This is a genomic window from Bradyrhizobium sp. CCBAU 11430 (assembly GCF_028128855.1).
GTDB classification, from domain to species: domain Bacteria; phylum Pseudomonadota; class Alphaproteobacteria; order Rhizobiales; family Xanthobacteraceae; genus Bradyrhizobium; species Bradyrhizobium ottawaense.
This window is the reverse complement of the sequence record NZ_LBJV01000073.1, coordinates 279,290-389,588: the sequence shown is the minus strand read 5'-3', so window position 1 is coordinate 389,588 and position 110,299 is coordinate 279,290. Positions and strand designations below refer to the sequence as shown.

The 110,299-nt window shown below is 65.1% G+C and carries 114 protein-coding genes, 2 tRNA genes and 3 pseudogenes (2 of these 119 cut by a window edge); 61 read left to right on the top strand and 58 right to left on the bottom strand.

What is annotated here, in order from left to right; all coding sequences use genetic code 11:
* Positions 1-581: the 5' portion of a DJ-1/PfpI family protein gene (locus XI04_RS36785; protein WP_038972883.1), read on the bottom strand. The gene continues 106 nt to the left of window position 1, outside the view; only the first 581 of its 687 coding nucleotides appear in the window; it begins with the start codon at positions 579-581; its stop codon lies beyond the left edge, outside the window.
* Positions 582-672: 91 nt separating this feature from the next.
* On the opposite strand from XI04_RS36785, the gene XI04_RS36780 reads away from it, so the two are divergent.
* The gene (locus XI04_RS36780; protein ID WP_028140546.1) at positions 673-1,611 is read left to right on the top strand and encodes a GlxA family transcriptional regulator; all 939 of its coding nucleotides are present in this window, start codon (positions 673-675) and stop codon (positions 1,609-1,611) included.
* 13 nt (positions 1,612-1,624) lie between these two features.
* Here XI04_RS36780 and XI04_RS36775 read toward each other — a convergent pair whose 3' ends face one another.
* From XI04_RS36775 to XI04_RS36760, 4 genes are all read right to left on the bottom strand, one after another.
* Positions 1,625-1,813, bottom strand: coding sequence for a hypothetical protein (locus XI04_RS36775; RefSeq protein ID WP_038972885.1), 189 nt, complete (start codon positions 1,811-1,813; stop codon positions 1,625-1,627).
* 82 nt (positions 1,814-1,895) lie between these two features.
* Positions 1,896-2,795, bottom strand: coding sequence for an NAD(P)/FAD-dependent oxidoreductase (locus XI04_RS36770; RefSeq protein ID WP_271608848.1), 900 nt, complete (start codon positions 2,793-2,795; stop codon positions 1,896-1,898).
* Positions 2,792-3,868 (bottom strand): flavodoxin family protein, encoded by a 1,077-nt coding sequence (locus XI04_RS36765; RefSeq protein WP_271608849.1) that lies wholly within the window; start codon positions 3,866-3,868, stop codon positions 2,792-2,794. The genes XI04_RS36770 and XI04_RS36765 overlap by 4 nt, the downstream gene beginning before the upstream one ends.
* 64 nt (positions 3,869-3,932) lie before the next feature.
* Positions 3,933-4,133 (bottom strand): hypothetical protein, encoded by a 201-nt coding sequence (locus tag XI04_RS36760; protein WP_038972887.1) that lies wholly within the window; start codon positions 4,131-4,133, stop codon positions 3,933-3,935.
* Positions 4,134-4,640: 507 nt separating this feature from the next.
* Between XI04_RS36760 and XI04_RS36750 the strand changes: the two genes are divergently transcribed.
* Complete coding sequence (locus XI04_RS36750) at positions 4,641-4,925, top strand: hypothetical protein (protein WP_028140551.1); 285 nt, start codon at positions 4,641-4,643, stop codon at positions 4,923-4,925.
* Between the two features lie 179 nt (positions 4,926-5,104).
* Here XI04_RS36750 and XI04_RS36745 read toward each other — a convergent pair whose 3' ends face one another.
* Positions 5,105-5,305: a hypothetical protein gene (locus XI04_RS36745; protein WP_038949958.1), complete on the bottom strand. Its 201-nt coding sequence runs from the start codon at positions 5,303-5,305 to the stop codon at positions 5,105-5,107.
* A 234-nt stretch (positions 5,306-5,539) separates the two neighbouring features.
* On the opposite strand from XI04_RS36745, the gene XI04_RS36740 reads away from it, so the two are divergent.
* Positions 5,540-5,743, top strand: a complete 204-nt coding sequence (locus tag XI04_RS36740; protein WP_038949960.1) for a hypothetical protein — start codon at positions 5,540-5,542, stop codon at positions 5,741-5,743.
* On the opposite strand, the gene XI04_RS36735 is transcribed toward XI04_RS36740, so the two are convergent.
* The gene (locus XI04_RS36735; protein WP_038949961.1) at positions 5,736-6,482 is read right to left on the bottom strand and encodes a Crp/Fnr family transcriptional regulator; all 747 of its coding nucleotides are present in this window, start codon (positions 6,480-6,482) and stop codon (positions 5,736-5,738) included. The two genes, XI04_RS36740 and XI04_RS36735, sit on opposite strands and share 8 nt — an antisense overlap.
* Positions 6,482-7,650 (bottom strand): annotated as a pseudogene (locus XI04_RS36730) (sensor histidine kinase); the annotation flags it as partial. The gene XI04_RS36735 and the pseudogene XI04_RS36730, both read right to left, overlap by 1 nt.
* 219 nt (positions 7,651-7,869) lie before the next feature.
* Between XI04_RS36730 and XI04_RS36725 the strand changes: the two are divergent.
* Positions 7,870-8,259: pseudogene (locus XI04_RS36725) on the top strand (response regulator); the annotation flags it as partial.
* A 417-nt stretch (positions 8,260-8,676) separates the two neighbouring features.
* Here the strand turns inward: XI04_RS36725 and XI04_RS36720 are convergent.
* Complete coding sequence (locus tag XI04_RS36720; RefSeq protein WP_028140555.1) at positions 8,677-9,459, bottom strand: SDR family NAD(P)-dependent oxidoreductase; 783 nt, start codon at positions 9,457-9,459, stop codon at positions 8,677-8,679.
* Between the two features lie 172 nt (positions 9,460-9,631).
* On the opposite strand from XI04_RS36720, the gene XI04_RS36715 reads away from it, so the two are divergent.
* From XI04_RS36715 to XI04_RS36700, 4 genes are all read left to right on the top strand, one after another.
* Positions 9,632-10,807 (top strand): zinc-dependent alcohol dehydrogenase, encoded by a 1,176-nt coding sequence (locus XI04_RS36715; RefSeq protein ID WP_028140556.1) that lies wholly within the window; start codon positions 9,632-9,634, stop codon positions 10,805-10,807.
* A gap of 11 nt (positions 10,808-10,818) precedes the next feature.
* Positions 10,819-11,352, top strand: a complete 534-nt coding sequence (locus XI04_RS36710) for a hypothetical protein (RefSeq protein ID WP_152102827.1) — start codon at positions 10,819-10,821, stop codon at positions 11,350-11,352.
* Positions 11,353-11,599: 247 nt separating this feature from the next.
* Positions 11,600-11,779: a CsbD family protein gene (locus tag XI04_RS36705; protein WP_271608851.1), complete on the top strand. Its 180-nt coding sequence runs from the start codon at positions 11,600-11,602 to the stop codon at positions 11,777-11,779.
* Positions 11,776-12,951, top strand: a complete 1,176-nt coding sequence (locus tag XI04_RS36700; protein WP_271608852.1) for a DUF305 domain-containing protein — start codon at positions 11,776-11,778, stop codon at positions 12,949-12,951. The genes XI04_RS36705 and XI04_RS36700 overlap by 4 nt, the downstream gene beginning before the upstream one ends.
* 12 nt (positions 12,952-12,963) lie before the next feature.
* Here XI04_RS36700 and XI04_RS36695 read toward each other — a convergent pair whose 3' ends face one another.
* The 4 genes from XI04_RS36695 to XI04_RS36680 all read right to left on the bottom strand — a co-directional run bounded on the left by XI04_RS36695 (position 12,964) and on the right by XI04_RS36680 (position 16,262).
* Positions 12,964-13,572: a cysteine hydrolase family protein gene (locus tag XI04_RS36695; protein ID WP_038949966.1), complete on the bottom strand. Its 609-nt coding sequence runs from the start codon at positions 13,570-13,572 to the stop codon at positions 12,964-12,966.
* Positions 13,573-13,681: 109 nt separating this feature from the next.
* Positions 13,682-14,488, bottom strand: a complete 807-nt coding sequence (locus tag XI04_RS36690) for an N-acyl homoserine lactonase family protein (RefSeq protein ID WP_271611520.1) — start codon at positions 14,486-14,488, stop codon at positions 13,682-13,684.
* 9 nt (positions 14,489-14,497) lie between these two features.
* Positions 14,498-14,887, bottom strand: coding sequence for a carboxymuconolactone decarboxylase family protein (locus tag XI04_RS36685; RefSeq protein WP_008557256.1), 390 nt, complete (start codon positions 14,885-14,887; stop codon positions 14,498-14,500).
* Between the two features lie 43 nt (positions 14,888-14,930).
* Positions 14,931-16,262 carry an MmgE/PrpD family protein gene (locus tag XI04_RS36680; protein WP_271608855.1) on the bottom strand — a complete coding sequence of 444 codons (1,332 nt, stop codon included), beginning with the start codon at positions 16,260-16,262 and terminating at the stop codon, positions 14,931-14,933.
* A gap of 194 nt (positions 16,263-16,456) precedes the next feature.
* On the opposite strand from XI04_RS36680, the gene XI04_RS36675 reads away from it, so the two are divergent.
* From XI04_RS36675 to XI04_RS36600, 16 genes are all read left to right on the top strand, one after another.
* Positions 16,457-17,410, top strand: coding sequence for an NAD(P)-dependent oxidoreductase (locus XI04_RS36675; RefSeq protein ID WP_271608942.1), 954 nt, complete (start codon positions 16,457-16,459; stop codon positions 17,408-17,410).
* Positions 17,411-17,442: 32 nt separating this feature from the next.
* The gene (locus XI04_RS36670; protein WP_271608856.1) at positions 17,443-18,834 is read left to right on the top strand and encodes an MmgE/PrpD family protein; all 1,392 of its coding nucleotides are present in this window, start codon (positions 17,443-17,445) and stop codon (positions 18,832-18,834) included.
* Between the two features lie 103 nt (positions 18,835-18,937).
* Positions 18,938-19,873, top strand: coding sequence for a branched-chain amino acid ABC transporter permease (locus XI04_RS36665; protein ID WP_028140565.1), 936 nt, complete (start codon positions 18,938-18,940; stop codon positions 19,871-19,873).
* Between the two features lie 2 nt (positions 19,874-19,875).
* Positions 19,876-21,648 (top strand): branched-chain amino acid ABC transporter ATP-binding protein/permease, encoded by a 1,773-nt coding sequence (locus tag XI04_RS36660; protein WP_271608943.1) that lies wholly within the window; start codon positions 19,876-19,878, stop codon positions 21,646-21,648.
* Positions 21,635-22,342 (top strand): ABC transporter ATP-binding protein, encoded by a 708-nt coding sequence (locus tag XI04_RS36655; protein ID WP_271608857.1) that lies wholly within the window; start codon positions 21,635-21,637, stop codon positions 22,340-22,342. Before XI04_RS36660 ends, XI04_RS36655 begins: the two co-directional genes overlap by 14 nt.
* A gap of 34 nt (positions 22,343-22,376) precedes the next feature.
* Complete coding sequence (locus XI04_RS36650; protein WP_271608858.1) at positions 22,377-23,612, top strand: ABC transporter substrate-binding protein; 1,236 nt, start codon at positions 22,377-22,379, stop codon at positions 23,610-23,612.
* Between the two features lie 33 nt (positions 23,613-23,645).
* Positions 23,646-24,881 (top strand): ABC transporter substrate-binding protein, encoded by a 1,236-nt coding sequence (locus XI04_RS36645; protein WP_271608859.1) that lies wholly within the window; start codon positions 23,646-23,648, stop codon positions 24,879-24,881.
* 33 nt (positions 24,882-24,914) lie between these two features.
* Positions 24,915-25,295: a carboxymuconolactone decarboxylase family protein gene (locus tag XI04_RS36640; RefSeq protein ID WP_028137140.1), complete on the top strand. Its 381-nt coding sequence runs from the start codon at positions 24,915-24,917 to the stop codon at positions 25,293-25,295.
* Positions 25,296-25,310: 15 nt separating this feature from the next.
* Positions 25,311-26,081: an SDR family oxidoreductase gene (locus XI04_RS36635; RefSeq protein WP_271608944.1), complete on the top strand. Its 771-nt coding sequence runs from the start codon at positions 25,311-25,313 to the stop codon at positions 26,079-26,081.
* A 22-nt stretch (positions 26,082-26,103) separates the two neighbouring features.
* Complete coding sequence (locus XI04_RS36630) at positions 26,104-26,844, top strand: SDR family oxidoreductase (protein ID WP_038949974.1); 741 nt, start codon at positions 26,104-26,106, stop codon at positions 26,842-26,844.
* Between the two features lie 23 nt (positions 26,845-26,867).
* The gene (locus tag XI04_RS36625; protein WP_038949975.1) at positions 26,868-27,584 is read left to right on the top strand and encodes a GntR family transcriptional regulator; all 717 of its coding nucleotides are present in this window, start codon (positions 26,868-26,870) and stop codon (positions 27,582-27,584) included.
* A gap of 24 nt (positions 27,585-27,608) precedes the next feature.
* Complete coding sequence (locus XI04_RS36620; RefSeq protein ID WP_271591588.1) at positions 27,609-28,583, top strand: tripartite tricarboxylate transporter substrate-binding protein; 975 nt, start codon at positions 27,609-27,611, stop codon at positions 28,581-28,583.
* 233 nt (positions 28,584-28,816) lie between these two features.
* Entirely contained in the window at positions 28,817-29,446 is a 630-nt protein-coding gene (locus XI04_RS36615) for a DUF1326 domain-containing protein (protein WP_271623906.1), read from the top strand.
* 50 nt (positions 29,447-29,496) lie between these two features.
* Positions 29,497-30,318 carry a DUF2182 domain-containing protein gene (locus XI04_RS36610; RefSeq protein WP_038949979.1) on the top strand — a complete coding sequence of 274 codons (822 nt, stop codon included), beginning with the start codon at positions 29,497-29,499 and terminating at the stop codon, positions 30,316-30,318.
* Positions 30,319-30,575: 257 nt separating this feature from the next.
* Entirely contained in the window at positions 30,576-31,790 is a 1,215-nt protein-coding gene (gene zigA / locus XI04_RS36605) for a zinc metallochaperone GTPase ZigA (RefSeq protein WP_028140577.1), read from the top strand.
* Positions 31,787-31,972, top strand: coding sequence for a hypothetical protein (locus XI04_RS36600; protein ID WP_038972899.1), 186 nt, complete (start codon positions 31,787-31,789; stop codon positions 31,970-31,972). The genes zigA and XI04_RS36600 overlap by 4 nt, the downstream gene beginning before the upstream one ends.
* A gap of 10 nt (positions 31,973-31,982) precedes the next feature.
* Here XI04_RS36600 and XI04_RS36595 read toward each other — a convergent pair.
* A tRNA-Leu gene (locus XI04_RS36595) sits at positions 31,983-32,067 on the bottom strand.
* A gap of 220 nt (positions 32,068-32,287) precedes the next feature.
* Complete coding sequence (locus XI04_RS36590; RefSeq protein WP_011088012.1) at positions 32,288-32,530, bottom strand: FliM/FliN family flagellar motor switch protein; 243 nt, start codon at positions 32,528-32,530, stop codon at positions 32,288-32,290.
* Between the two features lie 95 nt (positions 32,531-32,625).
* Between XI04_RS36590 and lipB the strand changes: the two genes are divergently transcribed.
* Positions 32,626-33,363, top strand: a complete 738-nt coding sequence (lipB, locus tag XI04_RS36585; protein WP_038949982.1) for a lipoyl(octanoyl) transferase LipB — start codon at positions 32,626-32,628, stop codon at positions 33,361-33,363.
* A gap of 196 nt (positions 33,364-33,559) precedes the next feature.
* Entirely contained in the window at positions 33,560-34,273 is a 714-nt protein-coding gene (locus XI04_RS36580; RefSeq protein WP_038949983.1) for a DNA helicase, read from the top strand.
* 44 nt (positions 34,274-34,317) lie between these two features.
* On the opposite strand, the gene XI04_RS36575 is transcribed toward XI04_RS36580, so the two are convergent.
* Entirely contained in the window at positions 34,318-34,740 is a 423-nt protein-coding gene (locus tag XI04_RS36575) for a tautomerase family protein (RefSeq protein ID WP_095426270.1), read from the bottom strand.
* Positions 34,741-34,853: 113 nt separating this feature from the next.
* On the opposite strand from XI04_RS36575, the gene XI04_RS36570 reads away from it, so the two are divergent.
* Entirely contained in the window at positions 34,854-35,708 is an 855-nt protein-coding gene (locus XI04_RS36570; protein ID WP_095426269.1) for a LysR family transcriptional regulator, read from the top strand.
* Between the two features lie 4 nt (positions 35,709-35,712).
* Here the strand turns inward: XI04_RS36570 and XI04_RS36565 are convergent, their stop codons facing one another.
* The 3 genes from XI04_RS36565 to XI04_RS36555 are packed head-to-tail and all read right to left on the bottom strand — an operon-like array spanning position 35,713 to position 38,385.
* Positions 35,713-37,149 carry a TIGR01777 family oxidoreductase gene (locus XI04_RS36565; RefSeq protein WP_028140582.1) on the bottom strand — a complete coding sequence of 479 codons (1,437 nt, stop codon included), beginning with the start codon at positions 37,147-37,149 and terminating at the stop codon, positions 35,713-35,715.
* Entirely contained in the window at positions 37,146-37,811 is a 666-nt protein-coding gene (locus XI04_RS36560; RefSeq protein WP_038972901.1) for a DUF4166 domain-containing protein, read from the bottom strand. The genes XI04_RS36565 and XI04_RS36560 overlap by 4 nt, the downstream gene beginning before the upstream one ends.
* A 16-nt stretch (positions 37,812-37,827) precedes the next feature.
* On the bottom strand, positions 37,828-38,385 hold the full coding sequence (locus tag XI04_RS36555) for a GbsR/MarR family transcriptional regulator (RefSeq protein WP_038949985.1): 558 nt from the start codon (positions 38,383-38,385) through the stop codon (positions 37,828-37,830).
* 144 nt (positions 38,386-38,529) lie between these two features.
* Here XI04_RS36555 and XI04_RS36550 point away from each other — a divergent pair, with 144 nt between their 5' ends.
* Positions 38,530-40,050 carry a PAS domain-containing sensor histidine kinase gene (locus XI04_RS36550; RefSeq protein ID WP_028140585.1) on the top strand — a complete coding sequence of 507 codons (1,521 nt, stop codon included), beginning with the start codon at positions 38,530-38,532 and terminating at the stop codon, positions 40,048-40,050.
* Positions 40,051-40,223: 173 nt separating this feature from the next.
* On the opposite strand, the gene XI04_RS36545 is transcribed toward XI04_RS36550, so the two are convergent.
* The 4 genes from XI04_RS36545 to XI04_RS36530 form a co-directional block, all read right to left on the bottom strand.
* The gene (locus XI04_RS36545) at positions 40,224-40,523 is read right to left on the bottom strand and encodes an acylphosphatase (protein WP_271608861.1); all 300 of its coding nucleotides are present in this window, start codon (positions 40,521-40,523) and stop codon (positions 40,224-40,226) included.
* Entirely contained in the window at positions 40,520-41,386 is an 867-nt protein-coding gene (locus XI04_RS36540) for an isocitrate lyase/PEP mutase family protein (RefSeq protein ID WP_271608862.1), read from the bottom strand. The genes XI04_RS36545 and XI04_RS36540 overlap by 4 nt, the downstream gene beginning before the upstream one ends.
* A gap of 147 nt (positions 41,387-41,533) precedes the next feature.
* Positions 41,534-43,549, bottom strand: coding sequence for an acetyl-CoA carboxylase biotin carboxylase subunit (locus XI04_RS36535; RefSeq protein WP_038972902.1), 2,016 nt, complete (start codon positions 43,547-43,549; stop codon positions 41,534-41,536).
* A 173-nt stretch (positions 43,550-43,722) separates the two neighbouring features.
* A complete protein-coding gene (locus XI04_RS36530; protein ID WP_028140908.1) occupies positions 43,723-44,805 on the bottom strand; it encodes a zinc-binding metallopeptidase family protein in 1,083 nt (360 codons plus the stop codon).
* A gap of 213 nt (positions 44,806-45,018) precedes the next feature.
* Here XI04_RS36530 and XI04_RS36525 point away from each other — a divergent pair, with 213 nt between their 5' ends.
* The 3 genes from XI04_RS36525 to XI04_RS36515 all read left to right on the top strand — a co-directional run bounded on the left by XI04_RS36525 (position 45,019) and on the right by XI04_RS36515 (position 49,192).
* Positions 45,019-47,496, top strand: coding sequence for a hybrid sensor histidine kinase/response regulator (locus XI04_RS36525; RefSeq protein WP_038972903.1), 2,478 nt, complete (start codon positions 45,019-45,021; stop codon positions 47,494-47,496).
* 81 nt (positions 47,497-47,577) lie between these two features.
* Positions 47,578-48,828 (top strand): arsenic transporter, encoded by a 1,251-nt coding sequence (locus tag XI04_RS36520; protein WP_028140910.1) that lies wholly within the window; start codon positions 47,578-47,580, stop codon positions 48,826-48,828.
* A gap of 127 nt (positions 48,829-48,955) precedes the next feature.
* Positions 48,956-49,192, top strand: coding sequence for a hypothetical protein (locus XI04_RS36515; protein ID WP_028140911.1), 237 nt, complete (start codon positions 48,956-48,958; stop codon positions 49,190-49,192).
* Positions 49,193-49,260: 68 nt separating this feature from the next.
* Here XI04_RS36515 and XI04_RS36510 read toward each other — a convergent pair whose 3' ends face one another.
* A complete protein-coding gene (locus XI04_RS36510) occupies positions 49,261-50,625 on the bottom strand; it encodes an MFS transporter (RefSeq protein ID WP_038972904.1) in 1,365 nt (454 codons plus the stop codon).
* A 24-nt stretch (positions 50,626-50,649) separates the two neighbouring features.
* On the bottom strand, positions 50,650-51,417 hold the full coding sequence (locus XI04_RS36505; RefSeq protein ID WP_212475338.1) for a GntR family transcriptional regulator: 768 nt from the start codon (positions 51,415-51,417) through the stop codon (positions 50,650-50,652).
* Between the two features lie 183 nt (positions 51,418-51,600).
* Between XI04_RS36505 and XI04_RS36500 the strand changes: the two genes are divergently transcribed.
* The 3 genes from XI04_RS36500 to XI04_RS36490 are packed head-to-tail and all read left to right on the top strand — an operon-like array spanning position 51,601 to position 54,633.
* The gene (locus XI04_RS36500; RefSeq protein WP_028140914.1) at positions 51,601-52,800 is read left to right on the top strand and encodes a mandelate racemase/muconate lactonizing enzyme family protein; all 1,200 of its coding nucleotides are present in this window, start codon (positions 51,601-51,603) and stop codon (positions 52,798-52,800) included.
* A gap of 12 nt (positions 52,801-52,812) precedes the next feature.
* On the top strand, positions 52,813-53,580 hold the full coding sequence (locus XI04_RS36495) for a glucose 1-dehydrogenase (protein ID WP_028140915.1): 768 nt from the start codon (positions 52,813-52,815) through the stop codon (positions 53,578-53,580).
* Positions 53,581-53,601: 21 nt separating this feature from the next.
* Complete coding sequence (locus XI04_RS36490) at positions 53,602-54,633, top strand: L-idonate 5-dehydrogenase (protein WP_038949991.1); 1,032 nt, start codon at positions 53,602-53,604, stop codon at positions 54,631-54,633.
* On the opposite strand, the gene XI04_RS36485 is transcribed toward XI04_RS36490, so the two are convergent.
* Positions 54,623-55,537, bottom strand: a complete 915-nt coding sequence (locus tag XI04_RS36485; RefSeq protein ID WP_038972907.1) for a DUF3280 domain-containing protein — start codon at positions 55,535-55,537, stop codon at positions 54,623-54,625. The genes XI04_RS36490 and XI04_RS36485 overlap by 11 nt on opposite strands.
* Positions 55,538-55,728: 191 nt before the next feature.
* On the opposite strand from XI04_RS36485, the gene XI04_RS36480 reads away from it, so the two are divergent.
* On the top strand, positions 55,729-57,111 hold the full coding sequence (locus tag XI04_RS36480) for a sensor histidine kinase (RefSeq protein WP_212475339.1): 1,383 nt from the start codon (positions 55,729-55,731) through the stop codon (positions 57,109-57,111).
* Positions 57,108-57,770: a response regulator gene (locus tag XI04_RS36475; RefSeq protein ID WP_028140919.1), complete on the top strand. Its 663-nt coding sequence runs from the start codon at positions 57,108-57,110 to the stop codon at positions 57,768-57,770. Before XI04_RS36480 ends, XI04_RS36475 begins: the two co-directional genes overlap by 4 nt.
* 21 nt (positions 57,771-57,791) lie before the next feature.
* Here the strand turns inward: XI04_RS36475 and XI04_RS36470 are convergent, their stop codons facing one another.
* A complete protein-coding gene (locus tag XI04_RS36470; RefSeq protein WP_212475340.1) occupies positions 57,792-58,775 on the bottom strand; it encodes a VOC family protein in 984 nt (327 codons plus the stop codon).
* Positions 58,776-58,919: 144 nt separating this feature from the next.
* Between XI04_RS36470 and XI04_RS36465 the strand changes: the two genes are divergently transcribed.
* The 4 genes from XI04_RS36465 to XI04_RS36450 all read left to right on the top strand — a co-directional run bounded on the left by XI04_RS36465 (position 58,920) and on the right by XI04_RS36450 (position 63,443).
* Positions 58,920-59,711 (top strand): DNA-binding transcriptional regulator, encoded by a 792-nt coding sequence (locus XI04_RS36465; RefSeq protein ID WP_028140921.1) that lies wholly within the window; start codon positions 58,920-58,922, stop codon positions 59,709-59,711.
* 77 nt (positions 59,712-59,788) lie between these two features.
* Complete coding sequence (mhpA, locus tag XI04_RS36460) at positions 59,789-61,312, top strand: bifunctional 3-(3-hydroxy-phenyl)propionate/3-hydroxycinnamic acid hydroxylase MhpA (RefSeq protein ID WP_271608864.1); 1,524 nt, start codon at positions 59,789-59,791, stop codon at positions 61,310-61,312.
* A 25-nt stretch (positions 61,313-61,337) separates the two neighbouring features.
* On the top strand, positions 61,338-62,189 hold the full coding sequence (locus XI04_RS36455; RefSeq protein WP_028140923.1) for a fumarylacetoacetate hydrolase family protein: 852 nt from the start codon (positions 61,338-61,340) through the stop codon (positions 62,187-62,189).
* A gap of 42 nt (positions 62,190-62,231) precedes the next feature.
* Positions 62,232-63,443, top strand: a complete 1,212-nt coding sequence (locus tag XI04_RS36450; protein WP_152102811.1) for an ABC transporter substrate-binding protein — start codon at positions 62,232-62,234, stop codon at positions 63,441-63,443.
* Between the two features lie 228 nt (positions 63,444-63,671).
* On the opposite strand, the gene XI04_RS36445 is transcribed toward XI04_RS36450, so the two are convergent.
* A complete protein-coding gene (locus XI04_RS36445) occupies positions 63,672-64,490 on the bottom strand; it encodes an alpha/beta fold hydrolase (RefSeq protein ID WP_028140925.1) in 819 nt (272 codons plus the stop codon).
* Positions 64,491-64,974: 484 nt separating this feature from the next.
* On the opposite strand from XI04_RS36445, the gene XI04_RS36440 reads away from it, so the two are divergent.
* On the top strand, positions 64,975-65,898 hold the full coding sequence (locus tag XI04_RS36440; RefSeq protein ID WP_028140926.1) for a LysR substrate-binding domain-containing protein: 924 nt from the start codon (positions 64,975-64,977) through the stop codon (positions 65,896-65,898).
* Between the two features lie 38 nt (positions 65,899-65,936).
* On the opposite strand, the gene XI04_RS36435 is transcribed toward XI04_RS36440, so the two are convergent.
* Positions 65,937-66,779: a hypothetical protein gene (locus XI04_RS36435; protein ID WP_095426257.1), complete on the bottom strand. Its 843-nt coding sequence runs from the start codon at positions 66,777-66,779 to the stop codon at positions 65,937-65,939.
* A gap of 213 nt (positions 66,780-66,992) precedes the next feature.
* Between XI04_RS36435 and XI04_RS36430 the strand changes: the two genes are divergently transcribed.
* Genes XI04_RS36430 through XI04_RS36415 form a run of 4 tightly spaced genes read left to right on the top strand, consistent with a single transcriptional unit; the run spans position 66,993 to position 71,344 of the window.
* Entirely contained in the window at positions 66,993-67,877 is an 885-nt protein-coding gene (locus tag XI04_RS36430; protein WP_095426256.1) for an IclR family transcriptional regulator, read from the top strand.
* 1 nt (position 67,878) lies between these two features.
* Positions 67,879-69,075, top strand: a complete 1,197-nt coding sequence (locus XI04_RS36425; RefSeq protein WP_271608866.1) for a CaiB/BaiF CoA transferase family protein — start codon at positions 67,879-67,881, stop codon at positions 69,073-69,075.
* A gap of 42 nt (positions 69,076-69,117) precedes the next feature.
* Positions 69,118-70,104 carry a Bug family tripartite tricarboxylate transporter substrate binding protein gene (locus XI04_RS36420; protein ID WP_271608867.1) on the top strand — a complete coding sequence of 329 codons (987 nt, stop codon included), beginning with the start codon at positions 69,118-69,120 and terminating at the stop codon, positions 70,102-70,104.
* 19 nt (positions 70,105-70,123) lie between these two features.
* Positions 70,124-71,344: an ABC transporter substrate-binding protein gene (locus XI04_RS36415; RefSeq protein ID WP_028140931.1), complete on the top strand. Its 1,221-nt coding sequence runs from the start codon at positions 70,124-70,126 to the stop codon at positions 71,342-71,344.
* A 31-nt stretch (positions 71,345-71,375) separates the two neighbouring features.
* On the opposite strand, the gene XI04_RS36410 is transcribed toward XI04_RS36415, so the two are convergent.
* The 4 genes from XI04_RS36410 to XI04_RS36395 form a co-directional block, all read right to left on the bottom strand.
* The gene (locus XI04_RS36410; RefSeq protein ID WP_028140932.1) at positions 71,376-71,642 is read right to left on the bottom strand and encodes a hypothetical protein; all 267 of its coding nucleotides are present in this window, start codon (positions 71,640-71,642) and stop codon (positions 71,376-71,378) included.
* 374 nt (positions 71,643-72,016) lie between these two features.
* Positions 72,017-72,199: a hypothetical protein gene (locus XI04_RS36405; RefSeq protein WP_271608868.1), complete on the bottom strand. Its 183-nt coding sequence runs from the start codon at positions 72,197-72,199 to the stop codon at positions 72,017-72,019.
* A 281-nt stretch (positions 72,200-72,480) separates the two neighbouring features.
* Positions 72,481-72,972 carry an SRPBCC family protein gene (locus tag XI04_RS36400; protein ID WP_028140934.1) on the bottom strand — a complete coding sequence of 164 codons (492 nt, stop codon included), beginning with the start codon at positions 72,970-72,972 and terminating at the stop codon, positions 72,481-72,483.
* Entirely contained in the window at positions 72,972-73,361 is a 390-nt protein-coding gene (locus XI04_RS36395; RefSeq protein ID WP_028140935.1) for an ArsR/SmtB family transcription factor, read from the bottom strand. Before XI04_RS36395 ends, XI04_RS36400 begins: the two co-directional genes overlap by 1 nt.
* A gap of 283 nt (positions 73,362-73,644) precedes the next feature.
* Between XI04_RS36395 and XI04_RS36390 the strand changes: the two genes are divergently transcribed.
* The gene (locus tag XI04_RS36390; RefSeq protein WP_271611516.1) at positions 73,645-74,706 is read left to right on the top strand and encodes a serine hydrolase; all 1,062 of its coding nucleotides are present in this window, start codon (positions 73,645-73,647) and stop codon (positions 74,704-74,706) included.
* A gap of 80 nt (positions 74,707-74,786) precedes the next feature.
* Here the strand turns inward: XI04_RS36390 and XI04_RS36385 are convergent, their stop codons facing one another.
* A complete protein-coding gene (locus XI04_RS36385) occupies positions 74,787-75,611 on the bottom strand; it encodes an outer membrane protein (protein WP_097668598.1) in 825 nt (274 codons plus the stop codon).
* 273 nt (positions 75,612-75,884) lie between these two features.
* Positions 75,885-76,589, bottom strand: a complete 705-nt coding sequence (locus XI04_RS36380) for an SDR family oxidoreductase (protein ID WP_018320668.1) — start codon at positions 76,587-76,589, stop codon at positions 75,885-75,887.
* Positions 76,590-76,704: 115 nt separating this feature from the next.
* Here XI04_RS36380 and XI04_RS36375 point away from each other — a divergent pair, with 115 nt between their 5' ends.
* Positions 76,705-77,547, top strand: coding sequence for a GNAT family N-acetyltransferase (locus XI04_RS36375; RefSeq protein WP_028140939.1), 843 nt, complete (start codon positions 76,705-76,707; stop codon positions 77,545-77,547).
* A gap of 3 nt (positions 77,548-77,550) precedes the next feature.
* Here XI04_RS36375 and XI04_RS36370 read toward each other — a convergent pair whose 3' ends face one another.
* Positions 77,551-77,997 (bottom strand): hypothetical protein, encoded by a 447-nt coding sequence (locus XI04_RS36370; protein ID WP_271608869.1) that lies wholly within the window; start codon positions 77,995-77,997, stop codon positions 77,551-77,553.
* Between the two features lie 287 nt (positions 77,998-78,284).
* Between XI04_RS36370 and XI04_RS36365 the strand changes: the two genes are divergently transcribed.
* On the top strand, positions 78,285-78,566 hold the full coding sequence (locus tag XI04_RS36365) for a hypothetical protein (protein WP_038950014.1): 282 nt from the start codon (positions 78,285-78,287) through the stop codon (positions 78,564-78,566).
* A gap of 53 nt (positions 78,567-78,619) precedes the next feature.
* On the opposite strand, the gene XI04_RS36360 is transcribed toward XI04_RS36365, so the two are convergent.
* From XI04_RS36360 to XI04_RS36335, 6 genes are all read right to left on the bottom strand, one after another.
* On the bottom strand, positions 78,620-78,913 hold the full coding sequence (locus XI04_RS36360) for a hypothetical protein (RefSeq protein ID WP_028140942.1): 294 nt from the start codon (positions 78,911-78,913) through the stop codon (positions 78,620-78,622).
* 12 nt (positions 78,914-78,925) lie between these two features.
* On the bottom strand, positions 78,926-79,357 hold the full coding sequence (locus XI04_RS36355) for a curlin (RefSeq protein WP_271596274.1): 432 nt from the start codon (positions 79,355-79,357) through the stop codon (positions 78,926-78,928).
* A gap of 72 nt (positions 79,358-79,429) precedes the next feature.
* Positions 79,430-79,840, bottom strand: coding sequence for a curlin (locus XI04_RS36350; RefSeq protein ID WP_049801994.1), 411 nt, complete (start codon positions 79,838-79,840; stop codon positions 79,430-79,432).
* Between the two features lie 26 nt (positions 79,841-79,866).
* A complete protein-coding gene (locus tag XI04_RS36345) occupies positions 79,867-80,259 on the bottom strand; it encodes a curlin (protein ID WP_028140945.1) in 393 nt (130 codons plus the stop codon).
* 122 nt (positions 80,260-80,381) lie between these two features.
* Positions 80,382-80,783, bottom strand: coding sequence for a hypothetical protein (locus tag XI04_RS36340; RefSeq protein ID WP_028140946.1), 402 nt, complete (start codon positions 80,781-80,783; stop codon positions 80,382-80,384).
* Between the two features lie 178 nt (positions 80,784-80,961).
* A complete protein-coding gene (locus XI04_RS36335; protein ID WP_028140947.1) occupies positions 80,962-81,609 on the bottom strand; it encodes a response regulator transcription factor in 648 nt (215 codons plus the stop codon).
* Positions 81,610-82,239: 630 nt separating this feature from the next.
* Here XI04_RS36335 and XI04_RS36330 point away from each other — a divergent pair.
* From XI04_RS36330 to XI04_RS36310, 5 genes are all read left to right on the top strand, one after another.
* On the top strand, positions 82,240-83,667 hold the full coding sequence (locus XI04_RS36330; protein ID WP_097668597.1) for an efflux RND transporter periplasmic adaptor subunit: 1,428 nt from the start codon (positions 82,240-82,242) through the stop codon (positions 83,665-83,667).
* Positions 83,664-84,389: an ABC transporter ATP-binding protein gene (locus XI04_RS36325; protein WP_028140949.1), complete on the top strand. Its 726-nt coding sequence runs from the start codon at positions 83,664-83,666 to the stop codon at positions 84,387-84,389. Before XI04_RS36330 ends, XI04_RS36325 begins: the two co-directional genes overlap by 4 nt.
* The gene (locus XI04_RS36320; protein ID WP_018320679.1) at positions 84,386-85,609 is read left to right on the top strand and encodes an ABC transporter permease; all 1,224 of its coding nucleotides are present in this window, start codon (positions 84,386-84,388) and stop codon (positions 85,607-85,609) included. Before XI04_RS36325 ends, XI04_RS36320 begins: the two co-directional genes overlap by 4 nt.
* Before the next feature lie 51 nt (positions 85,610-85,660).
* Complete coding sequence (locus XI04_RS36315; protein ID WP_097668596.1) at positions 85,661-85,972, top strand: response regulator transcription factor; 312 nt, start codon at positions 85,661-85,663, stop codon at positions 85,970-85,972.
* Between the two features lie 907 nt (positions 85,973-86,879).
* Positions 86,880-88,733, top strand: a complete 1,854-nt coding sequence (locus XI04_RS36310; RefSeq protein ID WP_271611515.1) for an alkaline phosphatase family protein — start codon at positions 86,880-86,882, stop codon at positions 88,731-88,733.
* Positions 88,734-88,835: 102 nt separating this feature from the next.
* Here XI04_RS36310 and XI04_RS36305 read toward each other — a convergent pair whose 3' ends face one another.
* Complete coding sequence (locus XI04_RS36305) at positions 88,836-89,408, bottom strand: hypothetical protein (protein ID WP_271608872.1); 573 nt, start codon at positions 89,406-89,408, stop codon at positions 88,836-88,838.
* A 394-nt stretch (positions 89,409-89,802) separates the two neighbouring features.
* Between XI04_RS36305 and XI04_RS36300 the strand changes: the two genes are divergently transcribed.
* Positions 89,803-90,462, top strand: coding sequence for a peroxiredoxin (locus XI04_RS36300; RefSeq protein ID WP_028140953.1), 660 nt, complete (start codon positions 89,803-89,805; stop codon positions 90,460-90,462).
* A gap of 132 nt (positions 90,463-90,594) precedes the next feature.
* Here the strand turns inward: XI04_RS36300 and XI04_RS36295 are convergent, their stop codons facing one another.
* Positions 90,595-92,325, bottom strand: coding sequence for a methyl-accepting chemotaxis protein (locus XI04_RS36295; protein WP_271623905.1), 1,731 nt, complete (start codon positions 92,323-92,325; stop codon positions 90,595-90,597).
* Positions 92,326-92,428: 103 nt separating this feature from the next.
* Between XI04_RS36295 and XI04_RS36290 the strand changes: the two genes are divergently transcribed.
* Both XI04_RS36290 and XI04_RS36285 read left to right on the top strand, forming a co-directional pair.
* The gene (locus tag XI04_RS36290) at positions 92,429-93,883 is read left to right on the top strand and encodes a cryptochrome/photolyase family protein (protein WP_271608874.1); all 1,455 of its coding nucleotides are present in this window, start codon (positions 92,429-92,431) and stop codon (positions 93,881-93,883) included.
* A gap of 66 nt (positions 93,884-93,949) precedes the next feature.
* Positions 93,950-94,279 (top strand): histone, encoded by a 330-nt coding sequence (locus XI04_RS36285; RefSeq protein WP_095426249.1) that lies wholly within the window; start codon positions 93,950-93,952, stop codon positions 94,277-94,279.
* A 56-nt stretch (positions 94,280-94,335) separates the two neighbouring features.
* On the opposite strand, the gene XI04_RS36280 is transcribed toward XI04_RS36285, so the two are convergent.
* The 3 genes from XI04_RS36280 to XI04_RS36270 form a co-directional block, all read right to left on the bottom strand.
* Entirely contained in the window at positions 94,336-95,082 is a 747-nt protein-coding gene (locus XI04_RS36280; protein ID WP_028140956.1) for a hypothetical protein, read from the bottom strand.
* 96 nt (positions 95,083-95,178) lie between these two features.
* The gene (locus XI04_RS36275; protein WP_095426247.1) at positions 95,179-96,051 is read right to left on the bottom strand and encodes a DMT family transporter; all 873 of its coding nucleotides are present in this window, start codon (positions 96,049-96,051) and stop codon (positions 95,179-95,181) included.
* 97 nt (positions 96,052-96,148) lie between these two features.
* Entirely contained in the window at positions 96,149-96,595 is a 447-nt protein-coding gene (locus XI04_RS36270) for a hypothetical protein (RefSeq protein WP_028140958.1), read from the bottom strand.
* Positions 96,596-96,897: 302 nt separating this feature from the next.
* Between XI04_RS36270 and XI04_RS36265 the strand changes: the two genes are divergently transcribed.
* The gene (locus XI04_RS36265; protein ID WP_028140959.1) at positions 96,898-97,161 is read left to right on the top strand and encodes a hypothetical protein; all 264 of its coding nucleotides are present in this window, start codon (positions 96,898-96,900) and stop codon (positions 97,159-97,161) included.
* A gap of 30 nt (positions 97,162-97,191) precedes the next feature.
* Here the strand turns inward: XI04_RS36265 and XI04_RS36260 are convergent, their stop codons facing one another.
* Complete coding sequence (locus tag XI04_RS36260; protein WP_028140960.1) at positions 97,192-97,653, bottom strand: host attachment protein; 462 nt, start codon at positions 97,651-97,653, stop codon at positions 97,192-97,194.
* 311 nt (positions 97,654-97,964) lie between these two features.
* Between XI04_RS36260 and XI04_RS36255 the strand changes: the two genes are divergently transcribed.
* Both XI04_RS36255 and XI04_RS36250 read left to right on the top strand, forming a co-directional pair.
* Entirely contained in the window at positions 97,965-98,255 is a 291-nt protein-coding gene (locus tag XI04_RS36255; protein WP_038950354.1) for a hypothetical protein, read from the top strand.
* 451 nt (positions 98,256-98,706) lie between these two features.
* Entirely contained in the window at positions 98,707-99,672 is a 966-nt protein-coding gene (locus XI04_RS36250) for an AraC family transcriptional regulator (protein WP_161966422.1), read from the top strand.
* Between the two features lie 75 nt (positions 99,673-99,747).
* On the opposite strand, the gene XI04_RS36245 is transcribed toward XI04_RS36250, so the two are convergent.
* The 3 genes from XI04_RS36245 to XI04_RS36235 all read right to left on the bottom strand — a co-directional run bounded on the left by XI04_RS36245 (position 99,748) and on the right by XI04_RS36235 (position 101,202).
* Positions 99,748-99,824 (bottom strand) — tRNA-Arg (locus XI04_RS36245).
* A 155-nt stretch (positions 99,825-99,979) separates the two neighbouring features.
* Positions 99,980-100,447 carry a hypothetical protein gene (locus tag XI04_RS36240; protein WP_095426244.1) on the bottom strand — a complete coding sequence of 156 codons (468 nt, stop codon included), beginning with the start codon at positions 100,445-100,447 and terminating at the stop codon, positions 99,980-99,982.
* Between the two features lie 170 nt (positions 100,448-100,617).
* Complete coding sequence (locus tag XI04_RS36235; protein WP_271608875.1) at positions 100,618-101,202, bottom strand: hypothetical protein; 585 nt, start codon at positions 101,200-101,202, stop codon at positions 100,618-100,620.
* A gap of 179 nt (positions 101,203-101,381) precedes the next feature.
* Here XI04_RS36235 and XI04_RS36230 point away from each other — a divergent pair, with 179 nt between their 5' ends.
* Both XI04_RS36230 and XI04_RS36225 read left to right on the top strand, forming a co-directional pair.
* On the top strand, positions 101,382-101,765 hold the full coding sequence (locus XI04_RS36230) for a VOC family protein (protein WP_028140965.1): 384 nt from the start codon (positions 101,382-101,384) through the stop codon (positions 101,763-101,765).
* A 263-nt stretch (positions 101,766-102,028) separates the two neighbouring features.
* A complete protein-coding gene (locus XI04_RS36225; protein ID WP_028140966.1) occupies positions 102,029-102,382 on the top strand; it encodes a GrlR family regulatory protein in 354 nt (117 codons plus the stop codon).
* 9 nt (positions 102,383-102,391) lie between these two features.
* Here the strand turns inward: XI04_RS36225 and XI04_RS36220 are convergent.
* The 7 genes and pseudogenes from XI04_RS36220 to XI04_RS36190 form a co-directional block, all read right to left on the bottom strand.
* Positions 102,392-105,078 (bottom strand): annotated as a pseudogene (locus XI04_RS36220) (PAS domain S-box protein).
* A 121-nt stretch (positions 105,079-105,199) separates the two neighbouring features.
* Entirely contained in the window at positions 105,200-106,114 is a 915-nt protein-coding gene (locus XI04_RS36215; RefSeq protein ID WP_095426242.1) for a DMT family transporter, read from the bottom strand.
* A gap of 80 nt (positions 106,115-106,194) precedes the next feature.
* Complete coding sequence (locus XI04_RS36210) at positions 106,195-107,010, bottom strand: NUDIX hydrolase (protein WP_271623904.1); 816 nt, start codon at positions 107,008-107,010, stop codon at positions 106,195-106,197.
* Between the two features lie 4 nt (positions 107,011-107,014).
* Positions 107,015-107,968 carry a dihydrodipicolinate synthase family protein gene (locus XI04_RS36205; protein WP_038973499.1) on the bottom strand — a complete coding sequence of 318 codons (954 nt, stop codon included), beginning with the start codon at positions 107,966-107,968 and terminating at the stop codon, positions 107,015-107,017.
* Positions 107,969-108,092: 124 nt separating this feature from the next.
* Positions 108,093-108,971 carry an SDR family oxidoreductase gene (locus XI04_RS36200; protein WP_212475352.1) on the bottom strand — a complete coding sequence of 293 codons (879 nt, stop codon included), beginning with the start codon at positions 108,969-108,971 and terminating at the stop codon, positions 108,093-108,095.
* A 160-nt stretch (positions 108,972-109,131) separates the two neighbouring features.
* The gene (locus XI04_RS36195) at positions 109,132-109,992 is read right to left on the bottom strand and encodes a MaoC family dehydratase (protein WP_038950420.1); all 861 of its coding nucleotides are present in this window, start codon (positions 109,990-109,992) and stop codon (positions 109,132-109,134) included.
* Between the two features lie 208 nt (positions 109,993-110,200).
* Positions 110,201-110,299 carry the 3' portion of a Zn-ribbon domain-containing OB-fold protein gene (locus tag XI04_RS36190; protein ID WP_014494555.1) on the bottom strand. It continues 291 nt past the right edge of the window, so the window shows 99 of its 390 coding nt (coding positions 292-390); its start codon lies beyond the right edge, outside the window; its stop codon occupies positions 110,201-110,203.

Below are 110,299 nucleotides of genomic sequence, written 5' to 3'. Positions count from 1 at the left end.
GGCGAGCCGGCCGCGAAGGGCGGCGCGGGATTGTACTCCATGCGCAGCTGGATCATCTCCGCAGCGGCGCGGCCGCGCAACATCGACACCAAAGTGAGCGCGAAGTCGATGCCGGCGGTGATGCCGCCGCCCGTCATGCGATTGCGGTCGATGCAGACCCTCTCCTGCGACAGCTCGGCTCCGAAGTACGGCAATGCATCCCTCGCGGTCCAGTGCGTGGCCGCGCGATATCCCTTCAACAAGCCGGCGGCGCCAAGCACCAGCGAGCCGGTGCAGACCGAGGTCACGTATGTCGCCCCCTTCTCCTGCTTTCGCAGAAAGGCGAGAACGTCCTCGTCCAGCATCAGCTCGTCGGTGCCGTAGCCGCCGGGGACGCAGATCACGTCGAGCTGCGGACAATCGGCGAAGGTGACAGTCGGCATCAGCGCGATCACGGAATCGCTCGGCACGGGCTCGATGCGTTTCCAGATCAGATGCACCGTCACGTCAGGCAGGCTGGAGAAGACCTGGGCGGGACCGGTGAGATCGAGCTGGGTGACGCGCGGAAAAACCAGAAGACCGATCTGCAACAGGCCCGACATGTCCAACCTCGACAACGCGCTTGACGGTTGCAGCCTGCCATGTTGGCCTTGTGGTCGAAATGGCTTAATTCCCTCAATTCTGGACACGCCCATGATCGGCTTCCTGATCTTTCCCGAATTCCAGTTGCTGGACGCGGCCGGTCCGATCTCGGTGTTCGAGATCGCCAGGCGGCACACGCCGAATGCGCCGCGCGTGATCACGGTCGCAACGAAGGCGGGCGCCGTGCGCAGCTCGTCGGGCATCGAGATGCTGGCGCGCAATCTGCGATCGGCAAGCTCGGTCACGACGCTGTTCGTGGCCGGTGGCGAGGGCGTGGAAGCCGCGGCGCGCTGCAAGACGACGATCGCTTTCATTCAGCGACTGGCGAGCCGCGGCGTGCGCATCGCCAGCGTTTGCAACGGCGCCTATCTTCTCGCGCAGGCGGGACTGCTGGACGGCCGCTGCGCCACCACGCACTGGTCCTGCACCCGCGATTTCATCGGACGCTATCCGAAGGTGAGGCTCGAACCGGACCAGATCTTCATCCGCGACGATCGGGTATGGACGTCGGCCGGCATCACGGCCGGGATTGATCTCGCGCTCGCCATGATCGCGCAGGACCATGGCGAGGAGGTCTCGCAAGCGACCGCGCGGCAGCTGGTGCTCTATCATCGGCGCAGCGGCGGACAATCGCAGTTCTCGAGCTTGCTCGAGCTCAAGACGCCGAACGGCCGCTTCGGCAGCCTTCTTTCATGGGTGCGCGAGAATCTGGATGCGCATCTCACGGTCGAGGCGCTCGCCGAACGCGCCGGATTGAGCGCACGGCATTTCGTCCGCTCCTTCACCGCCGAGACCGGATCCACGCCGACCAAGGCGGTCGAGCGCTTGCGGGTCGAGGTGGCGCGCGAGCGGGTGCAGTCCTCCGGAGAGGCCATCGAGCGCGTCGCCCAATCCACCGGCTTTCGCGACCCCGAGCGGATGCGCAGAGCCTTCATCCGCGCCTTCGGTCAGCCGCCGCAGTCGCTGCGACGCGCGGCGCGAAGCGCATGACGGCCGGTCGAACCTAAGGCCCGCCGGCGACTGATCCCGCGATCACCATGACGAGGGCACCAAGGTCGATCTTGCCGTTGACGATCAGCTCCTCCGAGCTTTTCATCTCTCCCGCGCCCTGGACCTTGAGCGATTGCGGCCGGTCGGCGGCCTGCCGCTGCAACTCGCCGACGATGGCGTCCTTCAGTTTCTCTTCCAGCATGATCGCTTCCTTCAGGCCGTCCTTGCGCGTCGAGGTCGCGCGTCCCGCTCAACCAAGGCGAAGCCGCGCCCTTCGTTCCCGGTCACGCCAGGCGCCGGGGCAGGCTGTGGTGGATCGTGCAGGCGGCAAGCGCGGCGTGGCCGAATGCGACCGAGATCTGGTGCAGGTCGGTGACGACGTCGCCGATGCCGTAAAGGCCGTCGACCGAAGTGCGCTGATGGTCGTCGACCTTCAGATAGCCCTCCCCATTATGCTCGGCGCCCAGCGAGACCGCGAGCTGCGAACGCACCTCGGCACCCATCGCCGGGTAGACCGTATCGAACTGCATCGTCCGGCCATCGGCCAAGACGGCCTCGAGGCCCCCCACCCTCCGCCGCAAGCGCAGGTCGGGCGCCAACACGATGTCGACGCCGGCCTCTTCCAGCTCCGCTATCGCGCTCTCCTCGTCATCCTGTCCGGTTGCGAGCAGCGTCACCTCGCGCGAATAGCCGCGCAGGAACAGCGCCTTGCCGGCGGCCCGGCCAAGCGGGCCGACGACGCCGATGCGGCGGCCAATCACCTCGAAGGCGTCGCAGACGGGACAATAGCGCAGCAGCCCGTCCGCGACCGCGGCGCGCCATTGCTCGAACGGCGGATGGCTGTCGACGATGCCGCTGGCGAGGATGACGGTGGTGGCCTCAAGCGCGCCGCCGTTCCAGATCGCCTGAAAGCCGTTGTCGCGCCGCTGCAAGGCGGTGATCTCGGCTTCCACGCGCTCGACGGCGAGCTCGCCCAACTGCGCCGACATGCGCGCGATCAAGTCAGAACCTGATAGCCCGTGGACGAAGCCGGGAACGTTGTGGCTGCGGGGGATCAGCGCGGCACGGCTGGCGCCAGTGTCCACGACGCAGACGCTGCGGCGGAAGCGTGCCAGATAGATCGCGGCCATCAGCCCGGCGGGGCCGCCGCCGACGACCAGGCAATCAAACCGCGCGCCGGTCATTTGGGATTCGGGTCCTGCAACCCGGTCCCGGGCTCCTGAAGGCACCCGCTCCTGGCCAGCCGGACTGCGTTGCCGAGCGCGCGCGCCGCGTTCTGCACCTCCTGCTGGAATTCCCCGTCGTCATCGAGCTCGCGATGCGAAACGGCATATGGCTCCATGTAGCCGACATAGCCGTCGAGCTCGGCGAAGCGGCCCGCCGAGATCAGCTGCATGTCGGTCAGCCAGTCCGACAAGGCGCGGCGCACGCCCTCGGCACCGACGGCATCGCCATGAACGACCACGCCGAAATGGCGGCCGGCGAGATGGCGCGGATAGGGCCAGCCCTTCAGCTCCATCGCCTTGGCCGCGTCGGCCTTCTTGCCATGCGTCGAGGTCGGATCGGGATTGCCGCCGTCGGCGCAGACCATGCGGTCCATCATCGCCTTGAGCCCGGAAGGCACGTGGTACCAATTCACCGGGGTCACGATCAGGATGCCGTGGGCCGCGACCCACAGCGGATAGATCTCGTTCATCCAGTCGCCGGTCTGCCCCAGCGAATAGTTCGGATAGCAGCTGCACGGCCAGTGGCAGAGCGGCATCGCGGTCGAGACGCAGGATTTGCAGGGATGAATGGTCTTGCCGAATTCCGAAGCCAGGCGAGAGAGATCGAGGATGTCCACGGCAAATCCCATCTCGACGAAGACCGATTCAGCCAGCTCGACCAGACGCCAGGTCTTGGACATCTCGCCCGGACAGGTGTGCTCGCTGCGGGCGGAGCCGTTGATGACGAGAATGCGCGGCGTCTCCTGCGCATCGTCGTGCCGGCGCTGCGCGGATAGGATGTTCGCGCGCGCATCGAGCCAGTCGACGGCAATGTCGTAGTCGGGATCGGAGAAACCCGCGCCCGCCTTCCGCGTCAACGGCGCCTTGCGCGAATGGCTATAGGCGTCCCAGGCGGCACCGACGACGGCATCGAGCTCGCGCTGCAGCGGGGCAAAGGCGGGATCGATGAACTGACGCTTGTAGCGCCGTTCGAACTCCTCGCGCGACAACTTGACGGGCGGCATCCCTTTGCGAATTTCAGCGTCCGTCATGCAGGCTCCCGGCGAAGTCGGTATCATCCGACCAACCCGGGGGGCAGCACCCGGTTCCTTGCCGCTACTGGCGCGCCACGTCCTGCGGCGCATCAAATTTCGCGATCCGCTGGTCCAGCCGCCACAGCTCGATGCGGTGGCCGAGCACGAGCGAAGCGGCCTCGCGCTTGGCCTCCTCGTCATTGACGCAGACGAGATTGATGCATCCGAACACATGCCCATCCGGGTCGATCTGGAACGCGCGGTAGTGCTTGAAGCTGCGCATCGTCATTCTCCTCGTCTCGTGCAGACCGGTGCGCTCAGCCAGTCGGTCAGGTTCGAGGTCACTTCGTTCTGCTTGGCGCGCCGCAGCAGCATCTCGCGCTCCCTGCCAGGCGGCTGCGCGCGCGCTCGCGGGCGTTTTCGGCAAATGCGGCCAATCGCTCCTGGAGCGATCGGGTCTGCTTGTTGCGGTTGCGTTTGGCGGTCATTGGACTCACGGCTATTCGGTTGGACGGAAATCGGCCCCGGCTGGGATCGGGCGCCGGGGCCCAGGTTCTCTTGTCACTCGAGTGGCTTGCCGGTTGGGGGCGGCCCGGCCGGGCAATGGTTTTCAGCTTCGGCCGCGACGGCGGGTTCCGGCATTTCAAAAAGTTAACGCTGCGCGATTTTGCGCGAGGACGGCCGCACGGCATCGTCCCTCGCTCTCGCGTGCCGTTCGTCACGACAATCGACTGCGCCGGAACCGAATTGCTGATTCGCTTGTTCAAGAAGGACTTGAAGGAGGATCGTCATGGCAAAAGCAGCATGGAAGCGGCCGGGCTCACCGATCGGCCGCAAGGGACCGCGCAAGGCAAATCCCGCGTATAAGCGCCGCGCGCGCCAGCCCTGGACACCCTCGGATGTGAGCAAGCTGAAGCAGCTCGCGAAGGGAAACACGCCGACCGGCGTGATGAGCATCAAGCTTCAGCGCCCGGTCGCGGCCATTCGCAGCAAGGCGCAGCGCGAGGGGATTTCGCTGCGACCCGTCAATCGCTCACCCTACAACCGGCGAACCAAAGCCGCGAAGCGGCGTTGACGAAGGCACCGCCGGGTGACAACCGGACACAACGGGGACGATGGACGTGGCGCTCATTTTTCCGGTTTCTGCCCACGACACCAGCGCATCGGTACGCGCCGACATCTAACCCGTTCCCGGCGGTGCAGCCTGACCTGCGGCACGCTTCGCTCCGTTCACACGGACAGGGCAAGCCGGCGTCAATCCGGCGGCTGCAACCCCGGCGACCGCAGCCACTCGCTCATCTGGGACCCGGTCTCCGCCTGGCGCGCCTTGCGCAACATCTCGTCGCGAGCCGCTCCGGGCGGAAGCGATCTGGCTTCCGCGCGCAGCCGCTCCGCTTCGACGGCCAGACGTATCTCCAGCGGATCCGTCAGCTTCACTCGACGCCGCGTCAACATGGGCGTTCTCCCTGATCACTGGGTCGGAGCGCTCCGTTGCGTTCTCACCGATTGAGGTCATCGCGCATAGGCGACGCTCCCACAACGTTCCAGAAGCGGAACGGTTGCTTGCCGGGGTCAGAAGGAGGAAGAGACTGCTGCAAGACAAGCTCGCTTGCGTAACATGGGTTAAATTAGTCGGTGGCCAAATCTGCTAATTTAGGAACGTGGTAGGACCGCCTGGGATTGGCGCAGATGGACAACTATCGCCGACTGCAGAAAACCTGCGAGAGCCAGGCCGCTCTCAGCTCCTCACCCGAAACGCGAACTGCGCTGCTGGAAATGGCGGAGGAGTATCGCAAGCGAGCCGAATCCAACGCGTTTCAGGGGCCCGAGCCGGTCAATCCCGGGCGCATCGAAAGCCTCGGCCAAACCAGCCGTCCCACTCTGATCAAGTGAGTCGATAGAGTTGCAGATAGTTCGGCGCGAACAACGCCGCTGCCTTGAGCGCGTCGAGATCGTTGATGGTCAGGGTCCGATCGCGCAGCACGATCAAGCCCGACGCACGCAGCTCCTGCACGGTCCGGTTAAGGTGCACCACCGACAGCCCGGTAGCGTCGGCAAGGTCCATCTGCGTGACCGGCATGACGCAGGAATTGCCGTCGACCATCCCGACGGGCCGAAGCCGCTCGAATATCTCGCAAAACAGATGCGCCACCCGCTCCAGGGCCGTGCGGCGACCGAGGTTGATGGCCCATTCGCGCTGGATGGCGTTGTTGACGAGGGTCTCGCACCAGAACGCTTCGGCGAGCGAGCGATCGCCCATCGTCAGACTCTCGAAACGCGCGCGCTTGATCTCGGCGTAGACCACTGGCGTCATTGTCGCGATGGAATGGTCCATCACGGGGAGCAAGAACGCGTGCGCGTCGCAGCTCTCGCCCGGAAAGATGAAATTGACGATCTGGCGCCGGCCGTCCTCGAGCGTCTTGTAGCGGCAGAGCCAGCCCGATAGCACCACCCGGACGCTATCGACGGGATCGCCCTCCGAGATCAGGTCTTCACTCGCCCCGACGCGCTCGAGACCTTCGAGCAACGCATATTCGAGCGACGCACGGGCCTCCGTCGACAACGGCCGCAGCACGGTCAGCCGGCGAATGACCAGCTCCACGAGGCTGCGATCGGAGGTCGACAAGGGCATCAATCAGCCACCGCCGGTGTGTGGAACGTGCGCTTGCTCGGCGGAATGGCGATCGTGCATTGCAGCCCCGCGGGGTCGAATGCCAGGGTGGTCTGCCCCTTGAACTCGAACGCGAGCGTACGCTCCAGAAGCTCCGTGCCAAAACCCTTTCGAAGCGGCGGCTTGACCTGTGGCCCTCCGCACTCGCGCCATTTGAACACCAGCTCCGCGGGCTGGGTGCCTTCATCGAGGCGCCAGGAGATTTCAACATGTCCGCTCGGCTGGCTCAAGGCGCCATATTTCAGCGCGTTCGTCGCTAGCTCGTGGATCGCGAGCGCGAACGTTTCGGCAGCCTTGGGCTGGAAACGCACCTTGGGACCTGAGACCTGCATCTGCTCGCCCTCGCGGGCATTATAGGCGAGAAGCTCCTCGACCACGAGATATTCCAGGTCGACACCGCCCTCGGGATCGCGTGTCACCAGCGCCTGGGTGCGGGCAAATGCGTTGAGCCGTCCGTCGAGATGAGAAGCATATTCCTCGACAGTGGTGGCGGATTCGGCCGAACGGCGGGCGATGGAGCGCACCACGCCAAGCGTATTACGGACGCGGTGCTGCAGCTCGGCCAGCAGCAGGCGCTGGCGCTCCTCGGCGCGGGTGATCGCCGGAACGTCGATGAAAGTGATGACGACGCCGGCGATGACATCGTCGGTGCTGCGATAAGGCAGGATGCGCACGATGTAGCGCGTGCCGCTGTCCGACGCGCTCAGCTCGCGCTCGGCGCTCGCAAGCGTACGCAGCACGCGGCGAATGTCGTCGTAGAGATCCTCGATCGGGATGCGCGCCTTGATGTGACCGATGGGGCGGCCCGTGTCGGTCTCGACGAGATGCAGGACCTGGGTAATCGCCGGTGTGAAGTTCATCACGCGAAGATCATTGTCGAGAAAGACGGTCGCGATGCGCGTGCTCTCCAGGAAATTCCTGAGATCGCGGGTGGCGCGCGTCAACTCCTCGACACGGTGCGTCAGCTCGCCGTTGACGGAGGTCAGCTCCTCGTTGACCGACTGCAACTCCTCAGGCGAGGTTCCGATCTCCTCGTGGGCCAAATGTAACTCCTCGTTGAGAGACTGGTCTTCCTCGTGGACGGTTTCAGCTGCTCGGGGCTGCTCTCGAACTCCTCGAAAGTAGCCTGGAAGTTCGTCTGGGGCGTGCAGTTCGCTCGGGACGCTCGACATGCCCGGCGTGCACCGGCTCCTACCAATAGCAGAAATCGATATTCTCCCAACGGATCAAAGGCAAATGACGAAGGAGTCGCGTTTGCCCTTGGAACCCGCCTTGGCCTCCCTCGTTGGTAGCACGCCGGCCCCGACCCTTGGTTTTCCCATCGGTCGGCAGGCTCGCCGGAGGGATCATGTCCGTATTACCCTCGTCGTCTCGTCAACGCGCGCCGCTGACGGGACGCCGCATCCTCGTCGTGGAGGACGAATATTTTCTTGCCGATGACATCGGCAAGGCGCTGCGCGCGCTCGGCGCGGAGATCGCCGGTCCCGTCGGCCATATCGAGGATGCAATCGAGATGCTGCACGATGGCGGCGTTCTGGACGCCGCGGTGCTCGACGTGAACATCCGTGCAAAGCCGATCTTTCCGATCGCCCGGGAGCTCAGGGCACGCCGGGTGCCCTTCGTGTTCACCACGGGCTACGACAGGATCAGCATCGAGCCGGAATTCCAGGACGTGCCGATCTGGGAGAAGCCGATCGACGTCGTGGCCATGGTGCAGAATTTGGCGAGCCTCGTCGATGGTCAACCGGCATGGCCACAGCAATTACCGCCTGTACCGGCTGCGCTGAGCGAGCCCGCAACCCCGCGCGGATCAGAGCAGGTGAGCGAAGGCGAGCCAGACGGTCACTGCCAGGCACAAGACGACGGCGGCGTAAGGTAGCGCGACGCGCACGACGGCAAGCCTTTCCGCGTCAGCTCATCATCATCCAGGCGACCGCCACCGTCATCACGAGAAACCCCGTGATCGCAGTCGCGACAAAGGCCCGTTCGATGCGGTCCATCGCCATCGCAGCCCCTCTCCAGCCCACACAATGTGACCGCTTCGGGGCCGCCGCGCATTAGGCTATGTGAATCAGGCTATGTGAATCGGCTTTCTTCCTTTTGCCGGTCCGCCCGTTCGGCCGCGCAGCGCCGCAGAAATTGCGACGACCTCGCTCTACGACTTCGCCGTGCCCGGCTCGGCCATCTTGCGATGCTGCCTGGCCAGCATCTCGTTCGGCGTCACGTTGGCAACCGTGGTCTGGATCTTGTTCTTCAGCCCCGTGACGACATCGGACTCGCCGCGCAGCATTGCATCGAAGCCGGCCTTGGCGACGTCGTACGCGCCGTCCTTCTTCTCGGTGCCGACCTTGGTGTCCATCATGTCGGCGCGGCGGAAGAACTCGGTCTCGGTGGCGCCCGGCATCAGGCAGGTGACGGTGACGCCGCTGTCGCGCAGCTCCTCGCGCAGCGCGAAGGAGAATGAGTCCAGGAACGCCTTGCTGGCGTTATAGGCGGCCTGGAAACTTCCGGGCGTGAAGCCGGCGATGGAGCCCGTGATCAGGATGCGCCCCGACTTGCGCCGCAGCATCTCGTTGCCGGCGCGATGGATCAGATAGAGCGTGCCGGTGATGTTGGTGTCGACGAGATGCTTGATCCTGGCAAAGTCCTGATCGAGGAACGCCTTGCCGAGGCCGACGCCGGCATTGGCCAGCAGCGCATCGATCGGCCGGTCGCCGACCGCGGCGCAGAGCCTGTCGACGCCATCGGTGGTGGCGAGATCGGCTTCAACGGCCTCCACGCTGACGCCGAGCCTGCGCAGATCGACCGCCACCCGCTCGATCATCGGCTCGTCAGCCGCGATGACGAGGTTGAAACCCGCCTGGGCACAGCACCTAGCGAGTTCCAGGCCGATACCGGTGGAAGCGCCGGTGACGATTGCGAGCTGATTGGCGGGCATGAGCGTGTCCTCGCTTGACGTTGATCACGCCCAATCACTGCCCTGCGCTCTCGTTCCAATCCGCGTCGCGATTTGCGCCAGCCGGTGCAGTGCGAGGAATTTGCGCGCGGCGTAGCAACCATCGTTCACCCCTCGACTTAGATGCCAACTGGTTCAGCCGGGAGGACGGACGATGAAGGCGCTGGTTTGGCACGGCAAGGAGGACATCCGCTGCGACACCGTCACCGATCCCGAGATCCAGGACCCGCGCGACGCCATCATCAAGGTCACCAGCTGCGCCATCTGCGGCTCCGACCTGCACCTCTTCCACAATTTCATTCCGGGCATGCTGCCCGGTGACATCATGGGCCACGAGACCATGGGCGAAGTGGTCGAGGTCGGCTCCGGCGTCGACGGCAAGCTGAAGAAGGGCGACCGCATCGTCGTGCCCTTCACGATCATCTGCGGCGAATGCGACCAGTGCAAGCGCGGCAATTTTTCCGTGTGCGAGACCACCAACCGCAAGCGCCATCTGGCCGACAAGGTGTTCGGACACACGACGGCCGGCCTGTTCGGCTACACGCATCTGACCGGCGGCTATCCCGGCGGCCAGGCCGAATATCTCCGCGTGCCCTATGCCGATGCCACCCACATCAAGGTGCCACCGGGCATTCCCGACGAGCAGCTGCTGTTCCTCAGCGACATCTTCCCGACCGGCTGGCAGGCCGCCGTGCAATGCGACATCGAGCCCACCGACACCGTCGCGATCTGGGGCTGCGGTCCCGTGGGGCAGATGGCGATCCGCAGCGCCATCCTGCTCGGCGCCAACCAGGTGATCGCGATCGACTGCTTGCCCGAGCGGCTCAGCATGGCGGAAGCCGGCGGCGCCACCACCATCAACTTCGAAACCGAGAGCGTGGTGGAGCGGCTGAACGATCTCACCGACGGCAGGGGACCGGAAAAGTGCATCGACTGCGTCGGCATGGAATCGCACGTGATGGCCTCCCTGCCCGACACACTGCTCGACCGCGCCAAGCAGATGGTGATGGCGGAAAGCGACCGGCCCCACGTGCTGCGCGAGATGATCTATGTCTGCCGGCCCGGCGGCATCATCTCGGTGCCGGGCGTGTACAGCGGCCTGTCCGACATGCTGCCGATGGGCGCTTTCATGAACAAGGGCCTGACGATGCGGACCGGCCAGACCCACGTCAACCGCTGGACCGACGATCTGCTCCGCCGCATCGAGGAGGGCGAGATCGATCCCTCCTTCGTCATCACCCACACCGTGCCGCTCGAACAAGGACCGGAGATGTACCAAGTGTTTCGCGACAAGCGCGACTCCTGCGTCAAGGTCGTGCTGAGGCCCTGAAGGAGCAAGCCATGTTTCATTTCTCCAACATCGTCCGCACCAAGGGCGACCCGAAGATTATCGAGGGCGGACCGAGCCTGAAGCGGCCGGAAGACCAGCTCGCCCGCGCGCTCGGCTGGTTCAGCATCGGACTCGGCGTCGTCGAATTCTTCGCGCCGAGACGCGTCACGGAAACGCTGGGCATGGAAGGCCATGAGACCATGGTCCGCGCCTTCGGCGTGCGCGAGATCCTGGCCGGGATCATGTCGCTGTCGGTCGACAAGAACGCCGGCCTGTGGGCCCGCGTCGGCGGCGACGGTCTCGATGCCGCTGCGCTGCTGTCGGGGCTGACAATCGACAATCCCAAGAAGGGCAACATCGCGCTGGCGCTCCTGATGGTCGGCGGCATCGCCATGCTCGACTACCGCGCCGCGCAGGACACCAAGCCGAGGCGGCCGCCGCGCGAGGCACGGCGCAAGCTTTATCCGAACCGCAGCGGCTTCCCCAAGGGCATCGAGAGCGTCAGAACAGCGGCCAGGCAGATTGCTGCGCCCGCCAAAGCATGACCAAGGGCATGGCCAAGGCCTGACGAGGTGAAGCACGGCTCCGGGGCAATGAAGGCGTGATCATCGTGCTCGATCCGCGCTGAGGGCCGCGAGGAACCATCCGCGAGCCAGAGAGTCTGATCAACGCCTCCGACGTCCCCCCTGCCGGAGGCAGACTGCACGAAACCGCGACCCCGGCGCTCACCGCCCCTTCAGGCGCCGGGGTTAGCGGCGTGGGTCTGGAGGCAGGTCACCTTGGAGACAAGCCATGGGCAAGACGAAGGCACTCCAGCAACGCATCGCCGGCAAGACCAGACAAGCCGTCGGCGAGATCATCGGCGACCAGGATCTGCACGACGACGGCAAGGCCGAGGCCGAGCGCGGCCGTGACGAACAGGACAGGCCGAGCAAGCTCAACCCGCTGAAGAAGCTCAAGCAGCTGACGTGAACGCAGAGCCGCGACCAGCACTTGCCAATGCAGCGCGGCGCACCGACGAAGGCCTGTCGCGGGTCAAGGGGCGACGACGACGTTCGCGCTGGATTGCCGCCGTCGCGCTCGGCCTGATCAGCAGCACCTTCTCGACCATCGTCAGCCAGCTCTTCGCCGCCCGGATCGGCCGCGATGCCGCGGTCGACTGGATGACGGTCGCTGCCATTCCCGCGCGCGACTGGGCGATCAGCGCAGAGCCGTCATGGAGCGCGATCCTGACCGGGATCGCCTTTCATCAATGGGCGGATTTTTCCTGGGCGCTGGTGTTCTTCGGTGTGCTCGGACGCTGGACCGCCGACTTGCGGCCGGCGACCATCCTGCTGCTCGCGCTGCCCTGGGCCGCGTTCTCGTCAGCCACGGAGTGGTTCGTGCTGGTGCCGCTGTTTCCGTTCTGGCAGCCGCTGTTCACGCTGCAGCAGCCCTATTGGATCGGTCTGCTCGTTCATGGCACCTCGGCCCTGATGTATCCTCTGTTCGCCCGGTTGCGCTGGAGGCGCGGCGCTGCAGCCGAGCGCGACATCCGTTTCACCAACGCCTGGATCACCGGCGCGCTGGTCGTGGTGGCGCTGCTCGGCGCGATCGCGTTGTTCGGCAGCCACGGCTACGAGCCGCCCTGGATGGGCCGCGACAGGGATGCGGACCAGACCTATATCCGTCACATGACGGCGCATCATGCCCAGGGTATCGAGCTGGCCCGGATCGCCGTGGAGCGCGCCCAGGGCCCGCATCTGCGCAAGCTCGCGATGCTGATGGTCGCGAGCCAGGCCGGCGAGATCAGGATTTTCGAGAACTGGTGGCTGAGCTGGTTCGACACGGAGATGCCCGATTGCAGCACCGAAGAGCGTGCCGCCATGCCGGGCTTCCTGGCTCAGGCCGAGATGCGACAGGTCAAGGCCGCGCCGGCGGACCGGTTCGACGCGGTGTTCGTCGAGAGCATGAGCAAGCATCACATGGGCGCGGCCAGGATGGCCGACCGGATGTGGCGCAGTGGCGGAGACCCACGGCTGCGCGTCATGGCGCATGCCATTCGCCACGCCCAGCAGGGCGAGATGGCGCTGATGCACGATGCGAGCGGCATTTCGGCCGTCGCCACGGCCGTCCGCAACATGCTCGCCGACAACGTCAATTGAGCGGATCGCCCCCTACTCCCGCCAGAACTCGGCCAGTTCTTCCGTTGTCACCAGGTCGACCTGGCCGTGAAAGCGGGTGCGGTACATCGTCATGAGCGCGTCGTGCCCGACGTCGGACGAGCTGCACAAGGCGTCCTCGACGATGACGACCCTGAAGCCGAGATCGACAGCGCTCAGGACCGTCGAGAGCACGCAGACGTCGGTCTCGGCGCCCGAGATCACGACCGTGCCGACGTTCTTGTCGATCAGCCGGCCTGCGAGGGCGGGATTGCTGAATGCGGAATAGGCCGGCTTGTCGATCATTGCAGCCGGCGGAACGAACTTGCTCAGCGCGGGCACGAGCTCGAGCGCGGATGGCGGCAGATGCTTGCGCGTGGCCTGGCTCCAGCGATGAAAATAGCTCTGCCACTGGCCCGGGCGATCTTCCGGATCCTGCGGCGTGATGAAGCGCGTGAAGATGGTTCTGGCCTGGTGGCGCGCAACGATCGAGGCGATCGTCGGCAGAACACGCTCCATCCACGGCGTCGCCCACAGACCGCCGGGGGCGAAAATGTTCTGCATGTCGATGCAGAGGTGAACGGCCTCCCTGATCTCGGCCACTTCCGACGTGCTGTCCCTCATCGTCCTCCACCATCAAGCGCATTCGGCGATCCATTGCGAATGCGAAGGCGAAGGCTTTGGTTCCGAACCGCCGCGGTGCAGAGGCAGACTTGGAACCCGCGACGCGCGGTTACGCCGGCGTTGCGGCCGGCGCCACGTCGAGGCGAACCGCGATCCCATTCAGCTCCGGGCTTGGCGCCGGGTAGAGCTTCATGACGAGCGGATCATGGCCGGGGACGATGTGGTCCGCGTCAGGCGCCGCGGCGCGCAGCTTGTCGAAGCCGACAAGCATGTCGCCGACATGAAACGCCGTCGTGAACGGACGCTCGCTGGTCATGTTCTCGTAGAAATGACTGACGTCGGAGGCGAGCACGACAGGGCCGCGGCGTGTGTTGACGCGGACGAATTGAAGACCGGCGGAATGGCCGCCGGCCACATGCACCGTCAGGCCGGGCGCAATCTCGGCATCGCCGTCGTAGAACAGCACCCGGCGCGCGTAATTCAGCCGCACGATCCCGCAGACGTCCTCGACCTCGAACGAATGCGACAGCCGCGGATATTGCATATAGCGCCCGGTGGCGTAGGCGAGCTCGCGTTCCTGCAGATGAAACCGCGCGTTCGGAAATCGATCGAAATTACCGACATGGTCGTAGTGCAGATGGGTGAGGATCACGTCCCCGACATCGGCGGGGTCGATATCGAACGCGGCAAGCGTCTCCACCGGGCAGCGCAGGAAACTCCGCCTGCGCTGCCTGGCCACTTCCGCGTTGAAGCCGGTGTCGATGACGAAGCTGCGCCCGCCTCCCCGCGCCAGCCACATGAAATAGTCCATCGGCATCGGTCCGTCATGCGGATCGCCGCCGATGAAGTGCTCGCTCCGCTGCGCATCCCGCGTCGCATAGCGGATCGCGAAGAGCTCGTAGTCCGGGTCAGCCATGGGATTTGCTCAGGACCCCGCCGCGTCAACCTCGTTGAAGGCCTCGCGCGCATTGCGGAAGGCGTCGATGCCGGCGGGAACGCCGCAATAGACCGCGACCTGAAGCAGGATCTCCTTGATCTCCTCCTTGGTCAGCCCGTTCTTCAGGGCGCCCTTGACGTGCAGCTTCAGCTCATGCGGCCGGTTCAGCGCGCCGAGCATCGCCAGATTGACGATCGAGCGCGTGCGCCGGTCGACGCCGGGCCGCGTCCACAAGGCACCCCAGCAGAATTCGGTCGACCATTCCGCCATGGTGCGCGTGAACTCGTCGGCCCCGGCAATCGACTTGTTGACGTAGTCCTCGCCGAGCACCTCTTTACGAACTTTGAGGCCCTTTTCGAACAGTTCGGTCTTGCTCATGATCGTCCCTTTCAGGTCTTGAGAGAGTTGAGTTGGAAGTTGATTAGCGCGATGCCGGTCGCAGCGATTGCAGGAAATTGCCGACGTCGTCGACCGAATCGAGCCGCCAGATCGCGTCGATGACGCGGTCCGCATCCCAATCGCTTCGACCTGTCCGCATGGCCTCGCGCAGCTTGGCCTCGAGGTCGCGGTCTGTGAGCGGCGCGGCGAGACTGCCACGCGGCGCGATCACGGTCTCGGTGAGGACCTCACCGGACGACAGGCGCAACGTCACGCGCGCGGCACCATCCGGCATCGCGCCATCGAGCACCGCCCTCACCTTCTGCCGCAGCTGCGCGATGTCGGACCGGACCACCGTCTCATGCGCGAATTCGGCGACCCCGGCCGTGCCGAGCAATAATCCGCAAGCCACGCAATGATGGATGCTGACGCGCGCATCGCGCTCGTTATTGACCGGGCGATCGCCGCGCGCCAGCAGCAGCGCCGAGCCCTGCACCGTCACCAACTCGATCTGGTCGACCCGCCCGCCGATGCGCTGGCGCAACGAGAGGCAGGCGTCGATCACCGCGTGAAAGACAATGCCGGCGGGATACGGCTTGTAGGTGTTCTTCGCAATCTCCCAGGTCTTGCCGAGACCGTCGAGCAGGCGAGCAATATCGGGCTCGTCCCCCATGGTACGCGCCCAGCCCAGCGGGCCTTCAATGGCGCGGGGCGCCGCCTCGTAGCCCTGCTGCGCCAGCAGCGCCGCGAACAATCCGTTCCGAGCCGCGTTGCCCACGCTGACATTCTTGGCGGCACTGGGCAGGTTCTCGACATTGCCCGCCGACTGGCTGGCCGCAAGCCCGATCGCGTTTGCGATTCCCGCAGCGGGCAGGCCCAATAGTTTCGCGCACGCCGCCGCCGCGCCAAAAATCCCGCAGGTCGAGGTGATGTGCCAGCCGCGCGCGTAGTGGTGCGGCGAGACTGCATTGCCGATGCGGCACTCCACATCCACGCCGAGAATGAACGCGGTCAATACATCCCGCCCCGACAGTTTGCGCATCTCCGAAAGCGCCAATATCGGCGCGGCAACCGGCGCGGCGGGATGAATGATTGTCTCGGGATGGGTGTCGTCGAAGTCGAGCAGATTGGCCGAGATGGCATTGAGAAATGATGCACACAACGCATCCATCGGCTGCGAGTGACCGATGACCGTCGATGTCGCGGCCCCGGTGAACGGCGACAGCGTGCGCATCGCCGCGATCACGACAGGATCGCGCGCGGAGCCGAGCGCCGTCGCGAAGAAATTGAGAATCGATCGCCGCGCCTCAAGGCTCTGCGCCTCCACGTCCGCCCATGACGCGGACACTACGAAATCGGCGAGCGTCTTGCTCACACTCGGAATTGGGACTGGCGGCACGCGGGGCGTCTTCCTCGTTTTGTTCGAACCTTATGCCGATCCGCGGCAAACTGTCGACCCCAAAATGTTATGCTTGACAGCTTGTCTGACAATCATAACAATCCGGCCCGTTGGCGCGGGGTCCCCGCTGCCACGACGACGGCGGCCGAGACGGCCGGCCGGCGACAACGATTGACCAGCGAGATCAAGAAGGCGCGCCCGTCACGGGATCGCGCGACAGGGAGCAGACGATGGCGGGAGAGATTCTCGGCGTAATCGGCACGGGCCGCATGGGCAGTCCGATGGCGGGACGATTGATGGCCGCGGGCTATTCGCTCGTCGTCTATGACACGCAGGCCGAGGCGACTCAGCCGCTGGTCAAGCGTGGCGCGCTCCTCGCCAGCTCGCCGGCCGACGTCGCCTCACGCTCCGACATCGTGCTCGCCAGCCTGCCGACGCCCGACATCGTCAAGGCCGTTGCGCTCGGCCAGGACGGCATCGGCAGCGGCAACCGTGCGAAGATCGTCATCGATCTCTCGACGTCGGGTCCAGGCGCTGCGAAGCTCGTTGCGGAAGGCTTGAAGGCCAAGGGGATGACCCTGGTCGATGCGCCCGTGAGCGGCGGCATCAAGGGCGCCGTCAACGGCACGCTGGCGGTGATGGTCTCGTGCCCGCAGGCGACTTACGACATCGTGCAGCCGATCCTGAAGAACTTTGGCAAGCTGTTCTACACCGGCGACAAGCCCGGCGTGGCGCAGACGGCCAAGCTCGCCAACAACCTGATGGCGGCCGCAGCCCTCGTGATCACCTCGGAAGCCGTCGCGATGGGCGTCAAGGGCGGCGTCAATGCCAAGGTGCTGATCGACATCATCAACGCCAGCAGCGGCCGCAACAGCGCCTCCGAAGACAAATTCCCCCGCGCGGTGCTGCCCGGTACCTTCGATTTCGGCTTCGCCACCGGCCTCTCCTACAAGGACGTTCGTCTCTGCGTGGACGAGGCCGAGGCCATGGGCGTGCCGATGGTCTGCGGCGCAGTGGTGCGGCAGATGCTCGCGATCACCAACGCCAAATACGGCGCCTCATCCGACTTCACCTCGATCGCCAAGGTGCTCGAGGAGTGGGCCGGGGTCGAGATGCGCGGCTGATCGCGCACGCTTTTCAGGGAGAGCGACCCGCGATGACGATCGGTCCGACCGTATCAGGCAAGGTCCCGCTTGCGCGCCAGATGGCGCGGAGCGTGCTTGCGCTGGATATTGGCTATTTCGGGCAGGACGTCATTGCCAAGGCAAAGCTCTGCCTGCTCGACTTCCTGTCCTGCGCCTTCGAGGCCGGCCATCATCCCTGGAGCCGCCAGGCGGTTGCGATTGCGCAGGCCGGCGGCAGCGCGACGATCATCGGGACGTCGCAGCTCTCCTCGCCGGCCGACGCAGCCTTCGCCAATGCCGTCATGGGGCACGGCCTCGTGCGGGAAGACATGCATGCGGCCAGCATCGCGCACCACGGCGTGGTGATCTGGCCGGCCCTGCTCGCCCTGTCGGAACAGACGCCGCTGCGCGGGGACAGGCTGCTCGCGGCCGCCATCATCGGCTATGAGACCGGCGCGCGGATCGGCCGCGCGCTGCTGACCTCGGACCTCGCACGCCTCTATCGCCCGACGGGCCTCGTGTCCCCTCTGGGCGCAGCGCTCGCGGGAAGTTTCGCGCTCGGCCTCTCCGAGGCCCAGGCGACCAGCGCCATCGCGATCGCGGCCAATACCTCCAGCGGTCTCAACGAGTGGCCGCATGCCGGCGGCTCCGACATGTATTTCCATCCCGGCTTTGCCGCCGGCAATGCGATCAGGGCAATTGGCCTTGCCGCGGCCGGCGCCTTCGGCTCGGAAACCATACTGGAGGGTGAAGCCGGCCTGTTCGCCGCCTATCGCCGCCAGCCCGCGCCGGAGAGCATCGCGCTCTTCCCCAATGGCGAGTGCGAGATCATGGCCGTCTACAACAAGCCGGTTCCCGCCTGCAATTTCGCGCAGACAGCGGCACAGGCCGCGCTGCGCGTCTCGCACGAGCTCGCCAGCGTCGACGAGATCGACCGCGTCGTCATCCGCGCGCCCGACGCAGCGGTGCGCTATCCCGGCTGCGATTCCATGGGGCCCTACCGCAACGCGCTCCAGGCCAAGATGAGCATTCCCTTCAGCGTCGCGGCGACGCTGGCGCGGGGCGAGATCGAGGAAGAGAACTACGCCGAGCTCGATGATGCCGACATCATCCGCCTCGTGGCGGTCACCGATCTCAAGGCAGATCCCGCCTTCACCGCCGCCTTTCCCGGCAAGCAGGGTGCAGAGGTGATCGTGCAGCTGCGCGGCCGGACCATCCGGCACGCTCTGCCCGACGTCATCGCCGCAACACCTGCCGATATTCGCGCACGCTTTCGCAGCTCGGCAGCCGGAGTCCTCGGCGACGATCGCGCGCGGCGGCTCGAGCAACTCATCGACGATTGCGAGCAGCTCGGCAATGCAGGCGACATCGCAGCGCAGTGCCGCCTGAACGCAACGGAACGGGCTTTACGACCGGCATCATGAGAAGTGCCGGAGAGTACGGGGGAAACATGGTCGATTTCGAGACCAGCTTAGTAGTGCCATCGGCGCATGGCTGCCGGCAAGCCGATACTCGGAGGCCAGGCTGATGGAAGGTTTTCTGCAAGCGCTCGCCGCGGGGCTTTTGATCGGCGCCGTCTACGGCCTGATGTGCGTTGGGCTCGGCCTGATCTTCGGCGTCATGCGCGTCATCAACTTCGCCCATGGCGATTTCATGATGCTCGGCATGTACACCGCCTTCTATCTCTTCACCGCCGCCGGCATCCAGACGCTGTTCGGCAATGCCGTGGGGCCCTTCGTCGCCATCCTGCTGGCCGGGCCGGTGCTCGCCGTGTTCGGCTATTTCGTGCATCTGGCTTTGATTTCGCACGTCTCCGGGACACGTACTGCCTCGCTCGAAGGCGAAGGCCACTACGCCCAGCTCATCCTCACGCTCGGCATCGCGCTGATCCTGCAGAACGGCGGCCTCATCGTGTTCGGCTCGGTGCTGGCCTCGATCCGTACGCCGCTGTCGAGCTCGGCGTGGGAGCTCGGGCCCTTCTTCGACATGAGCATCTTCCTCAACAAGGCCCGCAGCATCGATATGATCGTCTCGCTGGCGATCATGATCCTGCTCTCGTTGCTGATCACGCGCACGCGGATCGGCAAGTCGCTCCGCGCCGCCGCGGACAATCCGACGGCTGCGACCTATATGGGCATCGACGTCGACCGCGCGCATCGCACCGCCTTCGCACTCGGCTGCGGCATCACCGCGATTGCCGGCGGCCTGCTCGCCACCAACTACCCGTTCCACCCCTTCGTCGGTCTTGAATACGTCATCGTCATGTATGCCGGCGTCGTGCTCGGCGGCATGGGCAGCATCATCGGCGCCTTCTGGGGCGGCATGACGATCGGCCTCGTGCAGCAGATGTCGACGCTGATCCTGCCGACACAGTTGCAGAACGCGGCGATCTTCGCCGTCTTCCTCCTCATCATCTTCTTCCGCCCGCAAGGCTTCTTCGGGCGCATGGTGGAGAGGACGTGACCATGCTACGGATGCGCTCCTTTCTGCCTCCCCTGCTCTTCACGCTCGCCTATGCGGTCGTGTCGCTCGGCGTCACCAACTCCTACTACCAGCTGATCCTGACGCTGGTGCCGGTGTGGGCGGTGTTCGGGCTGTCGTGGAATCTGCTCAGCGGCTATACCGGCCTGATCTCGTTCGGCCACGCCGCTTTCTTCGGGATCGGCGCCTACGCGACCGCGCTCGGGCAGATCTATTTCGACATCTCGCCCTGGCTGCTGATTCCGGTCGCCGCCATGCTCGGCGGTATCGCCGGCCTCCTGATCGGCTTTCCGACCTTCCGGCTGCAAGGCCACTACTTCGCGCTGGCCATGCTCGCCTATCCGCTCGCCATTCTCTACGTGTTCGAGTGGCTCGGCTTCCAGGAGGTGACGCTTCCGATCAAGCGCGAGGCGCCGATCGCCTATATGCAATTCGCCGATCCGCACCTCTACACGCTGCTGGGGCTGGCGCTCATGCTCGCCACCATCGTGCTGACGCAGGTGATCGAGCGATCGCGCTTCGGCATGGCGCTGCTCGCGATCAAGCAGAACGAGGCTGCGGCCGAGGCGGCCGGTATCAATACGCTCGCCTGGAAGCTGCGCGCGATCACGCTGAGCGGGGCGATCGCCGCCGCCATCGGCGGATTTTACGCGCAGGTGCTGCTGGTCGTGACCCCGGCATCGGTGTTCGGCATGCTGGTGTCGGCGCAGGCGCTGACGGTCGCGATGTTCGGCGGCGTCGGCACGGTCTGGGGCCCGGTGATCGGCTCGGTGATCCTGATCCCGCTCGCCGAGATCCTGCACGCCGAGGCCGGCGCGCGCATCCCCGGCATTCAGGGCGTCATCTTCGGTATTGCCATCGTCTGCGTCATCCTGCTGGCGCCGGAAGGCCTGTTCTGGAAGCTGCGCGATCTCCTGCGCAAGCGGAGCGCGCCCAAGGCGGCGGTCAGTGGTACCGCGGAAGCAGCAGCTGCCAACGTGACGGCCCTGAAGCCCGCCTCCCGGCAGCGTGCCGCCACCGGCGAGGTCGTCCTCGAAGTGAAGAACCTCTCGCGCTCCTTCGGCGGCCTGAAGGCGGTGCAAGATGTCAGCTTCAAGCTGCACAAGAACGAGATCCTCGGCATCATCGGCCCCAACGGCGCCGGCAAGACCACGCTGTTCAATCTCCTCAACGGCTTCCTCAAGCCCAGCCAGGGCGAGGTGCTGATCGACGGCCGCAACATGTCGGGCCAGCGGCCGCACGTGATCTGCGAGGCCGGCATCGGCCGCACCTTCCAGGTGATGCGGCCGTTCCTGCGCATGTCGATCCTCGACAACGTCGTGGTCGGGGCCTATGTGCGCGCCCGCACCGACGATGAAGCCCGCAAGCTGGCCGCTGACGCGGTCGCCCGCGTCGGGCTGTCTGCCGTGGCTGACCGTGTCGCCGGCGAGCTCTCGACCAAGGAACTGCGGCTGATGGAGCTGGCCCGCGCGATCGCCGGCCAGCCGCGCATCCTGCTGCTCGACGAGACGCTCGCGGGCCTCGGCCACGGCGAGGCGGACGAGGTCGTGGCCGTGATCCAGCAGCTCGCGCGCGATGGCATCACCATCGCCATCATCGAGCACACCATGCAGGCGATGGTCCGGCTGGTCGACAGATTCCTCGTGCTCGACCACGGCGCCGTCATCACCGAAGGCCTGCCGGAAGTGGTGACGCGCGACAACCGCGTGATCGAGGCCTATCTCGGCAAAAAGTGGGTGGGCCATGCTGCGAATTGAGGGATTGAGCGCGGGCTATTCGGCCAAGCCCGTCCTGAACGACGTCTCGATCGAGGTCGGCGCCGGCCAGTTCGTCGCCATCGTCGGCCCCAACGGCGCCGGCAAGACCACGCTGTTCAAGACGATCTCCGGCATCGTCAAGCCCAGCGGCGGCGCGATCACGTTCGACGGCGTCGACCTGCTCGCGGTGCCGCCGCCGCAGCGCGCCCATCTCGGCATCGCCCACGTCCCGGAGGGACGCCAGGTCTTCCCGTCCCTGACCGTGATGGAGAATCTGGAAATGGGCGCGATGACCGAAAGCGGCCGCCGCGACTGGCAAGCCAATATCGAGCGCATCTTCGAATGGCTGCCGGTGCTGAAGGAGCGCCGCGATCAATTCGCGGGTACGATGTCCGGCGGCCAGCAGCAGATGCTCGCGATCGGCCGCGGCCTCGCCTCCTCCCCGAAGCTTCTGATGCTGGACGAGCCCTCGATGGGGCTCGCGCCCTCGACCGCGGACTTCATCTTCGAGCGGCTGATCGAGATCCGCCGCCAGTCCGGGCTGACCATGCTGCTGGTCGAGCAGCGCGTCGCGGAAGCGCTGGAATCCGCCGACCACGGCTATGTCCTCGAAGCCGGACATGTCGTGCTCGAAGGCAACAACGCTACGCTGCGCGCCGACGACCGCGTGCGCAAAGCCTATCTCGGCATGTGACCAACACAAAAGACAAAGATCAGGGAGAAACAAAATGAACAAGACTTCAAAAGGACTGAGTCGCCGCACCGTGCTCTCCGGCGCCGCCGCCGTCGGCCTCGCCGGCGTTGCGCGCGCGCAGGCACCTGGCGAGATCAAGGTCGGACTGATCGTGCCGCTGTCGGGCATCTACACCCGCCCCGGCCAGGTGATGAAGATGGGTGCCGAGATGGGCATCGAACACATCAACGCGCAGGGCGGCATCAAGGCGCTCGGCGGCGCCAAGCTGAAGCTGGTCGTGATCGACTGCGGCGACACCACCGAGAAAGCCAAGAACGCGGCACAGCGCATGGTGGCGCAGGAGCCAGATCTGGTCGCCGCGACCGGCTCCTATCTGTCCTCCTTCACGCTGGCGGTCACCGAGGTGACCGAGCGCGCCGAGCTGCCTGTGCTGACGCTGTCCTATTCGGACCTGCTGACCGACCGCGGCTTCAAATACATTTTCCAGACCGCAGCGACCGCGAGCCGCCAGTCAGAGCTCGGCCTGCCGACGCTGATGAAGCTGGCCGAGAATGCCTCGGGCAAGAAGCCGAAGACCGTGGCGATGCTGATGGACAACACCGCAACGTCGGTGGCCACCGCCAAGGCGCTCAAGGAAAGACTGTTCGCGCAGGAGGGCCTTCAGCTCGTGGTCGAGGAAGTCTGGACCCCGCCGCTGTCGGATGCGACGCCGCTGATCCAGAAGGTCCGCTCGGCCAAGCCCGATCTGCTGCTGTTCATGCCCAATGCGGTCTCGGACGCCAAGCTCGGCCTCGAGAAGATCAGCGAGTTCGGCCTCGGCCAGGGCAAGATCCCGACCGTGTCCTTCAGCATCACCATCGCCGAGCCCGACATGCTGCAGAGCGTGAGCCCGGAGACGGTGCAAGGCATCATGACCATCGTCGCCAATTGGGGCTCGAAGGGCCACGAGGCGCTGATCGCCGAGCTCAAGGCCAAATACAAGGAGCCCTGGATGACCCAGAACGTCATCTCGACCTATGGCGACATGTGGCTGATGAAGGAAGCGCTGGAGAAGGCCGGCAAGGCCGACCGCAATTCGGTCGCGCAGGCCTTCCGCACCATGGATGCCGGCCCGTCGAAATATTACCCGGGCGGCCAGCTCAAATTCGACGAGAAGGGCCGCCGCGTCGGCGCCGGCGTCGTCATCGTGCAATGGCAATCGGGCGTGCCTGTCACCGTTTATCCGCCCGAGCTCGCGCAGGCGCAGCCGTTCTGGCCGAAGAAATCCTAGGCGTCGCGCAAATCCTGGGGAGGAGAGACTGTCATGACTGCCAAAAGCAAGATCACGATATCGCGGCGAACCCTGCTGGCCGGCGCCTCCGGCACGCTGATCGCATCCCGTGCCTGGGCACAGCAGCCGTCGGAGGTGAAGGTCGGCCTGCTGGTGCCGATCTCGGGGCTCTATGCCCGTCCGGGCACGGTGATGCGCGAAGGCGCCGAGATGGCGATCGATCACATCAACGCGCAGGGCGGCGTCAAGGCGCTCGGCGGCGCCAAGCTGAAGCTCGTCGTGCTCGATTCCGGCGACACCACCGAGAAGGCCAAGAACGCGGCGCAGCGCATGGTGGCGCAGGAGACCGATCTGGTCGCGGCGAGCGGCGCCTATCTGTCCTCGTTCACCCTCGCGGTGACCGAGGTGACCGAGCGCGCCAACCTGCCGATGCTCACCCTCTCCTACTCGGATCTCATCACCGAGCGCGGATTCAAATACGTGTTCCAGACCGCAGCCACCGCGGGGTCGCAGGCACGGCAGGCGTTGCCCCAGCTCATCAAGCTGGCGGAGACGGCCTCCGGCAAGCGGCCGAAGACGGTCGCGATCCTCACCGACAACACGGGGGCCTCGATCGCCTCCGCCAAGGCAATGCGCGAGGGCCTGCTGGCGGAGAACCAGTTGCAGCTGATCGTCGACGAGACGTTCACGCCGCCGCTGGCGGATGCGACGTCGCTGGTGCAGAAGATCCGTTCGGCCAAGCCCGACCTGCTGTTCTTCCTGCCGACGGTGATCTCGGATGCAAAACTGCTGCTCGAGAAGATGAACGAGTTCGGCCTCGGCCAGGGCAAGATCCCGACGATCTCGTTCGGCATCGCGATCGCCGAGCCGGACATGCTGCAGACTGTCAGCCCCGAACTGCTCCAGGGCGTGTTGACGTGCGTCGCCAGTTGGGGCGCCAAGGGCCATGAGGCGCTGATCGCCGAGTTGAAGACGCGCTACAAGGAGCCGTGGATGACGCAGAACGCGATCTCCACCTATGGCGACATGTGGGTGATCAAGGACGCGCTGGAGAAGGCCGGCAAGGCCGATCGCGTCGCCGTCGGCGAAGCGCTGCGCACCATGGATGGCGGCCCCTCGAAGTATTACCCGCTGGGCGAGATCAAGTTCGACGAGAAGGGCCGCCGCGTCGGCGCCGGCATGACCATCGTGCAGTGGCAAGCCGGCGTGCCGGTGACGGTGTTCCCGCCCGAACTCGCGCTAGCAAAACCGTTCTGGCCCAAGAGTTGACCTGAGAGCTGAGACCAAGAAACGGAGACCACAATGGACAAAGCGACCTACGACCGCGGCCTCGAAATTCGCAAGAGCGTGCTCGGCAACGAATTCGTCGACAAGGCGATCGCATCCGCCGACGAGTTCAACCGTCCGATGCAGGACCTCACCACGGAATATTGCTGGGGTTACGTCTGGGGCCGCGAGGGCCTCACACGAAAGACGCGCAGCTTCCTCAATTTGGCGATGCTCTGCGCACTCAACCGTCCTCATGAGCTGAAGACCCATGTCCGCGGCGCGCTCGCCAATGGCGCGACCAAGGAGGAAATCCGCGAGGTCTTCATGCAGGTCGCGATCTATTGCGGCGTGCCGGCCGGCGTGGATGCATTTCGGAATGCGAAGGAAGTCTTCGCCGAGCTCGACAAGAAGTAGCGGAGCGTGGCTGCGATGAAGGGCAAATGGGCACTCGTGACCGGCGCGACCGCGGGCCTCGGCCTCGCCATCGCCGAAGGGCTTGCCGGCGCGGGCGCCAATATCGTCCTTCACGATCTCGACACGCCGAAGCAGGCCGCGGATGACCTCCGCGCCCGCTTCGGCGTGGAGGTCATCGCCGCCGGCGCCGATCTGTCCCGGCGCAAGGGGATCGAGGCCATGATGGCGGACCTGCTCGACCGCTGCGGCGCGATCGATATCCTCATCAACAACGCCGTCGTGCGGCATTTCTCTGCCATCGAACAGTTTCCGCCCGAGCGCTGGGATGAGGCCCTCGCCGTCAATTTGTCGGCGCCGTTCCACCTCATCCGCCTGGCGCTGCCTGCGATGAAGCATCGCGGCTGGGGCCGGATCGTCAACATGGGCTCGATCTATTCCAGCCGCGCGGTCGAGGACCGCATCGACTACGTCACCACCAAGACCGCAATTGCAGGCATGACCCGCGCCGTCGCCATCGAGACGGCACGCAGCGGCGTCACCTGCAACACGCTCTGCCCAGGCACGCTGCCGACGCCGGCCATCCTGAACAAGATCGCGACGATGGCATCGAGCAGCGATCGTCCGGTCGAGGACGTGACGCGGGACTATCTCGGCGAGCGCCAGCCGACGCAGCGCTTCGTCGAAATGGACGCCGTCGCCGCCATGGTCGTCTTCCTCTGCGGTCCGGCCGCGAACGACATCACCGGCGCCAGCCTGCCGATCGACGGCGGCTGGTCGGTGGCATGAGAACTGGAATGGGAGTGCAGCGATGACTGAACAATCAGGCCAGACCGTGGTGCTGACGGGTGCCGCCGGCGGCATGGGACGCGCCATCACCAAGGCACTGCTGGATAGCGGCCGCCGCGTCGTGCTGGTCGATCGCGACGCCAAGGCGCTTGAAGAGCTGGCGGCGACGGCGGGCGATGCGGTGTTTCCGATCCAGCTCGACGTCAGCGATGCAACGGCCGTCGATCGCCTGCCGGATGCCATTCCCGGTCATTTCAAGCCGGTCGACGTTCTCATCAACAATGCCGGCCACGACATCGGCGGCCGGACGCGCTTCGACATCGGTTCTGCGGACGACTGGTCCAGCATCATCCAGACCAACCTGATCGGCCTGATGCGCGTCACGCGCGCGATCCTTCCCGGCATGGTCCAGCGCAACGCCGGCCACATCGTCAACATCAGCTCCATCAACGCGGTGCGGATCGTGCCCGACATGGCGGCGTACAGCACCAGCAAGGCGGGCGTGCACATGTTCACCGAGACCCTCCGGGGCGAGCTGGCGGAAACCGCGATCCGGGTGACCGAACTGCAGCCCGGCCTGACCCGGACCAACATCATCCTGACCCGCTACCGCGGCGATCAGCAGAAGGAAAAGGACTATTTCGACCAGTTCAGGATGGCGCTCGATCCGGCCGATATCGCCCGCTCGATCGTCTTCGCGCTCGACCAGCCCGCCCACGTTCAAATTGCCGAAATGATGATTCTGCCTGTAAACCGGTACTGAGTTTTCCCGAACAGGACCCGGACATGGAAAGACGCAACGAATTGCAGTCGACACTCCGCATCGAGGACGTCCCGACCGTCCGGGCGATGGTGGCGCAGAAGCTGCGTGAGGCGATCATGTCGGGAACGCTGAAGCCGGGCCAGCGCCTGGTCGAGCGCGAGCTCTGCGAGATGATGGGCGTCAGCCGCCCCTCGATCCGCGAAGCGCTGCGTGCGCTTGAAGCCGACGGGCTGGTCAATACGGTTCCGCACCGCGGCCCCGTGGTGTCCACGATCAGCCTCGAAGAGGCCCGGCAGCTCTACGCGGCGCGCGCAGTGCTCGAAGGATTCGCCGGCCGCGAATGCGCCAGGCTTCACGACCCCGAAGTGGCACGCCGGATCGGCGATGCCCTGACACGGCTGAAGGCGGCCGCGGCCAAGCAAGACCTCGTCGGATGCCTCGAAGCCAAGACCGATTTCTACGCGGCGCTGATCGGCGGCTGCCGCAATGCGTTTATCCAGCGCATGCTCAAGCCGCTGCACGATCGCATCCAGCTGCTGCGGATCACCTCGATGTCGCAGCCGAAGCGGATCAACAAGAGTCTGCGCGAGGTCACCGCGATCTGGCGTGCGATCCAGAACGGCGATCCGGATCTCGCCGAGCGTTGCTGCGTCGACCACATCAACGCGGCCGCGGTGGCCGCGCTCGACATGATCGAAAAATCGTCGGCGGCCAAGGAGGCGGCGCCTTCCGACGACTAGAATAATGCCGCCAGGGAGTGTTCGATGAAGTTTCTCGTACGATCGCTGATCCTGTTCCTCCTACTTCATCCCTGCGGCGCAGCGCTCGCAGACGACTTTCCCAATCGCCCGGTCACGATGATCGTGCCGTTCTCCGCCGGCGGTCCCGGGGACGTCATCGCACGTATCCTCGGCAGCGCCATGAGCGCGACGCTGAAACAGTCCATCGTGATCGAGAATGTCGTCGGTGCCGGCGGCACGCTGGGCACCAACCGCGTCGCCAAGGCGGCCGCGGATGGCTACACGCTGCTGCTGATGCATGTCGGCCAGGCCACCGCGCCTGCCCTCTACGCCAAGCTGCCGTTCGACCCGGTCGGCGATTTCGCACCGATCGGGCTCGTCACCGACGTCCCGATGATCCTGGTGGCGCGGCCGAATTTTCCAGCCAAGGATCTCGGCGAGCTGGTCGCGCATATCCGCAATGCCGGTGACAAGGTCACTTTCGGCAATGTCGGTCTCGGCTCGGCCTCGCAGCTCTGCGGCCTGATGTTCATGAGCGCCACCGATACCAAGCTCACCCCGATCTACTACAAGGGCGGCGGACCGGCGCTGAACGACGTCATCGCAGGCCACATCGACGTCTATTGCGATCCCGCGACAGGGCCGACGCCGTACATCCAGTCGAAGACGATCAAGGGCTATGCCATCACCAGCAAGACGCGTGTCGCGACGCTGCCTGATGTGCCGACCTCGACTGAAGCCGGCGTTCCCGAGTTCAATGTCACGACCTGGTACGGCCTCTACGCGCCGCGCGGCACGCCCAAGCCCGTCGTCGACCATCTCGTGGGCGCACTGCAGACGGCGCTGAAGGATCCCGCGCTGATCAGCCGCTTTGCCGAGCTCAGCATGGCGCCGGTCGAGCTCGAGCGCGCGACGCCGGAAGCCCTCGAAGCTTTCCTGAAAGCCGAGATCGGCAAATGGGGACGGATCATCAAAGCGGCCGGAATCGAGCCGCAGTAGGCTCGGCCATCTCCGGAACACGTCCAAAATATCCGTGATCTCAAAGGGAAAATTGGCTTCGGTACGCTCGGAGGACGGTCGCGTTTGGAGTTCAGGTGCAATTCCAGCTGATCGGTGCACTTTTCCGTAAATCGGCCGAGCCCCATTGCGGGGCTCCGCCGCGCGGCGTAACTTTCAACCAAGCGTAGCTCATTCGAAAGCATCTATCGGGTTCGGCCTAGCGGGAGACAGCGATGGCAGATGTCCCATGGCACCTTTCCGGTGACTATTTCGAGAATTGCAGTTGCAGCATCGTGTGTCCCTGCCTGGTGTCGGCGGCGCCCCCGTTGACCGCACGACCGACCGAAGGCTTCTGCAACGTACCGCTGATCTTCCACATCGAGAGCGGCCGCTACGGTGACATCGAGCTGGATGGACTTAATGTCCTCGTCGTCCTCCACGCACCTGGGGCCATGGCAGACGGAGATTGGTCAATCGCCGCCTATATCGATCAGCGCGCCAGCGATGAGCAGACCGAGGCCCTGGCTGCGATCTTCACCGGCGGTGCCGGCGGTCCGATGGCGGCGTTCACGCCGCTGATCAGCAAGAACCTGGGGGTGCGCAAGGTCCCGATCACGTTCCGGATCGACGGCAAGACGCGGTCCGCGGAAATCCCCGGCATCCTGCACATGTCCGTCGATCCCCTGCCAACCATGCATCCGAGCGGGGAGATGTGGGCGAACATCGGCCATCCGGTCAGCCCCGATGCCATGGTGATGGCCGTCGGCGCCGCCGGCAATACCTTCAGCGATCATGGCATGCGCTGGGATAATTCCGGCGGGAACGGCCTCTATGCGCCGATCCGCTGGTCGAACCAGGCGTGATGTAAACTTCCGATACCGGCCGGCGTCAGGCCCGGCAATTTCGATCGCCAATGACGGACAACCCACTGGAAACCGTGCTGCGTCGCGATCGCTGGATCGTCGGCGGCGCGATCGGCCTCATTGTCGGGCTGGCATGGAGCTATGTGCTCTGGCTCGCCAACGACATGGACATGGGCGGCATGGACATGGCCGGATTCCGCATGATCCCGGCCGGGATCGGAATCATGCTGCCGACGAGCGAGCCGTGGCGAACATTCGAGTTCGCCTACGTGATGCTGATGTGGGCGGTGATGATGATCGGAATGATGGCCCCTTCGGCCGCGCCGATGATCCTGATGTACGCCCGCGTAGGCCGACAGGGCAAAGCACAGGGCAAGCCGTTCGCCGCGACCGGCTGGTTTGCCGCCGGTTATCTCCTCGCCTGGTGCGGCTTTTCGCTGGCGGCCACCCTTCTTCAATGGGCGGTCGAGCGCGCCACCTTGCTGGATTCCCGAATGGCGCTCGCAAGCAACCTGCTCGGCGCCATCGTGCTGGTCGCGGCTGGTGTCTATCAATGGACACCGCTGAAGGACGTCTGTCTCGCCCAATGCCAGTCGCCGTTTCTGTTCCTGATGCGCCATGGCGGCTTTCGCGGCGACCTGCGCGGCTGCCTGCTGCTGGGACTTCGGCACGGAGGCTATTGTGTCGGTTGCTGCTGGGTTTTGATGGCGCTGTTGTTCGTAGGCGGAGTGATGAACGTGCTCTGGATCGCGGTTTTGGCGCTGCTTGTCCTCCTGGAGAAAGTTACGCCGGTCGGACGATGGATCGCGCGCGCTGCCGGCATCGCATGTGTGGCCGCGGGCGCCTGGCTGCTGGTGCACTTGCCGCAGTGATGCAACCTGCTTGACGTTCAGTTCGATTTCTACGCTGGGCTGCGTCGCCCGTTCTCCGGCGCACCGCTGTCCGGCATTTTGCCTGCCCCGACCGCTCCCACGGGGCAAAGAACAATCACTTGAACGTTCGCAACTTCAGTTGAACCGCAAAACGGCTTGACGACGACGCCGACAATGAATGTAATGTTATAACATTACATATCCGGTCCCAATGCCCCCGCGTCACTCTATCCCCTTGAAAAGACTGTTCGATCTCCATGCAAAAACTCCCCGTCACCGTCTTGTCCGGCTTCCTCGGGGCTGGAAAGACCACTTTGATGAACCACGTCCTGAACAACCGGCACGGCCTGAAAGTGGCGGTGATCGTCAACGACATGAGCGAGGTGAACATCGATGCGGATCTGGTCCGTGGTGGCGGTGCGAACCTGTCCAGGACTGACGAGAAGCTCGTCGAGATGACCAACGGGTGCATCTGTTGCACGCTGCGCGACGACCTGCTGAAGGAGGTGCGCGCCCTCGCCGAAAACGACCGGTTCGATTATCTGCTGATCGAATCCACCGGCATCTCCGAGCCGCTGCCGGTTGCTGCGACCTTCGACTTCCGTTCCGAGGACGGCGAAAGCCTCTCCGACGTGGCACGCCTCGACACCATGGTCACCGTGGTCGACGCGGTGAATCTGCTGAGGGATTATTCATCGACGGATTTCCTGGAGCAGCGCGGCGAAGCGCTGGCGCACGACAAGCGCACGCTGGTCGATCTGCTCGTCGAGCAGATCGAATTTGCCGACGTGATCGTGCTCAACAAGGTCGATGACGCCTCGCCGGCACAACGCGAAGCAGCGCGAAAGATCATCCGCGCGCTCAATCCGGAAGCGGAGTTGATCGAAGCCAACTACAGCCGGGTCGCCTTCGATCGCATTCTCGACACCGGCCGGTTCGACTTCGAAAAGGCGCAAGCGCATCCACTCTGGTTCAAGGAACTCTACGGCTTTGCCGATCACGTGCCGGAGACGGAGGAATACGGCGTGAGCAGCTTCGTCTATCGGGCGCGCCGGCCGTTCGATCCCGAAAAGTTCGACAAGTTCGTGCGAGAGCCCTGGCCCGGTGTCATTCGCGCCAAGGGACATTTCTGGCTGGCGACGCGGCCGCAATGGCTGGGCGAGATCAGCCAGGCCGGCGCGATCACGCGCACCGAGGCCCTTGGATTCTGGTGGGCGAGCGTGCCTGCGGAACGCTGGCCGGACGACCCGTTTTGGCGCAAGCGGTTGCGTGCGAACTGGAACGACATCTATGGCGATCGCCGCCAGGAAATCGTGTTCATCGGCGCGGGCATGGACGAGAGCGCGCTCCGCGCACGCCTGGATGCCTGCCTTGTCCCGGGCAAGCCGGCCATGAACGTCACGGAATGGGCGAAGCTTGCAGACCCGTTTCCAGTCTGGCGGCGCGCGAACGAAGTTTTGGAGCACGAATGACGAACGTCGTCCGCTTCGCCTCGAAATCCGAACTCGAGCGGCAGCGCCTCATCCGCGAGGCGCGTGCGATCTACGACAGCATCTTCCCGCCGGATATCCCTGCCGGCGGCTGCGCGCATGACCCGCCAGATCAATGGGCGGCACGCGAAGCGGCCGCCGAAATCCAGCCCAAACAACGATAAGGGATGAAGGTGGTGCGCTCGGAGGGACTCGAACCCCCACGATTTTACTCACTGCCACCTCAAGGCAGCGCGTCTACCAGTTCCGCCACGAGCGCTTTGGGGATGCCGGCTTGAGGCTTGAAGGCCGGCCGGATCAACGGCGCCGATCTAACAAATCCATCAGAGGGGTACAAGCCTGCAAAGGCCCTGAATTCCACAGCTTTGCAGGAAAGTTCCTGGCCTTCCACCCGAATCGGCCTTTACCGCCGGCCCAGTGCCCCTACCGTGTGCCGGGCCGCGACCGCGTGCTCCCGGCCCTATCGGGTCCCCGGGCCGCTACCGCGTGCCCGGCGTGCGCGGCAGCATCTGCTTGACCTCGACCGCGATCCGGTTGCGGTCGACCAGCACGACGCCGGAGGCGACCGGCAGATTATTGGCCAAAACCTTGACCTCATCGGCCTCGGTTGCGTCCAGCTCGATGATGGCGCCGCGGGAAAGACGTAATACTTGATGGATCGGCATCGTGGTCGTCCCGAGGACGACCATGAGATCCACGGTGACTTTATCGAGAGTGGGCACTGTCAGGACCGCCGCAACCAGGGACGAAGGACCAAGGACTTGGAACAAGCCCTTGGCATTTGCGCCTGCAATGATCACCACGTTATGGTTAGCCAATGGTTAATTTGCCCCAAAACCCGCGCCAAGAGCTGGATTTGACGTCGTTTTCGGCGTCCCACGGCCAGCCCGTGGAGTGGCGAATCTCGGACGCGGCGGTGCCCTATCCGGAGGCGGTGGCCGAGATGGAAGCCCGGGTCGCCGCCATTGCCGCGGGCGAGGCCGCGGAGCTGGTCTGGCTGCTCGAACACCCCCCGCTCTACACCTCCGGCACCTCGGGCAAGGAAGCCGACCTGCTCGATCCCCGATTCCCGATCTTCGCCACCGGACGCGGCGGGCAGCTCACCTATCACGGGCCGGGCCAGCGGGTGGCCTATGTCATGCTCGACCTCAAGCGCCGCCGGCCGGACGTCCGGGCCTATGTCGCGAGCCTGGAGGAGCTGATTCTGCGCACGCTCGCCGCCTTCAACGTCCGCGGCGAGCGGCGTGAGGATCGGGTCGGCGTCTGGGTCAGGCGACCCGACAAGGGCGAAGGTTACGAGGACAAGATCGCGGCGATCGGCGTGCGGCTGAAACGCTGGGTCTCGTTCCACGGCATCGCCATCAATGTCGAGCCGGAGCTGTCGCATTTCACCGGCATCGTGCCGTGCGGCGTCACTGACGCCCGCTACGGCGTCACCTCGCTGGTCGACCTCGGCCAGCTCGTGACCATGGCTGACGTCGACATCGCGCTTCGGCAGGCGTTTGAGGAGCTGTTCGGGCCGACCAAAGCGTTGGTACCGGAAGCGGCCGCCTAGCATTTTTGTGGCGCCCAACCGCGCGCAGTCCCCGCTCGTCGCGGAATCGGCTATGCTCGCGTCAGGTGTCGCCCACGCCTCCCCCCTCCGCCGGGAAAGCAGACTTCATGCCGGGCGATGAGATCATCGGCCGACTGTTCGAGCGCCAGGCATAAGGAGGGATTGCGCTTTCTGCTCGCAATGGGAGGTTTTGACGATGAGATTGTCTGCACCGATCTATCATCTGAAGCGCAAGGCGAAGCGCCTGTCCCGCGAGGAAGGCATTCCGCTGCACGATGCACTTGATCGCATCGCGACGACGGAAGGGTTTTCCGCCTGGAGCATGCTCGCAGCGAAAGCCGCGGCCATCACGCCGGCGGGCAGGCTGTTTCCGCAATTCCGGCCCGGCGATTTGGTGCTGGTCGGCGCGCGCCCCGGCCAGGGCAAGACTCTGATGAGCCTCGAACTTGCCGTGGAAGCCATGCGGTCGGGCCATCGCGCTGCGTTCTTCTCGCTCGAATACACCGAGAAGGATGTTCTGGAGCGCTTCCAGGCGATCGGCGCGGACCCCGCGCAATTCCGCGAGCTCTTCGATGTCGATTGCTCCGACGCCATCAGCGCCGATTACATCGTCAAGGAGATGGCCGCGGCACCATGCGGCACGTTCGTGGTGATCGACTATCTGCAATTGCTCGACCAGAGGCGGGAAAACCCCGACCTCTCCGTTCAGGTTCGCGCGCTGAAATCGTTCGCACGCGACAAGGGGCTGATCGTCGCCTTCATCTCGCAGATCGATCGTTCCTACGATCCCGCAGTCAAGCCCTGCCCCGACCTCGACGATGTCCGCTTGCCAAATCCGCTGGATCTGAAGCTGTTCGACAAGACCTGCTTCCTGAACAATTCCGAAGTTCAGTTCAGGGCAGCAAGCTGACGATCAGGCCGCGGGTGAGATGGCTCTACCCGCGGCTTGCAGCCTCACGCCGCCTGCAGCGACACGTCGAGCTTGCCGGCGATGTAGCGGCGTTCCTGGGTGAGGCCGCCGAAACCGTAGGCATCGCCCTTAACCTCGTCGACATGCAGATAGGTCTCGGGATGCAGCGGCCCGAGAATCTCGGCCATGCGCTTGAACATGGCGGCAAGATAAGCGGCCTTCTCGTCCTTGGTGTTGGTGCCTTCGCTGACGTGGATGTCGATCCAGTAGCTGGCAAGCTTCTGCTCGGCGAGCGACTTGCCGCCGGCGAACCAGTCGTCGGCCTCGACCGACTTCACGATGATGGCAGTCACCTTGGGATCCTTGTGCAGTATCTTTGCGGTGAGCTCGGACACGGCGTTGGCGATCTCGGCCTTCAGCGAGGGCGACTGGCGGGACGAGGTGTAGGACACGGTGATCAGCGGCATGGTGGCTCTCCTCAAGATGCAGCGCGGGATTTGCCCGGCGTTGGTGAGAATCTAGACCTCCCCTCGTCATTTTGATATCTTATCTCTGTTGATACCAGTGATAATGATCCATAATGACAGCCACCCTCGACATCGCCACGATCAAGGCCTTCCTGCTGGTCGCCGACCTCCAGAGTTTTACGCGTGCTGCCGAGGCGCTGGGCACGACGCAGGCCGCTGTTAGTCTCAAGCTGCAGCGGCTGGAGACGTTGCTGGCAAGACGCCTCGTCGAGCGCTCGCCACGCGCGGTCCGGCTCACTGCCGACGGCGCCAGCTTCCTCGATCGCGCCCGCGCGCTGATGGCGGCGCATGACCGCGCGCTGTCGGGCGAGGCCCCGGCCGCGCAATCGCTCTCGCTCGGCATCTCCGATCACGCCGCCGGCCCCGAGCTGGTGCCGCTGCTGGAACGCCTGCACGCGATGTCGTCAAATCTCACCCTCGCCGTCACCATCGGCTTCTCGCGCGAGATGCAGGATGCCTATGACGCCGGCGAGCTGGACGCTGTGATCGTCCGCCAGGAGGGCAGCCGCCGCGGCGGCGAGAGGCTGACCGAGGACGAATTCGGCTGGTTCGCGTCACGCCGCTTCACCCTGCCGAAGGGCGAAGCGCTGCCGCTCGCAACTCTCGCTCCGCCCTGCGGCGTCCGCGCCATCGCCGTGCGCGCGCTCGACAAGGCCGGCCTCGCCTGGCGCGAGCGCTTTGTCGGCGGCGGCGTCACGGCGGTGGTCGCAGCTGCGCTCGCGGGACTTGCGATCGCGCCACTGGCGCGGCGGATCGCGCCTCCCGGGCTGGTCGATATTGGACCCGCGCACAGGCTGCCGAAACTCGGCAGCTCGAAGGTGATGCTACATTCGAAGGTCAGCGATCCCGCCAAGCTTGCGGCGCTACGCGCGGTGGCGGCGACGTTTCGGAGCGTCGCGGCCACCTGATGTCTCACAAAATCGCCTCGAACGCGCTGCGCAGCGTCTCGTGCCTGAATACAAAGCCGCGGCTCAGCGCCTTGTTGGGCAGCACGCGCTGACCGCCGAGCAGCAGCTCGTCGGCGAAGCCGCCGCCGATCCGGCGCAACAAGCCGCCGGGAATGCGGAAGATCGCCGGCCGATGCAGGCGGCGGCCAAGCTCCTCGGTGAATTTTGCATTGGTCACCGGGATCGGCGCGGTGGCATTGACGGGGCCCGACAGATCCGGCGTCGCCATCACATAGGCGATCAGGCGAATGAGATCATCGCGCTCGATCCAGGACATCCACTGCCGCCCGGTGCCGATGGGACCACCGAGGCCGAACTCGAACGGCGTCAGCATGCGCGTGACGAAGCCGCCTTCGGTGCCGAGCACGAGGCCGATGCGCAAACAGACGACGCGCACGCCAAGCTCCTCCGCCGGCCGCGCCGCCTTCTCCCAGGCCGCGCAGAGCTCGTGGCTGAAACAGGCGTGCGACTTGGCCGACTCCGTCAGCACCTGGTCGGCCCACAATCCGTACCAGCCGATCGCGGAGCCGCTGACCAGCACCTCGGGCTTGCGATCGAGCCGCGCGATCAGTTTGACGATTTCGCCCGTCATGTCGATGCGGGAGCCAAGAATCTTCGCGCGCTTCGCCTCGGTCCACAAGCCGTTGCCGATCGGCTCGCCGGCGAGATTGACGATGGCGTCGATTGGCGTGTCCGCGGCGAGCTGATCGAGGCTGGTGATCAGCGTGACCGGCGGCGGCAGCATCTCCGCCTTCGCGGGATTGCGGATCAGCGCGATGACCTGATGCCCGGCGCCGCTGAGGCTCGCCGCGAGGCGACTGCCGATGAAGCCGGTGGCACCCGTTATCAGCACGGTCTTGCGGCCCGGGAGCTTTTCGACAAGCCCCTCGGCGGGAACGCTGCGCATCCGGCCGAGCCGGCGCATTGCGGCAAAATCCCTGAGGCCGCAGAGCGAGGCGCCAACCGCGCAGGCGGTCGCGGCGATGCTGAGCAGGCCCTGGTTCATGACGGTCACGCCAAAGGGCTGCATCGCCCAATCGGTCAGCACCGGTAGCAGCAGCACGAGAATGGCGCCGTAATTGATCGCGAGCAGCGTGTGGTTGATGCGCTCGCTCGGCGGCAGTTTCCGGCTCAGATCCTCCTCGACGAAATCCATCAGCGTGATGACGATCTCGGCGACCAGCACCGCGACGATCAGCAGCGCCAGCAATCCATAAACCTCGAGCCAGCCGAGCACGAGGAACAGCAAGGCATAGAGCATGTTGCGGATGCCATGCAGCTTGAGTTCGAAACGCTGCGACACCCGCCAGGCCAGGCGCTCGGTGAATTCGTGGTGATAGAAGGTGTCGAACACTCCCATCACGATCTGGATGGCGATGAGCGTCCACAATAGCGGCGTCATGATACGGCCTCCCTGAAGGTGGCGGACTGGTGGATCAGCGCGCCGTAACGAGGATGAATGACATCGAGGGTGAAGCGGAATGCGCCGTTGCCGAGGTCGCGGTGCGTCACCGTGAGATCGCCCGGGGTGAACCAGCGCGGCAACGGGATCCACAGGCGTCCGAGCTGGAGCCCATAACCGGCACTGCGGAAGGTCAGCGTCTGGTCCTCGACCGCGGTGCGGAGCGCCATCGAGACGCCGAAGCCGACATATTCCTCGAGCCCCGTCGGACCGGCAAAACGCTTGGCGGAATGGATCACGTGCGGAAAGCCGCGCTTGCGCGCGCAGATGCGGGTCCAGGTCTGACCGCCGGTCGTGCCGTCCTCGGTCACGGTGACGATCATGGGAACACCGGTGTCGCGGCCGGTCGGCAGCGGCCCGCCGATCAGGCGCGCAGCCTGGGCGAACCACCAGCCGATGTCGCTGAAGGAGACCTCGTCGACCACGCCGACATAGACGACGCTCTCGCCGTCCGCGACGCGTTTGGAGAAACGCCGCCACGTCGCCAGCGGCAGCCGGCCCCAATCCTCGTTCGACAGCAAAGTGCGGAAGCGGCGATCGTCGAGCAGTCGGGTGTGAGCGGAGGTCGATGCGTTGCAGCCTAACAATCTTGCCGACGTCATCGTACCCTCCTCAATACTATTTGGCCTTGCCCAGCGGCAGCAGGTTGGCGATCTTCTCGCCAAGCCGCATCAAGGCGACCAGCCGCGGCCGCGGCACCTTCAGCATCTGCATGAACCAGTGATCGGCGAGCTCGGTGAAGGCGAGCATCTCCTTCAGCCGCTTGCTCGCGACCGGATTGATGGTCGGATCGCCGGCGGCATCGGACACGCACGCCCTGAGCGCCGCGATTGCCGGATCGAGCTCCCGCTCCTTGCGCCGCGCCGCTATTCTGGCGGCGACCTCCCAGATGTCGGTCTCGGCCTCGTAATGGTCGCGGCGGTCACCGAGGATCGGCACCCGCCGGATCAGGTTCCAGGCGAGCAGCTCCTTGAGCGAGTTGGAGACGTTCGAGCGAGCCATGCCGAGCGTGTCGGCGATGTCCTCGGCGGTCATCGGCGCCTCGGCAAGATAGAGCAGCCCGTGAATCTGGCTGACCGAGCGATTGACGCCCCACTCGTCCCCCATGTCGCCCCAATGCAGGATGAAGCGCTCGACGGCGGCGGGAAGTTTCTTCTTTCCGGTTATTTCTGTCATGACAGAAATATCTGACGATAATGTCCCCTTGTCAAGCGGGCTTCATCCCGTATACGGGTGCCGGATATCTGCCTAAAAATGTCCCAACTTCAGGGAACCATCCGCCTCCTGTGGCGTTTGCTCCCGTCGAGGCAGGGTCCCGGAATGATCGGAAAGTTCAGTCAACAGCGAGACTTGTTCGAGAGCGAGCGCAGTTTCCGGCTGTTGGTTGAGGGAGTTGCGGACTACGCCCTCTACATGCTCGATCCCAGAGGGATCATCACCAGCTGGAATATCGGCGGCGAGCGCATCAAAGGCTATTCGCCCGGGGAGATCCTCGGCCAGCATTTCTCCCGCTTCTACACCGAGACTGACCGTGCCAACGGCAGGCCGGCCCGCGCGCTCGGCATCGCGCGGGAAAAGGGCCGCTATGAGGAGGAAGGCTGGCGCGTCCGCAAGGACGGCACCTTCTTCTGGGCAAGCGTCGTGATCGACCCGATCTACGAGGACGGCGAGCTGGTCGGTTTCGCCAAGATCACGCGCGACATCACAGAACGCCGCAATACGCAGCTCAAGCTCGAGGCGATGCAGAAGCAGCTCGCCGAGTCCCAGAAGTTCGATGCGCTGGGGCAGCTCACCGGCGGGGTCGCGCACGACTTCAACAATCTCCTGATGATCATCAGTGGCAGCCTGCACATGCTGAAGCGGGGCCCCGACGACGCGGCCAAGGTTCAGCGCGCGATCTCGGCGATCGAGACCGCCACCAAGCGCGGCGCGGCGTTGACCAACCAGCTCCTCACCTTCGCGCGGCGGCAGAGCGTCAATCCGCAGGCGATCGATTTCGCCGAACGCATCGCGGCGATCCGCGAGGTGCTCGATGCCGGCGTCGGCAGTTCCGTACGCCTGGCCTTCGACATCGGCCCCGACGTTTGGCCGGTCAAGACCGATGCCTCCGAGCTCGAGACCGCGCTGCTCAACCTCGTCATCAATGCCCGCGACGCGATGCCCGACGGCGGCACGGTGACGATCGGTGCGCACAATGTCGTGCTGGACGAGGCGCCGCTTGCCGGCGACTTCGTCGCAATCGACGTCACCGATACCGGGCTCGGCATTCCCTCCGACGTTCTCGACAAGATCTTCGAGCCGTTCTTCACCACCAAGCCGATCGGAAAGGGAACCGGCCTCGGCCTTTCCCAGGTGCACGGCTTCGCCCATCAGGCCGGCGGCACCGTCAAGGTCGCAAGCGCGCTCGGCAAGGGCACGACGTTCACCATCCTGCTGCCGCGCGGAGAAGACACGCCGTTGCGAGAAGCGGCTGAAGGACCATCCTTCCAAGGCAGCGGCACGGTGCTGCTGGTCGAGGACAATCCCGACGTTGCGCTCGTCAGCATCGGTCTTCTGGAGCAGCTGGGCTACCACGTCCGCCGGGTCGCCGATGCCGAAGCCGCCTTGCGCGAGATCGAGAATAGCGGCGTCGACTTCGTGTTCTCGGACATCGTCATGCCCGGCAAGATGGACGGGCTCAGCCTCGCCCATCGCCTCCGTCAGATCCGTCCTGGCCTGCCGATCCTGCTCGCCACCGGCTACAGCGACGTCGCCGCCGGCGTGCGCGGCGATTTCCCGATCCTGCGCAAGCCGTACGAAATCCACGAGCTGAGCGAAGCGATCGCCAAGCTGCCGCGGTGAGGTTCTCGAGAGGTGAACACTTCGTAGGGTGGGCAAAGCGAAGCGTGCCCACCATCTCACGACGATCGCGAAAGTCGTGGTGGGCACGGCGCAAGAGCGCCTCTGCCCACCCTACGAGACCAACTTAGCCGCTCGGCATTTACCTTTCCATGCGGCCGGCGCACAGACAGCACCTACACCGTCGGCAACACCGAGAACGCTTCCCCTGCCCTGCGCAGGTTCAGCTCATCCACGCTCGCGGTCTCGCTCGTCACGCTATCCACGCGCGAGGATGGCGGGCCGTGGCGGCACAGCGCGACCATGTCGGCGACATGCTTCGGTGCGCCCGCGAACAGCGCTTCGACGCAGCCGTCGCGGCGGTTGCGGACCCAGCCTTCGAGGCCGCTCGCAGTTGCCTGGTACTCGACCCAGGCCCGGTAGCCGACGCCCTGGACGCGACCGCGGATCATCACCTGGAGGATCGCCCGGCTCATTTTTTCAGCCCGAGAAAGTCGGCGCTGCGCGCCTTGACGTCGGCCTCGCGCATGACGCGGGTGGTCAGGTCCGATGATGCCAGACCTCTCAGCGCCTTCGGCGCCGTGCCTTCGCGCAGTGCCTTCTGCGTTTCATACACGGCTTGCGTCGCAGCCGCGATCGGCGCGTGGCCCTGAAGCGCGATACGCACGCGCTGACTGGCGAGATAGTCGAGCGAGCTCAGCTCCTCCGGCGCACCGCCAAGCACGATCGGCAGGCGCGTGGCGGCTGCGACGGCCTCGAGCTCCGCGCGCGACTTGATGCCGGTGAAGAACAGCGCATCGACCCCGGTCGCCTCATAGGCCTGCGCACGGCGGATCGCGTCCTCGATCGAGGTGATCGAGGCTGCTCCCGTGCGGCCCATGATGACCAGCGAGGCATCGCTGCGGCCATCGAGCGCCGCCTTCATCTTGCCGACGCCTTCCTCGAGCGAGATCAGCTGCGTCTTCGCCTCGCCGAAGGCGGCCGGCAGCAGCGTGTCCTCGATGGTGAGGCCGGCGGCGCCAGCGGTCTCCAGCTCCTGCACCGTGCGGCGGACATTGAGCGCATTGCCATAGCCGTGATCGGCATCGACCAGCACCGGCAGGCCAGCTGCGCGCGACATCCGCCGCATCTGCTCGGCAAGCTCGGTGAGCGTGATCAGCGTGACGTCAGGATCGCCGAGCACCGCGAGCGAGGCGACCGAACCGCCGAACATGCCGAGCGGAAAGCCGAGGTCCTCGGCGATGCGGATCGAGATCGCGTCATAGACCGAGCCGGGATGGATGCAGGCCGAGCCCGACAGGATGAGGCGCAGTTTCTCGCGGCGGGAACGAAAGGCCATGGGTGCCTCACTCTCAATTCCGCATCCTGAGGAGCGCGCTCTTGCGCGCGTCTCGAAGGATGCAGGCCCGGCTGTGGCCTCGCCCTTCGAGACGCCGCGCAAGCGCGGCTCTCAGGGTGAGGGTCGACTGTCGTACTCCGGAGCGCCTTACGCAAACTCCAGGATCAGCGCGTCCACCGCCAGCGTCGCACCGGCGCTGGCGTGGACCTTCTTCACGGTGCCGTCCTGCTCGGCGCGCAGCACGTTCTGCATCTTCATGGCTTCGACCACCGCGAGCGTCTCGCCGGCCTTGACTTCCTGCCCTTCGGTCACCGCGATCGAGACGATGAGCCCGGGCATCGGGCACAGCAGCTTCTTGCCGGTGTCGGAGGCCGTCGTCACCGGCATCAGCCGCGCCGAGGTCGCTTCCGTCTCGGTCCAGACATAGACGGGGACCTCGACGCCCTGATGCGCGAGGCGGATGCCGTTCGGGATCGGCCGCGCCTGCACCGCGACGAAGTGGCCGTCGATGCTGCCCTGCCAGACCGGATCGCCCGGCTTCCACGGCGAGGCCAGCAGATGCGAATTGCCGGCCTTGCCCTCGGCGTCGATGAAGCGCACGGCGATCGCCTCGCCTTCGCGTCCGACCTCGAGCTGGATCTCCTGGCGGTCGAGCCAGACCGCGCGGCGCCGCTCGCGCTGCACGACGCGGCCGCCCATCTGCCCCGAGATCTGGCGCTTGCGCTCCCCCAACACGTGATCGATGGCGGCGCCGACCGCGGCGATGCGCCGGGCGACCTCGCCTTCCGGCACGCGCACCGCAAAGCCTTTGGGGAATTCCTCGGCGATGAAGCCGGTCGAGAGCCGCCCCTCGCGCCAGCGCGGATGATGCATCAGCGCCGACAGGAACGGGATGTTGTGCCTGATGCCGTCGACATAGAACGAGTCGAGCGCGGTCGCCTGCGCCTCGATCGCGGCCGCGCGCGAGGGCGCATGGGTGACGAGCTTGGCGATCATCGGATCGTAATGGATCGAGATCTCGCCGCCCTCCTGGACGCCGGTATCGTTGCGGATGGTGATGCCGTCCTTGCTGGCTTCCGCCGGCGGACGATACTTCACGAGCCGCCCGATCGAGGGCAGGAAGTTGCGGAACGGGTCTTCGGCGTAGAGGCGCGATTCCACCGCCCAGCCCGTCAGCGTGACGTCCTTCTGCGCGATGGCGAGCTTCTCGCCGGCGGCAACGCGGATCATCTGCTCGACGAGGTCGATGCCGGTGACGAGCTCGGTGACGGGATGCTCAACCTGGAGGCGCGTGTTCATCTCCAGGAAGTAGAAGCTCTTGTCCTGCCCCGCGACGAACTCGACGGTGCCGGCGGAGTCGTAATTCACGGCCTTTGCCAGCGCGACGGCCTGCTCGCCCATCTTGCGGCGCGTGGCCTCGTCGAGCAGCGGCGACGGCGCCTCCTCGATGACCTTCTGGTTGCGGCGCTGGATCGAGCACTCGCGCTCGCCGAGATAGACGACATTGCCGTGCTTGTCGCCCAGCACCTGGATCTCGATGTGGCGGGGATCGACGATGAACTTTTCGACGAAGACGCGATCGTCGCCGAACGAGGCCTTGGCCTCGGCCTTGGCGAGGTTGAAACCTTCCGCAACCTCGGAGGTCGAATGCGCGATGCGCATGCCCTTGCCGCCGCCGCCGGCGGACGCCTTGATCATCACGGGATAGCCGATCTCGTCGGCGATCCTGACCGCGTGCTTGTCGTCCTCGATGACGCCGAGATAGCCGGGCACGGTCGAGACCTTGGCCTTGGCGGCCGCCTTCTTCGACTCGATCTTGTCGCCCATCGCCGCGATCGCGCCCGGGTTCGGGCCGATGAAGACGATGCCTGCTGCCTCCAGCGCGCGCGGAAACGCCTCGCGCTCGGACAGGAAGCCGTAACCGGGATGCACGGCCTCGGCGCCCGTCTTGCGGCAGGCCTCGACGATCTTCTCGATCACCAGATAGCTCTCGGCTGCCGCCGGCGGGCCGATCAGCACGGCCTCGTCGGCCATCTCGACATGGAGGGCGTCGCGGTCGGCCTCGGAATAGACGGCAACCGTCTCGATTCCCATCTTGCGGGCAGTCTTGATGACCCGGCAGGCGATTTCGCCGCGATTGGCGATCAGAATGCGTTTGAACATGCTTTTCTTGAGTCTCGACCTTGGGCGGGACCCTTCCCTGGCCGTTGGGGCCTATGGGACGGGCCGTGTGGCTCCCGTGGTACATCAAAATCGGCCGGAGGCAACGGTCTAAATCCGGGCCATCTGGCGTACCAGCGCAAGACCGAAACCGGACCGACGAGCCGTCGGACGACCTACGGCTTGCCGGGCCTCGACGCGGACCTGGCGACGTCCCGGAGCAGGCCATGAACAAAGCCCAGCTTGCCGACCACGGCGGGCGACAGGATGAAGGGATAGAGGTCACGCAGGCCCATGGCGCGGTTGACGCTGTTCATGGCGAAGGTGAAGGGCAGCCATGCGTTGACCAGCGCCTCGACGTCCCTCGCCTCATAGGGGTTGAAGCGGATACGCGCCGTCAACTCCCCGTCGCGGTCGACCTTGGGACGCACCTCCATGCCGAACTCGGCGGCCATCTCCAGGGTGTCGACGATGTGAAGATAATGCGCCCAGGTCTCGGCGAAATCTTCCCAGGGGTGCATCGTGGCATAGGCCGAGACATAGTTCTGCTGCCAGTCCGGCGGCGCGCCTTCGGCATAGTGACGCCGCAGGGCCTGGCCGTAATCGGTGGAATCGTCACCGAATACCGCGCGGCATTCCTCGAGCTTGCCGCCGCCCTGCACCAGCACGTCCCAGAAATAGTGCCCGACTTCGTGGCGGAAATGCCCGAGCAGCGTACGATAGGGTTCTCCCATCTCGAGCCTGCGGCGCTCGCGCTCGATGTCGTCGGTCTCGGTGAGCGCGATCGTGATCAGGCCGTTGTCGTGGCCGGTCATGACCCTCTCTGCGCTGTTCGGATCGTCGGCGAGGAAATTGAAGATCAGACCATGCTCGGGATCGTCTTGCCGGGCCTGGAGCGGCAGCTTCCAGCGGATCAGGGAATAGAACAGACGGTGTTTCGCCACCTCCAGCTCGCGCCAGCCGGCAAGCTGGCGGGGGTCGGACAAATCCGGCACGATGCCGTTGTGGCGGCATGCACGGCAATAGCCGTTGCCCTCGCCCGTATCCGTCAGCCAGTTGCAGGCATCGTACTCGGCATTCCGGCACAGCATCCGGCTTTCGCCCTTGTCGGCCAGGATCCGCCAGGCCTCTCCGTCGGGCTCGATCGCCGACATCGTCTCCTTCTCCGGCAGGAAGGCGACCCGATGGCCGCAGCGTTCGCAGGCACGGTTCTCGAAATAGAGAACGTTGCCGCAGGCCTGGCAGACAAAGAGCTTCAAGATTTATCCTCTTCGGAAAGGGAGCCTTATCAAAGACATTCGCGACGCCTCGCGAAGACGCGTCCGCCGGCCGATCGTTCCAGTCTCCGGAACAAATTGCCAGACCCGGCGTTCGTTCATGCGCACCGCCATCCGTTTAATGGCGCCTTTCCCAGCCTTATTCCTCTAAACAATGGCCATCACGCTCCGTCTGTGTGAATATCGGTCCGGCACGTGCGCTCCCGCATGACAACGGCCGATGCCTTGAACGATCCCTTGCCCGAGACCATCGCCGCCGAAAGGCTGCGTCAACACCTCGAAGACGTCGCGCGCGAGCGCGACAACGCCTATCGCGCGCTCCAGGAGCGCGAGGCCGAGCTGGCGCGCATCCAGCGCATCGGCAAGGTCGGCGGCGTCGAGGTCGATTTTCGCGAAGGCTTCAAGAACCGCCGCTCGCCCGAATACCTCATGATCCACGGCCTGCCGCCGGAGGCGGCGGAGGAGTCGCACGAGGACTGGGTCAATCGCATCCATCCCGAGGACCGCGACGCCACCGTCAAGCACTTCGTCGATGCACTCGCTGGTACGAGCGAAGACTACACCGCCGAATACCGCATCGTCCGTCCCAATGACGGTGAGACCCGCTGGATCCGGGTCGTCGCCAAGATCGAGCGCGACAAGGACGGCCGCGCCATCCGGCTCGTCGGCGCCCATATCGACATCACCGACCAGATGCTCGCGCGCGAGACCCTGCGGGAGAGCGAGGAGCGCTTCCGGCTGATCGCCGACAGCGCGCCGGTGCCGATCTGGGTGACCAAGCTCGATCGCAAGCGCTCCTTCGCCAACCAGGCCTATGTCGATTTCGTCGGCCTGCCCTACGATGAGGCCATCGACTTCGACTGGCGCAAGGTGCTGCACCCCGACGACCTGCCGCACGTTCTGCAGCAATCGGTCCAGGGTGAAGCGTCGCTCAAGCCCTTCGTGCTGGAAGCGCGTTACAAGAACGCCAGCGGCGAATGGCGCTGGCTGCGCTCGGAATCGCAGCCGCGCTGGGACCCGACCGGCAAGCACATCGGCTTCATCGGCGTCGCCCACGACATCACCGTCGCCAAGCAGGCCGAGATCGAGCTGCGGCAGCTCAACGAGACGCTGGAAGAGCGCATCGCCGAGCGCACGGCCCAGCTCGAATCCAACGAGGCGCGGCTGCGCGCGATCCTGGAGACCAGCAACCAGTATCAAGGCCTGGTCAATCTCAGGGGCGAGCTGCTTTACGCCAACAACACCGCACTCGATGGCATCGGGGCGAGCTCGTCGGATGTGATCGGAAAGCCGTTGTGGGAGACGCCCTGGTTCAGCGCGACGGAGGGCATGAGCGCGCAGGTGCGCGAGGCCTTCCACACCGTGCTCAAGGGCGAAGCCGTGCGGCTGGAGATGCGGCTGCGCCTTCCCATCGGCGAGCGCGATTTCGACTTCGGCATGCGCCCCGTGCTCGACCGCCACGGCAACATCACCGGCGCCGTCCCTGAAGCCGTCGACATCACCGAACGCCGGCGCGGCGAGGAAGCCCTGCGGCAATCGCAGAAGATGGAGGCGATCGGCCAGCTCACCGGCGGCGTCGCCCACGACTTCAACAATCTCCTCACAATCATCCGCTCGGCCACCGACTTCCTGCGCCGCCGCGAGCTGCCGGAAGAGCGCCGCCGCCGCTATGTCGATGCCATCTCCGAGACCGTCGAGCGCGCCTCCAAATTGACCGCCCAGCTTCTGGCGTTCGCGCGCCGGCAGCCGCTGAAGCCGCAGATCTTCAACGTCGGCAGCCAGGTCGAGGGCGTCGCGCAGCTGGTCCGACCGCTGGTCGGCGGCCGTATCGACATCGCGGTGGAGATTCACGATGCCGACTGCTTTACCGTCGCCGACATCGCCCAGTTCGAGGCCGCTCTGATCAACCTCGCCATCAACGCCCGAGATGCCATGAACGGCGAAGGTCGCCTGATCATCGCCGTGCGCAAGGTCTCCGGGATTCCCAGCCTGCGCGCACAATCGGCGCGCGGCGGCGACTACGTCGCCATCTCCGTCAGCGACACCGGCAGCGGCATCGCGCCGGAACATCTCGACTCGATCTTCGAGCCGTTCTTCACCACCAAGGAGGTCGGCAAGGGCACCGGCCTCGGCCTCAGCCAGGCTTTTGGTTTCGCCAAGCAGTCCGAGGGCGACGTCGCGGTGACGAGCACCCAGGGCAAAGGCGCGACCTTCACCATCTATCTGCCGCAGGCACAAAGCCCCGCGACCGACAAGGAAGCCGCGGCACTGACCCATGAGGCCGCGGCCACCGGGCGCGGCTATCGCGTGCTCGTGGTCGAGGACGACGACGAAGTCGGCCGCTTCTCCACCGAGCTTCTGGAAGATCTCGGCTACGTCGTTCGCCGCGTCGCCAACGCCAACGCCGCGCTGGCGATCCTCGGCGAGAACGAATTCGCCGTCGACCTCGTCTTCTCCGACGTCATCATGCCCGGCATGAACGGCGTCGAGCTCGCCGGCATCATCCGCGAGCGCTATCCGGGCCTGCCCGTGGTGCTCACCTCCGGCTACAGCAACGTGCTCGCAGAAAACGCCCATCGCGGTTTCGAATTGATCCAGAAGCCGTATTCGGTGGAATCGCTGTCGCGCATCCTGCGCAAGGCGATCACGGAGAAGCTGTCGGTGGCAAGGTGACGCGAGCCGAGATTTGAGGCTGGCGGATCGATCCGGGGCACGGTAGTCAGGAGCGGTTTTCCGGAGATCAACTTGCCGACCGTGCCGTCTGACGCCATCTGGGCCTGGAGCATCATCGTCGTCGCGACAGCAGGCGTCATCATCCGCCCCTTTCGCCTGCCCGAGGCGGTCTGGGCGGTGATCGGCGCGAGCGCCCTGGTGCTATCAGGCCTGCTGCCGTGGCAGGACGCGCTTGCCGGCATCGAAAAAGGCCTCGACGTCTATCTCTTCCTGATCGGCATGATGCTGATCGCCGAGCTCGCGCGCCTCGAGGGCCTGTTCGACTACCTCGCCGCGCTCGCGGTCGAATACGCGGCCGGCTCGCCGCAGCGGCTGTTCCTGCTGATCTATCTCGTCGGCACGCTCGTCACGGTGCTGCTCTCCAACGATGCCACCGCGATCGTGCTGACGCCCGCCGTCTATGCCGCGACGCGCGCGGCCGGCGCCAAGCCACTGCCCTATCTCTTCGTCTGTGCCTTCATCGCCAACGCCGCGAGCTTCGTGCTACCGATCTCCAATCCCGCCAATCTCGTCGTGTTCGGCGCGCGCATGCCCGAGCTCACCGAATGGCTGCGTATGTTCGCCCTGCCCTCGGCGGCGTCGATCCTGCTGACCTACATCGTGCTGCGCCTGACCCAGCACCGGGCCCTGAAGGAGGAGACGATTGCGCGCCGCGTGCCGCATCCAAAACTCGGCCGCGGCGGCAAGCTGACGGCGATCGGCATCGTCGCGATCGGCGCCGTGCTGGTCACGGCGTCTGCGCTGGACAAGCAACTGGGGCTGCCGACGTTCATCTGCGGCGGCGTGACGGCCGCGATCGTGCTGCTGCTCAGCCGGCAATCGCCATTGCCCGTGCTGCGCGGCGTGTCCTGGAGCGTGCTGCCGCTCGTGGGCGGGCTCTTCGTCATGGTGGAGGCGCTGATCAAGACCGGCGTGATCGCGCAGCTCAGCGCGCTGTTGCACCAGGCGGTGGCGCAATCGGTACCGAAGGCGGCCTGGAGCGTCGGCATTGCCACCGCGCTAGCCGACAATATCGCCAACAACCTGCCGGTCGGCCTCGTCGCCGGCTCGGTCGCCGCCAGCGACCATCTGCCCGCGCCTGTCGTCAGCGCCATCCTGATCGGCGTCGACCTCGGCCCCAATCTGTCAGTGACGGGCTCGCTCGCCACCATCCTCTGGCTGGTCGCGCTCAGGCGGGAGAAGATCGAGGTCGGCGCCTGGCCCTTCCTCAAGCTCGGCCTGCTGGTGACGCCCCCCGCTTTGATCGCGGCGCTGGCGGCCGCAATCAGGTAAGGCAGGCCGCGGCCTTCGAAATTAAGTGCAAGCCATTTGCGGTGCGTCAATGCCGGCGGCGACGCTGCGGCTAGAATTCCATTGTCGCGCCAATCAGACGAATATGACGCGGCAAGGAAGGTTCATCATGCAGATCCAATCGAAAGCGTTGCCGCAGAGCTCCTTTCTGCGTCGCGCGATCCGGAGCCTCACCGCAGCGAGCGAGAGCGGTGTCGAGACGGCCCATCCCCTGCTGGTCGTCTCCGCAGTGGCGTTGTTCACCATCTTCATCATCGTGGAGGTCGACCTCCACTCCGCCCAGCTTCAGGCGCTCGGCCTGCTCGGCCACGGGATGGGAATCGATCCGGTCTTCTTGAGCCCGTAGTTGCCGGCCGAAGCGTTCCGGAATCAGTCCCGATCGCGGCGGCGACGCCGCGACCGGGTGGCGCCTCGTCAGTCGTTCTCGTAGCCGTAGACTTCCGGCAGGATGAAGATCGCGGCGAGCAATCCGATCAGCGGGAAGATCGCGACCATCAGCGTGGCGTTCGCCTGCCCGATCGCGGCGAACACCGTCGGGAACAGGAAGATCGCCAGGAACGACGGCAGCTTCACGAACATGTAGGCGAAGCCGCTGGCGGTGCCGCGATATTTCGGCTTGGCGACCATGGTCGGGATCGTCATGCAGTTCGACGCGTCCCAATAATGGCCCCACAGCATCGCGGCGGCCGCGAACGGCAGCAGGATCTTGTTGTCGGTGTAGAGCGCGAAGGCCGCGACCAGCAGCGAGGCCAGCACGATCGAGAAGCCGGCGATCGCGATGCCGCGGTGGCCGATCTTCGGCGTCAGCAGCGGCCCGACCCAGCCGGACAGTGCGGCGAAGGAGAACAGCGCCATCGTCACCAGGTTGATGCCGAGCACGCTCGACACGCCGACCATCACGAACAGCACCGGCAAATAGAACGCGAAGGTCGAGAACTCGCTCGCCTGGGTGAAACAGGCGATCCAGCCGTAGACCGTGGCGCGCCAGCGGATCGGATCCTTCTTGAGGTCGGCGAGGAACGCACGCGTGCTGGTCTTCGGAACAACCACATCCTGATCCGGTAGCATGTCGAGATTGTCGTTGAACATCTCGCGCGCGACCCGCTTGGCCTCGCGATAGCGCCCCTTCTGCACCAGCCACACCGCCGTCTCCGGCACGTCGTGGCGCATCAGGAGGATGATCAGCGCCGGCACCGCGCCGAGGCCGAGCGTCACGCGCCACAGCATCTCGTGCTGCATGTCGATCAAGAGGAAGATCACGATGACGCCGATGGTGAGGACCTCGCCGACGGCGAACATGAACTGCCAGCGGTTGCCCATGACCTCGCGCTCGCCCTTGGCCATGGATTCCATGATGTAGGTGTAGCCGGTCGAGATGTCCGAGCCGAGCGGGATGCCAAGCAGGAAGCGGATCACGATGAGCCAGGTGACGTCAGGCACGAAGGCCTGCGCCAGCGCCAGCACGATGAACATCACCATCGTCACCAGGAACATGACGCGGCGGCCGATCTTGTCGGACAGCCAGCCGCCCAGCAGCGCGCCGATCAGGGCCCCGCCCTGCGTGCCCGCCGCGGCGAGGCCCAGCATCAGCGCCGTGGGATTGTACTGCTCCTTGATGAAGATCAGCACGAAGGCGATCGAATAGAGGTCCCAGGCTTCGACCAGGATCGAGGCCATCATCAGCCAGCCGACCTTGTTGCCCTTGGGGCTGTAGTTCGTGATGAGGTAGCGGACCGCGGCTTCGTTCGCGGTCGGTTGTGGCATCGCCATCGTTGTCATGCTTGGTCCTCTTTTCAAAACTCGCTACGTGCCGAGCAGCGGCTCGATGCTGCAATCGAGCAGGCGCGGGTCGATCCCCGCTTCCATGCCCGTGAATATCTCGCCCATGTAGTCGATCAGCCCATCGCTCGCCTTCACAGCGTCGTCGACGCGCCGGCTGGCCACCGCGGCGAGAATGGCGAGATGACGATCGATCGTGCCCGACAGATCGGCCTGCCCCGGCATGAAGCGGTGGTGGATGTAGCCGATGCGCCGGTACAGCGTGTGCAGCGGCCGCAGCGTGTGCACCAGGAACGGCTCGCCGGCGGCTTCCAGCACCAGCGCGTCGATGCGGCGGTCGATGTGGTTGAATTCGTCGAGGGTGAGGCTGGCGCGGCGCTCGCGCAGGAGACGTTCGATGTGCAGCGCCTGATTGCGATGCGAGAGGCTGGCGCGATCGGCCGCAAGGCGGATCACGAAACGCTCCATGTCGCGGCGCAAGGCCAGCAGCATGCGTTCGCGCGCAAGATCGATCGGCGCAATGTGCAGTCCGTGGCGCGGACGGATGATGATGAGCGTATCGGCGGAGAGACGATTGACGGCGTGGTGCACCGGCGTGCGCCCGAAGCCGGTGATCTGCTGCAATTCCAGCATGGTCATGAACTGACCGGGCTTGAGCTCGCAATGAACGAGCAGCTCCTCGATCCTCTGATAGGCCAGCTCGAAGAAGTTGAGACGGTTGCGCCGGGAGGGCCTGCTCTCGCCGTCCTCGTCGCTTCTCACCACTTCGAGCGCGCGCTTGCGCCGTGCCATGTTGTCCTCCCCTGCCACCCTGCTCGCGCGATCGAGCGGCGGCATATTTGTGACATCCTTAAAACATGTTGTGATATATTACAAGCGGGCGTATGACTGCCCGCCGAGATCGCCGGTTTTGACCGGCATAGACACGAACAACAAGACGGGCGCGAGGCGCCTTATCATGGGAGGACTGTTGCAGTGAAGATCACGTCGATCGAGACCCTGCGCACCGAGGAATTCTCCAACGTCATCTGGGTACGAATCCACACCGACACCGGCGTGATCGGGCTCGGCGAGACCTTCTACGGCGCGGGCGCGGTCGAGGCGCAGATTCACGATACCTTTGCGGGCCGCCTGCTCGGCCGCAATCCCCTGCACATCGAAGCGATCCACCGCGACATGCTGAACCTGCCGATGGCGCAGTCCTCCACCGGCGTCGAGTATCGCGCGGCCTCCGCGATCGACATCGCGCTGTGGGACCTGTTCGGCAAGGTCTGCAATCAGCCGGTGCACCAGATGCTCGGCGGCCTCTGCCGCGACAAGCAGCGCATCTACAACACCTGCGCCGGCACGCAATATGTCCGCTCGACCAACATCAGCCCGGTCTCGAATTGGAATCTCGGCGCCGCCAAGGGCCCCTATGAAGATCTCGACGGCTTCATGAACCGCGCCGATGCGCTGGCCGAAAGCCTGCTGGAGAGCGGCATCTCCGCGATGAAGATCTGGCCGTTCGATCCGGCGGCGCAGGAAAACAAGGGCCTCTACATCACGGCAGCCCAGATGAAGCAGGCGATCGAGCCGTTCGAGAAGATCCGCAAAGCGGTCGGCGACAAGATGGAGATCATGGTCGAGCTCCACTCGCTGTGGAACCTGCCGACCGCCAAGCAGATCGCGCGCGCGCTCGAGCCGTACAAGCCGACCTGGTACGAAGACCCGATCCGCATGAACTCGCCGCAGGCGCTGGCCGAATACGCCCGCTCGACCGACGTCTGGGTCTGCGCCAGCGAGACGCTGGGCTCGCGCTTTCCCTACAAGGACATGCTCGACCGCGACGCCATGCATGTGGTCATGGCGGATCTGTGCTGGACCGGCGGTCTCACCGAGGGCCGCAAGATCGCGGCGATGGCCGAGACCTATCACCGGCCCTTCGCGCCGCACGATTGCATCGGCCCGATCGGCTTCATCGCCGCCATCCACATGTCGTTCAGCCAGCCCAACACGCTGATCCAGGAATCGGTGCGCGCCTTCTACAAAGGCTGGTACAATGAGCTCGTCACCACGATGCCCGTGATCAAGGACGGTTTTGTCTATCCGATGGAAGGCCCCGGTCTCGGCGTGGACCTCCTGCCCGCCGTATTCGACCGCTCCGATCTCACCGTGCGTCGCTCCAACGCCTAAGGACTTTCTGACATGAGCACCTCTCTTTTCGATCTTTCCGGCCGCACCGCGCTCGTGACCGGCTCCTCCCGCGGCCTCGGCCGCGCCATCGCCGAGGGCATGGCCAAGGCCGGCGCGAAGATCATCGTCAACGGCGTCGATCCCAAGCGAGTCGAGCAGGCCGTCGCCGAGTTTCGCGCCGCCGGGCATCAGGCCGAAGGCGCAGCCTTCAACGTCACCGACGAGCCCGCCATCGTCGCGGCGTTCAACGACTTCGACAAGAAGAACATCGCGGTCGACATCGTCGTCAACAATGCCGGCATCCAGCACCGCAAGCCGCTGGTGGAGTTCACCACCGACGAATGGCGCAAGGTGATCGAGACCAACCTGACCAGCGCCTTCGTGATCGGCCGCGAGGCGGCCAAGCGCATGATCCCGCGCAAGCACGGCAAGATCATCAATATCGGCTCGCTCGGCAGCGAGCTCGCGCGCCCGACCATCGCGCCCTACACCGCGGCCAAGGGCGGCATCAAGAATCTCACCCGCTCGATGGCGGTGGAATGGGCCCAGCACGGCATCACGGCCAATGCGATCGGTCCCGGCTACATGCTGACCGACATGAACGAGGCGCTGGTCAACAACACCGATTTCAACAACTGGCTGATGGGCCGCATCCCCTCCAAGCGCTGGGGCAAGCCGGACGAGCTGGTCGGTGCCGCGATCTTCCTGGCGTCGGACGCCTCGACCTACGTCAACGGCCAGATCATCTATGTCGATGGCGGCATGATCGCCGCGATGTGATCCGCGAACCAGGAGCAAGCCATGCGCGCCGTCGTCATCCACGCCCCGAAAGATCTGCGGATCGACAACTATCCCGATCCGGCGCCCGGCCCGGGCGAAGTCCGCGTCAAGATCGCCAATGGCGGCATCTGCGGCTCCGACCTGCACTATTACCATCACGGCGGCTTCGGCGTCGTCCGCATCCAGCAACCGATGGCGCTAGGGCACGAGATCGCCGGCGTGGTCGCGGCCGTCGGTGACGGCGTCACCAGCGTGAAAACAGGCACGCGCGTTGCCGTCAATCCGAGCAGACCGTGCGGCCAATGCCTGCATTGCCAGGAAGGCATGCGCAACCAATGCCTCGACATGCGCTTCCTCGGCAGCGCGATGCGCTTTCCTCACGTGCAAGGCGGCTTTCGCGAGTTCATCACGGTCGATGCCACGCAAGCGGTGCCGATCGCCGACAAGCTCTCGTTGGCGGAAGCTGCGGTCGCCGAACCGCTCGCGGTGTGCCTGCATGCCGGCAAGCAGGCCGGCCCCCTGCTCGGCAAGCGCGTGCTGATCACGGGCTGCGGCCCGATCGGCGCGCTGATGATTTTGGTCTCGCGCTTCGGCGGCGCGTCCGAGATCGTGGTGACCGATGTGGCCGAGGCGCCGCTCGCGGTCGCGAGAAAACTCGGCGCGACGCATGCCATCAATGTCGCGGCCGATGCCACGGCGCTCGATCCCTGGCGCGCCGGCAAGGGCGTGTTCGACACGCTGTTCGAAGCCTCCGGCAATCAGGCGGCGCTGCGCACTGCGCTCGACGTGCTCCGCCCGGGTGCGACGCTGGTGCAGCTCGGTCTCGGCGGCGAGATGACGCTGCCGATCAATTCCATCGTCGCCAAGGAATTGCAGCTCCGCGGCACCTTCCGCTTCGATCCCGAGTTCGAGCTGGCGGTGCGGCTGATGGGCGAAGGCCTGATCGACGTGAAGCCGCTGATCACGGCCACCATGCCGTTCGAGAACGCGGTCGCCGCCTTCGAGCTTGCCAGCGACCGCTCACAGTCGATGAAGGTGCAGCTTACTTTCTAATTGCGCCCTCGGCCTGCTGGCTCTCGATCAGCCGGTCGCTGACCAGCCGCACGGCGCCCCGTTTCCACGAATAGTCCGCGCCGAGGCGCAGGCCGCTGTCGCCGCGCGCCAGCACCGCGCCGGTGCGGGCATCACGCAGCTGGAAGCCGAGCGTGTATTCGGTGCGGCTGACCCGCCGCACCACGCCGATCAGCGATTGATCCGCGCCGAGCTCTTTCGCAATCGCCGCCTCGCAGCCGCCGCAGTCGCGTAACGCGCGCGCCTTCACCGCCTCGCCGCTCGCGCTGCCGATTTCGACGATGCGGTAGCGGCCGGACTGGCCGAGCACGTCACGCACGCCGCCGGTGGTCTCGGCGAGGTACGATGCGTCTGAACCGGCCAAGGTGCTCCCAGATGCGGCCGTCATGTCCTCGAGCTCGAAATCGAACACGGCGAGCGCGACCGGCGCGGGCGTGCCGAGCGCCGCGATGACCTCGCGGGCGAGGAACGCCTCGGCACGGTCCCAGGCTTCGTCGTTGTCGCCGCGGAACGTGTAGAGCTTCTCGAACAGGACCTTCTTGGCCGCGGTATCGATCACGGCGACCCGCGCCCATTGCACCAGCGTGCTCGTCTTCTGGACGCCGCCGACGACCTTGAATTTTGCATCGGCTTGCCCGGCGGGCGTGAGCTGATAGCGCTTGTCCGCCCCGACATCCCGTCGCAGCGCGACCATGAACGCGCCCAGCCGCTTCTCGTGGACGGCGGTCTGGTCGACCGGCTCGCCGGACGTATCCAGATACTGGAAATCCTCGATCGACACGCCGGCCGGTGCCGCGGCGGCCGCCTCGGTGCCCGCGCCGGCAGGCCGGACACCCACGAGGACAGCAAGGAGAAAAGCAGGGAGGATCAACCGGGAGAGGTACATGAGCGGAGCCTCGCAGATGGAGCGATCGGCAAATCTCGGCAGCAGCCCTACACCCTGCAACGGGGCCCGTCCCGGCGAGCGCCGGGAAAATTTCACGTCGTTGCACTGCGGTAACGCGTAGCGCTTTGCGCGGCTGGCGTTCTGCCGTTTAATGCGGCGGCGACAAACCTGTTCGCGCTAGGTGCTGCCCGATGTGGAACCGCCCGAGATTCGATCTCAAGGTCCGTCTGACGTTGCGCGTGGCCGCCATAACGGCCGCCTGCTTCGCCGCAATCTCCGCCTATTTCCTGATCGCGGCCGAACGCGCGGTGCACACGCGCATCGACGGCATCGCCGCGATCGTGGCGAAGTCGCTGGAGCTGCAGCAGGGCAAGATCCAGTGGGTGGCCGGCCCGCGCGACTTTCCGAACCTCGATCCCGTCGCCGCCTATGTGATGACGCCCGGCCTGTGTCTGGCATTCCGTGGACCGAGCGGCGAGATGCTGCAGCGGTTCTGCAGCGGTGCGCCTGCCCCGGAGAGCCCGTCGCCGCAGGTCTTCGCGGCCTTCTATCGCAGCCTGTTCGACCCCGGCCGCGAAGCGGCACGGCCCGTGATCGTGCGCGGCGCCAAGCTCGGCGAGACCGTGGTCTCGGTCGATCCGGCCGTGCAGACGGCGGAGGCCTGGCACGAGGCCGGCCGCCTGATGATTGCGCTTGCGATCGCGCTGCCGCTGCTGTGCTTGCTGGTCTACGCCGCGCTGGCGCGCGCGCTGCGCCCGACCCGCCTGATCCGCAACGGCCTCGAGCGGATCGCCGCCAACGACCTCTCGGCGCGGCTGCCGCCGTTCGATCTGGCCGAACTCTCCGCGATCCGCGACGGCTTCAACCATCTCGCCGAAAGCCTCGATAATGCGCTCGCCGAGCGCAGCGAGCTGACGCGCAAGCTGATCGCGCTCCAGGACGACGAGCGCCGCCATCTGGCGCGTGAGCTGCACGACGAGTTCGGCCAGTCGCTGGCCGCCATCCGCGCGCTGGCCTCCTCCGCCCGCCAGAGCGCCGCGCAGGACTGCCCCGCTTTGCTCGGCGAATGCGACGGTATCGCGCGGACCGCGACCAGCATGATGGAGACGCTGCGCGGCGCGCTGTTCCGGCTGCGCCCGCCCGACGTCGAGGAGCTCGGGCTGGTGGCGAGCCTGGAAGGCCTCGTCGCGGGCTGGAACGGACGCAGCCGCGGCGAGACGCGCTTTTCGATCCATTTCGACGGCGCGGTCGAGACCCTGCCCGCCGCGATCAGCGCCAACCTCTACCGCATCGTGCAGGAGGCGCTGACCAACGCCGCCAAGCACGCCGGGGCCACCAAGGTGGACCTGCATTTGACGATGGCGGCAGACGAGATCGCGCTTGCCATCGACGACGATGGCCGGCCGAACGATGCCTCCAGCAAATCCGGCATGGGCCTGCTCGGCATGCGCGAGCGCGTTGCGGCCTTGCGCGGCCGGATGAGCTTCGAAGTCGGCGCCAACGGCGGCTCGGCGCTGCGCGTCGTCATTCCGCTCACCGCCGCCGAGCGGCAGGCGCTGGAGCATGCGGCATGAGCGCGGCCGATGCCTCCATCCTGCTGGTCGACGACCATTCCGTGGTCCGCGAGGGCTATCGCTCCGTACTCCAGAAGCAGCCGGGCCTGCGCGTCATCGCCGAAGCCGCTGACGGCGCAGAGGCCTACCGGCTGTACAAATCCGAGGCGCCCGACCTCGTCATCATGGATCTGAGCATGCCCGGCATCGGCGGCATCGAGGCCGTCAGGCGGATCAGGCAATGGGACAAGGGCGCCAGGATCCTCATCTTCACCATGCATCAGAATGCGGGCTTCGCCGTGCAGGCGATCCGCGCCGGCGCCAGGGGTTACGTCACCAAGACCAGCCCGCCGGAAACGCTGGTACGGGCCGTGATGGACGTGCTCGCCGGCAAGATCGCCATCAGCCCCGACATCGACCACGAGCTGGCGCTGAGCCGGCTCGGCGGCGAAAGCTCGGCCGCCGACGTCCTCACCGCGCGCGAGTTCGAGGTGATGCGGCTGCTGCTCGCGGAGCGGACGACGGAGGAGATTGCAGAAACGCTGCATGTCAGCCCGAAGACGGTGGCGAACCTGCATTCCCTGATCAAGGACAAGCTCGGCGTCGGCTCCGACATCGAGCTGGTCCGCCTCGCCTTGCGCCAGGGACTGTTGACCGAGCCGGATCTCGGCGAAGCGTGATAGACCCCGAGAAGCGGTCGATTATTCGCGCGCGACCACCTGGTCCAGCCACGCGCAGTTGAGCGGCGGCACGCGGGGATCAGCGACGCGAACGCCGCGCGCTGCCGCATCGAGCCGCATGTCGCGCAGGCGCTTGCGCTGCTCCTCCGGCATATGCAGCCGCTCGTGGCCCCACAGCGACGGGCCGTCGAAGGTCTCGTGCGGTTGCCAGGTCTCGGGATCGATGACGCGCGCACCCCAGCCATATTCGATGAAGAACCCGGACGGCGTATTCACGTAGAACGAGGTCATGTGGTCGTTGGTGTGCCGGCCCAGCGTATAGGCGATACGGCCCTCGTCCAGCTGCGCGAGGTCGTAGCCCTGACCGACATCGTCGAGGCTGCCGAGCTCGACCATGAAATGATGCATCGCCTTGCGCCCCGAGCCGACCATCGCAAAGCTGTGGTGGCGGCCGTTGACGTGGAAGAAATACAGCCCATAGGGCTTCAGCCCGAAATCCGAGACGTGGAAGCCGAGCAGGTCGCGGTAGAACGGCAAAAGCGGCTCGACATCCTCCACGTTGAGCACGACATGCCCCATGCCGAGCGCGCCGGTACGGAAGCCCGAGATCGGTCGGCTCGGCTTGAACGGCTCGCTCGCAAGCTCCGGCTTGCAGAAGGCCTCGAGCCAGTTGCCGGCGGGATCGACGAACGCGATCAGTTCGGCGACATGCCGCTCGTCGGCCAGCGCGCGCGAGCCGCGCGTCACCTTGACGCCGTGGGTTTCGAGCCGTCCCGCCAATTGATCCAGCTCTGCCATGGATGGAACTTCCCAGCCCATCACTGCAAGGCCGGCGTCGCTACTGCCGTCGACGATCAGCCGCTGCTTGCGATCGTCCATGCGGAACGCGCGCATCTTGCCGCCGCGATCGACCTGCTGCATGCCGAGCAGCCCCGTCGCCATCCGGCCCCACTGATCGAGCTGCGATGAGTTGATCCCGATATAACCGAGCGCGGTGATTTCCATCGAATTCCTCCCGAAGGCATCGCGTGTGCCGCAATGCGGCGAACTTGATACCGGCTGCGCACGATTCTACGGTGGCGTTCCGCAATCGCTTCGCGTTCGCAACGATAATCGCGGGACCGTGCGCCACAAGGGAGGAAATGCGAAGTGTCCAAGGAGCGGACGGGGACGGGCGCACCACGGCAGTCGGAAGGCGTCCGCGCCTTTAAGCGCGGACTTGACGTGCTGCGAGAGGTCAATCGCTCGGGCGGCATCCGTGCCGGCGACGTTGCTCGCGCGCTCGACCTGCCCCGCCCGACCGTCTATCGCCTGCTCGAAACCCTGGAGGAACTTGGCTATATCGCGCGCAGCGCCAGCGACGACCGTTTTCGCGTCACCCGGCGCGCGCTGAGCCTCGGCGATGGCTACGACCCCGGCGTGGTGATCTGCCAGGCGGCAGCGCCTTATCTTGCCGAACTCAGCAAGACCCTGGTCTGGCCCGTCGATCTCTCGACTTATGAGAACGCCGCGATGGTGGTGCAGGAAACCACCCATTCGCGCAGCCCGCTCTCGATCGACCGCGGCATGATCGGCAAGCGTCTGCCGATGCTGCGAACCTCTGCCGGGCGCGCGTATCTCGCCGCCTGCCCGGCGCGCGAGCGCGACCTCATCGTCAATCATCTGCGCCGGATCGACGAGGCCGACGACCGCCCCTTTCTCGACGAAGCCCGCCTCGACCGCATGATTGCCGAGACTGCCCGGCGCGGTTACGCGATCCGCAGCGAGGGCGAGTATAATCCCAAGACGGCTTCGATCGCCGTACCCATCGTCCGCGGCGGCGTCGTGTTCGGTTGCATCTCCATCATCTGGATTCGCTCGGCACTGGGGATCGAGGAGGCAATTGCGCAATTTGCAGCGCAGCTTCAGGAGACGGCCGCGGCCATCCCGGTCGAGGTCTAGACTCCGTCCGTCCGCTGGGCGGACACTTGGCGCGGCGGCGTTGATGCTGCGGCGCGGCTTGGGGAAGAGATAGCCCCATGCAAGATAAATCCGCCCCCGAAGAATTTGATGTCGTGATCGTCGGCCGCGGGCCGGTTGGTGCGACACTTGCCAATCTGCTCGGCCTCCGCGGCGTGCGGACACTGGTGCTGGAGCGCGAGACGCAGACCTATCATCTGCCGCGCGCGGTGCATTTCGACGACGAATGCATGCGCGTCTTCCAGACCGTCGGTCTTGCCGACGCGATCCTGCCGCATGTCATCCTGAGCCCCGGCATGCTCTTCCTCGACGCCAACGGCAAGATGTTGCTGGATTGGTCGCGCCCGCAGACGCTGACGCCGATGGGCTGGCATCTCAGCTACCGCTTTCACCAACCTGATCTTGAGGACGTGCTGATCGGCGGCCTCGCCCGCTGGCCGCACGTCACCTTGCGCAGCCGCTGCGACGTGTTCGCGCTGGACCAGGTCGAAGACGGCGTGCGCGTCCGCTACGAGGACCTCTCGAACGGGAAGCTCAGCGAGGTCCGCGCCGGCTATGTGATCGGCTGCGACGGCGCCCGCTCGCTGGTCCGCCGCTTCATCGGCTCCAGCATGGACGATCTCGGCTTCCACGAGCGCTGGTTGGTGATCGACGTGCTGCTCAAGCGCGCGCGCGACGATCTCGGCGACTACAGTCTCCAGCATTGCGATCCAAGGCGGCCGGCGACCTATGTGCGCGGCACCGGCACGCGGCGCCGCTGGGAGATCACGATCCTCCCGGACGAGGATTCTCAGGAGATCGCGCAACCGGCAAAGGTCTGGGACCTGCTGTCGCGCTGGATCACGCCTGATGATGCCGAGCTCGAACGCGCCGCGGTCTACACGTTTCATTCGGTCATCGCACGGCAATGGCGGAGCGGCCGATTGTTTCTTGCGGGCGATTCCGCGCACCAGACCCCGCCCTTCCTCGGCCAGGGCATGTGCGCCGGCATCCGCGATGCCGCCAACCTCGCCTGGAAGCTCGCCGCAATCATCCAGGGCGGCGCCGCACCCGATCTGCTCGACACCTACCAGAGCGAGCGCCAGCCGCATGTGCGCGAGTTCATCGAGCTCGCCATCCGTCTCGGCGGCGTGATCAACACCAAGGCGATCGAGGCCGGCCTTGCTGCCGGCGAAGCGCGCGAGAACGCGCCGGTCAAGCTGGACGTGAAGAAGCCCCTGCTCGGCCCCGGGCTCACGTTCGGCGACCTGCCGCTCGCCGGCCATCTCGCACCGCAATTCATGCTGCGCGACGGAGGCCGCAGCGACGACCGGACCGGCTATCATCATGTGCTGCTCGTCGAGGCCGCGGCCGCACTGCCGTCGCGCCTGGCGCTGGCGCAGGCCGGGATCGAGATCCTCGCCGGCGACGACGCCGAAGGCGTCCGAGACTGGCTGCGCAAGCACGGCATCATCGCCGCACTGGTTCGTCCCGACCGTTACATCCGCGGCACCGCCCGCGACGAGCCCGAGCTCGAGCGACTCGTCGCCGCCGCCATTCCTGCAACCCAGATTCCCTTAACCCAAGCGCCGTCCGCGGCCTGATCGAACCCACTTTCAAGGACATCTCATGAAGCTGCTTTCTTTCATCGCCGACGGCCGCGCCTCTTTCGGTGCCGTCAAGGACAACGGCGTCGTCGATCTCGGCGCGCGCATGGCGCCCTGCGCCACGCTGCGGCAGTTGCTCGAAGCCGGTCGCCTTGGCGAGGCGGCAAAGATCGTCGCGTCCGCTGCGCCCGATCATCCGCTCGACAAAGTCACCTTCGCACCGGTGATCCCCGATCCCGGCAAGATCATCTGCGTCGGCCTGAACTACCGCGACCACGTCGCCGAGACCGGGCGCACCGTCACCGAGAAGCCGGCGCTGTTCGTGCGCTTTCCCTGCAGCCAGGTCGGCCATCTCCAGCCGATCGTGAAGCCCAAAGTGAGCGACGATTTCGATTATGAAGGCGAGCTCGCGCTGGTGATCGGCAAGCAAGGCCGGCACATCCCGGCTGGCCACGCGCTCGATCACATCGCCGGTTACTCCTGCTACAATGAAGGCAGCATCCGCGACTGGCAGCGCCACACCAGCCAGTTCCTTTCCGGAAAGACCTTTGCGGAGAGCGGCAGCTTCGGTCCGTGGCTGGTGACGACGGACGAGATTCCAGATCCGTCGAAGCTCACCTTGCGGACGCGCCTGAACGGCGCCGTCGTGCAGGACACTACCACCGACCTCCTGATCACGGGCATTCCCGAGCTGATCGCCTACATCTCCACGATCTGCCCGCTCGTTCCCGGCGACGTCATCGTCACCGGCACGCCCGGCGGCGTCGGCGCCAAGCGCACGCCGCCGCTGTGGATGCGTCCCGGCGATACCGTCGAGGTCGAGATCTCCGGCATCGGAACCTTGCGCAACACGGTCGTCGCCGAACCGGTCTGACCACGCCTTCGAGCAATCAAGAACGACAAGTCAGGAAACGCCATGGCCAACCTCCGTACGACGTCCGCCTCCACCTTGCTCATCACGCTGGCGCTCGCAGGCCCGCCTGCGCGCGCCGAGATCAAGGCCGATGCCATCCGCATCGGCGTGCTCACCGACATGAACGGCGTGTTCGCGACCGCGATGGGCCCGGGCTCGGTCGAGGCGGCACGGATGGCCGCGGAGGAGTTCGGCGGCAAGATCAACGGCAAGCCGATCGAGATCCTGCAGGCCGATCACCAGAACAAGCCGGATCTGGCGGCATCGCTCGCCCGCAAATGGTTCAGCGAAGGCGTCCAGGCGGTCGCCGACGGCGGCAGCTCCGGCGCGGCTCTCGCCGTGCAGGAGCTGGTGCGCGGCAACGGCAAGATCTTCCTCGTCTCCGGCGCCGGTGCCAACCAGCTCACCGATGAGGCCTGCGCGCCGACCAGCGTGCAGTGGACCCAGGACGCCTATTCCACGGCGACCGCCGTGGTCTCCGGCATCATGCAGACCAGCAAGGAGCCATGGTTCTTCATCACCGGCGACTATGCCTTCGGGCATTCGATCGAAGCGACCGCGCGCGCCCGTATCGGGGAGCTCGGCGGCAAGGTCGCCGGCAGCGTCAAGGCGCAGCTCGGCACGCCCGATTTCAGCTCATTCCTGCTGCAGGCACAGTCGTCGGGCGCCAAGATCCTCGCCATCAACGTCGCCGGCGACAACGCCACCGCCATCAAGCAGGCCGAGGAGTTCGGCCTCGCCGACCAGGGCATCAAGATCGTGCCGATGTCGTTCCAGAACGTCGACATCGAGTCGGTCGGGCTGAAGGCAACCCGCGGCGACCTCATCGTCACCTCGTTCTTCGAGGACGTCTCGCCGGCCGCGCGAAAATTCTCCGACGCCTTCTATGCGCGACGCAAGGCCATGCCCTCGCAGATCCAGGCAGGCGTCTATTCCGCCGTGCGTCACTATCTGCAGGCGATCAAGGACACCGATACCGACGACAGCGCCGCCGTGATGGCGAAGATGAAAGCGACGCCGGTGTCGGATGCCTATACGCCCCACGGCCGCATCCGCGAGGACCAGCGCATGGTGCACGATCTCTATCTGGTGCAGGTCAAGACACCCGCAGAGTCCAAAGGCCCGTGGGATTTCGTCAAGCTGGTCGCGACGATCCCGCCCGACCAGGCCTTCCGTCCGCTCGACCGCAGCAAGTGCAGCCTGGTGGGAAAGTAGTGCCGAGGCGTGGACTCGTGACTCCAGATCACACGCATTCGATGTCCGCCATGCTGAGAGGTATGACGTTTGCTTCTGACAATAGCGGACAATTCGGCGGGCGCCGCGGTAGGTCTGCGATGGGCCAAAAAGCGACTGTCGCATACCGTCTCTTGAACTGGAAGGAGAGGCCGCCTTGCAAACGGCATCTCCTTCGTGCGGGAAGGCGATAATGGATGAGAGATGTCGTCAAGACTTGATGAACGAGAGCAGGTCGGGGTTGAGGACATCCGCATGCGTGGTTAGCATGCCATGGGGGTAGCCGGGATAGGTCTTCAGCGATCCGTTCTTAAGCAAGTCGACCGCACGCGGCACGGAACTTGCGAACGGGACGACTTGATCAGCCTCGCCATGCATCACCAGCACCGGCACGGTGATCTTCTTGAGGTCTTCGGTATAATCTTCGAGCCAAGAGTCGACAGTCGCGTAGTGAGCGAGAGCACCGCCGGCCATGCCTTGGCGCCACCAGTTCGCAATGATTGCCTCCGAAGGCTTGGCCCCATCGAGGTTGTACCCGTAGAACGGATTCTCAGGGACGAAACGGTAAAATTCCGCCCGGTTGCCCAGCACGCCTGCCCGGATCGCTTCGAACCACGCCGGGAGTTGGCCGGACGCGTTGTTCTCGCTTCTGTACATGTTCGGCGTCAGTGAAGCGACCAGAACCGCCTTCGCGACGCGCTTCTGGTGGCGAGCGACATAGCGAGCCACCTCACCGCCACCTGTCGAGTGCCCAATGTGGATTGCGTCGCGCAGGTTGAGGTGTTCAGTCAGGGCCGCGAGGTCGTCAACCCAATGGTCCATGTCGTTGCCGGTGCTGGGCTGGTCGGACCGGCCGTGGCCGCGCCGGTCGTGGGCGATCACACGATACCCGTGATGAAGGAAGAACATCATCTGGGCATCCCAGTCGTCCGCTGTCAGCGGCCAGCCGTGGCTGAACACGATCGGCTGACCTGATCCCCAATCCTTGTAGAAGATGCTTACGCCGTCTGTAGTCGTGATCGTCGACATCGAGTCGCTCCATCTGCGCTGTTAGATCTTTGTTGAAAAGTTTGCGGACGGGGGTCTGAAAAAGCAGGCAGGCCCAAGCTGATCAGGCCACAGATCGCGCCCTTTGGCTTCCTGAAAGACACGATGTTCAGCGGCCTCGCCGGCAAGCCCTTGCCGTGCCAACACCCGATCGCCGACGCGTTATCGCCGGATCCGGCGCGGCGCTATTCGTCGCTCCTGCGCATTCGCGCGCGCTTCCCGCTAAATGAGGGTCGCCACTCTCGATCGCGCTGCAGAATTGTCGAGGCCGCACTGAATTGCGATCACGCCGTTCCTGTCGGCCTTGAGTGCTGGGATCACTTTGCTGAAGACGATACTATGCTTCGGCGAAGACATTGTTCGTTGTCCTTTTTTGGTTGAAGACTGCGTGACGGTAAATCTCCCTTTTGCCGATGACTAAGACCTTGTACGCTTGGAGCTATGCCTCAGAGATATACGAGGAACCATGGAACTCCGGCATCTGCGCTATTTCGTTGCCGTCGCTGAAGAAGGCAGCCTGCTGACTGCCGCCCAGCGCCGGCTGAACACCTCGCAGCCATCGCTGAGCCGGCAGATCCGCGATCTCGAATCCGAAGTCGGCGTTCAGTTGTTGGAGCGCCAGCCGCGCGGCGTAACGCTGACCGCAGCCGGACGAGTGTTTCTTGATCACGCGAGGCTGGCGCTGCTGCAGGTTCAGGCGGCTACGGAGGGAGCCCGGCAGACGGCGCAACCGCAAAAGCCCACCCTCTCCATGGGATTTCTCGTCGGGTTGGAGGTCATGTGGCTCCCCCAGCTTCTGCGTATCCTCCGCGAGGAAGCCCCCGATCTCCAGGTGACGCTCAGCACGCAATCGTCACCGGAACTTGCGCTCGCATTGATGCAGGGGAAGTTGGACATCGCTTTCCTCCGTCCTGAGAAAGACAATGAGGGCGTCGTCTTCAAACAGTTGGCGAAGGAGCCTTTGATCGCCGTGCTGCCGGCCGAACATCACCTGGCATCGCGCAAAAAGATTCGTCCCCAGGATCTCGCCCGCGAAATCTATGTCAGCTCGGCAAGAACGTCTCCGGTCTTGCAAGAGGTCATCCAGAACTACGCAGCTCGGGTCGGGATTACTCTGAACGCGAAGTACGAAGGCGAGAACATATCATCGGCCATGTCACTCGTGGCTTCCACGGGCGGAATCAGCCTCGTACCCCTCTATGCGCAGAACATGCTGGCACCAAACGTCGTCGCTAGAGCACTTGACGGCGGCACGCCAACAGTCGAGTTGGCCCTGGGATACAATCGGGAAAATCCGTCGCCCTTGCTGCGTCGGCTGCTATCCCGTGCGGATGAATTGGTCGCAAACGTGCAAAATCAGAGCATCATTCGCTATGTTGAAGCCCAATAGGTGGCGGCACGAAGCCTGATCCGGAAAAGTGCGCAACCCTACGCCAGATACTGCGCCAGATAGCCTTCCATCGCATACAGCGCGCAGAGCGCGAGGCTCGACCACACCGCGGCGCTGAAATACAGGAACATCCAGGTCAGCTCGCCCTTCCAATGCGCGATGTCGTGGGTCACCACCCAGCGCGTCGAGACGTCGTGCAGGCCTTCGAGGAAGCCCAGGAACGTGTTGCCCTCGGCGTGCCCGGCCCGCCAGCGGCTGAGATACATCGGCACGTCGACGGTGACGAGGAAGGCGAGGAAGCAGGCGATGCCGACGATGCCTGACATCAGCGCCCAGCGCACCACGCCCTGGAATTCCGGCATCAGGCGGCACAGCGCGATGCCGGCGAGGAAGAAGGTCACCGCCCACAGCGAGTTCTCGATCGCGTTGTAGAGGAAGTTGGTCGTCACCACCGCGTACCAGGAGAAGCACTCCGCGATGATGATGATCGGCACGATGACGAGCGCGATGTTCACCGCGGTCTCGGCGCCCGTCATCTTGCCGAGCTGATGCAGGATGATGGCCCATTGCGCGACGAAGCAGAGCTCGGCCACGGTCGCGACCGTGCGGCCGACGACGACGCTCGACAGCCAGGTGTCAAACAGGCAGATGCGCTGCACGTCGGCGCGCGGCAGGAACGAGCGGAACGCGCAGCCGAACACGTAGCCGGCGCACAGCAGGAACATCAGCCCGATGTCAGAGCCGCCGCTGAGGCTGCCCGCAGGCGTCGGGTAGAATTCGCGGTACAGCATGAACCACACCAGGATGTTGGCGCCGCTCACGAGCGTGAGGGATCCCCACCACCACGCGAGGGGATTTGACCGCGCCTGCCACTGCAACATGAACCGCTCCGCAAATTATCGATCTGACATGTCGTCGTAATAATCCTGTCACAACACGACATGCAATCACGACAAAAATCTGTGTGTGCGGCCCGGTCCGGCGCGTCCTTCAACGAAAACGTCGACGCGATATCGGTGTCCACATATCGGACAATTTCGCCGATGTTGTCGAATTTATTGGACAGAAGTAATTTGACCGTCTGATATTCGTGGATGGCCCCGAGAGATTCATCCAAACCGCGACATCCGCTCTCCTCCGCCGCCGCAGTGCTGGCGGACAGTGTCGATGACGCCGCCTTCGCAACGACACTGGCAAAGGGACTCGTCGTGCTCGAGGCGTTCAAGGCCGGGAGCACGCTCCTGGGTAACATGGAGCTGTCGGCGTTGACGGGCATCCCGCGGCCGACGGTGGCGCGGCTGACGCACACGCTGGCCGAGCTCGGCTACCTCCGCTACGACGCCGAGCGCGCCAAGTACCGCGTCGCTGCGCGGGCACTGCGGATCGCGCATCCTCTGCTTGCCGGGATGCAATTCCGCCAGATGGCGCGGCCCATGATGCAGGAGCTGGCGCTCAGCGTCCGCGGCACGGTCTCGATCGGCCTGCTCGACGCCACCTCGATGATCTATGTCGAGACCGCGCGCTCCGGCGATGTCGGACCGCACGCGCCCGACATCGGCATGCCGATTCCCGTGGTGATGACCGCCATGGGACGCGCCGCGGCGGCGACCTTGCCGCCAGCCGATGCAGACCGGCTCGAGCGGAACATCGGTGCTGAAGACCCCGAGCTGTGGTCGGCCTTTCGCGACAAATACCGGGCCGGGATCGCGCAATGCAAAAGCCGCGGCTTCTGCACCTGCTGGGGCGAGTACATGGCCTCCATCCATGCCGTCGCCGCGCCGCTGTTTCACGCCAGCGAATCGAAGCAGTCGTTCTCGATCAATTGCGGGATCCCCGCGTTCCGGCTCCAGCCGGGCCAGTTGGAGGGCGAGATCGGTCCGCGCATCGCGGCGCTCGCCGACAGCATCCGCGCCATCGTCGGGCAGGCAGAGTCCGCGCCGCCGCGCAAGACCAAGAAGATCACAAGCGCCGGAAAATGACATGGCTGGACCGCTCGAGGGACTGAAAGTTCTCGACATCGCAACGATCATTGCAGCGCCGTTCGCAGCAACGCTGCTGGCCGACTACGGCGCCGAGGTGCTCAAGATCGAGATGCCCGGAAACGGCGACGGCGTAAGGTCGTTTCCGCCGTTCAAGTACGGCAAGCCGCTGTGGTGGAAGGCGGCCAACCGCAACAAGAAGTTCGCCACGCTCGATCTGCGCACCGGGGAAGGACTTGCGCTGTTCAAGCAGCTGCTTCCGCGCTTCGACGTGCTGATCGAGAATTTCCGTCCCGGAACGCTCGATCGCTGGGGCTTGCCTAAGGAGGTGCTGTGGGCGATCCAGCCGCGCCTCGTGATCCTGCGCGCCACCGCCTTCGGGCAGGATGGGCCCTATCGCGAGCGACCCGGCTTTGCCCGCATCTTCGAGGCCATGGGCGGGCTTACCTACATCACAGGCGAGAGCGACGGCGAACCGACCCATCCGGGATACCCGATCGGGGATTCGATCGGCGGCCTGTTCGGCGCCGTCGGCGTGCTCGCGGCGCTGTGGAAACGGGCGCGCGACCCGAATGCGCCCGGCGAGGAGATCGATCTTTCGCTGACTGAGGCAACCTTCCGCCTGCTCGACGTCCTCGCCATCGAGCACGACCAGCTCGGCACCGTTCGCAGCCGGATCGGCAATTCCAACGGCTATTCGGCGCCGGCCGCCGTGTTTCGCACCAGCGACGATCATTGGGTGACGCTGGCAGGTTCGACCAACGCACTGTTTGCCGCGAACTGCCGGGCAATCGAGCGCCCCGACCTGATCACCGATCCGCGCTTCGCCAGCAACGACCGGCGCGTCAGGCACGCCGCCGAGCTCAACGACATCTTCGCCGGCTGGTGCGCAGCCCATCCCCTCGAGGAGGTCCTCGCGCGATTCAATGCAGCGCAAGGCACGCTCGCCCCGATCTATTCGATCGACCAGATCGCGAGCGATCCGCAAGTGAAGGCGCGCGAGGTGATCACCCGCGTTGCCGACAAGCATTTCGGCACCGTCGCCATGACCAATGTCGTTCCGCGTTTCACCAATGATCCCGCGCGATTGCGTCACGCCGCCGGCGACGTCGGCGAGGACAATGACGAGGTGTTTCGAAACTGGCTCGGCCTTTCGGACCAGGAGATCGAAAGGCTCACCGCGCGAAAGGTGATCTGAAATTGACAAGAAGACCAACAATAAAAAGGGAGGAAGAAAACAGTGACATCATTCAAGGTCACCCGCCGAACCCTGCTGGGCACGCTCGCAGGCGGGCTCGCCGCCGGCTCGGGCCTGACGGCCCAGGCCGAGGATGCATGGCCCTCGCGCATGGTGCGGCTGATCTCGCCCTACGGGCCCGGTGGCTCCAACGACATCTCGTTGCGACTGCTCGCCGAAGAGTTCGGCCGCAGTCTCCGTCAGCAGTTCATCGTCGAGAACAAGCCCGGTGCCGGCACCCGCATCGCCAACGACATGGTCGCCCATGCATCGGGCGACGGCTACACCATTCTCTATGTCGCGGCTCCCTACGCAACCGCCGAGGCGCTGTTCGGCAAGCTGACTTATGACCGCGGGGATCTGCAGCCGGTGGCGATGGTCGTGGTCGCGCCGCTCTTCCTCATCATCAGCGCCGACGCGCCGTTCAAGACGCTCCCCGAACTGATCGCCTACGGCAAGTCGAAACCGGACGGGCTGACCTTCGCGTCTCCCGGCGCCGGCTCGCAGCCGCACCTTGCCGGAGAGCTCCTGTTTCGCGACGCCGGTGTCAAGGGTCTCAACATTCCGTTCCGGGGCGATGCCGCGTCCTACACCGAGCTGCTTGCCGGCCGCGTCGATGCCACGCTGACGGCGCTGCCGACCGCCCTGCCCTACATCCAGAGCGGCAAGTTCACCGTGCTCGGCGTCGCCTCGCCCGAGCGCAGCGCGCTCTACCCGCAGGCGCCTACACTGCGCGAGCAGGGTTTTCCCAACGTCGCTGCCGCCGGCTGGTACGGCTTCATGGCGCCCGCCACGACGCCGCGCGCGATCGTCGACAGGTTTCAGGCCGAAGTCCTGCGCGCGCTCGCCGAGCCCGCGATCAAGGACAAGCTGACCGCCCAGGGCCTCGAAGTGCGTGCCGGCACCGCGGCCGAGTTCGGCCAGTTCATCGACGCCGAGACGCAGAAATGGACCAAGCTGATCCGCGACGCCGGTCTCAAGGGCGAATAGCAATCGGGAAGGACCGGACATGACGAGCACTCTTCTCAAACAGATCGCGGCCTCCGCACTGCTTCTCGTGCTGTCGAGCGCGGCAGCGCAGGCGCAGAAGACATACGATTCCGGCGCGTCCGACACGGCGATCAAGGTCGGTCAGACCGTGCCGCTCAGCGGCCCGGCCTCCGCCTATGCCGTGATCGGCAAGACCCAGGCCGCCTACATGAAGATGATCAACGACCAGGGCGGCGTGAACGGCCGCAAGGTCGAGCTGATCCAGTATGACGATGCCTATTCGCCGCCGAAGACCGTGGAGCAGACCCGCAGGCTGGTCGAAAGCGACGAGGTGCTGCTGACGTTCCAGATCATCGGCACCGCGCCGAACGTCGCCGTGCAGAAATATCTCAACGCCAGGAAGATCCCGCAGCTGTTTGCCGCGACTGGCGCGGCGCGCTTCACCGATCCCAAGAACTTTCCCTGGACTATGGGATTCAACCCCTCCTACCTCGTCGAAGGCCGCATCTACGCGCAATATCTGCTGAAGAACCATCCGAACGCGAAGATCGGCGTGCTCTACCAGAACGACGACCTCGGCAAGGATTATCTCGCCGGACTCAAGGCCGGCCTCGGCGACAAGGCGAAGATGATCGTGGCCGAGACATCCTATGAGATCACCGAGCCGACGATCGACTCGCAGATCCTGCGGCTGAAGGATGCCGGCGCCGACGTGCTGTTCAGCGCCACCACGCCGAAACAGGCGGCGCAGGCCATCAAGAAGGTCGCCGAGATCGGCTGGAAGCCGTTGCACATCATCGACATCAACGCCTCCTCGCTCAGCGCCGTGCTGAAGCCGGCAGGTCTGGACAATTCCAAGGGTGTCGTCAGCGTCGGTTACGTCAAGGATGCCGCCGATCCAGAATGGAAGGACGATCCCGGCATGAAGCGCTACCTCGCCTTCATGGCGAAATACTATCCCGACGGCGACAAGGATTCGAACCTGAACGTCTATGGGTACATCACCGCCCAGCTGCTGGTTCAGGTGCTGAAGCAATGCGGCGACGACCTCACTCGCGACAACGTGATGCGGCAGGCCGCCAGCCTCAAGAACGTCGAGCTCGACCTGACGCTGCCGGGGATCTCGGTCACGACCACCCCGACCGACTATCGCGTCAACAAGCAGTTCCAGATGGTGCAGTTCGACGGCCAGCGCTGGCAGAAGCTCGGCGACATCGTGACAGACGAAGCGAAAGAGTGAGGCGGCGACAGGCGCAATTCCGCTGCGGCGCTCATTGCCCTCCAGCGAGGCGGCTGCCGCTGCGGATGACATCGTCGCGTTGGCCGACATGGCGCTGATATTCGGAGATCGCGCGGTTGGCCATCCGGATCCGGTTCATCTGCCCCTCCTCGACCATCATGGTGATGCGCTGTGCCAGGAACACGCAGGCCTCGAACTCGTCGCCGATGGCGCCCGTCCGCGTGAGAAAGTTCCAGGCGATATCATAGGCCTGCTCGGCGGCGGGGTTGCGGTAGTCGCTGAAGATAATGTGCGCCATCACCGGCAAAGCCGCAGGCGCGCGATCGTTCCTGTGGCGAGCGCACTGCCGAGCTGAGGCCATAGAAAAACCACCGGCCGCTCTGGCGTGCCGGTGGTCCATATCGGCAGGGATTGCGTGGGGCTACGCCGCCTGGCGCTGATGCGACAGGAACTCCATGGTCACCTTATCGACATTGGAGTCGATCCAGGCGGCCATGCACCGAAGTTGACCTGCGATAGCACCGCCAACACCTTCGCCGACGCAGCTCCTCCACATCGACGCGCGTAGGAACGGTTGGCCGCGCGCGTGATTGGTCCGCCGTAACCTCAGGGAGAAGCAACATGCGTAAGACAATTCTGACGATCTTCACAGCAGCCGTGCTGGCTGGTGCTTCAGTCGGCGCAGCGGTCGCACAAGGTGCCGGCGGTGGTGCAGGTGGTGCCGGTGGTGGGGGAGGTGCAGGCGCCGGTGGCGCGGGTGCCGGAGCGGGAGCAGGTGCTGGCGGCAGCGGCGCTGCCGGAGGAAGCGGAAGCGCTGGCGACGGCTCCGGCGGCGGCAGTGGCGGAAGCACTCATACGCAACGCGGCGGGCAAGGCGCCTCCAGCGCTCCAGGCATGCGCAACGAGACCACTCCGCCGTCGAGCGGCACCACACCGCGCCGCTAGAGCATGATCCGGAAAAGTATGCGGCGGTTTTCCGGAAGGATCATGCTCAAACGATAAGCTAAAGCGCGATGAGGATTCATCCTGCTCTCATCGCGCTTTAGTTGCCTCGTCGATCGCGCTCCTGGGAAACCGATCCTTCGAGATGTACGAAAGCGCTCCCGGCGAATCCTTCGCCGGGAGCGCTTCTGTCTTCACCGCTTCATGCCCGCCACATAGGCCGCGAGCTTGTCCAGCGTCTGATAGCCATATTCGACGGCGCCGAAGCCAATCATGCCATCGCGCTGCGCGGTGCTCGAGGCCAGCTGGCGCATCATCAGCACGGTCTTGCCATTGCTCTGCTCGGCAAAGGTGACTGTGAAGCGGAACATGCCGGGATCCTCGTCCTGGTCGACGCCGTGATCCATCTCCATCAGCTGCGGCCGCTCGATGCGGCGGAAACGCATGCGGTTCGGATAGACCGTGCCGTCGGGGCCGATCATGTTGAAGCGCCAGACGCCGCCGACGCGTACGTCGATCTCGAAGGTCTCGATCTTGAATCCCTTCGGCCCGAACCATTGCGGCAGATGCTTCGGGTCGGACCACGCCTCGAACACCAGATCGCGCGGCGCGTCGATCACGCGTGACATCACGATCTCACGGTCGAGCGACCATTGCGATAGAGCGGGATTGGCAGAATTCGTCATCACTCGGAACCTTTCCGTTTGGTTGTTCGGGACGGCCGCCTGGCGGCCGCCCTCTCCTTCTCTTTCTTGAGCTTCATCACGTAGGCTTCGAACCGGTCGAGCCGCGCCTCCCAGATCGCGCGCTGTTGCTGGAACCAGTCCTCCGCACCGAGCAGCGCATCCGGGCTGAGGCGGCAGGTGCGCACGCGGCCGGATTTCTCCGACAGCACGAGCCCGCTCGTCTCCAGCACATGGATGTGTTTCATGAAGCTCGGCAGCGCCATGGCGAAGGGATCGGCGAGCTCGCCGACGGAGGCCTCGCCGGCACACAGCCGCATCACGATCGCCCGTCTGGTGGGATCGGCGAGCGCTGCGAAGACCTGATCGAGGCGGGGCGATTGGTTAGCCATGAAGCTAACTATAGAGCCGCCGGGTCGGATGTCAATAATTGTTAGCTCATAGGCTAAGTAATTTGATCGCTGGCCGCGAAGCGGAACCTGAAACGCGCAATTGTGAATTGGGCCGCCGGGCGCTTCCCGCTAAATGAGACCGGGGGCACCATTGCATCGTTCGTCAGGGCACGTGCCGTCTGTTGTCACATCATCATCGTTCACCCGGCGGGCGCTCGCCCGGGCCGCGCTTGTTCCCCTCGCGATCGCGTTTCGCCCACGCCGCGCCTCCGCGGATTCCGACATGATCGCGCAGATGCGCGACATCGTCGCGAGCGAGCTGGCGCCGACCGTGACGCCGGGCCGTGCGGGCGGCCTCGCCGCCGCCCTCTATGCCGGGCGCCATGTCGAATTCTTCAACTACGGTCTTGCCGATGACGCCGCCAAACGGAAGGTGACGCCGGACACGCTGTTCAACCTCGCGTCTCTAAGAAAACCGTTCGAAGCGACGCTGATCGCACTCGGCACGCTGCGCGGCGAGCTGCGGCTCGACGACCGCGTCCCTAAATATCTTCCCGAGCTCGACGGCGATTACATCCGCCGCGTCAGCGTCGGCGAGCTGGTCACGCACACCTCGGGGCTGTTGCTGCCGACCGACCATCCGCCCTGGCCGAACGATCAGTTCACGCGCGAGCAGTTCATCGCCATGCTGAACGCCTTCGCGCCGGCGCCCGGCGTCGCACCCGGCCGGCAGCGCATCTACACCCATGCCGGCTACGTGCTGCTTCAGCTCGTGCTCGAGCGCTGCTACGGCATGCCGATCGGCGCGTTGATCCAGCACCGCATTCTGCGCCCCCTCGCCATGGACGCCAGCTTCATCCCCGAGCGCGGCGCGGACAATCGCGCCGTCATGGACGGGGCCTGGATGCGGCGCGTGGTCCAGGGCTATTCCGACCAGGGCACGGCGGTCGGCCCAATCGGCGACCAGCAGAGCTATTTTGACTTTCCCGGCACCGGCCAGATGTTCTCCTCCGCCCGGGATCTTGCCACCTTCGCGGCGCCCTGCGTTGACGGCCGGGCGATCGATCCGAATCTGCGCGAGGCGCTGCGGATGACGCAGCGTGAGGTCTTCCGCGTCGACGACAAGTTCGGACAGGGCATGGCCTGGGAGACCGTGCGTCTGCCGGGCGTCACCGTCATCGACAAGCCCGGCGGCCTCAACAATGCGTCCGGCTATATCGGCCTCGTTCCGTCGCGGCGGATCGCCATCGTCCTGCTCGCCAACCGCGGCGAGTACCCGCACGAGATCGCGCGCTACAAGATCCTGCCCGCGCTGGCGCATCTGCTGGCATCGCACGCAGGCTGAGCTTCACAACAGAAAGCCTTTTCACAACAGAAAACCCCGGCCAGGCCGGGGCTTTCCACGTCAGGATCGGAACGGGATGCTCAGTATCTGGCGACGACCGGTCCGCCGAACTTGTAGTTCACGCCGACGCGCACGATGTTGGACTTGAGATCGACCGAATGGGTGAAGGTCTGGGCCGGCAACGCCACACCGACGTTGAAATTGTTGCTGGTCATGCTGCTGCGGCCAAGATCGACGTAAAGATATTCGGCCTTCAGCGACCAGCCGTTGCCCACGGCGTACTCACCGCCGACGCCTGCTGTCCAGCCGACGCGGGTGTCGCGGATCGCTCCGGACTCGGTCGCGCCAGCAAAGGTGTCGGTGAAGCTGAAGTTGCCCCTCACCTCGGCGATGGCGGCGCCGCCGGTGGCGTAAATCAGCCAGCTCGGCGTCGCGAGGAAGCCGATGCGGCCGCGAATGGTGGCGAGCCAATCGGCCGAGAGCGACGAATTGACCGTGAAGGTGGTCGGCGCGCAGCAGGGATACACGGCCGTGCTGCTCGCGCTGCCCTTGAAGCCGAAATAGTTGATGTCACCCTCGAGGCCGAGCACGGCGTTGTTGACCTGCCAGTTGTAGCCGGCGGTGAAGCCGCCGGTCACACCGGAGCTGTTGATGTGTTGGGCGCCGACCGTCCCGATGGCGGTCACGCTCGAATCGGCGAAATAGGCGGCCACCGGAAACAGCGTGGTGGTGGCGGGGTTCGCGCTGCCCCACTGCCCGCCAACATTGCCGCCGACGTAGAAGCCGGTCCAGTTATAGACTGGCGCCATCACCGGCGCCTTGGTGTAATGCGCCGCGAGGTCGGCCGCCTGAACGGATGCGGTACCCAGGACAACCGAGGCGGCCGCCAGCAAAAACTTCTTCATTCCAGTCTCCTTGCCCCACGCGATTGACCTCGCGCTTCGAATGCGCGCGGGTAAGAGGCAACCGGCGCAGTTAGGGCATAGGGCGTGCGCCACTGCTCGTCTTGGGCTGCGGCGAAGTTCGCAAGGACTGTGACGTAGTGTGCGCCTCGGATCGTGCGAACGGATGACGGGTGTGGCCGAGGAGCCACGCATCAACCACGACCGGCGGCGCGCAGCACACGCCCGTGTCGCACCACGACAAGCTCGCCAGACCGCGATTCGCGACCGCGCGCTTCAGACCGAGCGCGTCAACCCGCCGTCGACGCGGATGTTCTGGCCGGTGATGTAGGCCGCGCCGTCCGAGGCCAGGAACGAGACCGTCGCGGCGATCTCCTCGACCTTGCCGTAGCGCTTCATGGGCACGCTGTCGCGGCGCGCGTCCAGCTGCGGCAGGCTGTCGATCCAGCCGGGCAGGACGTTGTTCATGCGGATGTTGTCGGCGGCATGGGTGTCGGTGAAGATCTTGGTGAAGGCGGCAAGGCCGGCGCGGAACACCGCCGAGGTCGGGAACATCGCACTGGGCTCGAACGCCCAGGCGGTCGAGATGTTGATGATGGCGCCACCCTTTTGCGCCTGCATGATCGGCGTCACCAGCCGCGTCGGACGGATCACGTTGAGCAGATAGGTGTCGAGGCCGGTGTGCCACTGCTCGTCGGTAATCTCGGTGATCGGCGCACGCGGCCCGTGGCCGGCGCTGTTGACGAGCACGTCGATGCGTCCCCACTTCGCCATGGCGCCGTCGACGAGGCGCTTCAAATCGTCGTTCTCCTTGTTGGAGCCGGTGACGCCGAGCCCGCCGAGCTCGGCCGCCAGCGCCTCGCCCTTGCCGGAGGACGACAGGATTGCGACGCGAAACCCGTCGGCCGCCAGCCGCCGCGCAGCCCCTGCCCCCATGCCGCTGCCGCCGGCGGTAACGAGCGCAACCTTCTCTGCTGCCATGACCGATCATCCCTTCAGTTGAGGCGAGCCGCAGGCTCGGCCTATCATGAGGCCTTCTACAGCCAGACCTGTCGGCAGGTCCATGGTCGAAGGCATCCGTCATGAGCAACCCGAGATGAGTGATTTGCTGATCCGCAATCTGCGCCCCGAGGAGATCTCCTTGGCCATCGACTGGGCCGCGGCCGAGGGCTGGAATCCGGGCCACGGCGATGCCGCCTGCTTCGCGGTTCCCGACGCGCAAGGTTTCTTCGTCGGCGAGATCGACGGCGAGCCGGTCGCGACCGTCTCCTGCGTCAATTACGATGATCGCTTCGCCTTCCTCGGCTTCTACATCGTGCGCGATAGTTTTCGCGGCGCGGGCCATGGCCTGCGCATCTGGAACGCGGCGATCGCGCATGCGGGCGCACGCGTCATCGGGCTCGACGGCGTCGTGGCGCAACAGGACAATTACAGGAAATCCGGCTTCCAGCTGGCCTATGCCAACATCCGCTATGGCGGCGGCGTCGCCGCGCGCTCGAGGCCGCCCACTGACGTCGTGGCGCTCGACACGATTCCGTTTGCGCTCGTGGAAGCCGACGACGCCACCGTCTTCCCCGCCCGGCGCAGCGCCTTCCTGCGCACCTGGATCGATACATCAGGCCATGTCGGCCGCGCCCTCGTGCGCGACGGCAAGCTCAAAGCATGGGGCGTGATCCGTCCCTGCCGGACCGGCTGCAAGATCGGCCCGCTCGTCGCCGACGACCGCGCGGCGGCGGAAGCGATCGTGCAGGCTTTGCTTGCGAGCGTCGATGTCGGCGAGATCTTCCTCGACGTCCCCGCCGTCAATCGCGAGGCGATCGCGCTCGCGGAAGCGCTTGGCCTCGAGCCGGTGTTCGAGACGGCGCGGATGTACACGGGAGCGATCCCGCCGCTGCGCGTCGACCGCGTCTTCGGCGTGACCAGCTTCGAGCTAGGCTAGAACTCAGTAGCAGCGCGTGATGTTGACGGTATGCTCGCTGCCGCCGCGGCCGGGCACCGTCACCTGCTCCGTCGGGCAGCTCGGCACATAAGGCCGGTCGGACGGCACCACGTTCGGCGGGAAGCGATGCGACCAGTCCCACGGAACATCATAGGTGTAGGTGTAGCGCACGTCGGTGGAGACCGGTTGCCCGGCATCCACGAAGGGCTGGCTGTAGCCGGCGCCGTCGTAGAGGAACCCGCCGCCGCCCGGCCAGTACACGAAGGGGTTATTCCGCCGGTGGAACCGAGCTCCCGGCCCCATCGGCGCACGCGCCATCGCGCCGGAAGGCGCCGCGGTCACCCCATGCGGCGCGGCGCCGCCGGGTCTGGCAAAACTGTCAATGGGGCTAAGGAGCAGCGCGGCTGCGCTGAGCGAGGCGAATAGCGCCGCATGGGATCTGGACATCATGATACGCACCAACTCGTTTGGCTTAAGCGATAGCGGCTCCCCGCCGCTACGCTAGGCCGGGCCGTCGCCCACCCGCAAACGTATAATTAATTATTGGTTAAGACACCGGCGTAACCTGGGAACAGGTGCGGCAAGACGCCCGGGATCCCCGGCTCATTTCAAGCACTTCGTTCCGCGGCCCGCGCTTCATAACCAGTTGATCGGAGTTGATCGCTCCCGCTGGACGCATCCCGGAACGCTCCCGCAGTGCAACCGTTGGCCCCCGACACCAGCAAGGAGCATCTCCAATGCAGAACAAGTCAAAACTCCTGTGCCTGATCACGGCATCACTCGTCGCCGGCACTGCGGCTGCCTCGGCGCAGGGCTATGATTGGAACGGACCGCGCGTGGGCTGGGACCGCACCGCGCCCGCCTACGAACCGGTCCAGCCGCGCGCGTATTATCCTGATGTCGGGGGGCCCTATGGCGCGCTCAACGGCACCAACCATCCGACCCCGAGTTCGACACAGGGTGACGTCGGCCCTGACGGCAACAACAACGGCACGCTGACCGGCGGATATCGCTGGTAAGGCCCGCTCGCGGCGAGGCCCACCGTCCTTCGCGGACGGTGGGCCTTCGTGCGTCAACGGCCCTGCTGCTTGCGCAGCCAATCCAGCATGTCCTGTATGTTTTCCTGCGCGTTGCCGGTGCCCTGCGTCACGATCGCGGTGTTGCCGCCGCTGCGCCGGTAGACCGTCGTGCGCCCGGGCTCCTTCTCGATTTTGACCTCGGCCTGCGCGGGATCGCCGCTCTGCGTGATCACCGAGGTGCCGTTCTCGTCCTGGACCACAGTGGTGTGACCGTCGGCAGCGCCGGCCGGCGCCGTTGCGACCACGCTCATGAGTCCTATTCCGGATGCGAGCAGGAGCAATCTCATGTCACACCTCCATCATCGGCTGAACTGAAAGATCGCCAGCCAGTTGAAACGCCCGAACTGCCTTACCGCTCCCGTATTCATGTCTCCGATCTGGAGCAGGAGCGCGTTGGTGGAATTGCCGATCTGGGTGATCTCGGCGGTGTTGCTCGCACCGGATTGACCGATGATCGCATTGGTGGTGCCGCCCACCTGGATCACATTGGCATAGTTGCGCGTGCCGCTCTGGATGATGGTCGCGTCCACCGTCCCGGTGCCGCCGATCTGGATCACCCGCGCGATATTGATGCGGCTGTTCTCTTCGATCGTCACGGGCTGAACGTTGTCGCCGAACTGCACGACCGTTTCGATGCTCACGTTCCGGTTGGTCACGCTGCGCTGGATCGACCCGGCGCTCGCCTGGGTTGCCGTGCCGATGGCGGCGAGCATCGCCGCCACGGCCAACACGTGCCTCAAGATCTGTCCGCATCGCATCGCGCTTCCCCGTTCGTTCCTGGCACCGGCGCTTTGGCTCGCGCCTTACGGGCCGGTCTGCACGATCGTCGAGGCGTTGATCGTGCCGAATTGCGCCACCGTGCCCGCATTCATCGTGCCGAGCTGCGATATCAGGCTCGTCGCCGACTGGCCGGTCTGACCGACGAAGGCGAGATTGTTCGTTCCGGCCTGCCCGATCGATGCGGAATTCGTTCCGCCGAATTGCAGGACGCCCGTGGCGTTGTTGGTGCCGTTCTGCGTCACTGTCGCGCTGGTGCTGCCGCCGATCATGAACACGCCCGCCATGTTGAGCTGACTGTTCTGGTTCAGCACCACGGGCGGCCCGCCGACAGAGACAATGGTCTTGATGTCGGCGGTCTGGGCACCGGCTGATCCGGTGCCCGCCGAGCACAGAGCGAGCAAGACGGCGCCCGCGCGTCCCAAATGATGTTTCATGACATGCCTCGTCAGTTCGGGTCGGCTCACGGAGCCTGCTGGATGATCGTCGAGCCGTTCAGGATTCCGAGCTGACCAACTCCGGCGGCATTGTTCGCTCCGATCTGGCCGATCAGGCTCGAATTGGAGCCGCCGACCTGGCCGGCCAGCGCGGTGTTGGACGCCGTCGCGGTCGTGCCGCCCTGCCCGATCACCGAATTGTTGACGGTCAGGAGCGAGCCCATCTGCAAGGTGGTCGCCGTATTGGTGGCGCCGAACTGCATCGTGGTCGCGTTGTTGCTGGTGCCGCCGCTCTGCGAAATGAACGAAGTGTTGGTCGTGCCGAATTGCAGCACGCTGGCGGTGTTGCCGGCGTTTGCGTCGGCGGCCGTCAGCGCACCGAGCGCCACGAAAGTTGCAATGAAATAGGTGATCCGCATGTCATTTCCTCCGCGACAATGGGCGGGCCATCGCAATTGATCGGCCGGCCGGATTGCGGTGCATTCGAGAATGGCGCGGACGCAACCGCAACTGGATGCGTCCGGCCAAACGGGGCTGTGTGTCAGTGCGCCGTCTGCGAGACGGTGCTGCCGTTGACGCCGAACACGCTGAGCTGGCCGACGGCGGCGGCGTTGTTCTGCAGCGCGGGAGGCCCGAACGAGTTCTGGGTGATCGCGCTGGTGTTGTTGCCGAACGCCACCTGGCCGGTGGTCGCCGAGTTCTGCACGCCGACCTGGTTCACCGTGCTGCCGTTGTTGAGCGAGGCAGCGCCGGTCCCCTGCATCGTGGACGCAGTGTTCACGATGCCGAGCTGGCTGGTCGACGAGCTGTCATTGGTGAGGCCGTTCTGCGTGACGGACGAGCCGTTCACGACGCCGACTTGCACCGTGGTCGAGGTGTTGGCGGCCTGCGCCGCGGAGGACAGGGCGAACAATGCAACGGAAGCAAAAAACAATTTACGCATGGAGTATCCCTTTCTGACCAAGTTGTCTGACTGAGTATGGATGCCGTCTTGGAAGAGGCCGACATCGTAGGGATACTGTGAACCGATCGTGGCCTGCGCGACAGACTGCAGTTCATGCTAATCGGTACGGACTAGACGTTGCGCGAGATGTCGGCACATCGAAGCGCAGAAACAGCTGCTATCCCGCGCCGGCGCGAATCGTCTCGGCTTCGCGCCCCATGCTGTCGATCAGCCGCACCACTTCGATCGGCGTACGCAGCTCCAGCTTTCGCATCATCCTGGCGCGATGGACCTTCGCCGTCACTTCGCTCACGCCGAGCCTGGCCGCGATCTGCTTGGCCACCAGCCCTTCGGCCATCAGCAGCATGATCTCGCGCTCTCTCGCCGTCAGCGTCTCGACGCGCTGGCGGGCTTCACGCACGATGTCCTCGCGTTCCAGCCGCCTGCGGTCGCGCTCGATGCCGTGCCTGATCGCATCGAGGATCTCCTGCTCGCGAAACGGTTTTGGCAGAAATTCGACCGCGCCGCGCTTCATGGCCTCGACCGAGACGCGGACGTCGGAATGGCCGCTGATGAAGACGATCGGGATCGGCACGCCCGTCTCGGCGAGCCGGCGCTGAAGCTCGAGGCCGGTCGGCGAGGTGCCGGGAAAGCGGACGTCGAGCACGAGGCACGACGGACTGCTGGAAAGATTCTCGGTGAGGAACTCTTCCGTCGAGGCGAACAACTTCACCCGGTGTCCGGTCTCCTCGCAGAGATTTCCGATCGCAGTTCGAATCTGAATCTCGTCGTCAACGACATAAACTATGGCTTGACCTGAAACCATTGCAACGGACTCCCCGGCTTGGGGCTCGATGAGCAGGCATCGAGCCATCCATTCTTCTTGCAAGCGCAGACAAGGTGCTTGGGTGAATTCGCGGGGTCCGGGCGAAGCGCATCGGTCCACCGGTTCGACGTCTTAGAGCCAACACCCGCTCGTGGCGAGTGAAGGCGTTCACATATCGGGCTTCGTGATCGGAGGGAATTGAGCGCGGCTCCGTCGGCATCGCGGCGGAGTGCGATATCGAGAATGCGGCAAGCCGGTGCCGTGGAGTCCGGTAGCGTGGAGTCCGGTCGCGTGATCGCGGTATTGCCAACTGCATCATGGCATCGCCACTCATGTGCCGAGTCGAACGCCGGGCGCCGGCCGCTTTCGGCCGGAGCAGACGGGACATTCAGTCAGCTAATCGAGTTCGATACCGCGCGCGTCATATCGATACGCTTCGTATGCATCTCCAGCAAATCACGAAAAGTCGCACCCCGCGCCTTTACTACTGGATCATCAGGCGCACCCGACCGACGCCCCGATGAGAACGACATACTGACGATAGATACTACCTTAGATGATTTACAACCATAGCGAGCTTGCCATTTTTTCCTGCCGCAACGAAGCCATTTCAACCAGGCGGGTTTTGATATGCGATTTGTGCCAGTTATTGCCTTGCTTGGAACTGCATGCAGCCTCGCCGCGGTCACCACCGTGGGGCCGGCCGTCATCACCGGCGCGGCCGGGAGGGCTACGGACAAGGCGGCGCACGCCTTGGAATCGACCAGGCGCCTGCTCGTCCCCACCGGACGCGAAGCTCCGACATTCGGGTCCGATTCGCCCGTGTTCCGCTACGCCTCGATCCAGCGCGGCAGCATCGAGCAGACCGTCACGGTCACCGGTGCCCTGCAGCCGGTCAAGACGATCGAGGTCGGTTCCCAGCTGTCCGGGCAGCTCGCCCGGGTCTATGTCGATTTCAACGACACCGTCAGCAAGGATCAGCCGCTCGCCTTGATCGATCCGCGCAGCTTTGCGGCCAAGGTCGACGAAGCCAGGGCCGCCCTTGCCGTCTCCAATTCGCTCGTCGACATCGCCAGGGCCAAGCTGGATCGCGCCCGGATCGACCTGCAAAACGCCAGAGGCAGCCGCGACGTGCTCGCCGCCAAGCTCGAAAGCGCTCAGGCGGTCAAGACCTCGGCGCAGAAGACCTTGCAACGGAAGCTGGCGCTGCAATCGCAGAACGTGGTGGCGACGACGACAGTCGACGACGCACAGACCGAGTTCACCGCACGCCTCGCCCAGGAGCGCGAGGCCGAGATCCTGATGTCCCTCAACTCCTATTCGGTGGAGGGGGCACAGGCCGACGTCCGCCGCATCGAGGCGGAGCTGCAACAGGCACGCATGGCGGTGCCGGAGAAGGCAGCCGTTCTCGCCGCAGCCCAGGCCGATCTCGACCGCACCGTGATCCGCTCGCCGATCGACGGCGTCGTCGTCGGCAGGTTCGTCAACGAGGGCCAGACGCTCGCGGTCGGACTGGAATCGCGCACCACCTTCGTGGTCGCCCACCGCCTGGAGGACATGGAGATTCACGCGCAGGTCGACGAAGCCGATATCGGCCGCATCGCCCCCGGCCAGCGCGCGCACTTCACGGTGGACGCCTACCCCGACCGCCGCTTCGAGGCGGTGGTGCGGCAGGTGCGCAAGGCGCCGCAGACCCAGCAGCACGTCGTCACCTACACCGTGGTCCTGGCGACCTCCAATCTCGACGGCGCGCTGCTCCCGGGCATGACCGCCCTGGTGAAGATCGTGATCGAGCGGCAGGATGGTGTTCTGAAAGTGCCGCTCGCCGCACTGCGCTTCCAGCCGTCCGGCACGCGGCAGGATCCTGCCGCTCGCAGCGGGGTGTGGGTACGCACCGCAAGCGGCTCGCTCCAGCGCATCGCCGTGACTGTCGGCGCGGCCGGCACCGAACAGGTCGCCCTCAAGAGCGGAGATCTCGACGAGGGCAGCCAGGTTGCCGTCGGCCAGGCCATCCGTCCGGCGGGCATGGAATTTCTCGGAATCAGGTTCGGATCATGACCGCCTCCCCGCCGCTCATCAGCCTCCAGTCGGTCGGCAGGACCTATCGCACCGACGGAGTCGCGGTCACCGCCGTCCGCAATGTCAGCTTCGACATCGCGCAAGGCGAAATCGTCGCCGTCATGGGTCCGTCCGGCTCCGGCAAGTCGACGCTGATGAACATGATCGGGCTGCTCGACCTGCCGAGCGAGGGCGCGGTCTATCTCGAAGGGGCCGATGTCGCCGATCTCTCGGAAGATCGCCGGTCGTCCTTGCGCGCCCGTAGCATCGGCTTCGTGTTCCAGTCCTACAATCTGCTCGCGCGTCACGATGCGATCGAGAACGTCGCGCTGCCGCTGGTCTATTGCGGTGTCGGCCGCAGGGAACGTTTGGCGCGCGCGGAAGCGAGCCTTCAGGCCGTCGGCATGTTGCACCGCGCCCATCATTTTCCGCGGCAGCTCTCCGGCGGCGAGCAGCAGCGCGTCGCGATCGCGCGCGCCCTGATCGCCTCCCCGCTGATCGTGCTCGCCGACGAGCCGACCGGCGCGCTCGACAGCCGTACCGGCGCCGAGATCCTGGCGCTGTTCGCCGCGCTCAACCGGACCGGCCAGACCATCGTGATGATCACGCACGATCCCGGCATCGCGGCGCAGTGCCGCCGCACGATCCACCTGCATGACGGCGAACTCGTCGCTGACGAGACGCCGGCTCCGGCCCTGCCGAAACGGAGCGCGGCGCCATGACGATGCTCCAGGGATTCCAGATCGCCCTGCACGCCCTCAGGCTCAATCCGCTGCGCAGCTTCCTCACCATGCTCGGCATCGTGATCGGGGTCGCCTCCATCGTGACGGTGTTTGCGATCGGTTCCGGCGCGCAGCTGCGCCTGCAGGAACAGATCCGCTCGATCGGCGCCAACGTGCTGATGATCACCCCCGGCGCGGTCTACCAGGGCGGCGTGCGTCTCAAGGACGGCAGCAAGCTGACGATGACGGAGAGTGACGTGCAGGCCATCCTCGAGCAGATTCCGGAAGTCCAGGCCGCGGCCGGCTCGATCGCCGGAACGGCGCAGGTCATCCACGAGGGCAAGAACTGGAATACGACGATCAACGGCACGACGACGGGGCACTTCATGGTACGCGACTGGCAGCTCGCGACCGGCCGCTATTTTTCCGGCACCGAGGAGGCCGGAGCCGGCAAGGTCGTGATCCTCGGCAGCACCGTTGCACGCGAGCTGTTCGCGCCGGGCGACGATCCCATCGGTGCGCAGATCCGGATCATGAAGGTCCCGCTCGAGGTGGTCGGCGTTCTCGATCGCAAGGGACCCGCACAGGACGACGTCGCCTTCGTGCCGCTCGCCACCGCCAAGCTGCGCTTCCTCGGCAGCGCCAGCAACATCAACCGGGATTCGGTTGCCTACATCATCGCCAAGGTCGCCGGGGACGGGCAGATGGCGGGGGCACGATCGGAGATCGAGAACCTGCTGCGGCAGCGCCACCGCGTGCCCGCCGGCCAGGAGGACGATTTCAAGGTCCAGGATCCGGCCGCCGCCATGGAAGCGCAGCAGGGAGCGATCCGCACCGTCGCGCTCCTGCTCGTCGCCATCGCCTCGGTCTCGCTGCTCGTGGGCGGCATCAGCATCATGAATGTCATGATCGTGTCGGTCACCGAGCGCACGCGGGAGATCGGCATCCGCCGCGCGCTGGGCGGGCGGATGCGGGACATCCGTCTGCAGTTCCTCTGCGAGGCGCTCGTGCTCTGCCTGCTCGGCGGAGCCATCGGCGTCGCCGGCGGCGTCACGCTCTCGATGACGGTCGCCCGTATGGCAGGATGGGTCACCTCGATCGACGGGCAGGCGATCGGCCTTGCCCTCGCCTTCTCGATCGCGACCGGCCTCATCTTCGGTTTCTATCCCGCGCACAAGGCATCCAAGCTCAGCCCGATCGAGGCGCTCAAGACGGAGTGACAGCATGCTGGGAGTGGCCACATCAACCCGCAGTCCAGGGAGCAACCAGCCATGAGCCGAGATCCGCAGGACTCGATTACACCGACGCCGCGCGAGCGCGAGCTGATGATGTTGATCGCACGGGGAATGCAGAACAAGAATATCGCCTACGAGCTCAAGATCTCGGAGAATACGGTGCGGGCGCATATCGGCAACATCATGCGCAAATACCGGCTTTCGAACCGAACGCAGATCGCGATCGTGTTCACCCTGCACGCAGCGCCATCCTCGCTACGCCGCGATCTCGCCAGGGTCGGCCATCCTCCGACGGCGACGAAGCCCGCGCAAGCCCCTGCACCACGGGTGCAGACCGCGACGGATTGAATGTCCCGGCCACAATCCCTTGCGTTGCCCGACGGGCAAAACACCCAAGGTATCGGTCAACCCGCGGCGGCGAAAATATTCCACTTTACCGAATTTCGGAAATCGCGTATGCGTCGCCTCAACCCGGCCCAAGGAAGAGGGGCGTATCGCGATCGTCACGAACGCGGGCCGGGCGGCGGTGGACGCAGGTGACATCGGCGCGAAGTGCTTTCGCAGGGCGGAGAGCCGTGAGCGAAAGTATCGCGCACACGACCGGTGTGATCCGCGTACGGCAAAATCGTGTGGTCCTGGCGCCCGGGGTCTGTGCGTCAAGTCTTGTGGTGATGGGTATCGTCCAACCGGACGCGCCCGTCAGCCATCCGCAAGGCGACGGGGGCAATAGTGCAACGCTCCCCGGGGAGAGCACGACATAAGCCGTAAAACCACTGCGCAGGGAAGGCCGGGATGCTCCGCTTGCCCTGTTACCCGCTGTGCATGAAGCATACGCAATCTGCTCTTGGCATGGCGGTCAATGGGAGCCAACCGGCTCCCGGCCTTCCCTGCGCCCTCTTTCAATTGAGGGTGAGGCGATGAAGCAAAGCTCGGGCGAAATGCGCTGCGAGGATGCGAAGGCGTGTCTCTTGTTGGAAATGAATCGATCCCCATGCTGCAGAGCCGGGGCCCATGTAGCAGCACATGCTGTGGCTTCCTGGGTCCCGGCTCTGCGCGGCAGCGTAGGAACGCTGCAGCGCGTCCGGGACACGAGCTTGGCGGATGCTGTACTTCACACTCGCGTGGGGGCCGCTCCCCTCCCCAACCCTCTTGCATCGGCGACGGGCCTTGTAACAAGGCCGTCATGCAGCGAAACTAAACGAAGCTGGGGGGCCGCGGATTGCGGCCATGCCGCCTCACCGCAGGGAGAGATTTGATGCGCCGTTCACTGGTGTTGCTGTCCGCCGGACTGACAGTGCTATCCACCGGATTTGCGTCCGCCCAGAACAACACGCCCCGCAATCTGATCCTGTTCATTCCGGACGGTCTGCGCGCGCTGAAGGTCAACCCCGACACGGCACCTGCCATGGCCGAAATCCGCGACAAGGGCGTCAATTTCAAGAATTCGCACTCGCTGTTCCCGACCTTCACCATGGCCAATGGCTCGGCGATGTCGACCGGCCATTATCTCGGCGATACCGGCGTGTTCTCCAACACGATCTGGACCAACTACTCCTCCGTCTCCGCCGGCGACACCGTGGTCCCCTTCATCGAGAACGACGCCGTGCTCGGCGACATCGACGAGCATTTCAGGGGCAACTACCTCAACGAGGACACCATCCTGAAGCTGGCCCGCGACAAGGGGTACAGCACCGCAGCGCTAGGCAAGCACGGTCCGACCTATCAGTTCGATCACACCGACAAGCCTGAAAAAGCCGGCCTGCATTCGATCGTGTTCGACGACGCCACCGGCGGCAAGAACGGCGTGGCGCTGTCGGACGAGGTAAAGGACGCCCTGGCCAAGGCCGGCCTGCCCACCACCACGCCGCCGCGCGGCGACAATTCCAAGGCGGGCGATGCCAAGACGCCGGGCACGACCGCCGCCAACGTGGCGCAGCAGGCCTATTTCGCCGACGTCGCCGCCAAGGTGGTGCTGCCGATGTTCAAGGCGCGCAACAAGCCGTTCGTGCTGGTGTTCTGGTCGCGCGACCCCGATGGCAGCCAGCACAACACCGGCGACAGCCTCAACCAGATCCTGCCCGGCATCAACGGTCCGACCTCGATGGCCGGCATCAAGAACGCCGACACCAACCTCGCCCAGCTCCGCAAGGCGCTGGACGAGCTCGGGCTTGCGGCCTCGACCAACATCATCGTCTCGGCCGACCACGGCTTCTCGACCATCTCCAAGGAAAGCAAGACCAGCCCCTCGGCCAAGGTCAGCTATGACGACACGCCGAAAGACTTCCTGCCGATGGGCTTCCTGGCGCTCGACCTCGCCAAGGCGCTCGACCTGCCGCTGTTCGACCCCAACGACAAGAACGCGAAGATCGAGGGCAACAAGCATCCCAAGGCCGGCAACGGCGTGCTCGGCAAGGATCCGGAAAAGCCCGACCTCGTCGTCGCCACCAACGGCGGCTCGGACCTCGTCTATCTCCCGAACAAGGACAAGAAGCTGGCGGCCAAGACCATCAAGGCGCTGCTCGCGCAGGACTATGTCTCCGGCCTGTTCGTCGAGGACTCGCTCGGCCGCTTCCCCGGCACCCTGCCGCTGTCGAGCATCAATCTGCGCGGCAAGGCGGCAACGCCAACGCCGTCGATCGTCGTCAACTTCCGCTCCTACGCCAGCGATTGCGGCGAGGCGCCGACCAACTGCTCGGTGCAGGTCGCCGATACCGTGCTGCGCCAGGGCCAGGGCATGCATGGCAGCTTCAGCCGCGGCGACACCATGAACTTCATGGCGGCGATCGGCCCGGACTTCAAAGCCGGCTTCGTCGACGGGCTGCCGGTCAGCAATGCCGACGTCGGCATGACGGCCGCCCGGCTGATGGGCCTAAGCGCCACACAGAAAGGAGACCTGGCCGGCCGCGTGATGTCGGAAGCCATGCCCAACGGCGCCGTGCCGAAGGCTCATGCCGGCACAATGAAATCCAGGCCCGCGGAGGGCGGCCTGACCACCGTGCTGAACTTCCAGCGCGTCGGCAGCCAGCGCTATTTCGACGCCGCCGGCTTCCCGGGCCGGACGCTCGGCCTCGAGCCGGACGGCGGCAAACAAAAAACGGCGGGGAAATAACCCCGCCGCTTTCGCTCGCGCCCCGCACGTGGGCGCGAGAACATCTCGGTTGTTACATGCCCAGATCTTTTACATGCCCAGGTCTTTTACATGCCCAGGTCTTTACATGCCGATGTCGAACACGTTCGGCAATTGGCCAGCCAGGGGCAGCGCGGTGGCGCCGAGGAAGGTCGCCACCATCGCCATCAGGCGGCGGTTGTTGTGGCGCTTGCCGCGCATCTGGCCGGCGATCCACTCCAGCATCTCGCTGTTGACCTTGGAGGCATAGGACGGCGCCCAGCTCTCGATCTCGGTGTCGGCCGACAGCGCGACGCTGCGCGGCGGCACTTTCAGGCCCGAGGCGCTTGCGGCATAGTGGGCTACCGCCTTGGCGAGCAAATCATCGAAGCGGCCGCCATCGGTGCGTTCGGTCGCGGCCCCGTTGATCTCGAACAGGATCTCGGCCTCAGCGCGGCTGACCGGCTGGTCGTTGACGGCAGTGGCGGTGAGGATGCGCGTGCACCAGGCGGTGTCGTCGGCATCGAGCGAGCGGGAGAAATGGACCCGGCCCTTGGTGGTCGGGCCTTCGCCCGTGATCACGCCGTCGCGCACGATGGAGAGTGCATGGGCCGCGGTATCGCGGCAGGACGGTTCAAGGGACGGCGAGTCAGCAGATTTAGGCGCAGCGGCAGACATAGTTCACTTCCAGATTTCTTCTGATCGGCCAGCATTTTCATGCCGGCGTAAAGGGGTGGTTAACGATTCGATACGGGGATCGCGACTTTTCTAGATGGTTGCCAATTGGTCGCTGTCAGGACCATTTTGGTTCTAGGACGCGCCGGGGCGAGCGTGATGGAAGTCATAAAAGGCATTATCGGGGCGAGCGAGACCGTGTGACCCCGGGTGGAGCTGTTTCGCCGCAGGTGCCGGTGTAACAATAAGTTGCTAGAAAATCGGCCCTTCGAGGAAGGAATTCACATTTTACTTTAACCGGTTCAGTTGGCGTTCACTTGGCGTTGTAAGACCCCTATAATGAGGGGGACGGCCAGAGACAAATTCTCCAGTATATTCAATGTGATGAGGTAGAACCATGACACTTCCGATCGGCACCACCGCACCCGACTTCGAAGCCGAGACCACCGAAGGGAAGATCAAGTTCCACGACTGGATCGGCAACAGCTGGGCGCTGTTGTTCTCGCACCCCAAGGACTTCACGCCGGTTTGCACGACCGAGCTCGGCGCGCTCGCCAAGCTGAAGCCGGAATTCGACAAGCGCGGCGTCAAGCTGATGGGCCTCTCGGTCGATCCGGTCGACCGCCATGCCAAATGGTCGGAAGACATCAAGGAGACGCAAGGCGCGGCCCCGAACTATCCGATGATCGGCGACACCGATTACAACGTCTCGAAGCTGTACGGCATGTTGCCGGCCGCGATCTCGGGCGATCCCCTCACCCGCACCGCCGCCGACAACCAGACGGTCCGCAACGTCTTCATCATCGGGCCGGACAAGAAGATCAAGCTGGTGCTGGTCTATCCGATGACGACGGGTCGGAACTTCCAGGAGATCCTGCGCGTGATCGACTCGCTGCAGCTCACCGCCAAGCATCGCGTCGCGACGCCGGCCGACTGGAACCAGGGCGAGGACGTGATCATCGCAGGCTCGGTCTCCAACGACGAGGCCAAGACGATCTACCCGCAGGGCTGGAAAGAGCCGAAGCCCTACATCCGCATCGTGCCGCAGCCCAAATAACAACGAACTGTCATTCCGGGGCGGTGCGAAGCACCGAACTATGGTGCGCACTTGCGCACCTGAGAATCTCGAGATTCCGGGTTCGGCTCTGCGAGCCGCCCCGGAATGACGCTGTGAATTTCGAGCCCTGCTTTACGCCGCCCGCACACGATCCAGAAAACCGTCGACCTCGGCTTTCAGATGCAGGCTCTCGCCCGACAGCGCCTGGGCTGAGGCAAACATCCGGCTCGAGGTCTCGCCGGTCTCGCTGGCGCCCTTGGCGGCGTGGCGGACATTGACGGCGACGTCGGCCGTGCCCGAGACCGCCGCGCGAACGCTTGCGACGATGTTGTGGGTCGCGCTTTTCTGCTGCTCGACCGCAGCCGAGATCGAGCCGGCGATGCCGCTGATGCGCTCGATGGTCTGGCCGATCGCCTTGATGGCGACGACCGATTCCTCGGTCGCAAGCTGCATGCTGGCGATCTGGTTCGAGATTTCGTCGGTCGCCTTGGCGGTCTGGCCGGCCAGCGTCTTGACCTCCTGGGCCACCACCGCGAAGCCGCGACCGGCATCGCCCGCACGCGCGGCCTCGATGGTGGCGTTCAGCGCCAACAGGTTGGTCTGCTCGGCGATCGAGGTGATCAGCTTGACGACGTCGCCGATGCGCGCGCCCGCTTCGGAGAGCTGCGCGATGCGCTGATCGGTCGCCTCGGCCTGCTGCACCGCCTCGGCTGAAATCTGGTTGGATTCCTGCACGCGCCGGGTGATCTCGGAGATCGATTGAGACAGCTCGTCCGAGGCCGACGCCGCCGAACGCACGTGCTCGGAGGCGTTTTCGGACGCGCCCGCCGACTGCGCCGACAGATCTGCGGTGGAGCGCGCGACGTCGGTCAGCTGCCGCGCCGCACGCTCGAACTCGCCTGACGAGGCCAGCACCTTGTCGAGGATGCCGCCGACGCTGCCGCGGAACTCCTCGACGAAGCTGCGCAGGTCGGATTTGCGCTGCTCGGCCGCCGCGGCTGTGGCTGCCGCCTGCTCGCTGCGCATGCGCGCCCGTTCCAGCGAATTGCTCTTGAACACCGCGACCGTGCGGGCGATCTCGCCGATCTCGTCGGCGCGATCCTCGCATTCGATCGCGACGTCGCTCTGGCCGTTGGCAAGCGCGGTGAGCGAGTGCGTGACCGAGGTGAGCGGCCGGGTGATGCGGCGGACGACCAGCAGGGTCAGGACCAGCACCAGAAGCGCGGCGAGGCCCGCGGCCGCCGCCATGCTCTCGATCGCCTGGGCCAGCATGCTCTCGTACTGGATCATGGGGATGCCGACATAGAGGATGCCGACGACCTTGCCGGCCGCATCCGCGATCGGGAAATAGGCCGTCATGAACGATTTGCCGAACAGCGTGGCCGGCCCCTTATAGGCCTCGCCACGGCGCAGCGGCGCCTGCCCCGGATGATCGGCGGCAAGCTGGGTGCCGACGGCGCGGTCGCCGTTTTCCTTTTTCACATTGGTGGAGCGGCGCACGAACTGCCCGCTCGCATCGTCGAACACGAACAGGGTCGCATTGCCGCCGACATAGGACACCGCGCGATCGACGATGGCGTGATCCCCGAAGTCAGGCATCTTGGGGATCTCGGCGCGCGCCACCGTGCCATCCTTCATCGTGATCTTGGCGGCGGGAACGGTCTCCGTGAAGGCCAGTGCCAGCGTGCGCAGATTGACCTCGATGTCGCGCAAGGCGCGATCGTTGAAGGCGGATGTCAGCGACCAATAGCCGGCGCCGACCACAAGCGCCGTATTCACGCCGATCAGCAGCACGGCACACAGAACCGCCTTCGTGCCGAGCTTGAACTGCGGCAAGAACTTCCCGGTCGAAACCTTGGACATGAATGGAACAACCCCCGTAATTCCTGCATAATGGTGCAGTCGGCTTACGGCCGCATTAACGACAGTTCACATCGCCGCGCGCGGCATGGTTTCCAAATCGTAAATGAGGACGCCCCTGACCACGCCGAGCGCGCCTGTCATCGTCTGGTTTCGCGATGACCTTCGTCTGTCCGACCATCCCGCCCTCCATGCTGCCGTGAAAGCCGGTGCGCCGGTGGTCTGCCTCTATGTGCTCGACGAGGCCGCCGGGCGCCCGCCGGGCAGCGCAGCGCGCTGGTGGCTGGCGCAGTCGTTGCGGGCGCTTGGCGCCGAGATTGCCACGCGCGGCGGATCGCTCGTCCTGCGCAGGGGACCGGCGGCCAAGGTCGTCGCCGAATTGGCCCGCGAAAGCGGTGCCCGCGCCGTCCACTGGAATGGAATTGCGCAGGCGCCGCATCAGGCAGTTGAGAGGCAGCTCGAAGCTGCACTGGCAAAGCTCGGCATCGACTCGCAAAGCTTCCCCGGCGACCTCCTCGTCCAGCCCTCGGCGATCCGCAACAAGGAAGGCCGGGGCTTGCGCGTATTTACGCCGTTCTGGCGGCGGGTGCTGTCGCTCGGCGATCCGCCAAAGCCCTTGCCCGCGCCGAAGCAGCTGCGCCCTGGTCAAAAGATCGCCAGCGATCGACTTGAAAGCTGGAAGCTCGAGCCGACCAGGCCCGATTGGGCGGGCGGCCTGCGCGGGACATGGACCCCGGGCGAAGCCTCCGCGCGGACACGCCTGCGCGACTTCCTCAAGCACACCGCGCGCCGCTATGTCGGCGACCGCGACCGGCCGGATCGGGAGGGCACCTCAAGCCTGTCGCCGCATCTGCGCTTCGGCGAGCTCAGCCCGCGCCAAGTCTGGCATGCCGCGCGGTTTGCCGCGGACGAAGATCCGGTACTCGGGCCCGGCATCGAAAAGTTCCTGAGCGAGCTCGGCTGGCGCGAATTCTGCCGTCACCTGCTCCACGACCATCCCGACCTCGCCACCGACAACCTGCAAACGAGCTTCGACGGCTTCCCCTGGAAGGGCGACAAGAAGGCGCTTGCGGCCTGGCAGCGCGGGCACACCGGATACCCCATCGTCGACGCCGGCCTCCGCGAGCTCTGGCACACCGGCGTGATGCACAACCGGGTGCGGATGGTGGTGGCGTCGTTCCTGGTCAAGCACCTCTTGATCGACTGGCGCGAGGGCGAAGCCTGGTTCTGGGACACGCTGGTCGACGCGGATGCCGGCAGCAATCCCGCCAACTGGCAATGGGTCGCCGGCTGCGGCGCCGACGCCGCGCCCTATTTCCGCGTGTTCAACCCGCAGCTCCAGGGCGAGAAGTTCGATCCGGATGGAACCTACGTTCGGCGCCGGGTACCGGAGTTGAAGGACATGCCAACCAAGCTGATTCATCGGCCCTGGCAGGCCACGCCGATCGAGCTTGCGAGCGCGGGCATCACGCTCGGCAAGACCTATCCGCAGCCGATCGTCGATCATGCCAAAGGGCGCGAGCGTGCACTCGCCGCCTACGCAAAGATCCGCAGAAGTTGAGCGCCGCTTTGACACAATTTCGAAACCCGCTATCGTCATCGCGCCAATCAAACCGCGGGGGACGATATGGACGACGATAAGCCGATCACCGAACAGGCGATGGAGACGATCACCACAGCCGTGGAAGCGACCAAGGACGCGGCGGTCATCGCCGTCAAGAAGGTCAGGAAAGCCGCCAAGAAGGTCGCGAAGAAAGTAGCGCCGAAGAAGGCTTCCAAGAAGAAGGCCAAGAAAGCCTCGAAGAAGAGTTCGAAGAAGGCTGCAAAGAAGTCGTCGAAGAAAGCGGCCAAGAAAGCGGTCAAGAAAGCGACCAAAAAAACTGCAAAGAAGGCCGCCAAGAAAGCGGCCAAGAAAACCACCAAGTCGAAAAAGAAGACTCGGAAGGCCAAGCGCTGATCAGGGAGCAGGTCTCCGGGTGTGTGCGCGCCCGGAGACAAAGCTCCAGGGATACCCTACCCTCGCGGCTTGGATGCGCGCCGGCCCGGGTGATGCTCTCCCTTCGGATCACGGAATTCGCTGCGATGACCGCGGCGGTCCTCGGCCTTGAAGCGCCGCCGCTTTTCCGGTGAGCCGAACTGCTTGATCATCCGCCTGCCGTTGACCTTCTTGATGACGTAGCCACCCTCGGTCATCGAGAACGGCGCCTTGAGCGATCCCATATGGTCGAATTTGGTGCCGCGGGGATGCTCGAAGGGCTCGAACCAGGACGGATAGACGAAGTTCGACATCGGGAAGCCGTTGACGAGGAAAGAGTCCTCCTCCACGGCGTCGCAGACCTCGTAGGCATATTGGGTGTGGCGGGTCCTGTCGGCCCACAGATTGGCCATGGGATCCAGCACCATCTCGAACAGCTCGTGCGACGCCGCCAGGCTGACGGGATCGTCCTCACCCAGCGCCTTCAGGAATATCTTCGAGATCGGCTGTCCCCGATGCGTCAGCTCGTGCCGTCCGAGGAAGTTCTTGTGGCTGGCGTCGTCGAAATAGACGAGCTGCCAGTCCGTCGGCTTCGGCTTGCGGGTGACGTCGAGATCGACCGGGTAGCCCCAGACGGGGAGGAAATGCTCGTCGTAGCATTTCTGGAGCGCGGCTGTGAGCTTGGCCATCATCCGGTCGCTCATCATCTCCTCCGCGTAGTTGATGCAGGCAATGCGGACCGGCTTCAACGATCTGCCGAGCAGCGCGCGCCTCGCCTTCTTCATGGAAATCACCGTATGAATGTGAAACTGAAATGCGTTCAGCCTAACACGAACCTGCCGCGCACGTCAGGGATGTATCCCGTCGCCCGCTCCATCCGCCTAGAAGCGCCTGTTGACGACGAACACGGCGGCCGCACACATCCCCATGCCGGCAATCGCCAGCGCGTCGAGCTTCTCTCCGAACAGCAGATAAGCCATCAGCGCGGTCACGGCGGGCACCAGATAGAACAGGCTCGCGACCGAGGTCGCCGCAGCGTGGCGGATCAGCCAGTACAATAGCCCGATCGATCCGATCGAGAGCGCGACCGCGAGCCAGCCGAGCGCGATCACGAACTCCCGCGTCCAGTGCACCACGCGGTCTTCGAACAGGAAGGCCCCGATCGCGAAGAAGATGGTGACGGACACATATTGCACGAGATTGCCTGAGCGCCAGTCGATCTGGTTGCAGTAGCGGCGCTGATAGAGCGTGCCGAGCGTGATGCTGATCAGGGAGACGACCGAGGCAAGCCAGCCGAGACCGGCTTCACCGGTCATGGGACGGTTGTGCAGGATCATCACCACGCCGCCGAGGCCGAGCACGAGCCCGGCCCATTGCACCGGCGTCACCTTCTCGCCGAGCCAGCGGTTGGCGATGGTCGAGGTCAGGATCGGCTGCAGGCCCGGGATCAGCGCGGAGAGCCCGGCCGGGATCGAATGCGCGATCGCGATCGCGGTGCCGCCGAGATAGAAGCCGTGGACGAGAATGCCGGCGACCGCGCTGTGCGCGATGCCGGTGCTGTCAGGCCATTTCGGCCGCGCGATCGCCGCGATGATCGCCATCAGGCCGACCACGATCGCCATGCGGATGGCGAGATAGGTCAAGGGATCGGCATTGTTGACGACGTATTTGGTGCCGATGAATCCGGTGCTCCAGAGCAGGACGAACAGGATCGGCGCGGTGCGGGCGGTCAGGGCTTCTTGATTATGGTTCATTGCCGCCCTCATTGCCCCACCGGGGGCTATGCGGCAATGCGAATTTCGTGCGGACGATGCTGCGCTGCGACGGACGATGGCGGCTCAGTTCAGCCGCTCACCATTCTTCCGGACAGGGGTCGATGATCTTCCAGAGCTCGACGCCGTTCTTGATCTTCTTCATGTCGGTGGTGAGCCCGCCATTGCGGCGGATCCAGTCCTTCACCTTGTCGGGGTAGTAGGACATCAGGTCGGACGTGCCCTCGGAGCTGGTGACCTTGATGCCGAAGGTGAAGGCCTTGTCGTAATAGGCCTGGTGGAAGCCGAGGCTTGCCCGCGGCGTCACGCAGATCTTGTTCATCGGCACCATGCCGAGCACCAGCGTGCAGGCCGAGTTGCAGATGCCGTCGATGATGACGCGCTCGCCCTTCTCGCGGACGCGCTTGTACTTGGTCTTGTATTCCTCGACATAGCCGCCGTGGTCGCGGGTGATATGCAGTTCGGCCCGCGCCGGCGTGGCGGCGGCGATGGAGAGCAACAGCAGGCTCAGAAGCGTGATGCGCATGGCGGCGTGACGGCGAAAGCCTTCAGGAATGAACCGGCTTCGAAGGACCCGCGAAATGAGCCCCTAGGCCGGCAACAGGATTCTTAACCGAATAGTCTTTGGTCATACTTGTGTGGGGAATTCGTTAAGCATCCCGAAAAGGCCAAAAATGGGCAGCCTTCGACCGCATGTCGGGCAATTCTGTCACACCCACCCGGGAATCTGAGGGATTAGCCCCGATTTCCGGGCGCCGGACGGGTGCCCTGGAGGTGCGAAGTGGCTATAGATGGCTGACCACTTCGTGCGGGTTCCGGAGAATCGAGATGAGCAAGTTGACGCTTGTAGCCGCGGTTGCTGCCCTGTCGGCCGCAATCCTAGCCCCTGGCCTCGCGGAGGCGCGGGGACATCACCGGCACCACCGCCATTACGCCAATCCGCTGCCCTACCCGATCAGCTATCTGCACAATTACGGCCCCGGCATCACCCCCGGTACCTTCGCCTTTTACGACGGCCCGTCGACCAATCATTGCTACCAGAGCGCGGCCGCCTATGTCGGCCAGGACCGCCGCCGGCACCCCTGCTACTGAGGGGCGCTGGCGCGGCCTCTGCGGGCGCCTCTATTTGGCGGCGCCCGACAGCAGCAATTGCTTCTCGATCTCGTAGACCGGCAGCTTGACGAGGTCCTTGCCGACCTCGCCCCGCAGCGCCTTGCGCATGACGTCCGAATAATCGGCGCGGATCATCCCGAGCGCGCGCGGTGAGGCCACCATGGTCAGGGCCGTGGTCTCGCCGGAGCTGACGGCGGCATCGAGCCGGCCGGCAAGGCTGCGCAGGAAGGCGCGCTCGGCCTCATCGTGCCAATCGGTCTGCTCGGCCGAGCTGCGCAGGCCGCCGGCAGCGGCATGCAGGCGACCCGGCGCGTCGCTCCCTTGCGCGCTGGTCATGGGATTGGGCTGCTCGTGCACCTCCCTGGTGTGAAGGTTCGGAAACATCTCGTCGCCGAGGTTTTCCAGAATGAGCGCCTTGCGCCCATCGCACACGACCAGCCAGCCGCCCTTGTCTAATCTCATCTTGTCCATTGCACAGCTCCAAGCAACCTGTGAGCCGGCTCTCCGAATTGGTCGAAGGACTGCCCACGCGACAAGACTACGAACGAAGCCCCGACGGCGAATTGCGCAGGATCAAGAACCGCATCGATGTCCTGCGTGGCCATCGCAGCGCGGGCCGCAGCATTGGTCACTCGCGCGAACCTGGGATAGTCTGGCGGGGTCGAGGTCAGGCCTGCGGCGGACCGGCTGAAGATTTGTTCATCAGCATTACATTTCGGTTCCGCCACAATTTGATCAGAACAACTTCGATATCCTGGATCGCGTCAGCGGAGGAAGACATCATGAATCTCAAGATCGGCCTCGTCGCCGCAGCCCTGTTCGGCGCCATGTTTGGCGCTTTGGCGACATCGCCGGCGGCGTCTGCCATGCCCATCGCGCCCGCGCCTGCGACGCCGCAGGCCTCCGGCATCGAGCAGGTCCGCATGGTCTGCGACGCCTGGGGGCGCTGCTTCTGGCGTCCGAACTACTATGGGTATTACGGGCCCCGGCCGTATTACGGCCCCCGGTATTATGGGCCGCGCTATTACGGTTACGGTCCACGCTATTATGGCCCACGCTATCGCCGCTGGTGACATCTGAAGGGGCCCTCGGGGCCCCTTCGCTTTTGCGAGATCATTCCTTGCGCGGTCATCACCAGCCTGGATCGATTCCAAAACTGATCTAGATCAAGGATGAAATCGGCACGCACCGTCATTCTACGGTGATGGCGGACTTGATCGTTTTTCGATGCCCCCAGACGGGCATGAACGTACAGACGGATCTTGAGAAGCAGCTGAGGCAGGAGAGACGGAGCTTTGCATCCTTCGCCTGTCCCGCCTGCACGCGGCTGCATTTCATCGACCTCGCCTCCGGCCAGCCGATGAGCCGGGAACGTTGACGGCCACATCGATCTGGACGGACGTCATGGCATGATGTCCGCAATACTACGGCCTGAAATTCGGTTTACTGAAACGCGATGTTTCGCCATTGATGGCGGTGTATCGACGTTCATTTGATTGTCACATTTCAGCAGCCGGCCAGACCATGTTGTTCGACGCCCTCGCTCCGTCCTCAGCTCTTCAACTGATCGGCTTTGCCGACGTCGATGCGTTTCGGCCGATCGAGACGATGGAGGACGCCAGGAGCATTCCGCTCGACATTCCGAACTTCGCCGCGGCCCGCGCCGTCGTCTCCCTGCCGGCATGCCGCATCATCATGATGAGATCGTTCGCGCGCATCCTTGACACCGCCTATCGGATGCCGGACGGGATGGTGATCCTGTCCATGACCGACGACCTCCAGGTCAACTTCAAGGGCCTGGATCTCGACGCGCGCTTCTTCGTGACGCTCCGCGGCAACGATGAATGCCACTTCGTCGAGCCCCAGACCAATCATCATGCAATGATCATCTTCTCCCCCGAGCTCAAAGACCGGGGCTGGTTCGATCACGCCGACGGTTTGCGGGCTCATGTCGCGAACCGGCCCGCCCTGCTGCACACGCGGCAACTCCTGCTCGACATCCTGCGAACCGCGTCAATGCAGCCGCTCCTGTTCGAGACCACCGAGGCGGCGGCCCATCTGCAGGAGGGCCTGCTGCTCGCACTCGACGATCTGTTTCGGATCGATTCGATGTCGGATCGGAGCGCCTCGGTCCAAGGCGAGCGTTCGATCAAGCTCGTGCAGCGGATCGACGATTACGTCGCAGCCCATCCGACCGTGCCGATCTATACCGCCGATCTCGCCGGTGAGTTCGGCGTCTCGATCCGCACCCTCGGCGGCGCAGTCAGCAAGGTGCGTGGCATGAGCCTGCATCAGTACATTCGCCTCAAGCGGCTGTGGGCGACCCGCGCCCGTCTGCTCAAGGGCGGCGGCGCCACCGTCGCCACGTGTGCGCGCGCGCAGGGCTTCCATCATCTCGGTGAATTTGCCGCAGCCTACCGCGCGACGTTCCACGAGGCCCCGTCCGACACGCTGGCACGCGGCCGGCACAGCCGTACCCCGCCAGCCTGACCGACGCAGCAAGCCCTTGCGACGGTGCGCGGCATCAGCGCCGTTCTGGAACATATCTGGAACGCCAAGGAGGAGTGGCGCGCTCGGAGAGATTCGAACTCCCGACCCTCGGAATCGAAATCCGATGCTCTATCCAGCTGAGCTACGAGCGCCCTGGCCCGGAGGTACCGGACCACAAACCGAGCCTTGCCGGACCGGCGGCTGACGAGCCAGCACATCGGACGGCGGTTCGGATGGGTTCGAATTAGCAGAGAGGCCGACCAATAAAAAGCCCCCGCCTCGTTTCGAGACGGATCGAAGGCGGCTGTCACCAGGTCGTGTTGAAGAGCCCGAAATGCGGCTGCTGGGCAACCAGCATCACCGGTCGTCCCTGCTGCGGCGCCGGATGGGCCCTGGCGACCTTGCGCTTGGGCTGAACCGGAGCCTTGGCGGCAGTATCGGTCTTCGCGGCCGGCGTGAACTGGGCGAAGGTCTCGCGCACCCGCGCCTTGGCTGACAGCTCGGCCAAGGCCGCCGACTGGGCCTCCTGCACGGGCGGCTGGGGAGCCACAACCGCGGCGGTCTTCACCGCGGGCGCAGCAATCGTCGGCTGACTGGTGTCGAGGACGACGCGCTCAGGCAGGTGCCGATCGGACCGGATTCGGATCAGGGGCTGATCGTTGCTCGCGGTCGCAACGGCTTGTGCCACAGGCGCCGCCGGGAAAGCGAAATTCACCGCGAACAGCAGAGCGAGCAAAGCTCCACCGACAAAGACGAAATACCGAAAGATGGGCATTGGCCGCGCTCCGCCCCCCGCATCCCCGCGTGGGCTCTCCGCCTCAACAGGCGATCTCTTATTTGGTTCCTGGCCCAGCCGTTCGGTTCAAATGGCGATGCGAGGTTTTTTCGCCAAGGGCCAGCAAGGACCAAGGAGGGTAACTTTTCCGCTACCGGAACATGCCGCCGTTAAGCACGGTGTGCTGCAACAAGCGAGCATTTCGCCTGATCGGCATTCACGTTGATGAAGCCGACCGGGATATGCGCAAAGGTCTTGCGGCTCTTCATGCTGACCGAATCCGCCAGCACGCGGCTGCGGTTGGTGAGATGACTGCCGTCGCGCCGCGTAAAGGCGCAGACGATCTCGACATCCTTTACGGCATAGTCATTGTCGTTTCGCAGCGTGAACGTCACCAGGGCTCTCGAGCCAAGGCCGCCGCGGCGCCAGGTCTGCGATGAAATCCTGAGACGACCGAGTTCTGCCACGGCAGGTGACTTGGCCGGTGCTTGGGCTTCCGAGACCGGCGACACCGCTACGGCCGTATCGCTCGGAGGAGCCGGCTCGACGGCCGCCAGCTCCGCCTTCAACGGCTCAGCACTATTGCCCTTGGACGAAGGCAGCAGCATCCAGACGCCGCAGCCGACAATGATGGCCGCCAGCAGCCACAGAAGGCTGCGGCCAAATGAGACGCTCGCGATCGTCACGGCCCGCGCCACTCGTTCGCCGGTCCCGGCGAAGCGCCCCAATCCGATCCGGTCGAGCCTGGCGTTCATGGTTGCATCACCGATCGCGGCCAAAGCCCATGCAACGACGGACCGGCCACTGCTTACCTTAATCCGGAAGAGGAACTAAGGTTCCCGCGCAGCTGCGAATCGGCAGGGACGGTGGCGATCACCGCCCACGGCCGCTAACATGCGCAGCAACATCGCGAAGGCCCGTTGGGAGAATTGAAATGCCAGTCGTCACTTGGGATCACGTCCATCTGCGCAGCCCCGATCCGGAGGCCACGGCGGCCTGGCTGCGGGACATCCTCGGTGGCGAGATCGTGCACGCGCCGGGACGGATCGACGTGAATCTGGGCGGCGCCAGGATCTTCATCGCGCCGCTCGAGGGCGACAACGCCGTCAACCCGCCGCCTCCGCACCCGCATCAGGGTCTCGACCATTTTGGCCTGACGGTGAAGGACATCGATGCCGTTGCAGCCGAGATCAAGGCCAAGGGCGTCACGTTCACGCGCGAGCCGACCACGATCCGGCCCGGCGTGCGCATCTGCTTCATCCGCGGCCCCGAAGGCATCTCCATCGAGCTGCTTGAGCGCGACAAGAAATATACCTGATCCGGCGCAAGCTCCAGCACTCCGCGTCCAGTGCAACGTTTGTCATGCATTTCGCGGGCCAACCCTGATTCGCAGGCGGCCGGCCTCGCCCCGTCATCAGACCGTCATGACGACGTCACTCACAAGCCGGAACAACTACGGCTCGCGGCGGCAACTTCCCGTGGCCGGCCGGCAAACTGCCGCGTTGCGCGAGAGAATGCGCTTTGGCATAAAAGCGGGACCGGTTACGCCATTGGGCGATGGCGGCCGGCCTGCGGGACGTTATGAAAAACGGTCTCTATTCGATTCACGTGACCCTGCTCGATGGTCGAGCCGGCAAGGGCAGCGGCGTGATCCTTTTTCGCGACGGCAAGATCCTTGGCGGCGATGCCTACCTCTATTACACCGGCAGCTACGTGGTGAAGGACAACAACACCTTCAAAGGCGAAGTGCTGGTGCAACGACACACCTCGCCGCGGGGCGACGACAATCCTCTGTTCGGCGGCCCTGCCCCCGTCGGCATCGGCCTCAGCGGCACCTTCACGGACACGCGCGCGGAGATGACGGGCACGGCTCTCGTCGGCAAGGCCAGCCAGATTTTTGGCGCGACGCTGCACAAGCTCGCCGACTTCGACTAGACGCACGAGCTATTCCGCAGCCTGCTCCAGCGGCGCCGTGCGCGGCAGGATGATCTGGATGCGGGTGCCACTGCCCGGTTCGGAATCGAGATCGAGCCGCCCGCCGAGCCGGTTGGTGACGATGCTGTAGACGATGTGCAATCCAAGACCGGTGCCGCCCTGGTCGCGCCGCGTCGTGAAGAACGGATCGAAGGCACGGCGTCGGACGTCGAGTGACATGCCGCAACCATTGTCCGAGAAGATGATCTCGACATTGTCCTTGCCGGACTCGCGGACCTGGATGTCGATGGTTCCCGGCCGGCCGTCCGGGAAGGCGTGCGCCACCGAATTGAGAAACAGATTGGTCAGCACCTGGCCGTACGGGCCCGGATAGCTATTCATGGTGAGATCGGGCTGGCACTCGACATTGAGCGTCAGATTGTGCTTGCGCAGGCCCGGCCTCAAACTCATCACCACCTGCTCGGTGAGGTCGCCGAGATCGAAGCTGCGCTGATCCGAATAGTTGCGGTCGGCGGCGACCTGCTTGAACGACTGGATCAGCTCGGCGGCGCGATTGAGATTGGAGACGAGCTGCGAGGATGCATCGCGGCTGGTGTTGAGGAAGTCGTTGAGCGTGGAGCGGCGCAGCTCGCCGCGCTCGACCTCGGAGGTGAACATCGCGGTCTTGCGCTCCAGCGCGGAGGCGACCGTGAGGCTGATGCCGACGGGATTGTTGACCTCGTGGGCGACGCCGGCGACGAGGCGTCCGAGCGCGGCGAGCTTCTCGGCCTCGATCAGCGAGGCCTGGGTCTCGCGCAGATTGCGCAGCGCGGTCTCGGCGGACTCCTTGGCCTTGCGCATCTCCTGCTCACCGCGCTTGCGCTCGCCGATGTCGAGCGCGACGGTGACGATCCGCTCGATCTCGCCCTCGGCATCGAGCAGCGGCAGCTTGTTGACCAGCCATTGCCGCATGTTGCCGGCGGAGTCCTTGTACTCCTCCTCATAGAAGCCGAGCCCCTTGCGGATGCTGAGCACGCGCTTGTCGTTCTCGTCGGTCTTGGCCGCGCCGTAGCGCGACATCAGGTCGGCCGTGGTGCGGCCGAGCGCGTCGCCGGGTTCGATGCCGAAGATGCCGGCCATATAGCGGTTCATCAGCACATAGCGCAGGTCGCGGTCCTTGACGTTGATCACCGCCGGCACGGTGTCGATGACCTGCTGGAGCAGGCGCCGGCCTTCGGCGATGGCGTCTTCCGCCGCTTCTGGTCGGTGATGTCGCGCAGCGTGCCCTCGTAGCGGACGATGTTGCCCGCTTCGTCCCGCACGCCGGTGGCGCTGTCCGAGAGCCACAGGATGTCGCCGCTGCGCTGGCGCACCTGGTACTCGAACTCGCGCACCATGCCGTCGCGCGCCATCAGCCGCTGGTATTCGACGCGTGCCTCGGGATGGACGTAGATGGTGTGGGCGATGTCGTTGATGCTGTCGATGAGGTGCTGCGGGCTGTCATAGCCCATCATCCGCGCCAGCGCCGGATTGGCGTTGAGCAGATCGCCGGCCGGCGTCGTCACATAGATGCCGTCGACCGAGCCCTCGAACAGCTTTCGGTAGCTCTCTTCGGCGAGGCGCTGCTCGGTGAGCGCGCGCACCGCTGCCTCGCGCGCCGTGTCGGCCTCCTCCAGCGCGCGGCGGAACACTTCGGCTGCACGCGCGATGTCGCCGATCTCGTTGTCGAGGTCGGCCGACGGGATCGAGGTGTCCTTCCGGCCCGCCGCAAGCGCGCGGATGGAGCGGGCGATCTGGGCGAGCGGACGCACCGTCCTGCGCACCACGAACAAGGCAGCGCCGATGCCGATCAGCACGCCGATGGTGCCAAGCACGATGCTCTGCCATCGCGCTTCCGTCAGCGTCCGGGCGAAGTCGCGCGACAGCACGTGGCCGCGCCGGTCGCTGACCTCGCGCAGCAATTCGGTGACGCGACCGATCAGCCGGCCCTCGGTTCCCAGCACCTCGCGGTCGATGTCGGCGATCTGCCGCTCGCGAACGGCCACGGCCATGATGGCCTCGGCATAATCGTTCACCGCCGATTTCAGCCGGGCATCGACAATGTTCAGGGCCCGCATGTTCTGCGCGGCCTGCTCGGCCGCGGACGGGTTGCGCGCGAGCAGCCCGAGCGCGATCCGGCTCTGCGCCTCCGACAGGCGCGATGCCAGATCACGGTCGGCCGCACCGGAGACAGCCACATCGAACTGTTCGCGCAGCGGCGGCAGGCCGGCGAGCAGCTGGGCGCGGCGATCGATCAGGGTCGATATCCGCTCGAGGCCGTTGCGATAAGTCGCGAGCCGCTCGGTGACCCCGTCGATCATGTCCTGCTGCTCGGGCGCGAGCTCGATGCGGGTCTTCTTCAGGATGTCGCTGAGCGTCGAGGCCGCCTCGCCGACCTGCTTGAACTGGATGCCGGCGCCGGGATCGGTGACGAAGTCGCGCGCGGCAAGCCGCAACTCGTTCATGCGGCGATCGATGTCCTCGGCGAGGTCACCGACGCTCTGGAGCCGCTGCAGCTCGGCGAAGGTGGTGTCGATGTGCCGGATCGCGATCACGCTCGCGGTCGACGTGACGATGATCACCGCCAGCACCAACAGGAAGCTGCCGAAAGTGAGCTGGCCGATGGAGAGCGAGAATGTTCGCTTTTTCTCAGGGGTCGGCGTCAATTCGGCGGACATTGGGCTTTGAGGGACCGGGATATTGGAGGCCCAATATACGACGTATTGCGGCCCCGGGGAAACATGCCTCGGGCCGCCGATTATCCTTAATATTGGGGGCGTCGAAGCCCCCTTGCCCGATCTATGACGGTTTGACGCTTGCCTGCCGCCGGGCCGGGATCGTCATGGCGGCGACGCCGAGGACGACGCAGGCAAGCCCGATCCAGGCGGTCTGGCTCAGGCTCTCACCGAGGAAGGCGACGCTGATGGCGACCCCGATCGGCACCCGCAGATAGGCCTGCGCGGTGGTGCCGACCGAGCCCAGGGTCTGGATCAGGCGGAAATAGATCGCAAACGCCGCGGCCGTCGAGAACACGGCGAGCGCGAGCAGTGCCAGCACCGAGCTCGGCGACGGCGACAGCGTCCAGGGCTGCTCGACCACGAGCGAGGCCGGGATCAGGACCGCCGCCCCCGCCAGCAGCGAGCCGGCAGCGGGTGCCATGGGGTCGAGGCCCTTGAAGCTGCGGCCGAAGATCGCGGCGCAGGCGTAGCAGATGGTGGCGGCGACGATGGCCGCCTCCGCGAGGAGACCGCTGCCGATGTCGTGGAAGGCATCGACGCCGACGATCAGCAGGATGCCGGCCATGCCCGCGATCACGCCGAACAGCTTTCGCGGGCTTGTCGCCTCGTGGCGGGTGACGACCGCCGTGAGCAGGAAGGTGAAGATCGGTCCGGCCGAGTTGAGGATGGTGGCGAGCGCGGCATCGACATGGCGCTCGCCCCAGGCGATCAGCGTCCAGGGAATGACGCTGTTGAGCACGGCCTGGAAGGCGAAGCGCTGCCAAGCCGCTGCGTCCATCGGCATCCTGATGCCGCGCGCCCACATCACGACGAGCAGCAGGAGGCCCGCGATCGTGGTCCGCGCCGCGATCAAGGTAATTGGGGGAATGGTGGCGACGCCGAGCTTGATGAAGGTGTAGGAGCCGCCCCAGAGCGTCGCGAGCGCGACCAGGAGCGCCAGCTCGACGGCGATGTTGGTGTCCTGCCGGCTGTCCATTCCGCGCGCTCCGTCCCGTTGTCAGGGACGGAACCTAGCGCGTCTGCGGTCGCAGATAGTTCGTTACGTGTCGAAGTGTATTAGCCCACCGCCCCGACCTCGAACACCTCACCGTCATAGCCGGCTTCGCGGGGGATACGGAGCTGGCGGCCGGTTTCGGTCTTGGTCATCACGGGCATCACCGTGACGATCGACATGCCCTTGGCATGGTCGAGCGCGTCTTTCACGCTGCGCTGCTTCGCCAGCCGGATCAGATTGCGCGTGGTCGGAAACGGCAGCTTGAAGCGGCCACTCTCGCCGCCCTCCACCGCCTCGCGCGGTGAGACCCAGATCGAATCGGTCGACTCCCTTCCGTCATGGGCGCCGAGCTGGTCGGGTGGCGCCGCGGCAAGGAAGAACCATGTGTCGAAGCGCTTGGGCATGCCCTCCGGCGTGATCCAGTGCGCGTAAGGCACGAGCGTGTCGAGTGCGAGCTGGAGCCCGTTGTCGGCGAGAATGTTCAGAAAGCTGATCTTGTGCTCGTTGAGCGCGACGCGGTGCTTGTCGGCGATCTCGCCGGCACGCCTGGCATCGACAGGCGCGCTCGTCCCCTTTGACCGCGCCAGCAGGATGCCGCTCTCTTCGAAGGTCTCGCGGATCGCCGCGATGCGAAAACCGCGATCCGCCTCGCTGAGGCCTTCACCGCCCGAATACAGGTCGGAGCGCGCGACGATCTCGTTGTCGCCGGCATCGACGCTGCCGCCGGGAAACACCAGCGCGCCCGAGTTGAACACGATCTGATGATGGCGGACCATCATGAAGACCTCGATTTCGTCGCGGCTCTTGCCGTCGACCGTGGGGCCGTCGCGCAGCAGGAGGATCGTCGACGCCGGGCGTGATGCTGATGTTTCGGCCATCCAACTAACCTGCCGCGCTGGATTGCGGGCCGAGATTGGCGCGCTTGTCGACGCGGGCGACGCGCGACAGCAGGTATTCGACCTCCGCCTTCGCCGTCGCCGTGATGGTCGCGCCGGGCTTGCGCTGGGCGCTGGAGGCGATGATGCCGCGCTTCTGCAGCACGTATTTGCGGATGGTCAGGCCGACGCCGGGCTGCTGCTCGTAGCGGATCAGCGGCAGATGCGCGTCGAACAGATCATGCGCGGCATCGCGCTTGCCGGCCTTGGAGAGGTTCACGACGTCGATCAGAAGCTCCGGGAAGGCGTAGCCGGTCATGGCGCCGTCGGCACCGCGCTCCATCTCGAAGTCCAGGAACGTGCCGCCATTGCCGCAGAGGATCGAGAGCGGACGGAGCGAGCCGTCCTTCTGGAAGCCGCGCAGGGTCGTGATCTTCTCCAGTCCCGGCCAGTCCTCGTGCTTGAGCATCACGCAGTTCGGATTGTCCATGACGATCTTGCGGATCACGGCGGGGGTGAACACCACCGACAGGGTCAGCGGATAATCCTGGAGCACCCAGGGCACATCCGGCCCGATCGCCTCGGCCGCCTGCTTGAAATAGCCGACGATCTGGTCGTCGGTACGCAGGCTCGGCGGCGGCGCGATCATGACGCCGGCCGCGCCGGCGTCCATCGAGGCCTTGGCCAGCGAGCGCATGGTGGCAAAGCCGGGCGCGGAGACGCCGACGATCACCTGCATCTTCCTGGCACGCTTGACGAAGCGCACCGCCACCTGCTCGGCCTCGGCGGCATCGAGCTTCGGCGCCTCACCGAGGATGCCCAGCACCGTGACGCCGTCGCAGCCGACCTCCTCGTAGAAATCGGTCAGGCGATCGATCGAGCGCTCGTCGATCCGGCCGTCGTCGTGGAACGGCGTCGGCGCAATTGCGAAAGTGCCCTTGGCGTCGGCGGTCAGTTTCATCTAGTCCTCGTCTCTCTCTGTTGTCATTCCGGGGCGCGACGCAGTCGCGAGCCCGGAATCCATAACCACGATCCGGAGTATGGATCCCGGGCTCACGCTTCGCGTGCCCCGGGATGACGGCCTTCTAGAACCTCCGCGCGCCCATCTTGATCTGCTCCTCGGAGAAGAAGATCTCCTTGGCGTGATCGGCGATGTCCTGGGCCTTCCAGCCCGTGTGCGGCGGTTTCCAGCCTTCCATTTCCATCATCCGCATCTCGCGCACGCCGCGGGGCCCGGACACGCCCAGCACCTTGCCGGTCTGGTCGCCCGACAAGTCGCTGACCATGTATAGCACGGCCGGCGCGATGCCGTCCGGCCCCAGCGCCGCCGAGGGGTTCTCCTTATAGCGGGGCAGGTCTGCGGTCATGCGGGTCAGGGCGCCCGGGGCCAGCGTCCAGATCCGGATGTTGTATTTGCGGCCCTCGATCGCCAGCACGTTGGACAGGCCCCAGATGCCGCCCTTGGCCGCGCCGTAATTGGTCTGGCCGAAATTGCCGATCAGCCCTGATGTCGAGGAGGTGTTGACGATGACACCGCCGCCATTTTCCCGCATCCAGCGAAACACCGGCATGGTGCAACAAAAGGTGCCCTTCAGATGCACCTTGATGACCTTGTCCCAGTCGGATTCGCTGGCCTTTGCGAAGGTCTGGTCGCGCAAAATGCCGGCATTGTTGACGAGGATGTCGGCGCGGCCGAAATGCTTGATGGCGTCGTCGAACACCGACTGGCCGCCCTCCATGGTGGAGATATCGGCGCCGTTGGCGACCGCCTTGCCGCCCTCGGCCGTGATCGCGTCCACCACGAGTTGCGCCATCGACTTGTCGACGCCGGAGCCGTCACGGGGACCGCCGAGGTCATTGACGACGACCGAGGCCCCCTCCCGCGCAAACAGCTTCGCGTAGGCCTCACCGAGCCCGCCGCCAGCGCCGGTGATCAGCGCGACCTTGCCGTCGAGTAGTCCCATGGTGGCCTCTCCCTTGCTCTTATTGTTTCGCGTCCCGGACGCGATGCAGCGTGAAACGCTGCTTCGCAGAGCCGGGACCCAGCTCTTTGCTACCGCCTCTGGGCCCCGGCTCTGCAGCGCATCACTGCGTGCTGCGCTGCGTCCGGGGCACGAGACTGCCCTAACCTAAGACCGTCTTGCCGTTCTTGATCACGGTGACGCCGCGCGACTTCACCTTCGCTTCGAACGAGATCGTGTTGCCGTCCCTCCAGAGGTCCATGGTCACGGTCTCGCCGGGATAGACCGGCGAGGAGAACCGCGCGACGTGCTGGCGGAATGCGCTTGCGTCGTAATCGGCGTAGGTCTGAAGCACGCCGCGGCAGGTGATGCCGTAGGTGCACATGCCGTGCAGGATCGGACGCGGGAAGCCGGCCTTCTTGGCGAACTCGGGATCGCTGTGCAACGGATTGCGGTCGCCGCAGAGGCGATAGACCAGCGCCTGGTCGGGACGCGTGGTGATGTCGATGGTCTTGTCGGGCGTGCGCGAGGGGATCTTGTGCGGATCTGGCTGGGTCAGGCTCGGCCCGCCGAAGCCGCCGTCGCCGCGGGCAAAGCGCGAAGCGACGAGTGTCGCGAGCTTCTCGCCCTTCTCGTTCTTGAGCACCGTCTGGTGCGCGATGACGACGCCCTTGTCCTTGCCCTTGTCGTAGACCTCAACGACGGAGGAGTCGGCCGTGATGTGCGCGGCCACCGGCAGCGGCTGGTGGAAGGTGATGTCGCGCTCACCGTCGACGACCATGACGCGGTTGAGGTTCATCTCGCCCGGGCCCGCGCCCCAGGCTGCGACGGACGCAAACGTCGGTACCACCTTCAGCGGCCGCGGCGTCAGCGTGCCCTCATTGACGAAGGCGAGCTCCTTCTCGTCCATGGGATCGGCGCCGAGGCCGATGCCATAGGCGTAGAGCATCACCTCGCGGTCGGTGTAGGCGTATTTCTGGCCGAGGTTTTTCAGGCCTTTGAGCTCTTCGTATCTGGCGGACATTTTTTTGGTTTCCTCCGGCATTTCTCTCAGCGAGCAACGGCGCTCGTTAATGTGCCCTCTCCCCTTGTGGAAGAGGGCCGCGAGAGCCGTGCGACAAACTCATTTGGGTGAGGGGTTGGCTCCTCGGCAAAAGTCTCTCTGGGAAGAGAACCCCTCATCCGGCGCTTTGCGCCACCTTCTCCCACAAGGGGAGAAGGGAAGAAAGCAATCAGGCCGGTGTGAAGAACGGCAGCGGTGCGCCGTCGGTCGGCTTGAACACCACCTTCACCTTCTGACCGATCTTCAGCTTCTCGAGATCGCAGTCGAC

Bases quoted from the DNA above. Each gene is read 5' to 3' on its own strand.
- XI04_RS36780 (WP_028140546.1), top strand. From the start codon at position 673: ATGATCGGCTTCCTGATCTTTCCCGAATTCCAGTTGCTGGACGCGGCC.
- XI04_RS36775 (WP_038972885.1), bottom strand. From the start codon at position 1,813: ATGCTGGAAGAGAAACTGAAGGACGCCATCGTCGGCGAGTTGCAGCGG.
- XI04_RS36770 (WP_271608848.1), bottom strand. From the start codon at position 2,795: ATGACCGGCGCGCGGTTTGATTGCCTGGTCGTCGGCGGCGGCCCCGCC.
- XI04_RS36765 (WP_271608849.1), bottom strand. From the start codon at position 3,868: ATGACGGACGCTGAAATTCGCAAAGGGATGCCGCCCGTCAAGTTGTCG.
- XI04_RS36760 (WP_038972887.1), bottom strand. From the start codon at position 4,133: ATGCGCAGCTTCAAGCACTACCGCGCGTTCCAGATCGACCCGGATGGG.
- XI04_RS36750 (WP_028140551.1), top strand. From the start codon at position 4,641: ATGGCAAAAGCAGCATGGAAGCGGCCGGGCTCACCGATCGGCCGCAAG.
- XI04_RS36745 (WP_038949958.1), bottom strand. From the start codon at position 5,305: ATGTTGACGCGGCGTCGAGTGAAGCTGACGGATCCGCTGGAGATACGT.
- XI04_RS36740 (WP_038949960.1), top strand. From the start codon at position 5,540: ATGGACAACTATCGCCGACTGCAGAAAACCTGCGAGAGCCAGGCCGCT.
- XI04_RS36735 (WP_038949961.1), bottom strand. From the start codon at position 6,482: ATGCCCTTGTCGACCTCCGATCGCAGCCTCGTGGAGCTGGTCATTCGC.
- XI04_RS36720 (WP_028140555.1), bottom strand. From the start codon at position 9,459: ATGCCCGCCAATCAGCTCGCAATCGTCACCGGCGCTTCCACCGGTATC.
- XI04_RS36715 (WP_028140556.1), top strand. From the start codon at position 9,632: ATGAAGGCGCTGGTTTGGCACGGCAAGGAGGACATCCGCTGCGACACC.
- XI04_RS36710 (WP_152102827.1), top strand. From the start codon at position 10,819: ATGTTTCATTTCTCCAACATCGTCCGCACCAAGGGCGACCCGAAGATT.
- XI04_RS36705 (WP_271608851.1), top strand. From the start codon at position 11,600: ATGGGCAAGACGAAGGCACTCCAGCAACGCATCGCCGGCAAGACCAGA.
- XI04_RS36695 (WP_038949966.1), bottom strand. From the start codon at position 13,572: ATGAGGGACAGCACGTCGGAAGTGGCCGAGATCAGGGAGGCCGTTCAC.
- XI04_RS36690 (WP_271611520.1), bottom strand. From the start codon at position 14,488: ATGGCTGACCCGGACTACGAGCTCTTCGCGATCCGCTATGCGACGCGG.
- XI04_RS36685 (WP_008557256.1), bottom strand. From the start codon at position 14,887: ATGAGCAAGACCGAACTGTTCGAAAAGGGCCTCAAAGTTCGTAAAGAG.
- XI04_RS36670 (WP_271608856.1), top strand. From the start codon at position 17,443: ATGACGATCGGTCCGACCGTATCAGGCAAGGTCCCGCTTGCGCGCCAG.
- XI04_RS36665 (WP_028140565.1), top strand. From the start codon at position 18,938: ATGGAAGGTTTTCTGCAAGCGCTCGCCGCGGGGCTTTTGATCGGCGCC.
- XI04_RS36660 (WP_271608943.1), top strand. From the start codon at position 19,876: ATGCTACGGATGCGCTCCTTTCTGCCTCCCCTGCTCTTCACGCTCGCC.
- XI04_RS36655 (WP_271608857.1), top strand. From the start codon at position 21,635: ATGCTGCGAATTGAGGGATTGAGCGCGGGCTATTCGGCCAAGCCCGTC.
- XI04_RS36650 (WP_271608858.1), top strand. From the start codon at position 22,377: ATGAACAAGACTTCAAAAGGACTGAGTCGCCGCACCGTGCTCTCCGGC.
- XI04_RS36645 (WP_271608859.1), top strand. From the start codon at position 23,646: ATGACTGCCAAAAGCAAGATCACGATATCGCGGCGAACCCTGCTGGCC.
- XI04_RS36640 (WP_028137140.1), top strand. From the start codon at position 24,915: ATGGACAAAGCGACCTACGACCGCGGCCTCGAAATTCGCAAGAGCGTG.
- XI04_RS36635 (WP_271608944.1), top strand. From the start codon at position 25,311: ATGAAGGGCAAATGGGCACTCGTGACCGGCGCGACCGCGGGCCTCGGC.
- XI04_RS36630 (WP_038949974.1), top strand. From the start codon at position 26,104: ATGACTGAACAATCAGGCCAGACCGTGGTGCTGACGGGTGCCGCCGGC.
- XI04_RS36625 (WP_038949975.1), top strand. From the start codon at position 26,868: ATGGAAAGACGCAACGAATTGCAGTCGACACTCCGCATCGAGGACGTC.
- XI04_RS36620 (WP_271591588.1), top strand. From the start codon at position 27,609: ATGAAGTTTCTCGTACGATCGCTGATCCTGTTCCTCCTACTTCATCCC.
- XI04_RS36615 (WP_271623906.1), top strand. From the start codon at position 28,817: ATGGCAGATGTCCCATGGCACCTTTCCGGTGACTATTTCGAGAATTGC.
- XI04_RS36610 (WP_038949979.1), top strand. From the start codon at position 29,497: ATGACGGACAACCCACTGGAAACCGTGCTGCGTCGCGATCGCTGGATC.
- zigA (WP_028140577.1), top strand. From the start codon at position 30,576: ATGCAAAAACTCCCCGTCACCGTCTTGTCCGGCTTCCTCGGGGCTGGA.
- XI04_RS36600 (WP_038972899.1), top strand. From the start codon at position 31,787: ATGACGAACGTCGTCCGCTTCGCCTCGAAATCCGAACTCGAGCGGCAG.
- lipB (WP_038949982.1), top strand. From the start codon at position 32,626: ATGGTTAATTTGCCCCAAAACCCGCGCCAAGAGCTGGATTTGACGTCG.
- XI04_RS36580 (WP_038949983.1), top strand. From the start codon at position 33,560: ATGAGATTGTCTGCACCGATCTATCATCTGAAGCGCAAGGCGAAGCGC.
- XI04_RS36575 (WP_095426270.1), bottom strand. From the start codon at position 34,740: ATGCCGCTGATCACCGTGTCCTACACCTCGTCCCGCCAGTCGCCCTCG.
- XI04_RS36570 (WP_095426269.1), top strand. From the start codon at position 34,854: ATGACAGCCACCCTCGACATCGCCACGATCAAGGCCTTCCTGCTGGTC.
- XI04_RS36565 (WP_028140582.1), bottom strand. From the start codon at position 37,149: ATGACGCCGCTATTGTGGACGCTCATCGCCATCCAGATCGTGATGGGA.
- XI04_RS36560 (WP_038972901.1), bottom strand. From the start codon at position 37,811: ATGACGTCGGCAAGATTGTTAGGCTGCAACGCATCGACCTCCGCTCAC.
- XI04_RS36555 (WP_038949985.1), bottom strand. From the start codon at position 38,385: ATGACAGAAATAACCGGAAAGAAGAAACTTCCCGCCGCCGTCGAGCGC.
- XI04_RS36550 (WP_028140585.1), top strand. From the start codon at position 38,530: ATGATCGGAAAGTTCAGTCAACAGCGAGACTTGTTCGAGAGCGAGCGC.
- XI04_RS36545 (WP_271608861.1), bottom strand. From the start codon at position 40,523: ATGAGCCGGGCGATCCTCCAGGTGATGATCCGCGGTCGCGTCCAGGGC.
- XI04_RS36540 (WP_271608862.1), bottom strand. From the start codon at position 41,386: ATGGCCTTTCGTTCCCGCCGCGAGAAACTGCGCCTCATCCTGTCGGGC.
- XI04_RS36535 (WP_038972902.1), bottom strand. From the start codon at position 43,549: ATGTTCAAACGCATTCTGATCGCCAATCGCGGCGAAATCGCCTGCCGG.
- XI04_RS36515 (WP_028140911.1), top strand. From the start codon at position 48,956: ATGCAGATCCAATCGAAAGCGTTGCCGCAGAGCTCCTTTCTGCGTCGC.
- XI04_RS36510 (WP_038972904.1), bottom strand. From the start codon at position 50,625: ATGACAACGATGGCGATGCCACAACCGACCGCGAACGAAGCCGCGGTC.
- XI04_RS36505 (WP_212475338.1), bottom strand. From the start codon at position 51,417: ATGGCACGGCGCAAGCGCGCGCTCGAAGTGGTGAGAAGCGACGAGGAC.
- XI04_RS36495 (WP_028140915.1), top strand. From the start codon at position 52,813: ATGAGCACCTCTCTTTTCGATCTTTCCGGCCGCACCGCGCTCGTGACC.
- XI04_RS36490 (WP_038949991.1), top strand. From the start codon at position 53,602: ATGCGCGCCGTCGTCATCCACGCCCCGAAAGATCTGCGGATCGACAAC.
- XI04_RS36485 (WP_038972907.1), bottom strand. From the start codon at position 55,537: ATGTACCTCTCCCGGTTGATCCTCCCTGCTTTTCTCCTTGCTGTCCTC.
- XI04_RS36480 (WP_212475339.1), top strand. From the start codon at position 55,729: ATGTGGAACCGCCCGAGATTCGATCTCAAGGTCCGTCTGACGTTGCGC.
- XI04_RS36475 (WP_028140919.1), top strand. From the start codon at position 57,108: ATGAGCGCGGCCGATGCCTCCATCCTGCTGGTCGACGACCATTCCGTG.
- XI04_RS36470 (WP_212475340.1), bottom strand. From the start codon at position 58,775: ATGGAAATCACCGCGCTCGGTTATATCGGGATCAACTCATCGCAGCTC.
- mhpA (WP_271608864.1), top strand. From the start codon at position 59,789: ATGCAAGATAAATCCGCCCCCGAAGAATTTGATGTCGTGATCGTCGGC.
- XI04_RS36455 (WP_028140923.1), top strand. From the start codon at position 61,338: ATGAAGCTGCTTTCTTTCATCGCCGACGGCCGCGCCTCTTTCGGTGCC.
- XI04_RS36450 (WP_152102811.1), top strand. From the start codon at position 62,232: ATGGCCAACCTCCGTACGACGTCCGCCTCCACCTTGCTCATCACGCTG.
- XI04_RS36445 (WP_028140925.1), bottom strand. From the start codon at position 64,490: ATGTCGACGATCACGACTACAGACGGCGTAAGCATCTTCTACAAGGAT.
- XI04_RS36440 (WP_028140926.1), top strand. From the start codon at position 64,975: ATGGAACTCCGGCATCTGCGCTATTTCGTTGCCGTCGCTGAAGAAGGC.
- XI04_RS36435 (WP_095426257.1), bottom strand. From the start codon at position 66,779: ATGTTGCAGTGGCAGGCGCGGTCAAATCCCCTCGCGTGGTGGTGGGGA.
- XI04_RS36430 (WP_095426256.1), top strand. From the start codon at position 66,993: ATGGCCCCGAGAGATTCATCCAAACCGCGACATCCGCTCTCCTCCGCC.
- XI04_RS36425 (WP_271608866.1), top strand. From the start codon at position 67,879: ATGGCTGGACCGCTCGAGGGACTGAAAGTTCTCGACATCGCAACGATC.
- XI04_RS36415 (WP_028140931.1), top strand. From the start codon at position 70,124: ATGACGAGCACTCTTCTCAAACAGATCGCGGCCTCCGCACTGCTTCTC.
- XI04_RS36410 (WP_028140932.1), bottom strand. From the start codon at position 71,642: ATGGCGCACATTATCTTCAGCGACTACCGCAACCCCGCCGCCGAGCAG.
- XI04_RS36405 (WP_271608868.1), bottom strand. From the start codon at position 72,199: ATGAGTGCTTCCGCCACTGCCGCCGCCGGAGCCGTCGCCAGCGCTTCC.
- XI04_RS36400 (WP_028140934.1), bottom strand. From the start codon at position 72,972: ATGACGAATTCTGCCAATCCCGCTCTATCGCAATGGTCGCTCGACCGT.
- XI04_RS36395 (WP_028140935.1), bottom strand. From the start codon at position 73,361: ATGGCTAACCAATCGCCCCGCCTCGATCAGGTCTTCGCAGCGCTCGCC.
- XI04_RS36390 (WP_271611516.1), top strand. From the start codon at position 73,645: ATGATCGCGCAGATGCGCGACATCGTCGCGAGCGAGCTGGCGCCGACC.
- XI04_RS36385 (WP_097668598.1), bottom strand. From the start codon at position 75,611: ATGAAGAAGTTTTTGCTGGCGGCCGCCTCGGTTGTCCTGGGTACCGCA.
- XI04_RS36380 (WP_018320668.1), bottom strand. From the start codon at position 76,589: ATGGCAGCAGAGAAGGTTGCGCTCGTTACCGCCGGCGGCAGCGGCATG.
- XI04_RS36375 (WP_028140939.1), top strand. From the start codon at position 76,705: ATGAGTGATTTGCTGATCCGCAATCTGCGCCCCGAGGAGATCTCCTTG.
- XI04_RS36370 (WP_271608869.1), bottom strand. From the start codon at position 77,997: ATGATGTCCAGATCCCATGCGGCGCTATTCGCCTCGCTCAGCGCAGCC.
- XI04_RS36365 (WP_038950014.1), top strand. From the start codon at position 78,285: ATGCAGAACAAGTCAAAACTCCTGTGCCTGATCACGGCATCACTCGTC.
- XI04_RS36360 (WP_028140942.1), bottom strand. From the start codon at position 78,913: ATGAGATTGCTCCTGCTCGCATCCGGAATAGGACTCATGAGCGTGGTC.
- XI04_RS36350 (WP_049801994.1), bottom strand. From the start codon at position 79,840: ATGAAACATCATTTGGGACGCGCGGGCGCCGTCTTGCTCGCTCTGTGC.
- XI04_RS36345 (WP_028140945.1), bottom strand. From the start codon at position 80,259: ATGCGGATCACCTATTTCATTGCAACTTTCGTGGCGCTCGGTGCGCTG.
- XI04_RS36340 (WP_028140946.1), bottom strand. From the start codon at position 80,783: ATGCGTAAATTGTTTTTTGCTTCCGTTGCATTGTTCGCCCTGTCCTCC.
- XI04_RS36335 (WP_028140947.1), bottom strand. From the start codon at position 81,609: ATGGTTTCAGGTCAAGCCATAGTTTATGTCGTTGACGACGAGATTCAG.
- XI04_RS36330 (WP_097668597.1), top strand. From the start codon at position 82,240: ATGCGATTTGTGCCAGTTATTGCCTTGCTTGGAACTGCATGCAGCCTC.
- XI04_RS36325 (WP_028140949.1), top strand. From the start codon at position 83,664: ATGACCGCCTCCCCGCCGCTCATCAGCCTCCAGTCGGTCGGCAGGACC.
- XI04_RS36320 (WP_018320679.1), top strand. From the start codon at position 84,386: ATGACGATGCTCCAGGGATTCCAGATCGCCCTGCACGCCCTCAGGCTC.
- XI04_RS36315 (WP_097668596.1), top strand. From the start codon at position 85,661: ATGAGCCGAGATCCGCAGGACTCGATTACACCGACGCCGCGCGAGCGC.
- XI04_RS36310 (WP_271611515.1), top strand. From the start codon at position 86,880: ATGCGCCGTTCACTGGTGTTGCTGTCCGCCGGACTGACAGTGCTATCC.
- XI04_RS36305 (WP_271608872.1), bottom strand. From the start codon at position 89,408: ATGTCTGCCGCTGCGCCTAAATCTGCTGACTCGCCGTCCCTTGAACCG.
- XI04_RS36300 (WP_028140953.1), top strand. From the start codon at position 89,803: ATGACACTTCCGATCGGCACCACCGCACCCGACTTCGAAGCCGAGACC.
- XI04_RS36295 (WP_271623905.1), bottom strand. From the start codon at position 92,325: ATGTCCAAGGTTTCGACCGGGAAGTTCTTGCCGCAGTTCAAGCTCGGC.
- XI04_RS36290 (WP_271608874.1), top strand. From the start codon at position 92,429: ATGAGGACGCCCCTGACCACGCCGAGCGCGCCTGTCATCGTCTGGTTT.
- XI04_RS36285 (WP_095426249.1), top strand. From the start codon at position 93,950: ATGGACGACGATAAGCCGATCACCGAACAGGCGATGGAGACGATCACC.
- XI04_RS36280 (WP_028140956.1), bottom strand. From the start codon at position 95,082: ATGAAGAAGGCGAGGCGCGCGCTGCTCGGCAGATCGTTGAAGCCGGTC.
- XI04_RS36275 (WP_095426247.1), bottom strand. From the start codon at position 96,051: ATGAACCATAATCAAGAAGCCCTGACCGCCCGCACCGCGCCGATCCTG.
- XI04_RS36270 (WP_028140958.1), bottom strand. From the start codon at position 96,595: ATGCGCATCACGCTTCTGAGCCTGCTGTTGCTCTCCATCGCCGCCGCC.
- XI04_RS36265 (WP_028140959.1), top strand. From the start codon at position 96,898: ATGAGCAAGTTGACGCTTGTAGCCGCGGTTGCTGCCCTGTCGGCCGCA.
- XI04_RS36260 (WP_028140960.1), bottom strand. From the start codon at position 97,653: ATGGACAAGATGAGATTAGACAAGGGCGGCTGGCTGGTCGTGTGCGAT.
- XI04_RS36255 (WP_038950354.1), top strand. From the start codon at position 97,965: ATGAATCTCAAGATCGGCCTCGTCGCCGCAGCCCTGTTCGGCGCCATG.
- XI04_RS36250 (WP_161966422.1), top strand. From the start codon at position 98,707: ATGTTGTTCGACGCCCTCGCTCCGTCCTCAGCTCTTCAACTGATCGGC.
- XI04_RS36240 (WP_095426244.1), bottom strand. From the start codon at position 100,447: ATGCCCATCTTTCGGTATTTCGTCTTTGTCGGTGGAGCTTTGCTCGCT.
- XI04_RS36235 (WP_271608875.1), bottom strand. From the start codon at position 101,202: ATGAACGCCAGGCTCGACCGGATCGGATTGGGGCGCTTCGCCGGGACC.
- XI04_RS36230 (WP_028140965.1), top strand. From the start codon at position 101,382: ATGCCAGTCGTCACTTGGGATCACGTCCATCTGCGCAGCCCCGATCCG.
- XI04_RS36225 (WP_028140966.1), top strand. From the start codon at position 102,029: ATGAAAAACGGTCTCTATTCGATTCACGTGACCCTGCTCGATGGTCGA.
- XI04_RS36215 (WP_095426242.1), bottom strand. From the start codon at position 106,114: ATGGACAGCCGGCAGGACACCAACATCGCCGTCGAGCTGGCGCTCCTG.
- XI04_RS36210 (WP_271623904.1), bottom strand. From the start codon at position 107,010: ATGGCCGAAACATCAGCATCACGCCCGGCGTCGACGATCCTCCTGCTG.
- XI04_RS36205 (WP_038973499.1), bottom strand. From the start codon at position 107,968: ATGAAACTGACCGCCGACGCCAAGGGCACTTTCGCAATTGCGCCGACG.
- XI04_RS36200 (WP_212475352.1), bottom strand. From the start codon at position 108,971: ATGGGACTACTCGACGGCAAGGTCGCGCTGATCACCGGCGCTGGCGGC.
- XI04_RS36195 (WP_038950420.1), bottom strand. From the start codon at position 109,992: ATGTCCGCCAGATACGAAGAGCTCAAAGGCCTGAAAAACCTCGGCCAG.